Source organism: Rossellomorea aquimaris (assembly GCF_000935355.1).
In the GTDB taxonomy this organism is placed as follows: Bacteria; Bacillota; Bacilli; order Bacillales; family Bacillaceae_B; genus Rossellomorea; species Rossellomorea aquimaris_B.
In genome coordinates this window covers 517,174-632,516 of sequence record NZ_JXZC01000001.1, presented here as the reverse complement: position 1 = coordinate 632,516, position 115,343 = coordinate 517,174, and the positions used below count along the sequence as shown (strand labels likewise).

111 protein-coding genes, 1 riboswitch and 1 other annotated feature (2 of these 113 only partly in view) are annotated in these 115,343 nt (G+C 39.4%); of the genes, 76 read left to right on the top strand and 35 right to left on the bottom strand.

The annotated features are described in order from the left end of the window. Positions 1 to 798: the 5' end (the start) of a dihydroorotate dehydrogenase gene (locus tag TV75_RS03275; RefSeq protein ID WP_044337227.1), read on the bottom strand. 981 nt of this gene lie to the left of the window's left edge; the window shows 798 of its 1,779 coding nt (coding positions 1-798); its start codon is at positions 796 to 798; its stop codon lies beyond the left edge, outside the window. A gap of 307 nt (positions 799 to 1,105) precedes the next feature. On the opposite strand from TV75_RS03275, the gene TV75_RS03270 reads away from it, so the two are divergent. Then, complete coding sequence (locus tag TV75_RS03270) at positions 1,106 to 2,587, top strand: esterase/lipase family protein (RefSeq protein WP_044337226.1); 1,482 nt, start codon at positions 1,106 to 1,108, stop codon at positions 2,585 to 2,587. Positions 2,588 to 2,840: 253 nt separating this feature from the next. Next, entirely contained in the window at positions 2,841 to 3,890 is a 1,050-nt protein-coding gene (locus TV75_RS03265; RefSeq protein WP_044337225.1) for a M14 family metallopeptidase, read from the top strand. A gap of 131 nt (positions 3,891 to 4,021) precedes the next feature. Here the strand turns inward: TV75_RS03265 and TV75_RS03260 are convergent, their stop codons facing one another. Then, positions 4,022 to 4,438, bottom strand: a complete 417-nt coding sequence (locus TV75_RS03260; protein WP_044337224.1) for a universal stress protein — start codon at positions 4,436 to 4,438, stop codon at positions 4,022 to 4,024. Positions 4,439 to 4,706: 268 nt separating this feature from the next. On the opposite strand from TV75_RS03260, the gene TV75_RS03255 reads away from it, so the two are divergent. The 4 genes from TV75_RS03255 (at position 4,707) to arsC (ending at position 8,490) form a co-directional block, all read left to right on the top strand. Next, positions 4,707 to 6,188 carry a SulP family inorganic anion transporter gene (locus tag TV75_RS03255; protein WP_044337223.1) on the top strand — a complete coding sequence of 494 codons (1,482 nt, stop codon included), beginning with the start codon at positions 4,707 to 4,709 and terminating at the stop codon, positions 6,186 to 6,188. A gap of 196 nt (positions 6,189 to 6,384) precedes the next feature. Then, positions 6,385 to 6,729 carry an ArsR/SmtB family transcription factor gene (locus TV75_RS03250; protein ID WP_044337222.1) on the top strand — a complete coding sequence of 115 codons (345 nt, stop codon included), beginning with the start codon at positions 6,385 to 6,387 and terminating at the stop codon, positions 6,727 to 6,729. 14 nt (positions 6,730 to 6,743) lie between these two features. Then, entirely contained in the window at positions 6,744 to 8,042 is a 1,299-nt protein-coding gene (locus TV75_RS03245; RefSeq protein WP_044337221.1) for an arsenic transporter, read from the top strand. Between the two features lie 28 nt (positions 8,043 to 8,070). After that, entirely contained in the window at positions 8,071 to 8,490 is a 420-nt protein-coding gene (gene arsC / locus TV75_RS03240; protein ID WP_044337220.1) for an arsenate reductase (thioredoxin), read from the top strand. Positions 8,491 to 8,696: 206 nt separating this feature from the next. On the opposite strand, the gene TV75_RS03235 is transcribed toward arsC, so the two are convergent. Together TV75_RS03235 and TV75_RS03230 are read right to left on the bottom strand one after the other, a co-directional pair. Beyond that, positions 8,697 to 10,304 carry a M4 family metallopeptidase gene (locus TV75_RS03235; protein ID WP_044337993.1) on the bottom strand — a complete coding sequence of 536 codons (1,608 nt, stop codon included), beginning with the start codon at positions 10,302 to 10,304 and terminating at the stop codon, positions 8,697 to 8,699. 359 nt (positions 10,305 to 10,663) lie between these two features. Then, positions 10,664 to 11,878, bottom strand: a complete 1,215-nt coding sequence (locus TV75_RS03230) for a S8 family peptidase (protein WP_044337992.1) — start codon at positions 11,876 to 11,878, stop codon at positions 10,664 to 10,666. A 707-nt stretch (positions 11,879 to 12,585) separates the two neighbouring features. Between TV75_RS03230 and TV75_RS03225 the strand changes: the two genes are divergently transcribed. Continuing rightward, positions 12,586 to 13,977 carry a PepSY-associated TM helix domain-containing protein gene (locus tag TV75_RS03225; protein ID WP_044337219.1) on the top strand — a complete coding sequence of 464 codons (1,392 nt, stop codon included), beginning with the start codon at positions 12,586 to 12,588 and terminating at the stop codon, positions 13,975 to 13,977. A gap of 19 nt (positions 13,978 to 13,996) precedes the next feature. Beyond that, positions 13,997 to 14,473 carry a FixH family protein gene (locus TV75_RS03220; RefSeq protein ID WP_044337218.1) on the top strand — a complete coding sequence of 159 codons (477 nt, stop codon included), beginning with the start codon at positions 13,997 to 13,999 and terminating at the stop codon, positions 14,471 to 14,473. A gap of 50 nt (positions 14,474 to 14,523) precedes the next feature. Here the strand turns inward: TV75_RS03220 and TV75_RS03215 are convergent, their stop codons facing one another. Continuing rightward, on the bottom strand, positions 14,524 to 15,339 hold the full coding sequence (locus TV75_RS03215; protein WP_044337217.1) for an STAS domain-containing protein: 816 nt from the start codon (positions 15,337 to 15,339) through the stop codon (positions 14,524 to 14,526). 425 nt (positions 15,340 to 15,764) lie between these two features. On the opposite strand from TV75_RS03215, the gene TV75_RS03210 reads away from it, so the two are divergent. Continuing rightward, positions 15,765 to 16,334 carry a GNAT family N-acetyltransferase gene (locus TV75_RS03210; protein WP_044337216.1) on the top strand — a complete coding sequence of 190 codons (570 nt, stop codon included), beginning with the start codon at positions 15,765 to 15,767 and terminating at the stop codon, positions 16,332 to 16,334. A gap of 92 nt (positions 16,335 to 16,426) precedes the next feature. Here the strand turns inward: TV75_RS03210 and TV75_RS03205 are convergent, their stop codons facing one another. Together TV75_RS03205 and TV75_RS03200 are read right to left on the bottom strand one after the other, a co-directional pair. Beyond that, on the bottom strand, positions 16,427 to 17,995 hold the full coding sequence (locus TV75_RS03205) for a sodium/solute symporter (RefSeq protein ID WP_044337215.1): 1,569 nt from the start codon (positions 17,993 to 17,995) through the stop codon (positions 16,427 to 16,429). After that, the gene (locus TV75_RS03200; protein WP_044337214.1) at positions 17,992 to 18,366 is read right to left on the bottom strand and encodes a hypothetical protein; all 375 of its coding nucleotides are present in this window, start codon (positions 18,364 to 18,366) and stop codon (positions 17,992 to 17,994) included. The genes TV75_RS03205 and TV75_RS03200 overlap by 4 nt, the downstream gene beginning before the upstream one ends. A 204-nt stretch (positions 18,367 to 18,570) precedes the next feature. Between TV75_RS03200 and TV75_RS21075 the strand changes: the two genes are divergently transcribed. Continuing rightward, the gene (locus TV75_RS21075; protein WP_052504411.1) at positions 18,571 to 19,830 is read left to right on the top strand and encodes a helix-turn-helix transcriptional regulator; all 1,260 of its coding nucleotides are present in this window, start codon (positions 18,571 to 18,573) and stop codon (positions 19,828 to 19,830) included. A gap of 129 nt (positions 19,831 to 19,959) precedes the next feature. Here the strand turns inward: TV75_RS21075 and TV75_RS03190 are convergent, their stop codons facing one another. Continuing rightward, the gene (locus tag TV75_RS03190; RefSeq protein WP_044337213.1) at positions 19,960 to 20,505 is read right to left on the bottom strand and encodes a GNAT family N-acetyltransferase; all 546 of its coding nucleotides are present in this window, start codon (positions 20,503 to 20,505) and stop codon (positions 19,960 to 19,962) included. A gap of 325 nt (positions 20,506 to 20,830) precedes the next feature. On the opposite strand from TV75_RS03190, the gene TV75_RS03185 reads away from it, so the two are divergent. The 8 genes from TV75_RS03185 to TV75_RS03150 all read left to right on the top strand — a co-directional run bounded on the left by TV75_RS03185 (position 20,831) and on the right by TV75_RS03150 (position 28,119). After that, positions 20,831 to 21,097: a CD3324 family protein gene (locus TV75_RS03185; protein WP_044337212.1), complete on the top strand. Its 267-nt coding sequence runs from the start codon at positions 20,831 to 20,833 to the stop codon at positions 21,095 to 21,097. A gap of 181 nt (positions 21,098 to 21,278) precedes the next feature. Then, the gene (locus tag TV75_RS03180) at positions 21,279 to 21,917 is read left to right on the top strand and encodes a FusB/FusC family EF-G-binding protein (RefSeq protein WP_044337211.1); all 639 of its coding nucleotides are present in this window, start codon (positions 21,279 to 21,281) and stop codon (positions 21,915 to 21,917) included. Between the two features lie 161 nt (positions 21,918 to 22,078). Continuing rightward, positions 22,079 to 23,149, top strand: coding sequence for a 23S rRNA (adenine(2503)-C(2))-methyltransferase RlmN (gene rlmN, locus TV75_RS03175; RefSeq protein ID WP_044337210.1), 1,071 nt, complete (start codon positions 22,079 to 22,081; stop codon positions 23,147 to 23,149). Between the two features lie 141 nt (positions 23,150 to 23,290). Continuing rightward, positions 23,291 to 24,337, top strand: coding sequence for an ArsR/SmtB family transcription factor (locus tag TV75_RS03170; protein WP_044337209.1), 1,047 nt, complete (start codon positions 23,291 to 23,293; stop codon positions 24,335 to 24,337). A 14-nt stretch (positions 24,338 to 24,351) separates the two neighbouring features. After that, positions 24,352 to 25,578, top strand: a complete 1,227-nt coding sequence (locus tag TV75_RS03165) for an MFS transporter (protein ID WP_044337208.1) — start codon at positions 24,352 to 24,354, stop codon at positions 25,576 to 25,578. Between the two features lie 157 nt (positions 25,579 to 25,735). After that, complete coding sequence (locus tag TV75_RS03160) at positions 25,736 to 27,136, top strand: NAD(FAD)-utilizing dehydrogenase (protein WP_044337207.1); 1,401 nt, start codon at positions 25,736 to 25,738, stop codon at positions 27,134 to 27,136. Next, the gene (locus TV75_RS03155; protein ID WP_052504410.1) at positions 27,129 to 27,863 is read left to right on the top strand and encodes a GNAT family N-acetyltransferase; all 735 of its coding nucleotides are present in this window, start codon (positions 27,129 to 27,131) and stop codon (positions 27,861 to 27,863) included. Before TV75_RS03160 ends, TV75_RS03155 begins: the two co-directional genes overlap by 8 nt. Before the next feature lie 64 nt (positions 27,864 to 27,927). Next, positions 27,928 to 28,119, top strand: a complete 192-nt coding sequence (locus TV75_RS03150) for a hypothetical protein (protein WP_044337206.1) — start codon at positions 27,928 to 27,930, stop codon at positions 28,117 to 28,119. Between the two features lie 133 nt (positions 28,120 to 28,252). On the opposite strand, the gene TV75_RS03145 is transcribed toward TV75_RS03150, so the two are convergent. Beyond that, entirely contained in the window at positions 28,253 to 29,308 is a 1,056-nt protein-coding gene (locus tag TV75_RS03145; protein ID WP_044337205.1) for an iron-containing alcohol dehydrogenase family protein, read from the bottom strand. A gap of 187 nt (positions 29,309 to 29,495) precedes the next feature. On the opposite strand from TV75_RS03145, the gene TV75_RS03140 reads away from it, so the two are divergent. Genes TV75_RS03140 through TV75_RS03130 form a run of 3 tightly spaced genes read left to right on the top strand, consistent with a single transcriptional unit; the run spans position 29,496 to position 30,913 of the window. Then, positions 29,496 to 29,930: a MarR family winged helix-turn-helix transcriptional regulator gene (locus tag TV75_RS03140; protein WP_172655615.1), complete on the top strand. Its 435-nt coding sequence runs from the start codon at positions 29,496 to 29,498 to the stop codon at positions 29,928 to 29,930. A 26-nt stretch (positions 29,931 to 29,956) separates the two neighbouring features. After that, positions 29,957 to 30,592 (top strand): nitroreductase family protein, encoded by a 636-nt coding sequence (locus TV75_RS03135; RefSeq protein WP_044337203.1) that lies wholly within the window; start codon positions 29,957 to 29,959, stop codon positions 30,590 to 30,592. Positions 30,593 to 30,616: 24 nt separating this feature from the next. Beyond that, positions 30,617 to 30,913, top strand: coding sequence for a putative quinol monooxygenase (locus TV75_RS03130; RefSeq protein WP_044337202.1), 297 nt, complete (start codon positions 30,617 to 30,619; stop codon positions 30,911 to 30,913). Between the two features lie 81 nt (positions 30,914 to 30,994). Here the strand turns inward: TV75_RS03130 and TV75_RS03125 are convergent, their stop codons facing one another. Continuing rightward, positions 30,995 to 32,668, bottom strand: coding sequence for a ribonuclease J (locus TV75_RS03125; RefSeq protein WP_044337201.1), 1,674 nt, complete (start codon positions 32,666 to 32,668; stop codon positions 30,995 to 30,997). Positions 32,669 to 32,831: 163 nt separating this feature from the next. Between TV75_RS03125 and TV75_RS03120 the strand changes: the two genes are divergently transcribed. The 6 genes from TV75_RS03120 (at position 32,832) to TV75_RS03090 (ending at position 39,212) form a co-directional block, all read left to right on the top strand. Further along, positions 32,832 to 33,491, top strand: a complete 660-nt coding sequence (locus TV75_RS03120; protein ID WP_044337200.1) for an O-methyltransferase — start codon at positions 32,832 to 32,834, stop codon at positions 33,489 to 33,491. Between the two features lie 56 nt (positions 33,492 to 33,547). Next, positions 33,548 to 33,756: a binding site (T-box leader), on the top strand. A 457-nt stretch (positions 33,757 to 34,213) separates the two neighbouring features. Then, positions 34,214 to 35,461 (top strand): tyrosine--tRNA ligase, encoded by a 1,248-nt coding sequence (gene tyrS / locus TV75_RS03110; protein WP_044337198.1) that lies wholly within the window; start codon positions 34,214 to 34,216, stop codon positions 35,459 to 35,461. Between the two features lie 151 nt (positions 35,462 to 35,612). Further along, positions 35,613 to 35,933, top strand: a complete 321-nt coding sequence (locus TV75_RS03105; protein WP_044337197.1) for an ArsR/SmtB family transcription factor — start codon at positions 35,613 to 35,615, stop codon at positions 35,931 to 35,933. A 112-nt stretch (positions 35,934 to 36,045) separates the two neighbouring features. Further along, the gene (locus tag TV75_RS03100) at positions 36,046 to 36,906 is read left to right on the top strand and encodes a permease (RefSeq protein WP_044337196.1); all 861 of its coding nucleotides are present in this window, start codon (positions 36,046 to 36,048) and stop codon (positions 36,904 to 36,906) included. 349 nt (positions 36,907 to 37,255) lie between these two features. Then, a complete protein-coding gene (locus tag TV75_RS03095) occupies positions 37,256 to 38,218 on the top strand; it encodes a GNAT family N-acetyltransferase (protein ID WP_044337195.1) in 963 nt (320 codons plus the stop codon). A 79-nt stretch (positions 38,219 to 38,297) separates the two neighbouring features. Next, positions 38,298 to 39,212 carry a ferritin family protein gene (locus tag TV75_RS03090; RefSeq protein ID WP_082051125.1) on the top strand — a complete coding sequence of 305 codons (915 nt, stop codon included), beginning with the start codon at positions 38,298 to 38,300 and terminating at the stop codon, positions 39,210 to 39,212. 307 nt (positions 39,213 to 39,519) lie between these two features. Here the strand turns inward: TV75_RS03090 and TV75_RS03085 are convergent, their stop codons facing one another. Then, positions 39,520 to 40,137 (bottom strand): acetate uptake transporter, encoded by a 618-nt coding sequence (locus tag TV75_RS03085; protein ID WP_374056813.1) that lies wholly within the window; start codon positions 40,135 to 40,137, stop codon positions 39,520 to 39,522. A gap of 797 nt (positions 40,138 to 40,934) precedes the next feature. Here TV75_RS03085 and TV75_RS03075 point away from each other — a divergent pair. The 14 genes from TV75_RS03075 (at position 40,935) to TV75_RS03010 (ending at position 56,801) form a co-directional block, all read left to right on the top strand. Beyond that, the gene (locus TV75_RS03075) at positions 40,935 to 44,099 is read left to right on the top strand and encodes a DEAD/DEAH box helicase (protein ID WP_044337192.1); all 3,165 of its coding nucleotides are present in this window, start codon (positions 40,935 to 40,937) and stop codon (positions 44,097 to 44,099) included. A gap of 231 nt (positions 44,100 to 44,330) precedes the next feature. Further along, positions 44,331 to 45,920 carry a spore germination protein gene (locus TV75_RS03070; protein ID WP_044337191.1) on the top strand — a complete coding sequence of 530 codons (1,590 nt, stop codon included), beginning with the start codon at positions 44,331 to 44,333 and terminating at the stop codon, positions 45,918 to 45,920. A gap of 16 nt (positions 45,921 to 45,936) precedes the next feature. Continuing rightward, on the top strand, positions 45,937 to 47,040 hold the full coding sequence (locus TV75_RS03065) for a Ger(x)C family spore germination protein (RefSeq protein ID WP_367379298.1): 1,104 nt from the start codon (positions 45,937 to 45,939) through the stop codon (positions 47,038 to 47,040). Positions 47,041 to 47,145: 105 nt separating this feature from the next. Beyond that, positions 47,146 to 47,382 (top strand): hypothetical protein, encoded by a 237-nt coding sequence (locus TV75_RS03060; protein ID WP_044337190.1) that lies wholly within the window; start codon positions 47,146 to 47,148, stop codon positions 47,380 to 47,382. Between the two features lie 20 nt (positions 47,383 to 47,402). After that, a complete protein-coding gene (locus TV75_RS03055; protein ID WP_253275462.1) occupies positions 47,403 to 48,503 on the top strand; it encodes a GerAB/ArcD/ProY family transporter in 1,101 nt (366 codons plus the stop codon). Between the two features lie 103 nt (positions 48,504 to 48,606). Further along, entirely contained in the window at positions 48,607 to 49,725 is a 1,119-nt protein-coding gene (locus TV75_RS03050) for a GerAB/ArcD/ProY family transporter (RefSeq protein WP_052504409.1), read from the top strand. 120 nt (positions 49,726 to 49,845) lie between these two features. Then, positions 49,846 to 51,204 (top strand): magnesium transporter, encoded by a 1,359-nt coding sequence (mgtE, locus tag TV75_RS03045; RefSeq protein ID WP_044337188.1) that lies wholly within the window; start codon positions 49,846 to 49,848, stop codon positions 51,202 to 51,204. A gap of 235 nt (positions 51,205 to 51,439) precedes the next feature. Then, entirely contained in the window at positions 51,440 to 52,060 is a 621-nt protein-coding gene (locus TV75_RS03040; protein ID WP_253275461.1) for a TetR/AcrR family transcriptional regulator, read from the top strand. Between the two features lie 20 nt (positions 52,061 to 52,080). Further along, complete coding sequence (locus tag TV75_RS03035; RefSeq protein ID WP_044337187.1) at positions 52,081 to 52,965, top strand: ABC transporter ATP-binding protein; 885 nt, start codon at positions 52,081 to 52,083, stop codon at positions 52,963 to 52,965. Positions 52,966 to 52,971: 6 nt separating this feature from the next. After that, complete coding sequence (locus TV75_RS03030) at positions 52,972 to 53,763, top strand: ABC transporter permease subunit (RefSeq protein WP_044337186.1); 792 nt, start codon at positions 52,972 to 52,974, stop codon at positions 53,761 to 53,763. Between the two features lie 15 nt (positions 53,764 to 53,778). Next, complete coding sequence (locus TV75_RS03025; protein ID WP_044337185.1) at positions 53,779 to 54,573, top strand: ABC transporter permease subunit; 795 nt, start codon at positions 53,779 to 53,781, stop codon at positions 54,571 to 54,573. A 219-nt stretch (positions 54,574 to 54,792) separates the two neighbouring features. Next, complete coding sequence (locus TV75_RS03020; RefSeq protein WP_044337184.1) at positions 54,793 to 55,455, top strand: type 1 glutamine amidotransferase domain-containing protein; 663 nt, start codon at positions 54,793 to 54,795, stop codon at positions 55,453 to 55,455. 65 nt (positions 55,456 to 55,520) lie between these two features. Then, positions 55,521 to 55,814 carry a putative quinol monooxygenase gene (locus tag TV75_RS03015; RefSeq protein ID WP_044337183.1) on the top strand — a complete coding sequence of 98 codons (294 nt, stop codon included), beginning with the start codon at positions 55,521 to 55,523 and terminating at the stop codon, positions 55,812 to 55,814. 111 nt (positions 55,815 to 55,925) lie between these two features. Then, positions 55,926 to 56,801: a LysR family transcriptional regulator gene (locus tag TV75_RS03010; RefSeq protein WP_044337182.1), complete on the top strand. Its 876-nt coding sequence runs from the start codon at positions 55,926 to 55,928 to the stop codon at positions 56,799 to 56,801. Positions 56,802 to 56,849: 48 nt separating this feature from the next. On the opposite strand, the gene TV75_RS03005 is transcribed toward TV75_RS03010, so the two are convergent. From TV75_RS03005 to TV75_RS02995, 3 genes are all read right to left on the bottom strand, one after another. Beyond that, positions 56,850 to 57,344, bottom strand: a complete 495-nt coding sequence (locus tag TV75_RS03005; RefSeq protein ID WP_044337181.1) for a DinB family protein — start codon at positions 57,342 to 57,344, stop codon at positions 56,850 to 56,852. Positions 57,345 to 57,478: 134 nt separating this feature from the next. Then, a complete protein-coding gene (locus tag TV75_RS03000; RefSeq protein WP_044337180.1) occupies positions 57,479 to 58,930 on the bottom strand; it encodes an MDR family MFS transporter in 1,452 nt (483 codons plus the stop codon). 130 nt (positions 58,931 to 59,060) lie between these two features. Beyond that, positions 59,061 to 62,120 carry an efflux RND transporter permease subunit gene (locus tag TV75_RS02995; protein ID WP_044337179.1) on the bottom strand — a complete coding sequence of 1,020 codons (3,060 nt, stop codon included), beginning with the start codon at positions 62,118 to 62,120 and terminating at the stop codon, positions 59,061 to 59,063. A 214-nt stretch (positions 62,121 to 62,334) separates the two neighbouring features. Here TV75_RS02995 and TV75_RS02990 point away from each other — a divergent pair, with 214 nt between their 5' ends. Continuing rightward, entirely contained in the window at positions 62,335 to 63,219 is an 885-nt protein-coding gene (locus TV75_RS02990; RefSeq protein ID WP_044337178.1) for a TetR/AcrR family transcriptional regulator, read from the top strand. A 288-nt stretch (positions 63,220 to 63,507) separates the two neighbouring features. Then, positions 63,508 to 64,710 (top strand): M14 family zinc carboxypeptidase, encoded by a 1,203-nt coding sequence (locus TV75_RS02985; protein WP_044337177.1) that lies wholly within the window; start codon positions 63,508 to 63,510, stop codon positions 64,708 to 64,710. 45 nt (positions 64,711 to 64,755) lie between these two features. Here TV75_RS02985 and TV75_RS02980 read toward each other — a convergent pair whose 3' ends face one another. Then, complete coding sequence (locus TV75_RS02980; protein WP_044337176.1) at positions 64,756 to 65,169, bottom strand: VOC family protein; 414 nt, start codon at positions 65,167 to 65,169, stop codon at positions 64,756 to 64,758. A 63-nt stretch (positions 65,170 to 65,232) separates the two neighbouring features. On the opposite strand from TV75_RS02980, the gene TV75_RS02975 reads away from it, so the two are divergent. The 3 genes from TV75_RS02975 to TV75_RS02965 all read left to right on the top strand — a co-directional run bounded on the left by TV75_RS02975 (position 65,233) and on the right by TV75_RS02965 (position 67,573). Then, entirely contained in the window at positions 65,233 to 65,898 is a 666-nt protein-coding gene (locus TV75_RS02975) for an RNA polymerase sigma factor (RefSeq protein WP_367379296.1), read from the top strand. A gap of 14 nt (positions 65,899 to 65,912) precedes the next feature. Further along, positions 65,913 to 66,386, top strand: coding sequence for a GyrI-like domain-containing protein (locus TV75_RS02970; RefSeq protein WP_044337175.1), 474 nt, complete (start codon positions 65,913 to 65,915; stop codon positions 66,384 to 66,386). 626 nt (positions 66,387 to 67,012) lie between these two features. Then, complete coding sequence (locus TV75_RS02965; RefSeq protein ID WP_044337174.1) at positions 67,013 to 67,573, top strand: sugar O-acetyltransferase; 561 nt, start codon at positions 67,013 to 67,015, stop codon at positions 67,571 to 67,573. A gap of 51 nt (positions 67,574 to 67,624) precedes the next feature. Here the strand turns inward: TV75_RS02965 and TV75_RS02960 are convergent, their stop codons facing one another. Beyond that, positions 67,625 to 68,275 (bottom strand): glycosyltransferase, encoded by a 651-nt coding sequence (locus TV75_RS02960; RefSeq protein ID WP_156142308.1) that lies wholly within the window; start codon positions 68,273 to 68,275, stop codon positions 67,625 to 67,627. 758 nt (positions 68,276 to 69,033) lie between these two features. Between TV75_RS02960 and TV75_RS02955 the strand changes: the two genes are divergently transcribed. Next, positions 69,034 to 69,867 carry an N-acetylmuramoyl-L-alanine amidase gene (locus TV75_RS02955; RefSeq protein WP_052504407.1) on the top strand — a complete coding sequence of 278 codons (834 nt, stop codon included), beginning with the start codon at positions 69,034 to 69,036 and terminating at the stop codon, positions 69,865 to 69,867. A 119-nt stretch (positions 69,868 to 69,986) separates the two neighbouring features. Beyond that, a complete protein-coding gene (locus tag TV75_RS02950) occupies positions 69,987 to 70,301 on the top strand; it encodes a DUF3892 domain-containing protein (RefSeq protein ID WP_044337172.1) in 315 nt (104 codons plus the stop codon). Between the two features lie 206 nt (positions 70,302 to 70,507). Here TV75_RS02950 and TV75_RS02945 read toward each other — a convergent pair whose 3' ends face one another. Next, positions 70,508 to 70,744 (bottom strand): hypothetical protein, encoded by a 237-nt coding sequence (locus tag TV75_RS02945; RefSeq protein WP_044337171.1) that lies wholly within the window; start codon positions 70,742 to 70,744, stop codon positions 70,508 to 70,510. A 206-nt stretch (positions 70,745 to 70,950) separates the two neighbouring features. Between TV75_RS02945 and TV75_RS02940 the strand changes: the two genes are divergently transcribed. From TV75_RS02940 to spoIIP, 3 genes are all read left to right on the top strand, one after another. Continuing rightward, positions 70,951 to 72,426 (top strand): flavin monoamine oxidase family protein, encoded by a 1,476-nt coding sequence (locus TV75_RS02940; RefSeq protein ID WP_044337170.1) that lies wholly within the window; start codon positions 70,951 to 70,953, stop codon positions 72,424 to 72,426. Between the two features lie 135 nt (positions 72,427 to 72,561). Continuing rightward, positions 72,562 to 73,035, top strand: coding sequence for a DUF2975 domain-containing protein (locus TV75_RS02935; protein WP_044337169.1), 474 nt, complete (start codon positions 72,562 to 72,564; stop codon positions 73,033 to 73,035). Between the two features lie 101 nt (positions 73,036 to 73,136). Further along, positions 73,137 to 74,300, top strand: a complete 1,164-nt coding sequence (spoIIP, locus tag TV75_RS02930) for a stage II sporulation protein P (RefSeq protein ID WP_082051123.1) — start codon at positions 73,137 to 73,139, stop codon at positions 74,298 to 74,300. Between the two features lie 86 nt (positions 74,301 to 74,386). Here the strand turns inward: spoIIP and TV75_RS02925 are convergent, their stop codons facing one another. Together TV75_RS02925 and TV75_RS02920 are read right to left on the bottom strand one after the other, a co-directional pair. Next, a complete protein-coding gene (locus TV75_RS02925) occupies positions 74,387 to 74,950 on the bottom strand; it encodes a TVP38/TMEM64 family protein (RefSeq protein WP_044337168.1) in 564 nt (187 codons plus the stop codon). 227 nt (positions 74,951 to 75,177) lie between these two features. Further along, a complete protein-coding gene (locus TV75_RS02920) occupies positions 75,178 to 75,393 on the bottom strand; it encodes a Fur-regulated basic protein FbpA (RefSeq protein WP_044337167.1) in 216 nt (71 codons plus the stop codon). 100 nt (positions 75,394 to 75,493) lie between these two features. Then, positions 75,494 to 75,601: riboswitch (SAM riboswitch) on the bottom strand. Positions 75,602 to 75,888: 287 nt separating this feature from the next. On the opposite strand from TV75_RS02920, the gene TV75_RS02915 reads away from it, so the two are divergent. Beyond that, positions 75,889 to 77,286 (top strand): protoporphyrinogen oxidase, encoded by a 1,398-nt coding sequence (locus TV75_RS02915; protein WP_044337166.1) that lies wholly within the window; start codon positions 75,889 to 75,891, stop codon positions 77,284 to 77,286. Between the two features lie 86 nt (positions 77,287 to 77,372). Here TV75_RS02915 and TV75_RS02910 read toward each other — a convergent pair whose 3' ends face one another. The 7 genes from TV75_RS02910 to TV75_RS02880 all read right to left on the bottom strand — a co-directional run bounded on the left by TV75_RS02910 (position 77,373) and on the right by TV75_RS02880 (position 86,387). Further along, a complete protein-coding gene (locus tag TV75_RS02910) occupies positions 77,373 to 78,296 on the bottom strand; it encodes an NAD-dependent epimerase/dehydratase family protein (protein WP_044337165.1) in 924 nt (307 codons plus the stop codon). A 48-nt stretch (positions 78,297 to 78,344) separates the two neighbouring features. After that, the gene (locus tag TV75_RS02905) at positions 78,345 to 79,619 is read right to left on the bottom strand and encodes a glycosyltransferase family 4 protein (protein WP_044337983.1); all 1,275 of its coding nucleotides are present in this window, start codon (positions 79,617 to 79,619) and stop codon (positions 78,345 to 78,347) included. A 29-nt stretch (positions 79,620 to 79,648) separates the two neighbouring features. Then, positions 79,649 to 80,710, bottom strand: a complete 1,062-nt coding sequence (locus TV75_RS02900; protein WP_253275460.1) for an ecdysteroid 22-kinase family protein — start codon at positions 80,708 to 80,710, stop codon at positions 79,649 to 79,651. Between the two features lie 7 nt (positions 80,711 to 80,717). Next, entirely contained in the window at positions 80,718 to 81,893 is a 1,176-nt protein-coding gene (locus TV75_RS02895) for a carboxylate--amine ligase (protein ID WP_044337163.1), read from the bottom strand. Further along, on the bottom strand, positions 81,893 to 83,230 hold the full coding sequence (locus TV75_RS02890) for a glycosyltransferase family 4 protein (RefSeq protein WP_044337162.1): 1,338 nt from the start codon (positions 83,228 to 83,230) through the stop codon (positions 81,893 to 81,895). The genes TV75_RS02895 and TV75_RS02890 overlap by 1 nt, the downstream gene beginning before the upstream one ends. Further along, positions 83,227 to 83,883, bottom strand: coding sequence for a PIG-L deacetylase family protein (locus TV75_RS02885; protein WP_044337161.1), 657 nt, complete (start codon positions 83,881 to 83,883; stop codon positions 83,227 to 83,229). The genes TV75_RS02890 and TV75_RS02885 overlap by 4 nt, the downstream gene beginning before the upstream one ends. A gap of 92 nt (positions 83,884 to 83,975) precedes the next feature. Further along, complete coding sequence (locus TV75_RS02880; RefSeq protein WP_044337160.1) at positions 83,976 to 86,387, bottom strand: hypothetical protein; 2,412 nt, start codon at positions 86,385 to 86,387, stop codon at positions 83,976 to 83,978. 163 nt (positions 86,388 to 86,550) lie between these two features. Between TV75_RS02880 and TV75_RS21070 the strand changes: the two genes are divergently transcribed. From TV75_RS21070 to TV75_RS02865, 3 genes are all read left to right on the top strand, one after another. Beyond that, entirely contained in the window at positions 86,551 to 87,732 is a 1,182-nt protein-coding gene (locus TV75_RS21070) for a hypothetical protein (protein WP_052504406.1), read from the top strand. 117 nt (positions 87,733 to 87,849) lie between these two features. After that, on the top strand, positions 87,850 to 88,056 hold the full coding sequence (locus tag TV75_RS02870; RefSeq protein ID WP_044337159.1) for a hypothetical protein: 207 nt from the start codon (positions 87,850 to 87,852) through the stop codon (positions 88,054 to 88,056). 155 nt (positions 88,057 to 88,211) lie between these two features. After that, positions 88,212 to 88,400: a hypothetical protein gene (locus tag TV75_RS02865; protein WP_044337158.1), complete on the top strand. Its 189-nt coding sequence runs from the start codon at positions 88,212 to 88,214 to the stop codon at positions 88,398 to 88,400. A gap of 185 nt (positions 88,401 to 88,585) precedes the next feature. On the opposite strand, the gene TV75_RS02860 is transcribed toward TV75_RS02865, so the two are convergent. Beyond that, on the bottom strand, positions 88,586 to 89,140 hold the full coding sequence (locus tag TV75_RS02860; protein ID WP_044337157.1) for a kinase: 555 nt from the start codon (positions 89,138 to 89,140) through the stop codon (positions 88,586 to 88,588). A 685-nt stretch (positions 89,141 to 89,825) separates the two neighbouring features. On the opposite strand from TV75_RS02860, the gene TV75_RS22170 reads away from it, so the two are divergent. The 4 genes from TV75_RS22170 (at position 89,826) to TV75_RS02840 (ending at position 92,600) form a co-directional block, all read left to right on the top strand. Beyond that, entirely contained in the window at positions 89,826 to 90,320 is a 495-nt protein-coding gene (locus TV75_RS22170) for a hypothetical protein (RefSeq protein ID WP_216593397.1), read from the top strand. A gap of 599 nt (positions 90,321 to 90,919) precedes the next feature. Further along, entirely contained in the window at positions 90,920 to 91,819 is a 900-nt protein-coding gene (locus TV75_RS02850; protein ID WP_044337156.1) for a diacylglycerol/lipid kinase family protein, read from the top strand. Then, the gene (locus TV75_RS02845) at positions 91,820 to 92,131 is read left to right on the top strand and encodes an iron-sulfur cluster biosynthesis family protein (RefSeq protein WP_044337155.1); all 312 of its coding nucleotides are present in this window, start codon (positions 91,820 to 91,822) and stop codon (positions 92,129 to 92,131) included. A gap of 94 nt (positions 92,132 to 92,225) precedes the next feature. After that, positions 92,226 to 92,600: a nucleotide excision repair endonuclease gene (locus TV75_RS02840; RefSeq protein WP_044337154.1), complete on the top strand. Its 375-nt coding sequence runs from the start codon at positions 92,226 to 92,228 to the stop codon at positions 92,598 to 92,600. Between the two features lie 71 nt (positions 92,601 to 92,671). On the opposite strand, the gene TV75_RS02835 is transcribed toward TV75_RS02840, so the two are convergent. Further along, positions 92,672 to 93,106, bottom strand: a complete 435-nt coding sequence (locus TV75_RS02835; RefSeq protein ID WP_044337153.1) for a hypothetical protein — start codon at positions 93,104 to 93,106, stop codon at positions 92,672 to 92,674. Positions 93,107 to 93,526: 420 nt separating this feature from the next. Between TV75_RS02835 and TV75_RS02830 the strand changes: the two genes are divergently transcribed. After that, positions 93,527 to 93,994 carry a hypothetical protein gene (locus TV75_RS02830; protein ID WP_156142306.1) on the top strand — a complete coding sequence of 156 codons (468 nt, stop codon included), beginning with the start codon at positions 93,527 to 93,529 and terminating at the stop codon, positions 93,992 to 93,994. 140 nt (positions 93,995 to 94,134) lie between these two features. Here TV75_RS02830 and TV75_RS02825 read toward each other — a convergent pair whose 3' ends face one another. Continuing rightward, positions 94,135 to 94,488, bottom strand: a complete 354-nt coding sequence (locus TV75_RS02825) for a hypothetical protein (protein ID WP_044337151.1) — start codon at positions 94,486 to 94,488, stop codon at positions 94,135 to 94,137. Positions 94,489 to 94,701: 213 nt separating this feature from the next. Here TV75_RS02825 and TV75_RS02820 point away from each other — a divergent pair, with 213 nt between their 5' ends. From TV75_RS02820 to TV75_RS02810, 3 genes are all read left to right on the top strand, one after another. Continuing rightward, entirely contained in the window at positions 94,702 to 95,436 is a 735-nt protein-coding gene (locus TV75_RS02820; protein WP_044337150.1) for a YheC/YheD family protein, read from the top strand. 191 nt (positions 95,437 to 95,627) lie between these two features. Then, positions 95,628 to 97,862: a YheC/YheD family endospore coat-associated protein gene (locus TV75_RS02815; protein WP_044337149.1), complete on the top strand. Its 2,235-nt coding sequence runs from the start codon at positions 95,628 to 95,630 to the stop codon at positions 97,860 to 97,862. Positions 97,863 to 98,065: 203 nt separating this feature from the next. Continuing rightward, positions 98,066 to 98,482 carry a hypothetical protein gene (locus tag TV75_RS02810; RefSeq protein ID WP_044337148.1) on the top strand — a complete coding sequence of 139 codons (417 nt, stop codon included), beginning with the start codon at positions 98,066 to 98,068 and terminating at the stop codon, positions 98,480 to 98,482. A gap of 179 nt (positions 98,483 to 98,661) precedes the next feature. Here the strand turns inward: TV75_RS02810 and TV75_RS02805 are convergent, their stop codons facing one another. After that, positions 98,662 to 99,768, bottom strand: coding sequence for a polysaccharide pyruvyl transferase family protein (locus TV75_RS02805; RefSeq protein WP_044337147.1), 1,107 nt, complete (start codon positions 99,766 to 99,768; stop codon positions 98,662 to 98,664). Positions 99,769 to 100,043: 275 nt separating this feature from the next. Between TV75_RS02805 and TV75_RS02800 the strand changes: the two genes are divergently transcribed. From TV75_RS02800 to TV75_RS02770, 7 genes are all read left to right on the top strand, one after another. After that, complete coding sequence (locus TV75_RS02800; RefSeq protein WP_052504404.1) at positions 100,044 to 100,799, top strand: glycosyltransferase; 756 nt, start codon at positions 100,044 to 100,046, stop codon at positions 100,797 to 100,799. 1 nt (position 100,800) lies between these two features. After that, positions 100,801 to 101,670 (top strand): glucose-1-phosphate thymidylyltransferase RfbA, encoded by an 870-nt coding sequence (gene rfbA, locus TV75_RS02795; protein WP_044337146.1) that lies wholly within the window; start codon positions 100,801 to 100,803, stop codon positions 101,668 to 101,670. 80 nt (positions 101,671 to 101,750) lie between these two features. Next, entirely contained in the window at positions 101,751 to 102,470 is a 720-nt protein-coding gene (locus TV75_RS02790; RefSeq protein WP_044337145.1) for a glycosyltransferase, read from the top strand. 185 nt (positions 102,471 to 102,655) lie between these two features. Next, the gene (locus tag TV75_RS02785) at positions 102,656 to 103,738 is read left to right on the top strand and encodes a YheC/YheD family endospore coat-associated protein (protein WP_052504403.1); all 1,083 of its coding nucleotides are present in this window, start codon (positions 102,656 to 102,658) and stop codon (positions 103,736 to 103,738) included. 115 nt (positions 103,739 to 103,853) lie between these two features. After that, positions 103,854 to 105,071, top strand: a complete 1,218-nt coding sequence (locus tag TV75_RS02780) for an ATP-grasp domain-containing protein (RefSeq protein WP_044337144.1) — start codon at positions 103,854 to 103,856, stop codon at positions 105,069 to 105,071. 11 nt (positions 105,072 to 105,082) lie between these two features. Then, positions 105,083 to 106,099: a YheC/YheD family protein gene (locus tag TV75_RS02775; RefSeq protein WP_044337143.1), complete on the top strand. Its 1,017-nt coding sequence runs from the start codon at positions 105,083 to 105,085 to the stop codon at positions 106,097 to 106,099. 80 nt (positions 106,100 to 106,179) lie between these two features. Further along, the gene (locus TV75_RS02770; protein WP_052504402.1) at positions 106,180 to 106,629 is read left to right on the top strand and encodes a CotY/CotZ family spore coat protein; all 450 of its coding nucleotides are present in this window, start codon (positions 106,180 to 106,182) and stop codon (positions 106,627 to 106,629) included. 265 nt (positions 106,630 to 106,894) lie between these two features. Here the strand turns inward: TV75_RS02770 and TV75_RS02765 are convergent, their stop codons facing one another. Continuing rightward, on the bottom strand, positions 106,895 to 107,452 hold the full coding sequence (locus TV75_RS02765; protein WP_044337142.1) for an MEDS domain-containing protein: 558 nt from the start codon (positions 107,450 to 107,452) through the stop codon (positions 106,895 to 106,897). A gap of 166 nt (positions 107,453 to 107,618) precedes the next feature. Between TV75_RS02765 and TV75_RS02760 the strand changes: the two genes are divergently transcribed. Further along, the gene (locus TV75_RS02760) at positions 107,619 to 108,140 is read left to right on the top strand and encodes a GNAT family N-acetyltransferase (RefSeq protein ID WP_044337141.1); all 522 of its coding nucleotides are present in this window, start codon (positions 107,619 to 107,621) and stop codon (positions 108,138 to 108,140) included. Positions 108,141 to 108,377: 237 nt separating this feature from the next. Here TV75_RS02760 and TV75_RS02755 read toward each other — a convergent pair whose 3' ends face one another. Further along, positions 108,378 to 109,256, bottom strand: coding sequence for a LysR family transcriptional regulator (locus tag TV75_RS02755; protein ID WP_044337140.1), 879 nt, complete (start codon positions 109,254 to 109,256; stop codon positions 108,378 to 108,380). A gap of 110 nt (positions 109,257 to 109,366) precedes the next feature. Between TV75_RS02755 and TV75_RS02750 the strand changes: the two genes are divergently transcribed. Together TV75_RS02750 and TV75_RS02745 are read left to right on the top strand one after the other, a co-directional pair. Further along, positions 109,367 to 110,452: a citrate synthase/methylcitrate synthase gene (locus tag TV75_RS02750; RefSeq protein WP_044337139.1), complete on the top strand. Its 1,086-nt coding sequence runs from the start codon at positions 109,367 to 109,369 to the stop codon at positions 110,450 to 110,452. 102 nt (positions 110,453 to 110,554) lie between these two features. Continuing rightward, entirely contained in the window at positions 110,555 to 110,938 is a 384-nt protein-coding gene (locus TV75_RS02745) for a VOC family protein (protein ID WP_044337138.1), read from the top strand. Positions 110,939 to 111,145: 207 nt separating this feature from the next. On the opposite strand, the gene TV75_RS02740 is transcribed toward TV75_RS02745, so the two are convergent. Continuing rightward, complete coding sequence (locus TV75_RS02740; RefSeq protein WP_044337137.1) at positions 111,146 to 111,652, bottom strand: GNAT family N-acetyltransferase; 507 nt, start codon at positions 111,650 to 111,652, stop codon at positions 111,146 to 111,148. Between the two features lie 312 nt (positions 111,653 to 111,964). On the opposite strand from TV75_RS02740, the gene TV75_RS02735 reads away from it, so the two are divergent. Further along, a complete protein-coding gene (locus tag TV75_RS02735; protein ID WP_052504401.1) occupies positions 111,965 to 112,612 on the top strand; it encodes a pentapeptide repeat-containing protein in 648 nt (215 codons plus the stop codon). Positions 112,613 to 112,858: 246 nt separating this feature from the next. Beyond that, the gene (locus TV75_RS02730) at positions 112,859 to 113,314 is read left to right on the top strand and encodes a GNAT family N-acetyltransferase (RefSeq protein WP_044337135.1); all 456 of its coding nucleotides are present in this window, start codon (positions 112,859 to 112,861) and stop codon (positions 113,312 to 113,314) included. Between the two features lie 76 nt (positions 113,315 to 113,390). Here TV75_RS02730 and TV75_RS02725 read toward each other — a convergent pair whose 3' ends face one another. After that, positions 113,391 to 113,882: a sigma-70 family RNA polymerase sigma factor gene (locus TV75_RS02725; protein ID WP_044337134.1), complete on the bottom strand. Its 492-nt coding sequence runs from the start codon at positions 113,880 to 113,882 to the stop codon at positions 113,391 to 113,393. Positions 113,883 to 114,233: 351 nt separating this feature from the next. Between TV75_RS02725 and TV75_RS02720 the strand changes: the two genes are divergently transcribed. After that, positions 114,234 to 114,533 carry a hypothetical protein gene (locus TV75_RS02720; RefSeq protein ID WP_044337133.1) on the top strand — a complete coding sequence of 100 codons (300 nt, stop codon included), beginning with the start codon at positions 114,234 to 114,236 and terminating at the stop codon, positions 114,531 to 114,533. Between the two features lie 74 nt (positions 114,534 to 114,607). Here the strand turns inward: TV75_RS02720 and TV75_RS02715 are convergent, their stop codons facing one another. Beyond that, on the bottom strand, positions 114,608 to 115,343 hold the 3' portion of the coding sequence (locus TV75_RS02715) for a serine hydrolase domain-containing protein (protein ID WP_044337132.1). Its footprint extends 320 nt past the window's final position; 736 of the gene's 1,056 nt are visible here — the last part of the coding sequence; the start codon falls outside the window, past its right edge — the gene reads right to left on this strand; it ends in the stop codon at positions 114,608 to 114,610.

Below are 115,343 nucleotides of genomic sequence, written 5' to 3'. Positions count from 1 at the left end.
ACCTGAAAAGACATATCCATCAGAGAGGAGGAGGAGGTCTGCACCGGCACTTAGTAGAGATAGTGCCTGACTTGGTTCACGAACTCCCCCTGATGTAATGATTGATAGAAACGGGATAGCCTTTTTATATGTACGAACAGTTGAAAGGAGAGTGTTGAATTCATCCCCTTCCACAACGACTCCTGAAATATTTTCAAGGTTCAATTTGCAAAGGAGTTCTAAGGTTGGATTTGAGATGAAAATCGGTTTGTCACTATGAAAAGTAGGATGAATTTGATCCCCTTCAACAATATATCCATCTGCAAATACATCTAATCTATTCATCATTATAGATAATTCTTTTGGTGTCCCCGACAGGCGTATGAGGAGGGGTTGTTTCTTTCTAACTCTACTTAATTTCTTTAGAGTCCTGTCTATTCCGATGGATTCAAGGGGATCTGGGAACAGAATACGCTCCTCATTATGATCTGCAACAGGGTGAGAGGGTTCTGTTGAAGCCTGTAAAGTTACAGGACCAATTTCAATAAAGCCAAAGCCCAAATGAACAAAGGCAGATGTACCTGTAAGCAAGGGATCAATTTTACCGGAGAGCCCAACAGGATTGGAAAATTGTATCCCTTTGATTTGTTTATTCAGGTTAGGGGAGCACTCTTCTCTACCCAGAAAATGGATGATATTAGGACCCAGAGGCAGAGAAGCGATAGTACTCATTCCTCTATGTATAAACTCTCTCGACATGTAAGTAGGGAGTCTGGATAAAGCGGGTTTGAATATTCCGTGGTAGGACCAATCAGGCATAGCACATTCCTCACAATTTATTGTAATACCACCATTCTATCAGGGATTTTGATAGAGTGGGTGGGGAATTTAAAGAAGAGGTCATTTACGTGAACAAATGAATTACTTCTTTGATGCGAAAAACATATTGTGAGGAAAAAATGTGATATAGACAAGACTGAGAATCTGGATCCTCATAATGATAGTTTATGTTAAAGACCAGAACATTTTTTAGTTCTTTCTTCCTTAATTCCGTCTGTCCAGTTATATCTTCTGAATTCTGTCGATATACTTTACAGGTTTATTTCAATGGAAAAGGAGAGAGTGTATGATTAAAAAGATCTGTGTGACCGTTTTTGCACTATTTTTATTGCTGCCGACATGGAGTCAGGCAGGTTCATTCGGTAAGGATGATCCTTCTGGAGTTCCCGGACAGTGGTATGTAGGAACAACTCCCTCGTATGTAGCCCCTTCCAAGCATCCGATCCTCTTTGTTCACGGGTTAAATAGCTCTTCCAACACATGGTGGAACGGAAATAATATGTATGACACAGCCTATCAAAATGGTTATGAAACCGCTTTTATCGACCTGTACCCAACAAAGAATATGTGGGATAACGGTGCCCTCCTGTCCCAGAAAATTCGCGACATTTACAATTACTACGGTGAAAAGGTAGTGGTTGTGGCCCACAGTAAAGGAGGCATCGATACCCAATCAGCACTTGTACACTATGGTGCCTATCCGTATGTCGCAAGGGTGATCACCCTTTCCACGCCCCATTATGGTTCACAGCTGGCAGATCTCGCTTATAGCAGCTGGGCGGGATGGTTGACAGGCATTCTGGGAAGTAAGAATGATGCCACTTATTCACTGCAAACAGGATATATGAGCTATTTCCGTTCTGAAACGGACCATCATCCGAATGTAAATAGAATTCCGGTCTATACGTTTGGCGGGACGAAATGGGGAAGCTTCGGAAGCTCCTTGTATTGGGGTGGATTGTATCTCAGTGCTTATGGAAGCAACGATGGTGCCGTTACAGTCAATAGTTCGAGACTCCCCTACGGGACAGAACTTAGAGTGGGGGACTGGGATCACTACACTGTCAAAGAAGGTTCCTCTACCTTCAACTTGTTCAAAAATTATTTGAATGAATCGACCAATACCTCGGGCTTTAACGCAAAAAGTGTGGTCGAGTCAAACGTTGCAGAGAGCGCTGCCTCATTTGTTAGAGGAGGAGAATTTAGTGGAAAGAAACATGAAAAGGTTTCTGTAGAAGAAGGGGCTCAGTCCGTAACATTTGACTGGATCAGTAATCACTCTTCCTCACAATTAATCCTAAAAGATCCTGGTCAAAAAACAAATTCGATCTTCAAGGTAAAAAAGGATGATAGTGCATTCTTTAACGGTGCGTATCACCATAAGGTTACCGTTCAAGATCCGACACCAGGGGAGTGGACGGTTGAAGCATCTTCGACTTCAATCGAAAAGTATCTCTTACATGTGACTTTTGAAAGCGCGATGAATGATGCATTGAGTATCGATTTAGCACAGGATGAAATCAGCTTGAAAGCCAAGGACAGTAAGCTAAACCTTCAACCGGACATGATCATTGAATATTACAAGAATGGTAAGTTGAAGAAGAGCAAGGTGAAAGCAAAGGACGACTCATTAAAACTTCCGAAGCTTGGAGAAGGAGTCTATAATGTGACCATTGATGTAGAAGGAAGCAAAGACAAAAATGCGTTCCATAGAACTTTTATTAAAACCATTTACGTGGATGCTGCAGGGAAGGTTTATGGGCAATAGGATAGGTTGAAATACTTTAGGTGAGAAGCTGATGTTCCATTAGCTTCTTTTTTTATGATAAATAGGGACTGGATCATTTGTCTCCTGCCATTAGTTTGACAAAAGTCAACAATTTCCGTAAAGGAATAGGGATTTATATCCACTCGAAGTTCCGTAGTTCAGTTCTAATGTTTCATTTTTGCGAATGGAAAAGGGTTTCATTCCATTTATCTCTAAATAGATTAGGGAGTCGAAATATAAGGAGGAATACATATTGAAGAAGAAATTAATGGTTGGTGCACTTTCGGGTATGTTGGTAGCATCAGGAATCTCTTTCTCTGCCCCGGGTGCATCTGTACTTGCGAATGGTCCAGGATATAATGGAAACGAGACGATCAAAAATGAGCGACTTCATAATTATGAAGAAATGGTGAGCATGCTTCAACATTTAGATCAGAAATCAGATGCTCTTTCGTTAGAAGTGTATGGTCAATCTGTCAAAGGACGAGATCTTTTCCTTGCCAAATTTGGTACAAATGAAAACAACCCTACGATCCTTTATTTAACTCAGCAGCATGGGAATGAAACATTGACGACTGAAGGGGCCCTTCAGTTCATCAAGCACCTTACATCAAACTCAAAAGAAGTAAAAGAAATGCTAGATCACGTGAATATATTGGTTGCTCCGCGATTAAATGTGGATGGAGCAGAAGGGGACGTGAATTTCTCCCTGGAGGATTATGTATCGGGAACTCACACCCGCTATAATGCGAATGAAGTCGATTTAAATCGCGATCATGTGGACCGTCTACAACCAGAAACACAAGCTCTTCATGGAAACGTCCTTCAAAAATACAAGCCTGATTATATGATCGATCTTCATCATCAAGGAGCCGAAACAACGCTTGGGGATACAGATGAACTCGTATCGGGATCGATCCTTTTTCCAACGAATGAAGAAGTGGATCCTGCAGTTGTGGAAAAATCAAAACAGCTGGGTTCAGTCCTTTACAATACGGTGGAAAGTCGAGGATTCGGTACGTTATCAAAATACATCGGTGGAACGGCACCGACGATCAGCCGTAATGGACTGGCGGTTGAATATGGAATAGCGACCCTTCTTTTTGAAATGAGAGGGATGGCTGATCATTATCGTGATGATTATGTTCTGGGTCAAAAAAGTAATGGGTACCTCATCAAGCAAGCGGTTATTAGTTTAGAAGCAACGGCAAAAGCCATTGCTGACGGATCCATTGAGAATGCGGATACTTCTTTCTGGGACACGCTTCCTGAAAGTTCATACAATCGCAGTGAAAGTGAATAAAGATTTATTAAAAAGGGTCCTTTCTTGACTGAAAGGGCCCTTTTAATTATTCATATACTCTCCGTATTAGTTCACCTCGAATATTACCTAAGGATTAAATGGGGAAAGACTTCCTATTTGGAAGTCTTTCCCTATTTCACGATCATCACGGGACATTTAGCCCTCTTTGCGACTTTATGGCTAACACTTCCCAAGACCATTTCTTGGAACACATTTAATCCACGGCTTCCAATGACTACTGCATCGAAGTTGTTTTTGTTCGCATGCTCAACAATGGTTGGACCCGGTTCGCCATGTAAAAAGGTAATCTCATAGTCGATGCCTTCATGCTTGGCTTTTTGTTCTATCATCTGCAGTTTCTGCTTCCGTTTGTCTGTTGCATCCAGTCCCCAATGGTGCAGAACATCTTCCTTGGATTGCTTCCCATCCACTACATAAACAATATCTATCTTAGAGCCTTCATGGCATCTTGCGAGAGCGATCGCTTTTTCTCCTGCCCTAAAAGAGTGTTCAGATCCGTCTGTTGCGAGAAGAATGTGTTTGAACATTACTATTCCTCCATCCGATGAAAGGGTTTCGTATTAAGTTCTATATTTTTATTCAATTTCCTTTATAGATATTTAAGTAAATTTTACATGAATTTGAACTTGATCAGAAAACGGATGAAATCCAGAGTAATAGGAAGAAAAAGTTGCATGTTTGCGCTTTCATAATCATTTCACAAATGAAATGATCCATTATATAATGTCCTTTGTGTTAAACGGCCCCGACTTTCATGAGAGTTGAAAGTCATAAATAAATAGGAAGAGGTGCATTATGGGTTTAAGTCAAAAAATTAAATATGAGTGGTTTGGAAATGTTAGAGGGGATGTACTTTCAGGTATCGTCGTTGCGATGGCATTGATACCGGAAGCGATTGCCTTCTCAATTATTGCAGGAGTAGACCCGATGATAGGATTATACGCTTCTTTCTGTATAGCAGTAGTCATTGCATTCGTGGGTGGACGTCCAGGCATGATTTCAGCTGCAACGGGTGCTACAGCCTTGCTTATGACGACTCTGGTAGCTGATCACGGTCTGCAGTATTTACTTGCGGCTACAATCCTGACAGGGGTGATTCAAATTGTCATGGGTGTCCTGAAGCTAGGGCGTTTAATGAAATTTGTACCACGCTCCGTTATGATTGGATTTGTCAACGCCTTGGCAATCCTTATTTTCTCGGCACAATTACCTCATTTTGTTGGTGAATCATGGATCATGTATGCAATGGTTGCAGCAGCACTGGGAGTCATTTACATCCTTCCACGTTTCACAAAAGCTGTGCCTTCAGCGTTGGTGGCCATTATAGCGGTTACGATTTTCGCTGTTGTAACAGGAAGTGGGGTTCGTACTGTGGGAGACATGGGTGAACTAACTCAAACGTTGCCTATATTCTTGATTCCTGACATCCCATTTACTATTGAAACACTGCAAATAATCTTTCCTTATTCTTTATCGATCGCGATTGTTGGATTGGTCGAGTCACTCTTAACTGCTTCTATTGTAGATGACATGACTGATACAACGAGTAATAAAAATAAAGAGGCAAGAGGGCAAGGTATTGCCAACATTGTGTCAGGTTTCTTTGGTGGTATGGCAGGTTGTGCGATGATCGGACAATCCGTCATCAATGTAAAATCAGGAGGGCGAGGAAGATTGTCTGCTTTTGTGGCGGGAGTTTTCTTAATGATCCTTATCATCGTCCTGAATGATTTCTTAGTTCAAATTCCAATGGCTGCCCTGGTTGGGGTAATGTTCATGGTATCAATTGGGACATTTGATTGGTCTTCTTTAAAGAATATTCACAAGACACCGATAACCGATACGGTTGTTATGATAGCGACCGTAATAACTGTCCTAGTGACACATGATTTATCAAAAGGAGTTCTGGTGGGAATTATCTTGAGTGCCATCTTCTTTGCATCAAAAATTTCAAAAGTGAAGATTACGAGCATGGTATCCGATGATAAGCATAAAAAAGTCTATCGTGTTTCAGGACAATTGTTCTTTGCTTCTGTAACAGATTTTGTTGAAAGCTTCAACTTCAATGAAGATGTAAAAGAAGTAACCCTAGATTTAACTCATGCCCACTTATGGGATGACTCAGCGGTAGGGGCAATTGATAAATTCGTCATTAAATATCATCAAAATGGTGTAAGGGTAAATGTAACAGGATTAAATGCTGAAAGTAATAGGCTAATAGAAAAACTAGCTGTGCATAACAAGCCGGGTGGTCTAGGAAAAGTGGTTAATCATTAGTGGGAATTTAGAAAAACTCTTGGTCATTTGACTAAGAGTTTTTCTATTTACTAAAATTTCACTTGAAATAAGCATATAAGTATTTTATTATATAAGCATTAACTTATATAAGGACTTTGATAAAGTTTTATTTTTTTCTTATTATATAAGTAAATAATAATATGCTAATAATACAGGTGATTTAGGAGGTGTTTACATGCTTGATTCAAAAGTTGATATTGAAAGGGCCGCAACGATGTTAAAACTTCTAGGGGATAAAACCCGTCTTACGATGGTGAAACTATTAGAATCCAACGACTGCTGCGTGTGTGAATTTGTGGAGATTTTTAAAATGAGTCAGCCTGCAATCTCTCAGCATATTCGTAAACTAAAGGATGCAGGGCTGGTAAAAGAATTAAGAAGGGGTCAATGGGTCTTTTACTCTCTTAATAAAGAAAGTGATGCGTATCCGTTTGTTCAAAGCTTGATGGAACACTTGCCTGATCAGGATGAACGATTAACAGCATTAGAAAAGCAAGGATTACGCATTTCTTGTCATTAGGAGGAGGGTTTCCCGTGTTATCAGTAATTTTAGCTACCATGATTTTTGTGGCCACATTGGTGCTTGTGATTTGGCAGCCTAAAGGATTGTCCATTGGCTGGTCTGCTTGTGGAGGAGCGATCCTTGCCTTGATTGTAGGGGTTGTCGATTTTCAGGATGTCGTGGCTGTGACAGGAATAGTCTGGAATGCGACTTTAGCATTTATTGCTATTATCATTATCTCTTTAATCCTGGATGAAATTGGATTCTTCGAATGGTCTGCACTACATATGGCGAGGGCAGCAAAAGGGAATGGCGTCAAAATGTTTGTGTATGTTTCCCTACTAGGAGCGGTTGTCGCAGCATTTTTTGCGAATGATGGAGCAGCGTTGATATTGACTCCGATTGTTTTGGCAATGGTGAGAAACTTGAATTTTGAAGAAAAAATGGTTTTTCCATTTATCATGGCAAGTGGATTCATTGCCGACACGACTTCATTACCGCTTGTCGTCAGTAACCTTGTGAACATCGTGTCAGCCGATTTTTTTGACATCGGGTTTGTGGAATATGCATCAAGAATGATCATTCCAAACTTCTTCTCATTGTTTGCAAGCATACTGGTGCTGTATCTATTCTTTAGAAAAAGCATCCCAAATAATTATGATGCAAGCCAATTAAAGAAACCAGTGGAAGCGATAAAAGATCAGCGTATGTTTAAGCTATCCTGGATTGTACTTGGTATCTTGCTTGTTGGTTACTTTATCAGTGAATCACTGCATATTCCTGTATCGATCATCGCAGGCATTGTGTCGATTTTCTTCTTACTAATGGCCAGGAGAAGCTCAGCCGTCAACACGAAAACGGTCATTAAAGGTGCTCCATGGGCGATCGTATTCTTCTCGATTGGAATGTACGTGGTAGTGTATGGTTTGCGTAACGTTGGACTGACGAATGTGTTAACGGATGTTATCCAAGTGGCTGCCGATCAAGGACTGTTCGTCGCTACGATTTCCATGGGGTTCATTGCAGCGATACTGTCATCGGTCATGAACAATATGCCGACCGTTATGATCGATGCAATTGCGATTATGGATACGAACACTACAGGAGTGATTCGTGAGTCGCTTATTTATTCCAATGTCATCGGTTCTGACCTTGGTCCGAAAATCACCCCGATCGGTTCACTGGCAACCCTCTTATGGTTACACGTTTTATCTTTAAAAGGCGTGAAAATCTCATGGGGGCAATATTTTAAAACGGGAATTGTCTTAACCGTACCAACATTACTCATTACCCTTATTGGTTTATATATCTGGTTAATGATCATATCTTAAAACTTACAACAAAAGGAGCTCGATTACTATGTCTAAAAAAACACTATACTTCTTATGTACAGGTAACTCTTGCCGCAGCCAAATGGCAGAAGGTTGGGCTAAGCATCATTTAGGAGAAGAGTGGGATGTGAAAAGTGCAGGTATTGAAGCGCATGGATTAAATCCTAACGCAGTAAAAGCAATGAAAGAAGCGGGAATTGATATTTCGAACCAAACTTCTGACATTATCGATCCTGACATTTTAAATAATGCAGATTTGGTCGTTACCCTTTGTGGTGATGCTGCAGATAAATGCCCAATGACACCTCCTCATGTAAAGCGTGAGCACTGGGGCTTTGATGACCCGGCAAAAGCGCAAGGAACGGATGATGAGAAATGGGCATTCTTCCAACGCGTGCGTGATGAAATCAGCGATCGGATCAAAACATTCGCAGATACCGGGAAGTAAAAATAGAGGAAAATAGAGGGACGGACCTCTTGGCTCTCTTTAAATGTCTGCCCGATGGGTGATAGAGGTTATCGTTAAGATCATCGTGAATAGAAAAAGCCTGTTCTGGGTACTTATTGTACTAAGAATCAGGCTTTTTTTATGAAGAATGAAGAAATTTCAATGAAGAAACCAGCAGAGAAATCCCTGCCGGTCTCGCAAACTCTTTAATTAATTCCAACTGCATCAAATGATAGTTTCACAGCATTGACTTCCGCTGAAGTGCTACCATACAAATCGGTTGCAGACTGTACAGCTGCAGCTCTTGCCTGACTGAAGGTTGAGGAAGCCGTCAGATACACTGTATTCATACGATAATAAATATCCCCAAGCTTTTCACGCCCAATCCCGGGAACTGTTACTCCATAATGCTGCCCACCTTCACTTAATAGATAAGCCTGTTTGTTGATGATTCCACTGTTTGTATGAACACCGCCATTATCTCCTGTACCGGTATAACGTTTAGAGTAGTGGTCAGGGTCACCGTATTTAGCAGGGTTGCTCATGGAGCGGAGGGCATCACCGGATGTGCCAGGTGTATAAATATCTTCTCCGATTTCGAAATCTGGATTCGCTCCATTCTCATACTCTACCAATGTTCCAAAAATATCTGAAATCGCTTCGTTCAATGCTCCTGATTCATTTTGATAAACAAGGTCAGAAGTGAAATCTGTCACCGCGTGAGTCAATTCATGAGCGACAACATCAATTCCTCCAGAAAGTGGGGCAAACGTGGTACCATCTCCGTCACCATACACCATCTGGGATCCGTTCCAGAAGGCGTTATTATACCCGCTGCTGTAGTGAACTGAAGACACCAGGCGTGCGCCTTGATTATCATAAGAATTACGATTGTAGTTATCCTTGAAGAAGTCATACGTGACACCTGCGAAATGATGAGCATCAACTGCTGGGGCATCATATGCAGCATTCAGTACATTATCGCTGTCCGACCACAAGGTGCCGGGTAAGAAGAATTGTGGGAAGAAGGTACGATTGTTCATGTTGTATGTATACACACCATTTCCCCGTGTATTATCCTGCAAATAGTACTTTCCACTTGAAAGGGTTGTGTTCAACGGTTTAGAGTCACCTAATACACCTTTACCGGTTCCTACTTGATTCGTTCCTGTGACTTCATGCATGTCATTGTATTTATTTAATATCTTTCCTGTTTTAGCATCTATAAAATAGTTCCAGTTACCAGGAGACGGTTCTAAATAATTCAGGTTTACAAAATATGCAAAGGAAGCAGAATCACCATCTGTGTAGATGACCAATTCCGGTTTAGCCTCTTTTTCTAACTTAGGATCAATTCCAAGATCTTTCTTAGCGATCGTTAAGGCTTTTTTCGTGTTCACTTTCTTTTTTGATGAGGTGATCTTTTGATCCAAGTCAGCTACGACAGTACCGGAAAAAGCTTGAAGTGTTCCATCTTCCTTTACAACTGCTGACTGTGTGGAACCCCAAACAGGTACTCCGTGGTATGTTTGCTGAATGCGAACGACTTTATTTCCAAGTTCGTCCTTTTCGACAGATAACACCTTGAACTGCTCGTCTGATTTCTTATCAGAAAGTTTGAATTTCGTCTTGTTCTTCTCTAAAAAGGAAAGGACGATTGTCTCCGCTTTTTTCCCGGATGGGGGAGATAGTAGTCCTGAAACAAATTCGGGTGTTCCTTCTTTTTTATTCATTTGAAAGAGTGCATTGTCTGATGGTGCAGCTAAACTCCCGGTTGCCATCATTCCAGATAGTAAACCAATGGATAACCCCATGCTAATGATTTTATTCTTTCTCAAATTAACTCCTCCTCTTTTTTTCTAAAAATTCCGTCAAAATCAGATTATCATAGGTAAGAAGAAGAGGGTATTGAGAAAACGCAGGACTTTTTGAGGATATAGAGTAGACAGATAATGGCCCTATTCAAGAAAATTTTCATAAAAACGGACTTTTTTATTGGATAAAAACTTTTATTTAAATTAGGGTAATTTTTAATTTTCAACTAAGCGGCAAAAGGTGAGGGTGCCTGGCCACCCAGGTGAGTACATATCTAGTCCACTATGAATACTTGAAGCATTTCAATAAAGATGAAACACCCCTCAACCAAATGGGTTAAGGGGTGTTTCACTACTTATTAGTATCTTACAGCATCATAAGAGTTAATTCTTCCGTGCTGGAAGTAAGAACCTGTACCGCTGATCGGATCAGCCGTTTGTTCAATTGCTTGACGGATTTGAACATTGTTTCGTCCTTGCCCAGCAAGTAATCCTGCTAAACCTGCTACGTGAGGGGAGGCCATCGATGTACCTGACATGTATGAGTATCCATTGTTAGGCATGGTAGAAGCGATGTCAACTCCAGGCGCGGTTACATCCACCCATGTCCCGTAGTTTGAGAAAGAAGCTTTACGGTCTCTGGAATCAACTGCTCCTACGGCAATTGCGTTTGGATAAGAAGCTGGCTCAAATGTTGTTGACACTCCGTCATTTCCAGCAGCGGCAATGACGACAGACCCTTTGTTCCAAGCATAATCAACTGCACTTTTTAAAGTTGTTGTATTACAGTCACAACCCAGGGAAAGATTCAGCACTTCAGCGCCTTGATCTGCAGCGTAGCGAATACCTGCCGCGATATCATCAAGTGATCCACTTCCGTTGGCATCTAATACACGAACGGCAAGTATCTTTGTATTTGGAGCCATACCGGCAACCCCGGTTCCGTTATTCGTTTCAGCAGCAGCCGTACCCGCTACATGTGTTCCATGTCCGTTTAAATCCATTGGATAATAATCATTGTCGACGAAATCATAACCACGAATCGTCTTACCATCTAAGTCAGGGTGGTTGTAATCTACACCTGTATCAAGAACGGCAATTTCCTGTCCGCTGCTCCCGCGTGCAAGATCCCATGCACTAGGTGTGTACGTGTTTTGGGGTCCATATTGATAGCCTTGGTAGTAATAATCATTAGGGGTCCAGGTTGCTGAGAAGGTATAGTTAGGTTCAGCGTATTCCACATTCGGGTTTTTGCTTAATGCTTTTACAGTTGCTTCAACATTTCCTACTTTTAATACCTCGAAAGGCTTTTTCGTAGAATCTTTTTCTTTTACAGCAGCTGCATTCGCTTTTTTGAGGGTATTTCCTTTTTCTGACTCGGTCACGCCATCTTTGAATTTAACAATGACCTCACCTTTTACATAACTGCCTTTCTCAAAGCTTTTATTGACAGTTGTCTTTTGAGAGGCTTTCTCTAGAGGGTTTTGATCTTGAGCAAAGGCACTTCCTCCAAAGCTTGGGACTAGAGCAAGTGATGCAGCTAATGATAGAGCAGCAATTTTTTTAAACTTCATTATAGCATTCCTCCGTTTTTCTTTTTTTGAATGGCGTGGTTCAACGACAAATGGATTGAGCATCAAAGCGCTTGTTTATGAAATACCTCCTTTAATTAATTTCACAAGAATAAGAGAATGTGTGAAAGAAAACTATGTATGATTCTTGCTAACTAGGATTCTAGCAAACCCTTCAAAAAAAGAGAATAGGGCGAAAATTCAGCATTTGTAAATATAAGGGAAGTGAATCAAACCAAATTAAAAAAACACCTGGAATCAAGAAAACTTTCCTTCAAACTCCCTCAAAATCAAAAATGACCATAGGAAAACAGTCACGTATTTTCCCAACATCAATTTTAAATTTTTGAGGGACGGACCTCCTTTTTGGTGAAGATAGTAGGTGAACCACCATACTAATAATGTTATGATTAGCATATTTTTTAGGAAGGGTGGGTGAAGGTCCGTTCCTCATTCGATCCTTTCATGGAAACCTCAATACCAACCATGATCATACAGAAAAGATCCCAGTGGATATGTTTTCCAGTGGGATCTTTTCTATTGCTTTAAGCAAAAATATAACGGTTTCATTTTTATTTCACAACTCCATAGTACATTTAATACTGGCTAAAAAGTCAGTTCACACTAGATGAAAAAATATAGTTGATTGATCTGAAGTTATTTTTATTACGTTATCCCTTTTACAAGGAAATCACTAAAGGAGACTAAAGATGGAAGCCGAAAAGAAATTAGAAACTGCCCCAAAGCAATCAAAGAAACAAGAAAGAGCTGCCCTATACCAAACTGTATGGAGATGGCATTTCTATGCAGGAATCATTTTTGCCCCGTTTTTGGTTATTTTAGCATTAAGCGGGGCCGTGTATTTATTTAAGCCACAAATTGAATCCATAATGTATAATGATGTCTATTTTGTAAAGGAAAAAGGCTCTTCCATAATCAGCCCTTCTGCACAAATGGCAAAGGTCAGGGAGGAAGCACCTGACCAGATCGTCACATCAATGAAGGTGTATGATGATCCCTCTCGAACAACGGAATTCAGTGTAATGAATAATGGAGAGATGTTTTCAGTGTATGTCAATCCCTATACAGGAAATGTTGCGGGATCAATAAAAAATGATGAGAAATTTACAGAAATCTTTAAAAAGCTACATAGTGAATTGATTGTTGGCGGCACGGTAGCCAATCGATTAGTAGAGCTTGCTGCGTGTTGGGCTGTCATTTTACTAATAACGGGTCTATATATATGGTGGCCTAGAAACAAAGCCTCGATTTGGGGTACCATCTTACCAAGGTTCAGACAAAAAGGCAGGACGTTCTGGAGAGATATGCATGCAGTGCCAGCGTTTTGGTTATCCCTATCCATTTTGATCCTCATCCTGACAGGGCTGCCGTGGTCCGGTGTGATGGGGGAGCAAATCAATCGACTCGCGACTTCCACCAATACTGGATATCCGGCATTTGCTACCAGCTTTGGAGAAAAGCCTCAATCAGTGGTAAAAGCGAAAGATGTGGCAGAAGATGTACCTTGGGCATCTGAAAACATGTCAGTACCCTCTTCTACTACAGATGGATATGTTCCATTATCATTAGAAGATGCTACGTATATCGCGAGGAATGAAAAGATAAAAAAACCGTATACGATTTCTATGCCTCAAGGGGATAAGGGTGTATACACCATCGCTACTTCTCACTCAAAACCCGGGGATAACGCGACTCTCCACGTGGATCAATACTCAGGTTCCATCTTAAGCGATGTACGCTTCAGTGATTATGGCATTATGGCAAAAGCCATCACAATGGGGATTGCCTTGCATGAAGGCCGCTTATTTGGACTCACTAATCAAATCATCGGTCTCATCATTTGTATTGGGTTGATCGGAATGGTAGTAAGCTCACTCATCCTTTGGAGAAAACGCAAACCGGAAGGTAAATCGGGAGCGCCGACTAAGCCTAAAGATAAACAAATGACAAGAGCCGTCCTTATCATCATGCTTGTGATGGGGGTCATCATGCCACTCGTTGGAATATCCATCATAATTGTGTTTTTACTGGACCGTTTGGTTTTTCCACATATTAAACCATTAAAGACCTGGCTAAATTAAAGGATAAGGGAGTAATAATATGAAGAAACTCATAACAGCTTTAGGAATCGGGTTATCAATGGCAGTGTTAGCAGCATGTACTGCCGGTTCTTCTGCAAGTGAATCAGAGATAGCTCAGCAAGTGGAAGTGAACATCTCTCTTCCAGAAAAAATTTCACCTAATGAGGAAAGTAACATAAAGGTTAAAGTGACCCAAGCCGGTGAAAGTGTAGAGGATGCTGAAAATATACAGTTTGAAGTGTGGAAAATGAACGACAAAGCGGAAAGTGAATTAATTGAGGCCACCCATGAAAAAGATGGTGTATATAGTATTAGAAAAACATTCAAAGAAACCGGCGTTTATTATGTACAAACCCATGTAACGGCACGTGATATGCATGTGATGCCCAAGAAACAATTCATTGTTGGACAAGTATCTAAAGAAGAGATGGAGAAAATGAAACAGATGGAAGAAGATAGTCAACAAGAAGGAGAGGGTGGGGGACAACATCATTGATATGAAAGGACTTCAGTGAATGAAGTCCTTTCTTTCATGCATGATCATTTTTAATGAGCTTCTACCGCTTTATTCAATGATTGATAGATTTTCATACTTGAAATATTTATACCCATCTGGACAAATTCAATACTCATTTCTGGGCGCATCCCTGATAAAATCGGCTCAATCCCAAGTAATTTAAGACTATCAATCAACTTCATGATACCTTGTTGAAACAAAGGATTCACTTCATACACACCGGATAAATCGATGATAAGTTTATGGATAGAAAGCTTTTTGCACTCAAGAAGGACATGCTCTGCCATCATCTCTCCACGTACTTCATCCACTTGACCAATGAGAGGCAATACAGCCAAGTCGGAGAATATTGGAACGACAGGGGTGGATAAGGATAAATACTTCTCTTCAGATATTTTCAGCTGTTCTTCTGCATACTCACTATATGCTTCACAGAAAGCAGAAATCATTGTGGTGAATGTGCGATCGATATCATGTGTGATTTGCAGTAAGGTTTCTTTAGACATTGCTGCTTCATTTTGCAAAACGATATCTTCTAAAATAACTTTTTTATATAACGAGGATTTACTTATGGACATCTGCAAAGGGACCCCTTGGCCTGAAGCAAGTCTTCCTACTTCTTTTCCCCACTGACTTGATTTGTCCAAATTATTTTCTCCCCTTAACAAGCCTTCACCTATAAGTTCGATAAGCTGCTCAAAATAGGGGAGGGTTTCAGTTCTTTTTTCTTCCACGTAAAGTGTTGGATAAGAAGCTATAAGATTTGAGAAAATGGTATTGGCAAGATCCTGTTTTCTCTCAATCAATTGATCCCCAATAGATGTAGTAATTGTGTGGTGAGTCATTTTTCTCCTCCAGATGTATGATTTTCCTTTATTATAAAGTATTATTAATTTTTAGTATAGGCTGGAAAGACTAGAGTAATAGTATACCAGGTATATTGACAAGATGATGTCATTACCTTATAATTTCATTAATTTAAAATTTTTCCAATCAGACGATGAAGAGAAGAACATAATGATGCGCAGAGAGCTCTACTAGCTGAAAAAGGGCCATCATGATCATTATGGTAAAAGACTTGGAGTTATGTATGAAGCTATTTCTGCAGGAATACATCGGCGTCTCCCGTTATAGAGATACGTTTATCCGAAAAGGTTGGTATGGTGACATGCCAATGAACTGAGGTGGTACCGCGAAAGATATACTCTCGTCCTCAAGAAGTATTTATTGAGAATGAGAGTTTTTTATTTTGATAAAAGGAGTGTTTTGTATGAATCCTATATTACTTGAAGTTCGACCAGTGTTAGAGACGGAAAGATTAGAACTACGGATGCCTCAGCCAGGTGATGGCAGGGCAGTGAATGCAGCCATTAAAGCTTCTCTATCTGAATTAAAACCGTGGTTGGGATTTGCACAAAATGACCCTTCAGTAGAAGATACGGAAACAAACACCCGTGAAGCTCACGCAAAATTTCTAACAAGGGAAAGTCTGAGGTATCTCATCTTCCGAAAAGATACAAAGGAGTTTGTCGGTTCAACAGGCTTTCATAACATCGATTGGAGTGTACCTAAATTCGAAATCGGTTATTGGATTGATACAAGAATGAGTGGGCATGGTTACATGGTGGAAGCAGTTGGGAAATTGACCGATTTTGCTTTAAGCGAATTAAAAGGAAAAAGAGTAGAGATCAGGTGTGAATCCACAAATGCGAGGAGCAGGGCGGTTCCTGAAAGGCTTGGTTATATGCTGGAGGGGATTCTGCGAAATGAGGATCTTTCGGTTGATGGGGAAAGGTTAACGGATACGTGCGTCTATGGGAAGATCAAAAAGATGAGGTAGGGTCCTGATCAGGACCCTACCTCATTAGTATTAAACGTAAAGGTACATTACCTCAACAAACCTCTGCTGTAGTCATTTTATCAACTACTTTTTTAAGCTGCCTCCGACTCTTTCGAATGGACCTTTCTCATGAATTCGTTTACATCTCCAGGCACTCTGCGATCGATCTTTGAAACGATATATACAGAAAGGAATCCAACCGGCACCGTTATTAATCCCGGTACATTAAATTGTAGAAATTCAGGTAAGGTAGTTTTAAAGAAAATCATGTACATAGAAGCAATTAGACCAATAACCAGACCGGCAATTGCGCCTTTTTCCGTCATTCCCCTCCACCAAATACCCAGGATGAAGATTGGTGTAAACGTACTCGCTGCAACAGTAAATGCCAGTGCCACCAGATGGCCGATGGAAGCTTCCTTAACCATAAGACCAAGAGCACCGTAGAGTATACCAAGAATGATAATCGAAACCTTTCCGGCTAAAACGCGTTCTTTTTCTGTAATGTTTTTCCGGAAGAAAGTCGCATATAAATCGTGAGCCAATGCACCGGAGCTTGCAATGAATAAACCAGAAAGGTTTGAGAATACGGCAGCAAATGCGCCCGCAATAACAAGACCAAGCAGCCACTCACCGCCAAGGGCCTGGGCAGTGGAAGGAACAACCATATTGTTTCCGCCCGCTAAAAGATCTTTCATGACACCTGGATCTGTGTCTCCGCTAAGAAAAATCGAGCGTCCGACCACTCCAAGATATACGGCAAAGAAAAAGAATACACTTGCAATTCCTATTGCCATAAGAGCGGACTTACGAGCTGCTTTAGCACTAGGGTTTGTATAGAAACGAAGTAAAATATGCGGAAGTCCGATCGTACCGAGTGAAAGTCCGATTGTCATTGATATGGTTTGCCAGAATGATGGGAAGTAATTGCCGGTACCTGTCCAAGCAGCACCATCAAAAGGTATATCCTTTCCATCAGTAGTAAATCCAGAGGTTCCCGAAATAACCCCTTTAAATTCATTAATCGAGGCCAGGATTTCCTGATAATGGAGTCCACCATAGATAGCAGCGCCAACCATAAGAAGAAAGGCACCAAGGCGAATCCATAGTTCTAGAGCCTGGTTAAGTGTAGTTCCCTTCATACCACCGATACCAACGTAAAAAATCATGACAGAACAAGTGAAAATGATTCCAAATTCATAGCTTGTTCCAAAAAACATGCTTAAGATTTGCGCAGCACCAAGTAACTGAGGAGCTGCATAGAAGCCAGAAATGGCTAAAACCACAGCAACAGCTGCGAGACGGGCACGTTTGCTGTGGAAACGATAAGCTAAAAAGTCTGCCACTGTATAGGCTCCAAATCGACGAAGTGGTCCTGCTACGAAAATGGCCAGAAGAGTCAAACCGATAGAAAAGCAAAATGCATAATAAGCACCATCATACCCCAGCTGATAGGTTAAACCGGCAATACCAAGGAAGGTGGCTGCGCTTAAATAGTCTCCACCTATAGCTGAGCCGTTAGTAAACCAGCCAAAGCTCCTACCACCAACAAAATAATCAGAAGCGGTGGCATTTCTCTTTGATAAGTAGGTTATATAAACAATCGTCCCCATTAAGAAGAGCGTTAAGAGGAATTTTGGTTCTAGTAAAACACCCATCAATTGATTCTCCTTTCCTCAGAAGATGTATTGGAGTGAGAGTGGCTGGAAGTGTGGCGATCATTCTTTAAACGCCTCTCATAAAGAGTTGTATGTACATAGGCAATGATGAATGCCATCGCCATAGCGACGATACTTGTGAAAAACCAGCTATACGTCATACCTCCCCACATACGTGAGAACATAAAACCTTCTGCATACCAATTCAATATCGGGATTGATAAGATAAAGACATAATAAAATACCGTAAGTTTAATTCCAGTACTGAATTCACCCTTCATGATTTTTCTTGTTTCCGGATCGAGTGGCTCAAGTTCGCTGACATCTATAGTGTCTGCAGCCACATAATCATATTCTGAATATTCTCCAGCCATTAAAGAATCCTCCTTCAAAGTTTCTGCTTCTGATTATTGATCACTATCCTCCTTTACCAATAAGATAATATAAAATTGATTTTACGATATTAGAAGATTATATACCTTACAATAAATTATCAGAAATATACAAATATTTAATATAATCTAATTTTTATTCTATAATTGAAATAAAAATAGGACATGTATATCTTAGAAAGGCGGATGGAAGCCAAAGTGTATGCAATGAAGCTAAACGTAAAAGATCAATTGGAATATGAAAAGCTGGAAGACTGGATTACCGAAGGATTTATGGGAAACATTGCACTGGTGGGGGAGGAAGAAAAACCAGCTCATATACATATAGCAATTTTCGAAGTAACCACATGGCTTGATTGGGTAAAGATACACCGATTTCATAAACGTAATAAAGAATGCAAAATCATTCCTTTGCTGGAACCATCATTATTATATACTTCACCCCTTGCAATTGAATTGAAATTAAGCAGTTTACTAGTAAAGGCTGTAAAAAAACACAAATTTATGCGAATGTTAAAACAAGTTATAAGGAGTATTTCAAGTGGGGCTCATGTATTGGCCAGTGACGATGAATCATTCAGGGGGCCTCATCAGGATCCAAAGAAAGGTAGCCACCACACATCGCCTTTTCAAGAAGCATTTTTACGAAGATTACTTTCCGGTGAGATAAAATCTGAAGAGGAATTAATTGAATCCCGATCTCTTTTTCCAATTGATGGGCTGCCAAATGTGATATGTTTTATACAGGGGTTCACCAGATGCCCATCCTGGATAGAAGGGCAGGAGTGGCAAGCATCTACAATTATTCAAGAACATTTAAGAAAGCGCTTTCGGTTAGAGGGGGTATCTTTCCTATCATATCGCAAACACCTACTAATGCTCATTCGGATTCCTTCAAACTACGGATCCTTAAAACACTGGAAAGAAGGGGAAGCCAGTATACTTGATGCAATTGAGGAATTAGAAATGGAGTATGGGATCCATATTTACATTGGTGTAGGGTCCATCTATCGAGAACCACTTCTCCTTCATCATTCATATCGGGAAGCATATAAAGCCCGTCGTACGTCACCATATGAGAGGCTATCCCTTCGGTATTATGAAGAAATCACAAAGGACCAGCAGATTCAAAAATGTACGGACTATATAGCTCATTGTTGTACGGATAACCTTTCGATTAAACAAGTAGCTGAACAGATTAATTTTAGCGTTCCGTATTTCAGCAGGATTTTCAAACAAGAAACAGGGCGTAATTTTGTTGAATACGTCACTTTTGTTCGTCTTCAGCGTGCTGTTTGGCTTTTGCGTCATACCAACCATACAATTGAGTACATTGCTGAAGAGCTTGGTTTCAATACGCCCAATTATTTTAGTGGTACTTTTAAAAAATATGTAGGACTTTCTCCAAGAGAATACCGAGGGACAAAAGAAATTATTTTTATTTAATACAGCAGTGGTAGCCGTCCATTCATATAAAGCATGAATATTGCCGGGAAGATAGTCTTATCCTAAGATATTTGTGAAGATAATAGAAGGGCGATTCTCATTGAGAGTCGCCCTTGGAAAGATGGCTCCTTAAGTCTTAGCCCAATCTCTCCTTAATAAACTATACGTTACAAGATCCTCATAATGATCATATAACCATTGTCCATCTCTAGAGATTCCTTCTTTCGTAAATCCTAATCGTTCAGGGATGCCGATGCTTTTCTTATTGTTGGTGGCACATTGGATTTCTACCCTGTTGAGCTCCATTTCAAGAAATAAATAGTTTAAGAGAGAAGTAACGGCACGTGTAATGATCCCTTTTCCTTGTGCCCCTTCCGAAAGGAGATATCCAATACTGGTGCTCTTGCTTTTCCAATCAATATAATGCAGCCCGATCATGCCGACTAACTCCCCTTGATAGCGTATCCCGGCATCGAATCCGTTGTTATCCGCGTAATTCCGGATCCAAAGGGGAATAATGTGTTCTAAATCCTGAGGGGACCGGCGTTTATCGACCCAAAGGAGCCACTGACGAAGGTGATCCCGGTTTGAATCGATCAGTTCGTATAACTCCTCTTTGTGGTGCTGTTGAAATAGCTCGATCGAGATTTCTTGATCTACAGTGAATGAAAACATGGGACCATCTCCTTTTGGATATTTAGAAGATTATACCATATGCTGCTTCTTTATAGGGAGGAGTTAAAGTAAGGCAGCTGATCATAATGTGATTTAACTGTATATATTTTATAATAGAAGAAAATGAACGACATTAAAGGAGGTGGTGGCATGGTAATGAGAACAATCTTACCAGAGTCCCAAGCGTCTCATGCAAAGCCTACAATTAGAAAGGCGATACTTTGCATGGGGTGGACATTGAATGATCGCCCTTAAAGTTCATTTCTAGTAAGTCGGCTTTGCACCTTATTTATTTGATTAATAAGAAAATAAGGGGCGGACTGAAATGAAATATGTAAAAGCGGAGAGTGTTTTACCACCATCGCTTCTTGTTGAAATCCAGAAATATATACAAGGGGAAACCCTTTATATACCTAAACCCAAGGTGAAACACCGAAAATGGGGTAGCCGTTCTGGAAGCAGAAAAGAAATTGATGAACGAAATGTTGAGATCAAAGAGACTTTCTTGAATGGAAAGACGATTCAAGAATTAGCCGAACATCATTATCTTTCAACAGAAACAATTAAGAAAATAGTGTATAGAAAGCGCTGATGATTTTGTCAGTGCTTTTTATTATGTATAGATTGTTTCTAAACCAAACTCTACCTATCTTTCTGTCAAGTACCGGTATATAGTATGAATGAGGTTGCACGGAATTCCTGTGCTTCTTGACTCGTCTTGAACAAACCATTTAAGATGAAAATAATGACAAATGTTTCTAGGAGCGATTAACATGGAACCATTTATTCGAAAGGATCAATATAATTTCATTATGTATCAGACTCAGGTGCTGATCAATGGATATTCAACTGTGAATGATCTTGGTGTACTTCAAGCGTTGAAGGGACTTGTAAATGATAAGGTGACAAATGTGTTCGATGAACTGTCTCAAGCTCAACAGAACATACTAGAACCTATTGGGAATATCCGGGATTCTGATCAGGCGGAGGATTTTTTAATTGGATTAAAACCTTATGTGATTCCATTTCCATCTGTAACTGATGCCTCATTGAAAAAGTTATTTCCGAAAGTGAAAAAGCTAAAGACTCCTGATTGGGAAAACATCGATTTCAGGGAACTCTCGTATTTGGGCTGGAATGATTACGGGCAGGAGCGAAAATATATCGTCGCTGAGCATGAGGGTAAATTAAAAGGATTCAAGGGTACTTTCAAAAGTAGCAGCAAAAAAGGGATTTGTACGATTTGCAATACCTTTGGAAGCATCGGGTTTTACATGTCTGAATCGAAAGCGTCATCTCACGGAACCTATGTAAAGAAAGGGAATTACATCTGCCAGGATAGTGATGAGTGTAACGAAAAGCTCAAAGACAAAGAGAAATTGGTTGATTTCATTCAAAGAATCAATCATTAGAAGGATGCGCTGTGCAGAGTCTCGGCGTATTTTTCATTATATTTATACTATATTACGGAATTCCAATTCTTCTCAACACTTATAAATCCCTTGAAACATTGCCATACTTTAAGTAGTATAGATAAGTAGAAAATTGTAGAGTTTCGAAATGAGGGTTTTAAATGGAAAAGAAATCCATATACGGATTAACATTAGATCAACTGACAACATGGCTGGTCGAACACGGTCAGAAGAAGTTCCGTGCGGCTCAGGTATGGGATTGGTTATATAAAAAGAGAGTGACAAACTTTGCGGATATGAAGAATCTGAACGCCGACTGTGTACAATTGCTGGACGATCACTTCTATCTTCATACACTCACTCAAGAGGTTAAACAGGAATCCAAGGACGGCACAATTAAATTCCTGTTCAAGCTTGAAGATGGTAACTTAATTGAAACAGTTTTAATGCGATTCAATTATGGACTAAGTGTGTGTGTGACGACCCAGGTCGGGTGCAACATCGGTTGTACATTCTGTGCAAGTGGACTGCTGAAGAAGAACCGCGATCTTTCAAGCGGAGAAATCGTAGAACAGATCATGAACGTCCAACATCATTTGGATGAAGCAGGAAATGGAGAACGTGTCAGCCATATCGTCGTAATGGGGATAGGTGAACCATTCGATAACTACGATAACATGATGGACTTCTTCCGAGTGGTTAATGACCAAAAAGGTCTTTCTATCGGAGCTCGTCACATTACCGTTTCCACAAGTGGCCTGGCAGATAAGATTTACAAATTTGCCGACGAAAATATTCAAATCAACCTTGCTGTTTCCTTGCATGCACCAAACAATGAATTACGTACCAAGATCATGAAAATCAACCGTGCGTATCCTTTAGAGAAATTAATGCCAGCCATTGATTACTATTTAGAAAAGACCAATCGACGCATCACTTTTGAGTATATTCTATTGAGTGATGTAAATGACCATAAAGAAGAAGCTATACAGCTAGCCAAATTGTTAAAGAACAAGCGTCATCTTTCTTATGTGAACTTGATTCCTTATAATCCAGTTGACGAGCATAACCAATATCAAAGAAGTACGAAAGAAGCGATTGTTGAATTCTACGGTACATTACTTGAACATGGAATCAACTGTGGAGTCCGTGTGGAACAAGGAACGGACATCGATGCAGCTTGCGGTCAATTGAGAAGTAAGCAAATCAAGAAGGATAAGGTTAAATCTTAATACTTTTTATGGAGCACATAGATTCCTAAGTGGAATTTATGTGCTTTTTTCGTTTATTGTATTCTAAATTTGTTGAATTAAATATTCTACAAGTGTAGAATTGTCTGTGAGCTACAAATTTTGGAAATGAGGTGTTTCTATATGGATGTGCTCCATTTGACAAGCCGGAAAAGAGAGACGTATGAGATTAGGATTGAGTCTTCCCTTCTTTGGGAATGCGCTTTGGGGATTGCTGCAGTCACAAATACAAGGCTTATCGATACGTTAGAAAAACCTAAAGAGTCATGGGACAAGTTAAAGAAATCTTTATCTGAACCGTTAATAAGGGATTTGAAATACGTTGAAAAGAATAATACCTGGAAATCCCTACTCCTCTTGTTGCATCAAAGTGAGTTTCGGGATTTATCTGAATTTATCACGTTTCTGGAGGGGGTGGAAGATGAAAAACTAAGATTTATCTGCATTCCATACATAGGGATGAAATTTCAAGAACTTCGAACGCATGCTTCAGAAGGAGATGAGTCGTCAAAAAACAGATTGAAAAAGCAGACAGAGGATAACCCGTTTTTTCCGGATTACATCGATTTCATCTGCACTACAAATGTTCATGACCTTAGGAACCATCTGAAGAGTGTCATGACCGGATGGTATGAAGAAGTGATCATTCCTCAAAAAGAGACACTATCTCAAATACTGGCGCGGGATAAACAATCCAAGGAAAAGATGAGTGGAAATCTAAAGTCCGAGGCGTTAGTAGAATGGGCAACGGGCGGTATCACTTACTTGCCCGAGCCGAGCGTACATACAGTTCTGCTTGTCCCCCAAATGATTTACCGCCCTTGGAACGTTGAAGGCGATATTGAAGGGGTCAAGGTGTTTTATTACCCCGTAGCCAATGAAAGCATTAATCCGGATGATAAGGGTATGCCAAGCTATTTTCTGGTCCAAAAGCATAAAGCCCTTGGGGATGAAGCCCGCCTCAGAATGGTGAAATTGCTGAAGGGGTCAGATCGTACACTTCAGGAAATCACGAATGAGCTGAACATGGGTAAGTCGACGGTCCATCATCATTTGAAAATACTCAGGTCCGCAAGGCTGGTCGAAACTATGGATGGGAAGTATCGCCTTAAAGAGAATGCGGTTCAATCTTTATCGAAGGAATTAATGCAGTATTTAGCTGAGGATTAAAAGGGGGAAATGATGTGGGTGAGCGTGCGGTGAGACTAAATCAAGTGGGTGATTTCCCGCCCTTAAAGAAAAACTATTCTGTTTTCCGTTTCATGGGTGGGAATTTGATTTCATTTTTCGGTGATCAAATCTATTTAATAGCGATTCCTCTAATGGTATTATCCCTCACTGGATCACCTGTGAGTATGGGCATTGTGGCGGCACTTGAACGGCTGCCGATTCTATTGCAGCCCTTCGCGGGTATCATGTCCGATAAATTCAACCGGAAGTACCTCCTGCTTTTATGCGATCTAGGACGATGTTTACTTGTTGGGATGATTGGGGTTCTATATATCTTGAATGTCCTGGAGATGTGGATGGTATATCCCGCTGTGTTTGGTATTGGATGTTTAAGCCAGTTATACAATACATCTCAATTTGCTTCAGTACCAAGCCTGGTGAGAAGAGAAGACCTTCAAGCTGTGAATTCATTGAATTCCGGGATATTTAATTTAGCGGTTTTTTTGGCACCAGGCTTGGGAGGGCTGATTATTTCCTTTTTGAATCCGGGATATGCCCTGGTAGTGAACAGCGTCAGCTTCATGGTATCTTTTCTTGCCATTGCGAGTCTCCGGATGAAGATAAATGAGAGAGATTCATCAAGGCATTCCATATGGGGAGAGATCAGGGAGGGATTTGAATTCGTTGTAAAGACCAAGCCAATCTTGTACACCAATCTAGCCATGGTTTCTTCTGTGTTCGGAACTACATTGTTTCTCACATTATTAGTATTTCACCTAAAAGATTCCATCAGTTTAAATACGGTCATGATTGGTGGGTTATTATCAATGGGTGGAGTAGGTGCCATTGCTGGTGCGGTTACGTCAAACCTTTTTCGGAAGCGGTTTTCTTATAGGAGCATTTTATTTTCGGCATCTGTCATCGGAGGGCTTTCGATCCTATGTTTCGGTTTGACCGAAATCTACTTTTGGCTTGTGATCATGAATGCAATCGGGACTTTTTGTGCTTCTATGATGAGTCCTTGCATCCTCACAATACGGCAAACGCTGACACCCAATCACTTATTGGGAAGAGTCCAGGCCACAAGCCGACTAATGACATGGATATTCATGCCCCTTGCAGCATTCCTTGCAGGAATACTGGCTGAAGCAATAGGTACAGACCTGACCATCGTTCTAGCTGGAGCCATCTCAACACTTGCTTCCATTCCATACCTTCATCATAGTTTAAAAGAAAAATAGAGGGACAGACCTTCCTCAATTTTATTTTATGATAGGATGGAAATGGAACTCATTTTTAGTGAACGGTAATAGAAAGAGGAATGAAGAAAGATCAATTTTTATCGTTTTGAAATAAAGTGGTACAACCACAATTACGACTATGAAAGGAGATTGGAGAATGCAATCGAATCATCACGACATCACCATCATCGGGGCAGGGGTGAGCAGTGTGTTTCTCGCTTACACCTTAATGAAGCATAATGAACATGTCTCCATTCACATGATTGATCTTGGCAAGGAACTCAGTGAACGTACATGCGGTTTAGATGCGGGGGGAGTCTGTACATGTGAAGGAATGTGCAGTAAATACATTGGGTTTGCAGGTCTTGGGAAATCAGAAGGGAAATTTAATTATACGAATGATTTCGGAGGAGAGCTTGGAAGGAAAATTGGAGAACAAACCACATTTGATTTGATGCAGGAAGTCGACGACATTCTCTGTGAGTTTGGCGGTGACATCATTCCTACCTATAGTACGAAAAATGAGAAACTTTCATTAAGGGCCCGGATGGCAGACATGAAGGTGCTTTCAACGGAGGTGCGTCATTTAGGAACACGCTTAGCGAATGAAATTTTTCAAAAGATTTATGAAGTAATGAAAAACCGTATTATGTTTAGTTTCGAAACTCATGTTGAAAGGATTTTGAAGAATGAAAATGGCTTTCACTTGAAATCTAATAGGGGTGATTTTACGACGGGAAAATTAATTATCGGTACAGGAATGAGCGGCAGCACATGGCTAAAAGAGCAAGCTGGATCACTTGGATTACTTCCAGGTAAGACACGATTGGATATGGGGATTCGCGTGGAAATGAAAGGTGATCAGCTTGAATCGATATTAGGAGATACTTTTGAAACGAAGCTGAAAATTGAGAGGGACTCATTCAGAGCGACAACCTATTGTATGAATCCACGAGGGAGAATCATACGGAAACACCAGCATGGATTGGTGATGCCAGACGGACAAAATGTCCGAGAAAAAGATACACCAAGTGCGAATCTGAACTTCAGCTTATTCGTTCCACGCTATTTTCAATCCCATGATGAAGCAATGGAATTTGCAGTGAACATCATAGGAGGGATTAATCAAGGACGAGAGCGGATAGTCGTTCAGAGATTGGAAGATTTCAAATTACATAGGAATACAGAAACGTTGGGGGAGAATCTGGTAGGTCCGTCCCTCAATGGGGAATGTGGCAATGTTCGGGAAGAGGTTCCAGAATTGTATGGGATGGCGCTCGAGGAGTTTTTAGCTTCTGTGGAAAAGCTCATCGGGGAGACTATACACCCTGATACACTTTTGTACGGTTTGGATGCAAAGTTTTATGAACCTACATTACCTACGGATGAAAACTTTGAAACAGATGTGTCAAATCTGTACCTGGTCGGTGACTGCTCGGGAGAAACCCATTCCTTATCACAGGCAGCCGCAAGTGGCGTTTATTTGGGGAAACATCTGGGAAGATGGGATTTACCAGTTAATGATAACCATAGAAAGGGAGAACCCTGCAATGAATGAACAAGAAAAGTCATTCCTCGAAAAAGTGAAAATCATTCAAGGTGACAATTATGCGACCATCGAGGATACGAATGAATTGACCACTTCAGAACTGAAAGAACTAGTCAACTATCTGGATCAGACACCACCCTATCATTCCCTGTCCAACTTGAAGGTTCTTGTGAATCAAACATTCTCCAGGGAAGTGGATGAGTATTTTAAGAGAAAAGGATATGACTTGGTTGATGAATTTGTGACTGTGTATAAAAAGCTTGAGAAATCGGAACTCGAACACTCTTATACATTGAAAAATTTACATATGATTCCGGAGAACGAGTTTGTTCATATTTGGATGCAGGCGATGGAGAGCTCCCTTAATGCCCCATCTTCCTTAACCATGGAAGAGCATATGAAAAGTGTCCAGGTCGAACTGGGTGACAGCTATAAGGATTCCTGTATTGCAGTTTATGAAGGAGATCAGCCTATTGGCGTCATGATGCCACATATTGAACCGGGCACGGGAGATGAGGGAAGGTTGTTTTATTTCGGATTAATTCCTGATGAAAGAAGCAAGGGAAGGAGCAAGATTCTTCATAAACTGGCACTTAATCTGTTAGCAAGTGTGTTTCATGCGAAGAAATATATTGGGGGGACGAGTAAAAATAACGCTCCGATGATACGAACATTTCTTGCTAATGGGTGTGAAGTGAAGGATGTGAACAGGGTATTTTATAAGAAATCCCTTTAATGCAGTGACCAGCAGTGTTATACTTGGTGAATTGTTTGATTAGAAAAGAGGAGATAAAAGCCTTATGAAATATATGAAATCACAAATGAAACAGCTGATCAGGGATAATAAAGAGCTTCAATTCCGCTTGAAAGAGTTAATGGATGAGATGAATTTAGAGCGCACATTTGCTCTTAAAGCATTGTATCATTCAGAGGTGGCTGAAGGCGGAAAATATCAGGCTGCCTATCAAGCATTAGACCATCCAAAGGGCTAAGTCTGTTTTCTGTAAAATCCTGCATGGTAAACTCATATATGCGATTTGAACAAGTTTAGCGTTTTAGAAATAATGGTGCACCTAGACGGCCAGGTAAGAGGGGACATTCCCTCTTTACCTGGTCTTTTCACATTCACCCAGCAAAAATCTCCTGTAACAAAGGGTCATCATCTAAAATCTCCAAAGCTCTTTGTCGATAACTGGAATCATGTAAATAGGTATAACGATTAGGCTTAATCGATGTGCTCATTAAAATAGCTTCTTTGTATTCTGCCTTTATTAATCCAATTGTTTTAACATAATCAAAAAAACCAGTACGTGAAAAAACTTTTTCGATACGTTCTATTCTATGCTCTTGAACTTTTGCCATGATATAAGTGGCGATGCCTACTTGAACCCCATGCATTTGCGGTGTTTTGGAAATGATTTCAAGACTGTGGGAGATTAAATGCTCCGATCCACTTATGGGAGCACTGTTTCCGCTTATGACAGTCGAAATCCCTCCCATCGTCAAGGAACTGACTAATTCTTTAAGAAGGATTTCATTTTTTAATTCATGCATCGGTGTCCGGATAAAGCTGTTAACAGCTTTCTTACTAAGCATATAGGCGAAGGCATTTACAGACCCAACCCCGTTTTTTTCTTCAAACTCCCAATCATATAGTGCTGTCAGATTCGACATGAGATCGCCAATCCCTGCCAGGATAAAGCGATCCGGTGCGTGCCTGATGATGTCTAAATCGACAATGATTCCATAAGGAACCCTGGCAGGGACAGTCGTCTTCTTACCATCAACCATTAAAGAGCAGTTACTGCTTGCGAACCCGTCGTTTGAAGGGGCAGTTGGAATCGATATGAACGGACTTCTTCTGGAAAAAGCAACATATTTACCGTAATCGATAACTTTTCCACCCCCTACTGCGATAACGACATCAAAGCGGCTCCAAGAAAATGCGGAGGAAAGCAATTCATGGATATCCTTTGTGTCATCCAGCTTTACGCACTCAATCGAGAGATGGGACAAAGCGTTTTCGATTTTGCTTTTTAAAGTGGTATTTGAAAATTCATCAAATAAAACGATAGCGTTGGAGAACGGATGCCTTTTTAAAATACCGTCTAACCGTGACAACACGTCAGAGCCAATTTCTAAAATAGATGGAATCGGAATGTTTGTAACCGTATTTGTCATGGGTGTATTCTCCTTTATTTTCGGTTTTCAATCACTTTACACTTTCCACATTTGTCAGATGGATTCCTTTAAAATCATTAGGGTTTTCTCCCAAGACCCAAATATTTGACTTGTAAACCCACATGTATTATATTAATTGACAGGTCAATGATTGACCCATCAATTAATAAAAAGGAGGGGGATGCTTTTGTCCAACCCGTGCCGTGAAGAAGAGAAGATAATCGTTCAACTGAATGATATATATAAGCAAATGAGTCCCAAGTTTGAGCGCTGTACCGGAATCAGTCAGTCTCGTTTGGATCTTTTGCACAAGTTATTTGAAGTGGAAGAAATCAGTCAAACGGCTCTACAAAGAGAAGTGAATATTGATAGTGCAGCCGTGACAAGACACTTAAAGCAGCTTGAAGGGAAAGGGATGGTCTCCCGCCGTAAAAACCCTGATGATAACAGGTTTACATTTGTCCGGTTGACAGAAGAAGGCCGTCAGAAAATAGAAGCTTATCGTGAAGAGAAAGAGATCTTTATTTCTAAAGTCTTTAAAAGCTTTACAAAAGAAGAACGTTCAATTTTATCTGACATGCTAAATCGTATTCAGGATAATGTTCAGGACATTGAATACTAAATTTTACCCAAAAAGGAGAATGCACCATGAATCAAACAAAAATCAATGACTTTAACGAAATCATCACAGGCCGTCGTTCCATTCGTAATTATGACCCGTCTGTGAAAATCAGTAAAGAAGAAATGACAGAGATTCTAACCGAAGCCACTCTTGCGCCATCATCTGTAAACTTGCAGCCATGGCGTTTTGTTGTCATCGATAGTCCAGAAGGGAAAGAAAAACTTGCACCACTTGCAAAATTCAATCAGGTGCAAGTCAAAACTTCTTCTGCAGTGATTGCGGTGTTTGTAGATATGAACAGCCTTGATTATGCGGATGAGATTTACAATAAAGCAGTAGAAGAAGGGTACATGCCTGCAGAAGTAAGAGACAGACAGCTACCATCCATTAAAGGATTACTACAAATGATGACAACTGAACAATTCAGGGAAATGAACCTCATTGATGCAGGTTTAGTATCCATGCAACTCATGCTTGCTGCACGTGCCCACGGATATGACACAAATCCAATCGGTGGATATGAGAAGGACCAAATTGCTGAAGCATATGGTATGGACAAAGACCGTTACTATCCAGTCATGCTGATTTCAATCGGAAAAGCGGCAGATGCAGGCTACAAATCTGTTCGCCTGCCAGTAGAATCCATCACAGATTGGAAATAAAAATAAGAAAAGAGGAGAAAGTATATGATTATTATTCATGCGGAATTTCAAATTAATCCAACCAAAGAACAAGCATTTTTAGAAGAGATTCGCCCACTTGTAGCAGCATCGAGAGCAGAAGAGGGAAATATCTCATATGACTTAATGAAAGATTCTGAAAGAGAAAATGTCTATACTATGGTAGAAGTGTGGAGGGATACTGCTGCCGTTGAGATTCACAATGCGAGTGAGCATTTCACTTCATTTGTGGGGAGTGCGCCTGAGTATTTAGCGGCTCCTTTAGATGTGAAGATTTATGAAGGAAACAAGGTAGAGAAATAATGGATTGAAAAGTACCTGACCTTTGGTTGGGTGCTTTTTTTATTGGAAAATGCCAGGCACATAAGCACCCGGCATTTCCGACTACACCTCAATAATGATTGGCAAAATCATAGGTTTTCTCTTCAAATGCTTGAATAGGTATTGCCCTACGTCTTTTTTGATCGCCTGTTTCATTTCTTTCCAGTCGCGAATATTTTCTACAGACAATTCATCTACGACTTTTTTAACGAGATGGTTTACGTCTTTTAAAAGGTCTTCTGAGTTTCGTACAAATACGAATCCCCGTGAAATGGTATCAGGTCCAGAAATAATCGTGTGATCGGACTTACTAAGCGTAATGACGATGATAAGCATTCCATCTTCAGAAAGTTGTTTTCGATCCCGTAAAACAATTGATCCGATATCTCCGACGCTCAATCCATCTACAAAGGTATCCCCTGCAGGGATGGTCCGTGTTTGCCGGGCAGCGGAATTTTCAATATCGACGACTTCCCCATTTTTTATAATAAAAGTATTTCCCGCTTCTACCCCTACCGATTCAGCCAGGATTCGATGATGATGCAGCATTCGGTATTCACCATGTATAGGAATAAAATATCTCGGCTTCATTAACGTAAGCATGAGTTTTAAGTCTTCTTGATACCCGTGTCCTGACACGTGCATGCCTGTAGTGCTTCCACTTCCGTAAATTACGTGGGCACCAAGTTGAAATAAATTATCCAGAATACGTGATACGTCTTTTTCGTTCCCTGGAATAGGCGATGCGGCAAGGATGACCGTATCACCCGGATAAACGTAGACGTCACGGAAACTTCCAGTGGATAGGCGACCCAGTGCAGCCATAGGCTCCCCTTGACTTCCCGTACATAAAATCGCTACCTTTTCGGGAGGTAATGCATCAATTTCACGGGCATCAATCAGCATTCCATCAGGCACGGTTAAATATCCCCGTTCTATGGCGACTGAAACAACATTGATCATGCTTCTTCCTAATAATGCCAGTTTCCTATTTGTCTTAATGGAAGCATCGACCACCTGCTGGACCCGGTTGACATTGGAAGCGAAGGTTGAGACAAAGATCTTTCCAATGGCTTTCAGGAACGCTTCATCCATATGATTCCCCACCATTTGTTCAGAAGGGGTCAAGCCGCTCCGCTCTGCATTCGTGCTTTCAGAAAGTAAGACCAATACCCCTTCATCACCGATCCTGGCCATTTTATGAATGTCTGAGTATTGATGATTGGCAGGGGTTAAGTCGAATTTAAAGTCTCCAGTATGCACGACATTTCCTTCCGGCGTATGAAAAACGATACCTAAACAATCTGGAATGCTGTGACTGACCTTGAAGAACGAAACATCGATTGTTCCAAAATTCAGGTTGGAATTTGAGTCGATGGTTACAAGTTTTGTATCTCTTATTAGCCTGTGCTCTTCTAATTTTAGTTCAATCAGTCCCAGGGTGAAATGTGTAGCATAAATAGGTATGTTCATTTTTTTTAGAATATAAGGAATGCCACCTATGTGATCCTCGTGACCATGAGTGACGATCAATCCTCCTATCTTATCTTTGTTTTTTTCCAGATAAGTAACATCAGGAATAATCAAGTCTATGCCTAAGAGACTTTCATCAGGAAATTTGCCTCCACAATCAACGATGACAATATCATCACTGTGTTGTATGACATACATATTTTTTCCGATTTCATTGATTCCGCCTAGTGCAAAAATGGATAATGCCTGATCATTGGTTTGCAAGAATGAACCCTCCAAGACAAATTGTTTTGTTTATTATGCCCGAATGGGTAGGTTTCATATAAGATTTTATTTAGAGAGATTATAGAATAGTGTAAAGTAATCATTTGTATGGTAAATTATGCTATTATTATTTATGATTGATACTCACTAAGGAGCGATAATGATGACATCAACTAATACTTGGACAGAAGTTGATCAATATTTCACGAGTAAACTTCAAGTATCAGATCCACTTATGGACTCTGTACTAAAAGCAAATAGTGAAGCAGAACTGCCTGCAATCGATGTGTCTCCGAATCAAGGGAAGTTTCTATCTATACTTGCACAGCTTAAAGGAGCGAAACGCATATTGGAAATCGGGACACTTGGAGGCTATAGTACGATCTGGCTTGCGCGGGCACTGCCCGAGGACGGACATCTTATAACATTGGAATATAGCGAAAAGCATGCAAAAGTCGCCGCAAAAAACATTCAAAATGCCGGAATGGATCATATGGTAGAAATTAAGGTAGGTGCTGCCTTGGATACGTTGCCGACTATTGAGGGTAGGTTTGACTTTATTTTCATCGATGCAGACAAACAAAACAATGCCAAATATTTAAAATGGGCACTAGAGCTTTCACAACCCGGAGCTGTCATTATTACAGATAATGTGGTACGCGGTGGAAAAGTAATCAATGAAAACACCGAAGATGAAAGCGTTCAGGGTGTTCGCCAATTTGTTGATATGTTATCTAAAGAACCCCGAATTGATTCTACTGTTGTCCAAACGGTAGGGACTAAAGGATACGACGGGTTTGTGATGGGGATTGTGAAAGGTTGAAAATTCATATTGTATTTTATGGCATTCTTTTGTAAAATAAATGAAAATTCATAATCGTATATGTCATGATAGGAATGAGTAGTGACTTATCTCCCTGGTAAAGAGAACTGATGGTTGGTGGGAATCAGTACAAAGATAAGCGCGAATTACCTCCTTAAACATTCTCTGTGAATCCTTAGTAGCAAAGAACGGCCGGTCCGTTATCCGAATGAAGTGGAAGAGAAATCTTCAATGAGGGTGGTACCGCGTTAACCACGTCCCTTTTTTAGGGGCGTGGTTTTTTGGTGTGATTTTTGTTGAGGAGAGTGGGTAGCGGTGAAATCTGAAATATAACGGCGAAATGGTTATTTTTTACGGTGAATTTCGTGATATAACGTTTAGAAATAACAAATTCGACTTCTGCCATCAAAATATATCAGCAGGATGATCGATTTATCAAAGGAATTAGGAGTATATCAGCGATATTATCATTTTATCAGCGAAATTATCGATTTATCAGCGAAATCCAGAATATATCAGCGAAATTATCGATTTATCAGCGAAATCCAGAATATATCAGCGAAATTATCATTTTATCAGCGAAATTATCGTTTTATCAGCGAAATTATCATATTATCAGCGAAATCCATGATTTATCAGCGAAATAAAAATGATTTCACAATTCACAATCAAACTGACAAATATTCAAACAAAACAAACATATCAATCAAGGAGGGATGTTCATGCAACACAAATGGGAATCACTATCACTAGATCAGCAGGAAGAAGTAGAAAAGCAATTAGCCTTATACAAAAATGGAGTTCATGAAATCATACCAGAAGCAGAATTAAGGCAAAAACTCGTCAAGTCAATTGCGACAGGAGAACCGTTGAAAGTCAAGCTTGGCCTAGACCCAACCGCTCCCGATGTTCACCTGGGGCATACGGTTGTCTTGAACAAATTGAGGCAGTTCCAAGAAAACGGTCATATCATTCAGCTCATTATCGGGGACTTCACTGGTAAAATCGGTGATCCAACCGGCAAGTCTGTTGCTAGGAAGCAGCTGACTGATGAAGAGGTGAAGAGAAATGCCCAAACTTACTTTGAGCAATTTGGGAAAGTCCTCGACAAAGAGAAGGTGGAGCTTCATTACAATTCCAAATGGCTGTCAACATTGAATCTTGAAGATGTGATTCATTTATCATCGAAGATCACGGTTGCCCGATTGATTGAAAGAAACGATTTTTCGAATCGATTGTCAATAGGGAAGCCAGTCTCGCTTCATGAGTTTTTCTACCCGTTGATGCAAGGATACGACTCCGTCGCATTAGAAAGTGATGTGGAGCTTGGCGGGACGGATCAACAATTTAATGTGTTGATGGGAAGACATCTTCAGGAGCATTACAATCAGGAGAAACAAGTGATCATTTTACTTCCTTTACTTGAAGGACTTGACGGCATAGATAAAATGTCTAAATCAAAACATAATTACATTGGGATTGATGAAGACCCTAACCAAATGTTTGGGAAGACGATGTCGATTCCGGATGAATTGATCATCAAATATTTCAACCTGATAACGGACTTATCGTTAGATGAAAAATCGAAAATAGAGAAGGAATTAATCGAAGGGACATTCCACCCTAGAGATGCCAAAATACATTTAGGGAAAACCATCGTGTCCATGTACCACGGAGAAGAAGCAGCCGCACAAGCTGAGAACAATTTTAAGGAAGTATTCCAAAAAGGAGCACTTCCTGATGACATTCCAGAGATAGAGTGGACGGGTGATAGTAGAGTGTCAATTATCGAGCTGCTTGTTGAGTTAAATATGCAAGCTTCAAAGAGTGAAGCGCGACGGATGATTCAAAATGGAGGTATTAAAATCAATTCAGAAAAGGTTATGGATATGCAATTAGAAGTAGAGGTTAAAGATGGGATGATTGTGCAGGTAGGGAAGAGGAAGTACAAAAAGCTGAGAATAATGTAACTCCGTAAGAAAGCCATCTAATCAACAAGATTAGATGGCTTTCGTTTTTCTAAATAAATCAAATATTTTTGATTTAACAGTTGACTCAATGGAAGATCTTGCATATAGTAAGATTATATCAAATGAATTTGATTTAAGAGGAGCAGATAGCATGAATAAACAAATTCCATTAGAAGATATATCACTGGATTCAACCTTCAGTAAATATGAAAAAAAATTCAAGGCACTAGCAGATCAAAAAAGGTTATTTATCCTGCACCAAATTACTGAAATGGGGGAAGTGTGCGTATGTGACTTATCGGATAAATTAAACTTACCCCAATCTAAACTTTCCTACCATCTGAAGATTTTAATGGACGCTGAGTTGATCGGGAAAGAAACGCGGGGCACATGGAGTTACTATACATTAAATCACACTGAATTGAATCACTTGTTATCAGAACAACTTTGCTGCTTGTTTAGGCGTGAATAAAGTGATTAATTTACATGGTGACATCTTATGATTTATTAATCAAAAAAAATTGATTTAATAAAGAGCTGGCAATATTCAAAAAATTGACTCATTAAAAAGGAGGCAATCCGAAATGACTATATTAAAAGATTTTATCAGTATTGCACTTGAACTAACGGCGCTGTTTGTTGGAATATCCTTTGTGATTCATTTACTTCAAGGATTTATTCCTTATAAAAGGATGGAGGAGCTGATGGATCGAAGCCATCCTCTGTTGAGTGCTCTGATTGCTGTTGCTTTCGCATTCGTCACACCATTTTGCTCATGTTCAACCATTCCTATTGTCGTAAATCTATTGCGAAACAAAGTTCGTTTTCCCATTGTGATGATTTTCCTTTTTGCCTCACCTGTACTGGATTTAACTATTTTGTCCTTGATGACCTATTTACTGGGATGGAAAGTAGCCATTGCATATACATTTTTAACCACTGCTTTTTCTATTATCATCGGATTTGCGCTGAGTGCATTTGGTTTTGAAAGACAATTAAAAAATGTTATGGTAGAAAATTTCTCAGCACCTGAGAATGGTATTGACATTAAGAAAGCGATAAGAGAAACACTTACACTTATGAGAAATGTCTATCCATTTCTTATTATCGGGGCAGGGATTGGCTCGGTTATTCATGGTTCTGTTCCAGAAGAATGGATTACAACCTATTTAGGAGGAGAGAATTGGTGGCTGGTTCCGATAGCTGCGATTATCGGAATTCCATTATATATTCGACTATCTACAATGATTCCGATCTCTCATATTCTTATTGCTAAAGGAATGGCCTTGGGACCAGTAATGGCTCTGATGATTGCATCAGCAGGAGCTAGCTTTCCGGAGATGACGTTACTCCATAGCATTTTTAAGAAGAAGCTTGTGGTAGCTTTTATTGGCTCTGTACTTATCATGTCTACTATGTCGGGTTTCTTATTTTACTTAATATAAGGAGGTGGGCAAATGAAATGGTTAAAAGGTTTGATTGGACAGAAGGAACATAAGGATTGCTGTAAAGTGAAGGTGATAGAAGTAAAAGATGAAAATGATAAGAAAGAATGTTGTCAAAAATGAAAAAATGAAGCCCTCGTTTTCTAATGCAGGGCTTTTTTTTGTGGTTAAGTAATGTTCAATTTGAGACAATCCTATATAATTAAGTTATAATTTTCCATATAATGAAATCTGATGAAATGAATTGGTGGTAGAAACATGTTGGTTGAACAAAAGTAAAAAGATTAGTATATCAGTAAAGGTCTGTTGCCTTTTGAGCCATTGATAATAAATAAAGAGGAGAAACAAAATGAGTACTATCACAATAGAAAGAGCACGAATAGAAGATGCAGAAATGCTTACAGATATAAAGAGGAAAGTGTTTGATGCTGAAAAAGAAAGATGGCTTTCATTTTCAGAGAATGTCGTCGATTACAATATCCAGCCGCCGGGCTACGACTCCGTAGAGATGGGAAAATATATGATCCATGAATTGAATTATTTTAAAATCCTTTATCACGAGGAGCTCGTTGGTGGTGTAATTGTCACGTTAGAGGGAAAGCGCCATGCAAGAATCGACCGTATCTTTGTTGATCCAGATTACCAAGGAAAAGGAATTGGGTCAGCTGCCTTGAAATTTATAGAAGAGAAGTTTTCACAGGTGAAATCGTGGGAGCTTGAGACATCCAGCAGGCAGCTGAATAATCATGCCTTTTACGAGAAGATGGGGTACAAGAAAGTCTTTGAATCAGAAGTTGAATTCTGCTATGAGAAAAGGTTACAGCCTGATGCAACAGATGAGGGTGAGACGAGGGATATTCACATCCAAGGTAATACCTTGAGCCAAGTTGACCTTTCACGGTTGCAAGTGGAACAGAGCAACGTGAAGGAGACGGATTTCTATGGTATTGACGGGAGTCACTCCACATTTTGCAACAGTAACTTATTAGGGGCTCAATTTAGTAATTGCAATCTAAGTGAATCCCGCTTTCAAAATATTAATCTCAAAAAAGCCCTGATTGCTGATTTGAATCTTTCACATAGTGAATTCGCCCATGTGACTTTCGGTGGCGTGTATCTTCATGACACGACTCTTGGAGAAGAGAATGAACCTGTGAGATTTGAGCGCTGCGACCTTAAAGGAAGCCAGTTTAAAGCTTGCAATCTGAATGATGTCAGGTTGATAGATTGTGAGACGGAGGGAATGAGGATCAATAATATTTTGGTAGAGGATCTTTTGGATGCCTATGAAGTTGTACATAAGATGAAGTAAAGAATAATTCTCCAGACACCCACATTAGATGTAAGTCATAAGATACTTAATGACAGAAGTAAGAGAGGTGTCTTTCCATATGAATCCTTATGATTTTTATCGTCAATACAAACCCTTTTATTTAGATCGTTACTCACGGGTTCAGGAGAATGATTCACTGATAAAAGACATACAAAAGGCAATAAACGGAGAGTATAGTGCGATCGCGTGTTATGAAACACTTGCTAAATTGGCACCAACTGTAGAAGAGAAAGATCGAATTAGAGAAATCCGAAATGATGAAATGCGCCATTTAAAAGCTTTCGATGATATCTATACGAATATAACAGGAGTCTCTCACACTCCTCAATTGCAAGAAGGTTGTCCTGCTTCATACAAAAGAGGTCTTGAGTCTGCCATAAAAGACGAGCAAGAAACGGTTGATTTATATTTAGAGATTGCCGATGGAGCAAAAGATACCTATATAAAGGAAGCATTCCGTCGAGCTGCTGCAGATGAACAAAATCATGCCGTTTGGTTTTTGTATTTCTTTATGAAGAACCAGGGAAGTTGGAGACGGGAGAGGCAAATGAATTACGGCGCAATAGGAGCACTTGATGCAACTTCACTCACTGTGCCTCAAATGCTCGTTTACGCCATGCAGGATGAATACCTGGCTCAGGCAAGATACGATCGAATCATACAGAATTTCGGTAATGTTCAAACATTCATAAGAATAAAAGAGGCCGAGCTGCGACATATTTCTGCTTTGCAAACCCTTTTCCAACGATATGGTATGCCATTGCCTGAAGATAATTCTCAAGCTTATACTTCAACTCCGGATTCAATTAAGAGTGCATACGCAGCAGGGGTACAGGGTGAAATTGATAATATAGCCATGTATAATAAATTTCTGACTTACAATCTTCGTCAAGATGTAAGAGTTGTTTTTACACAATTGAGAAATGCATCACAGAATCATTTAACTGCTTTCGAGAGAGGGTTAGCTAGATGACGAGACCACCTGTTTGGGTTGTTTTTGGGGGCATTGGTTTCAGAGGTTGCTGATGGGTAAAGTGTCGTGTGATGGCACCGCGAAAAATCGGTCTTACCTATCACCGTATTTATTAATGGTTAAAAGAGAGTGAATACGAACCTTATAGAGGACCGAACGTTGAATACTTCGATGCTCTTCCCATTAAATAAGAAAGATACCCCAGTGACCGGGATTTGAAGGACCCTCATTTTGATATCTTGATTCCCGTGTTGAAAAAATAATGAAAAAAGAGATAGATGAGCATTTCATCTATCTCTTTCTTCATTTACTTGAATATCCCGAATGGCTTTCCTACTGGAAGAGTTTCTTTCCCAAAGTGGGTGTTCAACACACTCGCAGCAGAGCCGTAGAAGCTGAATAATGCAATGAACAATTCAGAAATGGCCGCTAATTTATGCATGGATTCAGGTGCAATCCCAAGCGTAGACAGTGAAAGCCCTATAAATAAGAAATCAATAAGGACAAAAATAATGAATAAGACCTTATGCGTTTCCATGGCGCCGACGGTCATGAAAATACTGAAAATCAGGTATCCGATATACGCAATACCCAATTGGTGTGGATCAACTGCAGCAGCCGCTGCTTCTCCAAACACACCGAATGAAATTAACCAGGATGTTCCAACTCCGAGCCAAAATAAACCGAATGCTCCAAATGCAGTGGATCCGAAAGTATTATTATGTTTTGCATCTCCAAAGCTTGCGATCAACTGTGCAATTCCACCAAGGAAAATCGCCCAGGGTAATACAAATGAAACTCCATCTGTCCATCCAAGTTTCGCTGAAGAAGCGACAAGGGTAACCATAGCTAATCCAAAAAGTCCAAGAGCAGATGGATCGGCAGTTACTAATTGAACTCGTTGAGTGTTTTGTGTTTGATTCATGATGATACCTCCTATTAAACATACTTGACTAATTTACATAAAAAAGTCCCCGTATGCAATAGAAAATATTATGTAAGCATAACTTTCATAAAAAAAGGTGGTTTTTTTGTTCTGAAAATGGGTTTCGCTGAAAAAATCAGGATTTCGCTGATATATTTTGGATTTCGCCGATAAAATCAAGAATTCGCCGATATATTTAAAATTTCGCTGATAAAATTTTTCTCATCCGCTAATCCAGCCCTTAAAGCCTCCAAAGGGTCGGTTTCACCAAGAGTTACGACTCAACCAATGAAAATTCATCAAAAACCTTCTCAAAAGTTAAGAAACTCCCGGATTATCAAGAAAAAGATAATCCGGGAGTTCTGCCTTCCTATCGTACATTCAATTCACAACAAAAAAACGCATGAATTGAGTCTATCCTACATACATATCAAAAGGGGACAAATATTTTACACAGCGATCCTCAAAAAAGGGGGTGAGGGTGGTGGAGAACTACTTTATTTTCATGCTGATATTTCAAGCAGGAAGTTTCATCATTTCGTTGTTGAATCATATTGAAAAGTAGGTGGCTCCGAAAAGATTATTCCGGACTATGACTGACCTCATAGTTCGGTTTTTTTTCATTTGGGATCGCTTCCCTTATAGTCTATGTAGATCACCTCGTGAATATACGTTTCTAGTAATATAGTAATCGGTGTCGTACGGTTTCTAAATTTGCCTAATGTTGTTATCATAAGATTATTGAAGAAGTCCAATCAGGGAACATATATAAACATTTCCAGGAAGGAACCAGACACTTGAAGGCAATTCATCAAAAACTTATAAAAGATCGATGCGGTACCGTTTCTTTCAAAAGAGGAGAGGGATATTACCGTTCCAATAAAGTGAAGATCCTCGAATTCTTTTCGAATTATTGTGAAGCGACCGTTAAGGGAGAGGAAGATTTCCACGTAACCGTATCAGGGAGAAGGAATGGAGAAATCCACGCAACGTGCAGCTGCCCCAAACTGGCATCGTTTGATAAAGATTGTCAACATATTGCAGCCGTCCTGCTCGCGATTCATAATGACCAGCGTCGGGGAGATGCACAAGTAAGGGAAGTTACAGAAGAATTTTTCACCCTGTTTCAGGATGAACCCATACGATCCACCGGTCAGCAGAGGCATTTTGAAAACAGATCAGTCCTCCAATGTGAAATATTGATTAAGCCTGTAACCCTAAAAACAGGTGAAGCTATTATAGGGATTGAATTAACGATACACTCTATCAAGGTTCAACAGGTTAGAGAGTTTCTGCAAACCATCAAAGAAGGAGTTCCCTTCCATCTTTCAGACTCATTCCTTTTCAATCAACAAGTTCATTGCTTTGAAATCGGAACCGATGCTGTGATTCAACAGCTTATTAAAGAGGTCCAGGGAGAGGCAATATACTCATTAACAGATGTGAACAAAGGTGAACAATTACTCATACCACCCTCATCATGGGAGATGCTCTTACCATTACTTATAAAGGCGTCAGGCGTTAAAGTAGAGCAAGGCCACCACACAGTAGAGGGGATCAAGTTAATGAGTGTCCCTCTTCCCTTGAACTTTCAATTTGAGCAAAGTGAGAACGGCAGTTACCGATTACACATTACCGGGTTAAAAGACATCATTGTCCTGGATGAATATCATGCCGCGTTTCATGAAGGAGCCCTGACCCAACTGGACATCAGGGACTGCAGGCGCCTTTCTGAATTAAAGCGCCTCCTCACTAATTCCGGTACAGACTGGATACCCATCCCTCAGCCCCAGATTGGTGTCTTTTTAGAGAAAGTAGCGATAGGTTTAAAGAAATTGGGTAAAGTCACAATCCCGGACGGAATTTCCAGAAGGTTGGAGAGGGCGCCGCTTGTTGCAAAGCTGTATCTGGACAGGGTAAAGAATCGCTTGCTGGCGGGTCTTGAGTTTCATTACGAACATGTCGTCATTCACCCACTGGAAAATCGCGAACCACCCTCGGGCTCCTTATTAATTAGAGAGGTGGATAAAGAAGATACCATCCTTGAATTAATGGAAGAGTTCTCTTTTGGAAAAACAGAAGGGGGTTACTTTTTACAAAATGAAGATTTAGAATATGAGTTTTTAACCTACGGTGTGGAGAAGATTAAGGGGCTTGTCCAAATCTATGCGACTACGGCAGTGAGAAGCCGTGTCTTTAAAGGGTATAATGGACCAAAAATCCGGGTCAAGGTGATGAAAGAACGAATGAACTGGCTGGAATTCAAGTTTGAGATGGATGGGATTCCTGACCGGCAGATCATGGAAATCCTTGAGGCATTAGAAGAAAAACGGAAATATTACCGGATGCGAAACGGGTCTCTTCTGTCGTTGGAATCCAATGAGTTTCAGGATATCCAGCGCTTTCTCCATACGTCACAAGCGGAAAAAAATGACTTAATCAAGGGGCTTGAGCTGCCATTGCATCAAAGTATTCAATTACTGGATTCAGTTGAGGTGACCCACACGTTCAAATTAGGTGAATCATATAAAGAGTTCCTACAACATATCATGAACCCCGGCAGTATGGAGTTTTCCGTTCCACCAAGCTTGCACACACTGTTGAGGGATTATCAAATAAACGGTTATCAATGGATGAAAACCCTGGCCTTTTATGGTTTGGGGGGGATTTTAGCCGACGATATGGGGTTAGGGAAAACTGTCCAAAGCATTACTTTTATCGTTTCGGAGTTAGAAGAAATTAGGACCCAGAAGCTTCCGGCTCTGATTGTTTGTCCTTCGTCCCTTATGTATAACTGGCAAAGTGAAATTACAAAGTTTGCTCCTGAATTAGAGGCAGTAATAATGGATGGAAATAAAACAGAACGAATGAAGAAGCAGAACGCATTAAAAGATGTAGATGTGATCATCATTTCCTATCCGTTACTTCGAAGTGACATCAAGTGGTACGAGCATCAGAAATTTCACACAGTATTTTATGATGAGGCTCAGGCGTTCAAAAATCCAATAACGCAAACAGCAAGAAGTGTAAAGAAGATTGAAGCCAATCACCGTTTCGCGTTAACCGGCACCCCTGTTGAGAACTCACTCGAAGAGCTGTGGTCAATTTTTCACGTAGTATTTCCGGGATTATTTCGAGGGCTTAAGGATTACAGTCGTCTTACAAAAAAAGACATTGCCAAAAGAATTCGGCCGTTTGTCCTGCGCAGGATGAAGGAAAATGTGTTATCAGAACTTCCGGTAAAACAGGAGATCATGGAATCAGCGGAACTGTTGCCATCTCAAAAGGAATTGTACGCTGCTTATTTAGCCAAGCTTCGTCACGATACGCTTAAGCATCTGGATAAAAACACGTTGAGGAAAAACAGAATCAAAATTCTGGCTGGTATCACCAGGCTTAGACAAATATGCTGTCATCCAGGTTTATTTGTAGAGGGCTACCAGGGAACATCGGCTAAATTTATTCAGCTCATGGAGATTTTGGAAGAATCAAGGTTATCAGGCAGAAGGGTGTTGATTTTTTCACAGTTTACTAAAATGCTTGAGTTCATCGGTAGAGAGCTTTCAGCGAAAGGACAGACCTTCTTTTACCTTAATGGGGCAACTCCTTCTGAAGAACGGGTTGGCATGTGCAACAGATTCAACGAAGGCGAGAGCGACCTGTTTCTTATTTCATTGAAAGCTGGAGGTACGGGACTTAACTTAACAAGTGCTGACACCGTCATCCTCTATGATACATGGTGGAATCCTGCTGTTGAAGAGCAGGCAGCGGACCGAGCCCATCGCATGGGTCAAAAAAATGAAGTGCAGGTCATCAAGCTCATCGCACGCGGAACCATTGAAGAAAAAATGAATGAACTGCAAGAAAAGAAGAGACACCTCATTCAAGAGGTGATTGACCCTGAAGATAAAATCGTTTCTTCCATGACGGAAGATGAGCTTAGAGAAATATTATCGTTTTAGTCAATATAAAGGTGAAGCTTCTATATAAATGAAGCTTCACCTTTTATTTATACCTCATGGATTTCACAAAGAAGGCTCACATTGAACGAATAAATATTTAATAAATAAGCATGATAAATGGGAAAGAATAGAAAGTTTTATCTCATAAAGTTTTTCAAGGTGCTTGTGATCAATTAGTTGGAATGAATGTGACAAATAATAAAAATTTGTACATAAAGTCAGGTGTAATTCATGCAAAGCCGTTTTAAAAAAAATAAAAAAGATAAGACAGATTCGACCTCCACAACTCATGATGAAAACAAGGATTCCTCAAAAGTGGACCAATTACATCCAAACTTAGAAGAAAATCTAAAGTCCATCTCAAAAGCAATTGGTAATAGTGATGATGTAGTCATAAGGAAAATTAAAATAGGAAAAGAAAGAAGTATTGATGCAGGAATCATTTATACGGATGGAATTGTTGATACAAGATCAATCAATGATTTTATCTTAGAATCTCTCATGATCGATTTTAATTATGAAAAAAATGGTCATTCGGATATGGATTTATTGGATTGTTTGAGAGACTCTGTTGTTGCTGTTGGAAATATTCAAGATTTAAATGACTTTGACTCATTATATTCCGCTCTCTTTTCTGGGCACGTCATCGTATTAATGAATGGATTTACGAGTGGACTCACTATTGATTTAAGCGGAGGAAAAGACAGGGAGATATCAGAAGCTACTCAGGAAACGGTCGTTAGAGGTCCAAGGGAAGCGTTTACCGAGTCGTTACGGACGAATACAGCTTTGATAAGACGAAAAATCAATGATCCAAATCTTTGGATAGAGTCGAAGAAGATCGGGAAAGTCACTAAAACGCAGGTATCTGTTATGTATATTAAAGGGATCGTCAATGACAAAGTACTGGAAGAGGTAAGGGAGCGTCTTGATCGAATCGAGATTGATGGGATTTTAGAAAGTGGTTATATTGAGGAGCTCATTGAAGATAAGACATTTTCTCCATTCCCTACAATATATAACACAGAACGCCCCGACGTAGTTGCTGCTTGCCTATTGGAAGGTCGTGTAGCCATCCTGGTAAATGGTACTCCCTTTGTTTTAGTGGTCCCTTCATTATTCACCCAGTTTTTCCAGGCTGCTGAAGACTATTATCAAAGGTGGGATTTTAGTACCCTTATACGATTTCTTCGCGTAATTTGTTTTTTTATCGCTTTATTAGCTCCGTCAATTTTTATTGCCGTCACTACCTATCATCATGAAATGATACCGACCCCACTCCTTATCAGTCTGTCGTCTCAACGCGAAGGGGTTCCGTTTCCAGCTTTTGTCGAAGCATTAATGATGGAAGTGACGTTTGAAATATTGCGTGAAGGCGGAATAAGGATGCCAAGAGCAATCGGGCAAGCCGTCTCCATTGTCGGCACATTAGTCATTGGAACAGCAGCCGTAGAAGCGGGTATTGTGTCTGCTGCTATGGTCATAGTAGTTTCTATTACAGCGATCGCGAGTTTCGTTGTACCATCCAATAATATGGGTATTTCTATTAGGATGATTCGTTTTATCTTTATGGGGCTGGCTGCATCATTTGGTATTTTCGGGATTACCGCTGCATTTATTGCAATGATACTCCATCTATGCAGTTTACGTTCGTTCGGCATTCCTTATATGAGTCCTTTCGGTCCGTTCAATGTGGAAGATCAGAAGGATTCCCTATTTAGATTCCCTCACTGGGGATTGGTTTCACGACCGCATTTAATGAATGGGCAAAATGTGAATCGCGAAGACAGTCCGGCTCCAACCCCAAGTGATAATCAATAATAACGGAGATGGTTAGATGATTAGGAAAACAATAACTCTCCTTCACGTTTGTCTTTTGATCATCTTTGCTACCGGTTGTTGGAACAGGGTTGAGTTAAATGAACTCGCCATAAGTGTTGGCCAAGGCATCGATAAAGAGGATGATCAATACAAAGTATCTACACAAATCGTCATTCCCAGTGAGGTAGCTTTAAAAGCAGGTGGTAGTACTGGTATACCCGTCACCCTTTTTACAGGCACTGAAGAAACCGTATTTGAAGCAATGAGGGAAATAACGACCGTCAGTCCGAGGAAAATTTATCAATCACATCTTCGAATTCTTGTCATCGGGGAAGAGTTGGCCAAAGAAGGAATAGGAAAAGTGCTGGATTTTTATGCAAGGGATCATGAGTATCGGACAGATTTCTATATTGTCATTGCCAAGGAAACCACAGCTGAGAATATATTATCTATGTTGACTACTATAGAGAAAATACCTGCAAACAATATGCTGGCTTCCCTGGAAACCTCAGAGAGGACTTGGGCACCCACAACCTCCGTTACCTTACATGAACTTATCCGGAGTTTGGTGACAGAAGGGAAGAGTCCTGTACTGACTGGTATTGAAATTAAAGGTGATCCTTCTATTGGAAATACCGTTCAGAACATTGAACAGATTGACCCTGCAGCCTATTTAAAATATTCCGGAATAGCGGTATTCAAGAGAGATCGAATGGTGGGATGGTTAGACCAGGAGCAGAGCAGAGGGTATAACGTCTTAGTGGATAACGTGAAAAACACGGTCTCAAATGTTCAGTGTCCAAGTGAAGGTGAATTAAATTTAGAAGTTATACAGTCAAAAACGAAAGTGAAAGGAAAGGTAGAAAACGGAACACCGAAAATTGACGTTTCTATCGAGGCAGAAGGAAATATAGGGGAAGTGAAATGTGACATTGACTTAACGAAACCAAAAACCATCTATGAGTTAGAGAAGCAAGCAGAAGAAAGTTTTGTCCAACTTACTCAAGAAACAATCAAAACCGTTCAGGAGGATTACGGAGTCGATATTTTCGGATTCGGGGATGTCATCCACCGGGAAGACCCTGAATCATGGAAGAAGTTAAAAAAAGAATTGGAATGAAAAACACTTCTCTGATCTAAAAGTGAATGTAAAGGCGAATATAAAAATTCGCCGTTTAGGTAAGATAGGAAATTCATTTTTACCTGAAATGAAGGAGTGACCATAATGTGGGTAACCCTTGGACTTATTATTATAGCTATCCTCATATTCGTGGCTGAAGTACCTTCCCTATTAAGAAATAAAGATAAAAGAGAGCTATGGGTATTCTCCATTCTATTCGTTATAGGAGTAGGATTAAGCATAGCGAGAGGCTTGAAAGCCAGTATACCAAATCCAATGGATGTACTGATCATTGTATATAAACCTCTCAGTGATTTGCTCATGTCGTTGTTAAAATCATAGTAGACGAGGTGTGAATCGTTTTGAATAACATAAGAATAGATCTTCCTCAATTTACTATACTTGTTACCCTCATTACCATTGGGGATTCTATTCTGGTATTGCCGGCCATACCAGCCTCTTTAGCCAAACAGGATGCCTGGTTATCCGGTATTCTCGGGTTATTGATTGGTTTATTTGTCGTCTATTTACTTGGAACGGTCGGGAAATTATATCCTCATCTAACATTAGTGGAATACAACGAAAAAATCCTTGGGAAGTGGCCTGGAATTGTTATTTCAATTCTCTTTCTATTTTACCCCCTGTTATCTATTGCTGCACATATAAGGGAGATCGGGGATTTTACCACAACACATATCATGACTAATACACCTGTAGTAATGGTTCACTTGTTATTTGTAGTCATTATCATCATGGGGGCACGGCTGGGTATCGAAGTGATTGCGAGATCAGGAGAAATTTTTTTCTTTATTTTTACCATTCTTTTTTTTGTATTTGTAATAGCCCTTATTCCCTTAATCGAATGGAAGAATGTTGAGCCCATACTAGAGGGGGGGATAAAACCTGTCATCAACGGAGCCATTACAGTGGTGGCCTTTCCTTATATGGAATTGGTTGTATTTTTAATGATACTCCCTTATGTAAAGCACCAACAAAAAATCAGAAAAAGCTTTCTTATAGGCTCTTTATGCGGTGGGCTTGTACTGGTCATAATCATTGCTTTGACGATTCTAGTATTAGGCTACGACTTAACACAAAGATCATTTTATCCTACATTTGCCTTAGCTAAGTCAATCAGGATCGGTGACTTTTTGGAAAGGATAGAAGTGATATTAGCTGTGATGTGGATTTTAACCACTTATTATAAAATAACCTTCTATTTTTATATTTTGAACTTAGCATTGGCCCAAATCGTCAGAATAAAGGAACCCAGGATACTCATTTATCCCATGGGTCTGATAGTCACAGTACTCTCTCTCGTCATCTCTCCAAATGCAGCCTATTTTAATGATGCGATTTCAAAATACTGGCCGTTTTATGACAGCACATTTGGTTTATTGCTTCCTTTGTTTCTCCTGATTGTTGCATTCCTGCGAAAAAAAACTGTAAAGGAAGGCTATTAATAAGAATTCCAGCATTAATGATAAGGCTGCTGATCAAACCATCCGCACGAATATTTATCAATAAGTTTTTTTGGTTCTGATTTTTCACAGAGTTGGAAGGGAGGTGCGTCGTATCACAACATACAAAATAAATTCAATCCAGTTGTTCGTATTGATTTTCTTGTTTGAATTAGGGAGTTCAATCATCGTCGGACTAGGATTTGATGCAAATCAGGATGCATGGTTGGTGATTCTATTGGCCATGGTAGGTGGAATCGTTCTTTTCCTTTTGTATGGGTACCTTTTTAAACAGTATCCCAATCTTCCATTAACCGAATATGTGGAAAAGGTGGCAGGGAAATCCCTTGGAAAAGTCATTGCTTTTATGTATATTCTTTATTTTTTCTATATTGCAGGAAGGGTATTGCGGGATTTTGGCGACCTTCTCATCACAACCACGCTTAGCCAAACACCATTAGTGGTTGTCAATTTACTAATGGTGCTTTTGGTGGTTTACGCTTACTACTTAGGGATCGAAGTCATTGCGAGATCAGGCAATATATTTTTTATTATTTTAACGATCCTTGCTTCATTGTTCTTTATCTTTGTATTTATCGACCGCCTCCCGCAAATTGAACACCTTCAGCCTGTACTCGAAAAGGGATGGAAACCTGTTCTGAAAACAGCCTTTCCCTTAACCTTAACTTTTCCTTTTGGAGAACTTATTGTGTTTACGATGATCTTCCCATTCATGAATAGACAGGAAAAGGTATTGAAGACAGGGCTTTTTGCGGTAATATTCAGTGGTATCGTACTAATCGTAACCATGAGCGTTATCTTAAGTATACTTGGACCCTCTATAGGGAAAAGCACAGAATTTCCACTCATGGAAGCGATAGAGAAAGTCAATATTGCCGAAATCATTCAACGCTTAGATCCCATCGCACTGGGGATTTTCATAATAGGTGTCTACTTTAAAATCACCCTTTTCTTTTTTGCAGGTATGTACGGGTTTGAGAGATTGTTTCGAATCAAGAAGAAAAAGTTCTATCTATTGCTAACTGGTACAGCTCTTCTTTCAAGCTCGGTTTTTATGGCTGAAGGGTTTACACAGCATTTACAAATAGGTCTCAAAATTGTTCCGTTATACGTACATATGCCATTTCAAGTGTACATTCCCCTATTGCTATTTCTTATAATCGTAGTGAAAAAATTATTCAAACAAAGGAATCATTCCTTGTAATGCTACTAATAGCAATATAGAAAAATACTATAGACAGTGCAAATATAAGTTTTTTCATGTACACAAACATTAAGGAGAAAATGTGAAATAAGAATGGACACTATAGCAAGGAGTGAGCATATGACGTTGGCTATGACTGAAAACGAAATAACACTGGCCATTATTCAAAGTCTTAAAGAAGGTAAAAAAACTGCGTTTCTTGAAATAATTGAAGAATTGCAGCCTTATGACATAGGTCAGCAATATATAAATGTGCCATCCAAACACCAAAACAAATTCCTATTATTCTTACCGTTGGAGCAATTAACTGAATTCATTCAGGAAATTGATAAAGAGAATCAGTTAGTGGTGTTGCAAAAGCTGGGGATTGAAAAGTCAACCAAAGTCCTGGACTTGATGGAAAACGATAATCTGGCCACATTATTAACAGATTTAAAACCTGAGAAGATTGAAGAACTCTTGTCAGAAATGAATCAAGAAGAATCTCAAGTCGTTATGAATTTAATGAATTACCCGCCAGAAACGGCCGGTAGAATGATGAACAACCGCTATGTATGGATACCGAAGAATTATACAGTCCGTGAGGCGGTTGATAAACTGAAGGATTTTGCCGAGTTGGCTGAATATCTAAACTACCTTTATGTGATCGATGAGGAAAAGAAACTAATTGGCGTTATTTCCTACAAGGATTTGTTACTGGGGGAACTGCAGGATAAAATTGAAACGATTATGTACAGCAGAGTGGTAAAAGTAGATGTGTATACTGATCAGGAAGAAGTAGCTAAATTGATTAGTAGGTATGATTTCATTACAATTCCGGTTGTTGAGGAAAATGGGGAATTGGCTGGTGTCATTACCGTTGACGACATTATCGATGTCGTCATTAGAGAAGCAAATGAAGACATTGAAAAGTTGTCAGCTTCAGGAAAAGCGATTGACTTCAATACAAAACCATTTATAGCCGCCTATCGTCGATTGCCGTGGTTGATTTTGTTGTTATTTATTGGACTGGTATCAGGAAGTATCATTAATATGTTTTCAGCAACACTAGAGCAAGTCGTGGCACTCGCTTTCTTTATGCCCATGATTGCCGGTATGACGGGTAACACCGGAACTCAATCACTTGCTGTAGTCGTAAGGGGTCTGGTTTCAAACGACTTGGACTTTCCACAAGTAATGAAACTGATTTTTCGTGAGTTGTCGGTTGGCATCATCATTGGAGTGACATGTGCAGTGATGATTGCCATCATTGCATTTGTATGGCAAGGAAATTTTATATTAGGGCTTGTAGTAGGGAGCTCATTACTCATCACTCTGATTATTGGCACATTGGCAGGGACAATTATTCCACTCATCCTTTACAAGCTTAATGTTGACCCTGCCGTTGCTTCTGGTCCTTTAATCACTACCATCAATGATATCTTGTCTCTTATGATCTATTTCGGGATTGCTACCATGTTTATTACGAGGTTAATGTGATCCTCCAATTAGTTTTAGAACCATCAAGAATTAGCTCGAAACGATTACAAAATGCTCAGACATCATGAGCTTTTTTCTATTTGAGGAGATTCATTACCCAAATTCTTCAAAATATCCGTTTTGGGTTGTGCTACTATTATACAAAAATAACATTGACCACACTGGTCAAAGAAGCTATAATGAAATTGACCGGGGTGGTCAAATGCCTGTCCCCTTAAAGGAGGTTGAGAAAATATTGTTTAAAACATTGAACATAGATCCTGAGAAAGAAGAAAGGATCATTAATGCAGCAACTCAAGTTTTTGCAAAGAATGGTTACCAAAATGCCTCAACGAACGCAATAGTGAAGGAAGCAAAGATTTCAAAGGGAATCTTATTTCATTATTTTAATAGCAAAAAGGATTTGTATGTTTCACTGTATGAACATCTATCCGACTTATTCACTGAGAAGATTTACGAACGTATTGACTGGAACGAGCGCGATATTTTCGTTACGATTCGTGCAGTAACGTTGATAAAGTTCGAGCTTTTTACCGTTTATCCCCATCTTATAAATTTTCTTACTAGTGCATTTCTCGAAGAAGCACCTGAAGTGAAAGATGATATCGAGCAGATTAAAGCCAAGATGGTGGAGAACAGCTTTGCAAAATTATTTTCCAATTTGGATACATCGAAATTCAAGGAAGGGGTCAATGTAAAAAAAGCGATTCAAATCATCTATTGGACCTTTGAAGGGATTGCCAATCAACAACAGCAAAAAGCAAAGACACTTTCCGTAGAAGACATCAATCAAGAAGACGTGCTGGCTGAAATTGATTCCTATATTGAATTATTAAAGGCATCATTCTATAAATAGGAAAAGGGAGGATGAGATCCATGAATGTGATTGAAATCAAAGAATTAACGAAAACGTATGGAAAGTCGAGGGGGATTACGGACGTCAGTTTCCAAGTGAAAGAAGGGGAAATCTTCGGCTTTATCGGGCCTAACGGGGCAGGGAAATCAACTACGATCCGAACCCTCCTTTCGCTGATCCATCCGACGAGCGGCAGTGCGGAGATATTCGGAAAGGATTGTATTGAGTTCGCTCCAGAAATTGCGAAAGAAGTAGGATACCTACCATCTGAAGTGTTCTATTACGACAATATGAAGGTGATGGATCTTCTTAAGTATTCTGCCAGCTTCTATAAGAAAGACTGTACGAAAAGGATTAAAGAATTAGCCGAAGTGCTGAACTTGGATTTAACGAAGAAGATTGACGACCTCTCTCTTGGAAACAAAAAGAAAGTGGGAATCATTCAAGGGTTGCTGCATGAACCGAAGCTCATTATCCTGGATGAACCAACATCGGGACTTGATCCGTTAATGCAGCAAAAATTCTTCGAACTGCTTCAAGCTGAAAATAAGAAGGGAGCGACCATTCTATTTTCTTCTCATATATTGAGTGAAGTTCAGCGATTATGCGATCGAGTAGCGATCATTAAAGAAGGGAAAATCGTTCAAGTCGAAAAAATCAGTACGTTAAAAGAAAACAATCATAAAAAATTCAAACTCGAAATGAAAAGAGATATAGATCAATCCTACTTCGAGATGGATGGAGTGAGCAATCTCGAAGTGAATCAAAATCATGTCAGCTTCCTGTTTAGAGGGGATATCAACTCGGTGATGAGGAAGATTGCCGATATCCAAATTGCGAATCTTTGGATTGAGGAGCCGGATTTAGAGGAAATCTTCATGCACTATTATGAAAAGGAGGCTTGATCCTCTATGAATATCTTTTTATATGAAATGAAGGCATATCGTAAATCAACGCTAATTTGGACAGCTGCACTGGTTGTAATAATTATATTATTTATGTCGATGTTTCCTTCTATATCGAAAGAAATTGATGAATTCAAGAAGCTCATGGAAGGATTCCCAGAGGGAGTGAGAAAAGCTCTAGGTATTCAGGTGGACAGTATCGGCTCTCTAAATGGTTATTATTCGTATGTATTTTTGTACATCACTCTATGCGGTGCGATTCAAGCCATGAATCTTGGGATCTCAATCAGCTCGAAGGAAATACGTGAAAAGACAGCTGATTTTTTATTGACCAAACCGGTTACCCGTACGAAGATTTTATCTTCTAAAATTCTCGCAGCTTTAACATCTCTGCTTTTTACAAATATCGTGTATGTGATTGCAGCAATCATTGTGGCGAACGTGGTAAAAGTGGAGAATTTTAGTCTGCATGTTTTCTTGCTGATTTCTCTAACACTATTATTCACCCAATTGATTATGTTTTCCATTGGAATCATCATTAGCGTTGTATTTCCGAAGGTGAAATCGGTAATCACCATATCACTCGGTGTCGTATTTGCCTTTTTTCTAATTGGTATGGTTGCAACTGCTGATGAGACTACTCGTTATTTGTCTCCATTTAAGTACTTTGACTATAGCTACATTATGATCCATGAGGGATATGAATGGTCATTCCTGATCTTGGGGATGTTCTTGATTGTACTCTCACTTATCGGAAGCTTTGTTATTTACAACAAACAAGATATCCATACGGTATAAGAGGAGGGGAACAAGATGAACGTATATATAAGAGAAATGAAGGCTCACCGTAAATCCCTCATCATCTGGTGTATAGGGATGGTAGCCTTGATCGGTTCGGGGATGGGGAAGTTTGCAGGATTCTCTTCTTCAGGTCAATCAATGAATGAGCTAATGGCTGAAATGCCTAAATCACTTCAAGCATTTCTAGGCGTAGGCAGTCTGGATATGTCTACGGCCAGTGGGTTTTATGGAGTGCTCTTCCTGTATGTGTTGTTGCTATCAACTATCCATGCAGCAATGATTGGTGCAACAATCATTTCAAAGGAAGAAAGGGATAAAACAGTAGAGTTTCTATTCGTAAAACCCATGCCCAGGAAGAAAATAATAGGGATTAAATTGTTGGCTGCTCTCACGCAAGTTGGAATTCTTTCGATCATCACTTGGTCTGCCTCTTTACTAATAGTAGGAAACTACAGCCGAGGAGAGTCCATCATCAGGGATATCGGAATCACCATGATTGGAATGTTTATTTTACAGATACTATTTCTAGTAATTGGAACAGCGATTGCCGCTTTGACTAAAAGGCCTGGAAAAGCCGCTACAATAGCGACAGGTGTTTTATTAGCCACCTTTATTCTTTCTTTTGCCATCGACCTGAGTGAAAAAATAGAAGTCTTGAAATACCTCACACCATTCAAATACTTTGAAGCGAAGACTGTGATGGATGGTGGTTTGGAAATGATATTTGTTTGGATTTCAGTTGTTTTGATAGGTGTTCTGGCTGTTTCTACTTTTGTATTTTATAATAAACGGGATTTGAATGTGTAGAAAAAGGCTCATCCTTATTTAAAAGGATGGGCTTTTCTATTTAGTCTGAAAAGGACGTAGGGGCAACGTTACAGGAAAGCCTCCAAGTATAAATGTTCTTCGAATACAACTATAAATATATTTATACTAATAAAGAAAATAACTAATTTGTATTATACCTAAGACCCCATTACAATTAAATTCGTAAGGTGAACAAATTCAAATTTGGAGGAATGAATAATGAGTAAAAATATATTAATGGTCGTTACAACGGCTGACAAGATGAATGAGGATCACAAAACGGGACTTTGGTTATCTGAATTTGGTGAAGCATATGTAGAATTTGCTCGTTTAGGTTATTCCATTACAGTCGCAAGTCCACTGGGTGGACAAGCACCGGTTGATTCCCGCAGCTTAGAGGGTGAAACCCCACAAGACATTTTAGACACAGCGAAGCATCTGGAAAACACTGTGAAGCTTGATGATATCAAAGATCATTCTCAATTCGATGCGATTTTCTTACCAGGTGGACATGGAACAATGTTTGATCTGCCGGATAATTCAAAACTTCAAGAAATTATTCGGGAATTATATGAAGTTGATAAAGTGGTAGCGGCTGTGTGTCATGGACCGGCTGGACTTGTGGGAGTGAGATTATCAGATGGAACGCCATTAATAGCAGGAAAAGCAGTTACAGCTTTTACAGATGAAGAGGAAAGAGAGACGACATTAGATCGCTTTATGCCTTTCCTATTGGAAACACGCATGCGCGAGCTTGGAGCAGACTTTGTTGCTGCTGCAAATTGGACGGATCATCTGCAAGTGGACGGAAACTTAATCACTGGTCAAAACCCACAATCGACAGTGAGTGTAGCGAAAGAAGTTGTAAAGAAATTAAGCTAATAGGTTTGGGTTCATTCATTTCACAATCATTCGTAAGCAGAATAATGATTGGCAGGAGGGCTGATATGTCACCAATTACGATTACCGCGATCCTGACGGCAAAGCCTGGTAGGGAAGAGCAACTTTATCAAGAATTAATCCAAGTGATAACACCTTCTCGCCGGGAAAAGGGATGCATCGAATATTCGCTGCATCAATCATTAGGAAATAAAGGGACCTTTGTTTTTTATGAAACATGGGGGAGTGAAGAAGCACTCGCATCTCATACTGATTCTGAGCATTACAATCGTTATCGAAAAAACACAGAAACGCTGGTTGAGAAACGAGAAGTGTATCGGCTGCAGAAAGTAGATTTATAAAATGAGCACCGTCCTTTCTTGGGCGGTGCTTTGAAATATTTTCTGGTACAGATATACTGAAAAAAGAATTAGGGTGAGGATAAATAAATTCTATTGAAGGGAAAGGTCCATATGATCGATTTTGAATGGTATCGCAGTTTTATTAGTATTTATAAGCATCGATCCGTATCTGCTGCAGCGAAAGCACGTATTTTGACTCAGCCAGCGATGAGCCAGCATCTATCGGCATTGGAGTCTGAAGTGGGTGAACCACTATTTATCCGTGCACCTCGTAAAATGATTCCCACACATAAAGGGAAAGAATTATATACGAAAATTGTGCCTCTCATTGAGAGCCTAGAAAGTGCGACCCTTGAGATCAGACAAGCTTCTTCTAAAACGTCCCTTGCACCCATCGTTCGGTTTGGTTCCCCTGCTGAATACTTCACGAAAGCAGCCATCCCTCAGCTGAAGGAAGCGGACATTCGCTTTGTCGTTCAATTTGGTACCAGCGGATTATTATTGGAGAAGCTCGAGAAAGATGAACTCGACCTTATCATTACAACTCAAAAGCTGAATACATCTTCGATTGAGTATATCAAGTTAGTAGAAGAGGAATTTGTTGTTGTCACACCGCCCGCGTATACTTCAAGTGCATTAGAAATTTCAGATATTGAAGGGTGGCTAGTGGAACAAAAGTGGTTAAGCTATGGAGTCGAGCTGCCGATTGTCAGAAGATATTGGAGAGAACATTTCGGTAAGAGACCTGAAGTGCCACCGATTCACATTGTACCGGATCTTCGAACGATTCTAGAAGCGATCGAAAACGGTATGGGAGTGAGCATTCTTCCAACATATTTAATAGAAGATAGCCTGGAGGCAAAGAGGTCAAAGGTAATGTTCCCTCATCTTTCAGTTAATAATACGATTTATGCTGCATATAAGATCGAGCATCGGAGTAATCCGGTAATAGAAGGTATAGTCAAGAGATTAAAAAGAGGAGGGTAATGAAAAAGGATCTTTTTCACTATGGAAAAGATCCTTTTTCGAATAGAATTATAATTTTGCCTTTATTTCTTCAATCTGCTCCAAATGCCTTTTCTCGTGATACCCAATAAATGGTACCCATTCATCTAAACGGATAAGTCCGAAAATAGGATGAGGATATGCTTTTTTTTGTAGAGCTTCTTTATTTGTTGTTTCCAGAAATGTTAGAAGATCTTTTCGTGACGCTTCAAGCTTCTCCTTCATTTCTTGAAGTGTAAGGCTTTCATCAGTAGGAACCACAAACGGAGGAGCATCTACTTTCGTTGATCGGTCTACGGTATAGTGGATCGGCTTTGAAGATACTTCCTGATCTTCACCTTTAGCTAACGTTGATTGAATCGCTTTCGTCAACGATCTTTCCATCAGGTACAGGTGATCGAGCACTTGCATGATTGTCCATCGATCTTCTATAATTCTTTTGTTTAAATCATCATTGGTTAAATCGCTGACCTTATTCATTAGGTCAGAACGGATTTCCTCAATTAGTTTGATCTCTTTATCCATATAAGTTCCTCCTCATGGGTGGTTTCAAGATCCATTTTACTCTTGAGGAAGATGGACGTACAGTAATAGCACTTTTGAATAAAAGCTAAGGAATCTGGGCTTTTCAGGTAACAACGTGATTGGTATACGTAATATTAACTATCTATTCCAGGCTTTTCCCCTTCTTCATCAAAATCAGGAGCAACAGCTTTCCGTATGAATAACGAAATAAGGAAAGCGACAGAAGCCAAGGCAAGAGCAAACCAATAAGCGTGGTGTACACCATAGGTCATGGCATTGTTTAAAAGTCCTTCTGTTAACTCACCCGAGCGCTCTTCAATATACCCGGCCTGACTTTGAGTCATGATACTGACAAAGATAGAAACACCAAGAGCTCCCGCGACTGGCTGCAGTGTGTTTGCAATGGCGGTTCCATGAGGATATAGATGCTTTGGTAGTTCATTTAAACCATTCGTTTGTGCAGGCATCATGATGGCTGAAATGGATAGCATCAGAACCATATAGAAAAGAACGAATAACCAGATCGGTGTAGAAGGATTAATTGTGCTAAAGAAAATCATTACCCCTACTAAGGTTAAGGTTCCTGGAATGATCAGTTTTCTAGGGCCGTATTTATCAAATAACGATCCCATTGTTGGAGACATCAGACCATTTAAGAGGGCTCCGGGAAGTAATAATAATCCGGCTGCTTTTGCAGAGTATCCGAGTGGACCTTGTAAGTACATGGGCATGACGATTTCAGATGCAAACATAGCCATGATGACAATGACAAAGATCGATACTCCTCTCGTATAGCTTTTATATCGGAAAACACGAACATCGAGAAGAGGTTCATCAAGCTTTAACTGACGTAAGACGAATAATATCAAACTTATAACCGCAATTGAAATAATCACGATAATTTTCAGGGACGTAAAGCCGGCAGATTCTTCCCCCGCCGAACTAAACCCGTAAACAATTCCTCCAATACCAATTGAAGAAAGGATTATGGACAAGATATCCACACTGGGACGAGTGATCTCGCCGACATTTTGTAGATATTTAAGAGCGAATAAAATAGAGAACACGGCGAAGGGAATGACCGTAATGAATAACCATCTCCACCCCAACAAGTCGACGATCACACCAGAAAGAGTCGGTCCGATCGCTGGTGCAAACATAATGACCAGTCCGAACGTACCCATGATTTTACCACGGACTTCCGGCCGGTAAATTAACAACAAGGCATTCATGATGACCGGAATGAGTAAACCGGTCCCAACCGCCTGAATCATCCGCCCGGCCAGTAACATAGGGAAATTCATGGCACATGCGGCAATCACCGTGCCGAGAAGAAACACACTCATCACACCGATAAACATTTGACGAGTCGTGAACCATTGAATAAGCAGGGCGGAGATAGGCATCAGCACACCCATGACGAGCATGAAACCTGTTGCTAACCATTGAACCGTGGGAGCATCAACGTTAAATACGGCCATTAATTCAGTTAGGGCGATATTTAACAACGTTTCATTTAATATGGCGAAAAAAGCACCAATCATAAAAGTTATGAGGATCGCTTTTGTATTGATTTTTGATGACATGTTGTTCCTCCATTAAAGGTTAAAATAAAATACTTTTCTATAATGCTTGATTTTGAATGATTTCTCAAGAGAATTGTTCCGTTTACCAAGGAAAAGAGGGGTGTCACATGGACACCCCTCTAAATCATTCTTATGCTTCGCGCTTTCTTCTTCTAAAACGGTGGAAGACAAGATACATCATCGGAACTATGACCAGAGTTAATACAGCCGAGAACAGGATACCTGAAATAATGGTAACCGCAAGTGGTGTGAAAAGGGCATCTCCGCTGACTGCAACAGGAATAAGTGCCACAATCGACGTTAGTGCTGTCAGTAGAATTGGACGAATTCGGGTCCGTCCTGATTCCACGACAGCTTCTTTCACGCCCATACCATTTTTCAATCCTTGTTCAATAAACTCAATTAACACGACAGAATTCCTCACAACAATCCCGGTCAATGACACCATACCCATGACACCCAGGAAGCTGATCGGGGTTTGAGTAACGAATAACCCGAGAATCGCACCTGCAATGGCAAGATAAACCGCGACAAGAACTAAGAATGGAAGTGATAATGAATTAAATTGAAGTGCAATCACTAGATACACAAGGAAAATGACGATTGTAAATAGGACTGTAATTTCCGCAAAGAAGTCATTCTGAGCTTCATTCTCTCCACCTAGTGTAATGGAATAATTGTTGTCGTCAAGGTTTTCTCGTATATCTTTCACAATATCCTGGACATTTTCTTTATAGTTCTCTTCATTCTCAGGGAAAGCACGAATTGTAATTGCACGCTCTCCGTCTTTATGAGGAATGAGTTGAAGTTCTTCTTTTTTCTCAGGAGTCACCAGCTCATCAAGTGAGATCAGTTTCGGTGGTCCAGCGGGATTGGCTGTTTCAGCGGGAACCTCTAGTGAAGACAGGTCGACTTCTTCAGCATTTCCTTCCAAAACCAGTGTCATATCACGTTTCGTGACACCATTATCAAAGGCTTTCATAGGAATGCCTTCTGTAGACAGTCTCAGTTGTTGGCTGATCTGATTGATTGTAATACCATTTTCCTCAAGAAGCTGACGGTTTGGAACATATTCAAGCGTTGGCTCCATTTCTCCAACATTATCAACGACTAGATCCGTTTCCAGTTTTTCAATTTCAGATGAAATGGTATCACGAAGTTGAATTAATTGATCCATCTCAGGACCAGATACTGTCACTGTAACAGGGGCCCCTGCCGGAGGTCCTTGCTGAATGGTTTCCATGAAAATCTTGGCATCAGGATATTCTTCCCTCAGTTTATCGGTCCACTCGTCAATCAGACCTTGGGCCGTTTGGTTTTCACGATCGACTCTAGCGACCAATTGACCTGTGTTTTGTCCGGAATTCGAAAGAGAACTGTTAAATAAGTTAGGTAATCCTGTACCTGCAAACGCTGATGTTTCATATACACCTTCGTCTGTTTTTAACAGTTGTTCCATGTCTTCTAACGTGCTCGCTGTTTCTTCAATCGTTGTACCGATTGGTAACGTTACATCAATCGGTACTTCTTCACGGTCAGCTGACGGGAAGAATTCAAATGGTGTAAGGGCAATCAGGCCGAATATGGCGGTTGTGAAGACCAGGCCGATGGCAGATACCACGAAAGGTCTTCTTGAAAACTTTTTCAATACATTGTCAGCATAAAAATCAGCGAGCTTATTCAATGGCTTTCCTAGTAAACCAGGAGCATCAGATACTTTTTTCTTTGTTTTACTGTATAGCAGGTATCTCATGATCGGAACAAAGATCAATGCAACAAGTGTTGATGCGATGATGGTCGTAATCAGAACAGTTGGCAATGCTCTAATGAACGCTCCGTTTCCACCTGATAAGAAAATAAGCGGCAGGAAGGTGAATACAATGGCGAGAGAAGAGGTCACGATTGATACCCATATCTCTTTTACACCGTTAACCGCACCCATCATGGCCCCGTCACCGAGCTTATATCTCCGTTGAATATTGTCATTCACAACAATCGAGTCATCCACTAGGATACCGAGTGCTATAATGGCCCCGATGACGGAGATCTGGTTAAGGTCCACACCGGAAAATGGCAGTGGAATCAACCCGATCAACACGGAAATCGGAACCGCTAACGCTACTACGAATGCTCCAGAAACGGTAAGTCCCAATGCCGTTGTCAAAATAACCGCTACAACGGAAATCGCAAGGGACATGAATAATCCATCAAAAATGTCTGTTACAATTGATGCTTGAGAGTAATACGGTTCAAGATTCACTTCAGAAGGGAGAGACTTTGCCAGTTCATCCACTTTGTCGCTTACTTTCTCATCTACTGAAGGGATATCTTCCCCTGCCTGAACAAATGCTGTAAAGGAGAGGGAAGGCTTTCCTTCAAACGTGACGATATCTTTTACTTCTTTAGGCGCAACTTTAATATTGGCGATATCTTGTAGATAGACCGATTCTCCTTGAGGGTTCTTGCCAACAAAAAGTTCGTTCATTTCGTCAAGAGTCGAGTAATGATCAACCGTTAATTGAACGACTTCGTCATCCACTTCTTGCTTTCCAAGTGGAGTAGGATAGTATTCATCATTGATCGCACTCATAACACTGGAAGGATTGAGTCCGGACGCTTTTAGTTCATCCTGTTTTAATTCGATCACAATTTCTTCTTCGGGTAATCCTTTTACTGTTACACTGGAGACACCAGTGATTTCCTTTACTTCTTCCTGCCAACGGTTCAATTCTTCACGGAGAGCGAGAAGCGATTCTTCATTATCACTTGTAAGGTGATACGAAACAATCGGCATTTTTACCGTGGATTCGTTAATTTCAGGGTCGAATACCTCGTCAGGAAAAGAGGTGGAAGCATCTGAAACCGCTTGACGTACATCTCCAAACACTTCTTTTTTGTTTTCTCCATCTTCAACCTCTACAATAATAGTAGAGAAACCTGCTGAAGAGGAGGAACTGATTTCTTTAATTCCATCAATGGACTGCAGAGAAGATTCGATGGGATTGGTTACCGTCCTCTCAACAGAGTCTACGGTTGCACCAGGATAAACGGTGCTGACCGTTCCAATGTTCACGCTTGTTTCAGGTATTTCTCGCTGTGGTAATTGTAAAAAAGTAAAAATACCGATAATCACAAATAACAAGACAAATATCAGTGTGATTTTGGAACGGTTTAATATAGCCTTCAACATGGATGTAATCCTCCTTTTGTATTTGTTTGACTCATGGGTCAAACGTGTTTTATTGATTTGAATAATTATTGATATAACAGTCATTCAATTGATTGACTCACTAGTCATTTTACCTATATTTTTTCTGTAGTCAAGAAATAATGCTCTTCTATTTTTTGGGGAGTATGGTTAAAATGATAGAATGAATTTTTCTTTGGATATAGAGGTGTGAAAAATGGATAAACGTAAATCAATACTTGAATCAGCTGTAGAGCTTTTTGCAGAACACGGATACAATCAAACGTCCATGCAGCAAATCGCTGATAGTGTCGGTATTTCAAAGGGCTCCCTATACTCATTTTTTCAATCAAAAGAAGATTTAATCATATCGATTTATGAACATTATCAACAACTTGTCTTCGAACGTGCTTTCGTCGTCGGACTGGATGGGAATTTACCACCCTTTGAGCGATTCGCAAAACAATTTCAAGTGCAATTTGAAGGGATACTTGAATATAAGTCATATATGAAAATGCACATGCGGGGAGAGTCCGCGAAGAACAGTGAGAAATTGGCAGCGATGGAACACCGTATGAGGGGACGGTTGTTTAGCTGGCTCGAGCATAATCTATTAGAAGTATTTGGTGAAAAGATCAGGCCGTACAAATGGGACCTCATGTGGATGACACAATCCATCTATTCATCATATATGATGCTTTTGATTTCTACTGATGATGCCTTGGACCCTTCTATTCTCGGGAAACATTTAGTGAGACAGATTTCTCTCCTTGCTGGAGACTTTCTTGAAGGAAAGAGCAAGCCATTGTTGGATGATGAGATGATGAAATCATTTTCCGTTAGCATGGACCGGGAAGGAGCCTTCATTTCATTTGAAGAGAGGGAGAACGCTTGGAAGAGTTTGTATGAAAAGATAAATGGGTTGAGTGAAAACCGTGTAACGTATTACATGAACATTGCCAATCGGATCTCAGAAGAATGCCGCCAATCAAATCAAGATGAGTTGATTATAAGAGGATTATTCAGATTGATGACCGATGAAGAGGATTTAAAAAAAGAAGCTTTAGAGTTAGAGATGCAACTCCTTCCCCAAAGTGAATAGGGAAGGAGTCTTTTTGTTTGACATTGTCTTTGAAAGTAGTGTGTCCAGTAGTGAGGGAAGGGGGCCAGTATTTTTCTATACCCTGTTTCATCGTTAAAAATGAGCACACCTTGATAGATAAATAGACTTATAATCAAGTTGTTATTTTCTGAATATTCTACATCTTTAGACATATATGTCCATATTCCTTCTCCTTAATATTTCCTGTTTTACGTAATATTGAAGGTGATCCTCATGTAAAGGCAGAAACTGTTTAGGGTACCGAAACATATGGGAGGGAATATATTTATGAAAAAGAAAAAAGTAGTCTCAAGTTTAGCTGCAATTCTTCTTTGTACCAGCATGGCATCAACAAGCTTAGCGTCCAGTTCACCGAACGGGAATCTCACGAATGATCATTCTAATTTACCAATCTCGGGATTTACTGATCATGCAGAATTAACCAAAACTTTACAAAAAATTGTACAGACAAGCCAAGGAAGAGTAGCGCTGGATGTGGCAGGTCGTTCACATAATGGATTAGAGATATATAAAGCAAGGGTGGGAACCGGAGACCGCGTAGTGATGATTCAAAGTGAAATCCACGGGAATGAAAAAACAGGAACGGAAGCTCTTCTGAATATACTTCAGTACCTCGGGTCGAGTAATTCACCAGAGGCACAGAACATTCGGGAAGAAATTACACTAGTCGTTCTCCCAATGATGAATCCTGACGCAAGTGAATTGAATCGACGTGCGAATGATATGACATGGAGTGAGGTAGTGGAAAAGTTTCCATCATTAGCAGAAGCTACGCCCTCCTGGAATTATTACACTAGGACTCTTCAAGATGTTGATTATAGTGAACGCCCTGGATTTGACGTAAACCGTGACTTTAATCCGGATTTGAATTATACCGCTCAACCTGCTGATTTTCCCGGGAGTTCAGATCAACCTGGTTGGTATATTACACCTGAATCCCAGACAGTTAGAGATGTTTATAAGAGCTTGAGAGAGGAATTTGGGAATGTAGATACATTTATTGACTTGCATCATCAAGGTCAATATTACGTCGAGGGGACGGAAGATATTGTAACAATGTCCCTATCCGGACAGTTTGTTCCAGATCCAAGTTCACCTGAAGGAAGTGAATATGCTGAGTACGCTGATAACTATCGATATGATTATTCAAGGCAGTTAAATGTTGCCGCGTATAATGCCTTACAATCCATTGGTAATTCACCGTTTAATAACATTACCCTGTATCAACAAGACCTAGATCTTCCTGGTACAGCCCTTGGCTCATTCGCCCTAAATGGAAGCGGTACTGTGCTGTTCGAAGTCAGAGGGCAAACATGGACTCTCGGACAAAAGAAAAAAGGTCAATTAGTGAAAGCAGTTGAGACGGGATTAAATGCAATTATCAGCGGTGTGGCTAATGACAGCATAGATGACCTCAATCCAGAAGAGTACGAGGATATTCCAGAAACGGCATATAGACCTGGTTTATAATTAGAAAAAAGCTGACTCCAATCATGGGAGTCAGCTTCTTATCTTCTATTTATTCTGGGATTTCCTTACCTGGTCGCGGTGGAAAGGAGAATCTTCAACTTCATCCACTACGCTAAATGGATTATTATCCAGATCGAAGAATTCAAACCCTTTCATACCTCCAAAGACTTCAATTTCAGAAGTAACAATTCCGGCGTTCTTTAGCTCTTTATGAACCTCTTCAATGTCCTCTACCAAAAAATTAAAGTACACATTTTTCCTTTTCCCACTGATGACAAATTCAGTAGGCTGAGGGGAGTCCACTTGGACCAATCCTAATTGTGTGTCACTGTTAGGGAAATAAAATCCTGCACCCCCATCCCAAGTATCGATCATTCTCACACCTAAATGCTTTTCGTACCATTTCATCGATTTCTCCATGTCAGTCACCGGAATAAATACACTACCTACTTTGAACAAAACATTCACTCCTTCTATTTGGAATTCATTGGTATAACGATTATACTAGAATAAAAGTTACATATGGTTATAAATTTTTTTGAAAGGACGAAAATGGTGATTTTCGAGGACTTGGAAACAACGATTCTAAAACTTTATAAGTATTGTGTTAAGCTCTCTGGTTCTACTCCTGAGGCAGAAGACCTTGTTCAGGAGACTCTTTTGAGAGCATACAAATTGAAGAAATCAGAGCCCGACCGGAACTTATCCATGTCCTTTCTTTATACCATCGCCAAAAACCTTTTAATTGATGGAAAAAGAAAGGGTTACGGGTTTGTTTTATTCAATGAGGAGTATCATTTTCAATCAAAAGATTTTCTCGAATATGACGCTCTGTTGGAATGTCTATTTACAGCTTTACCTCTTAAGCAAGCTATGCTTTTCACATTGAAAGACGTTTATGGCTTCTCATCTAAAGAAATTGCCTCAATGCTCCGGATCAGCGATACATCTGTGAAAACCGCTCTTCATCGAGCCAGGAATAGAATAGTGAAGGATGTACCTTATGAAAATCCAGATAAAAAGATCCTTCGTGAAATATCAAACTCCATCAAAGAATCAAATCCCTTACGATTATTTCAGTATTATCGCTTACTAGAAACCAAGTACTATAATGTATCGAGAAACGTAGTGAATACCCTTTGCCATGTAGTTGATCCAGATGGAAATGTCTTAGAAATCATCAATTAAGGAGGTATAATGATATGAGTTCGCGTAACATAAAAGTGAAAAAAATTGGTGGATTGAACTTAGTAGGCTTTCGCGTCGTATGTCCTGGTGACCAGTACATCATAGAGATTCCAAAAGCTGCTGCGAAATTGAGAGATAGGGTCGATGAGATTCAACATAGTGTAGATAAGCAAGTTCAACTCGGTGCGTTTGTAGCAGAGGATGCCACTGCCGAGCTGGATGGATACTGGGTAGGGGTGGAAGTGGAAAAGATTGAAGCAATCCCCCTTGGCATGGTGTCATTAATGATTCCTTCCCAAACCTATGTAAGTACCTTTTATCAAGGGACAAATCATGGAATAAGAGATGCATATCGTGAAATGCATGAATGGACGGAGATAAACGGATATGCAAGACGAAGAGATTTATGGCACATAGAGAGATTTTATCGATTTGATAATAGTGATCAGGTTGAAGTGGAATTGTTGGATACAGTTGAATTGAAGTGATTGGATGGCCGACTCTGAAAGTGGAGTCGGTTTTTTGATTGTATGTGAGTGGGAAAGGGGATTTTGTTTGGAGTGATGATAATAATTTTGGAACGCAATAATAACTTCTCTGACAGGTCGGAAGGGATGCAGGGACGGGGGGAGTGGAGGTGAATATCCCGTTTCGCTGATAAAATTGAAATATCGCTGATAAAGTACCGATTTCGCTGATAAAATCGAAATATCGCTGATAAAATGAAAAATTCGCTGATATCTAATTCTCACACCAGTGAACTGTAAAGAGTATACCTTGAAAAGATAAACACGATGCTAAAACCAAACAATTAGACCTTTATAGATTAAAAACAAGCTACTATTCTCAGAAAACTCATCAAAAAACATTAATTTCATAAAAAATCATTGAAAATGTCGTTTACGAGCGATTTCCGCTATACTTCCCAATCAGAGCTGCGACTCTCACCCCAATTCTGTCTTTCCAATGCCACCATCCACCATTCACTACCCCACTCCTCACCTAAAGAAATAGGAAGAATCCGATAAATATGAAAAAAATCATTTAAAACCCAATAGAACACAGGTAAACTAGGAAAATAATCATCTTACAACAAATCGAAGGAGGAAGATGTATGAAAACGGAAAAACAAAAAATGCTCGATGGGGAACTTTACGAACCCTGGGATCCTCAATTAATGGAAGAGAGAAAACAAGCACGATATTTAACGCGCATGCTAAATCAAACGACAGAAGAAGAAGACGGGGAGAGAGAGGCTGCCATAAAAAAGTTGTTCGGATCTACAGGGGAAAATGTTTATTTAGAACCTGACTTCAGATGCGATTATGGATATAACATTCACGTCGGGAATCATTTCTTTGCTAATTTCAACTGTGTGATTTTAGATGTTTGTGAAGTCCGCTTCGGTAAAAACTGTATGCTCGCTCCTGGAGTACATATTTACACAGCTACTCATCCAGTGAATCCGATTGAACGAAACAAAGGACCGGAGTTTGGCAAGCCTGTCAAAATAGGTGACAACTGCTGGATCGGTGGTGGCGCAATCATTAATCCCGGAGTGAACATAGGTGATAACGTGGTCATTGCTTCTGGTGCTGTTGTGACAAAGGATGTCCCATCAAATGTTATAGTGGGTGGAAACCCTGCCCGTATCATCAAGGAGATTGACTTGTAAGTGAGGGGATAGGGCGTGTTTACATGGAAGAGTAAAGCAGCTGGGATTAATCTATCCCAGCTGCCTTGAAAACTTCTCCGGAAACTGCTTTACAATTCCACCTGATAGGGCATCGGACAGGTGAAGAATATGTGCTTTCCCTTTATCAAAGCTTGTAATATTTCCTTCCCAGTCTTTCTTGATTCGTGCGACGGCTTCATCGGTGACGAATTGCAAATGTGTGTATAAGAGATCTTTTAGCGTATTTTCTGACCAGTAAGGATTTGCTTTTGCCAAGAATTCTGCAATGTCATCAGCATTTCGATACCATTCTTTGTTTAATTTCTCCACCTCTGCTTGCTTTCCGTTTTTAGCAGCATCAACAATTTTTCCTGCCAATACAATATGCTCCGTTAACAAGTCAGCCAGCCGATTACCAGCCTCTTCACCATAATATGGTTTAATTGCATTACCGATGTCTTTCTGATTTTGAAGTAATCTTCCAAGAACCACTTCTTGATCCTTTAATCCATCGACGGCACTAATAATATAATTCCTGGTATAAATCACATGATCGTTCCACAAAATTCTCATGTCTTCTTTTGCTTTCATGCTGGCTTCACTCACGCATTCAGCCTGCTTTGCTTCAACTGAAGCACCAAACCCAGGTAAGTACGAAAATGTCATCACCGCAACCATCACAAGAAATCCAATCTTTTTCATACATACTCCTCCATTCATTATTAGCATTCGCCTCTTTATTATTTACTACTTTCCCCCAGTCACTCATGAAATTTAAATATAAGAGGAAAGGACCTGAAATCCTCAAACGTACGAGACGTGAATATACGCTGAGTAAACAGGTGCGCTGTAATTGTAAAGAGTTAGGTAAGTCGTATACTGTCAAACGCATCATGCACAATACTATCGGAAATTAATAAAAAAAAGGCTGTCCAATTTTCATCAAAACCCGTTGCTTGTCCTCACCAAACAGCCACTTTCGACATAAAGTGTTGTATGGAGGTGATGCTTTGGCAAGAAAATTACTAGCATATCTTTTTATCAGGCCCTCGGTTACTCATGCCAAGTTTGACTTGGGATCTCCTTCCCTCTCAAATATGCACGTTGCACAGTTCGGGGTTACTCTTCGACCCCTCATTAAGCAAGAGAACAATGATTATAAGATCAACAGTTCATACTGAAAAATATGAAGCGATCACCAGTATGAAACTCCGCCGGTCGGTTAAAACAATGATGATGAATAAAGTGAATAAGAACGTGTTTACAGAAATACAATAGAGATAGAAAAAACAAGCCCCATAAGAAAGTCACCTCCATTTGATATAAATAAAAAAGAGTTCCCTGTTGCAGAACGGGGGACTCTTTTTTCACAATGGATTGATATTATATTTTGGAAATCCAATCAGGCTAGTCCTTTTGTGAATATAGTACTATATATGTAATTTTTAGGAGGTATTAAAGTGAAAACGCTTATGATTGATCCTGGCCATGGGGGATTGGATCCTGGTGCAAACTATAGGGGACACGAGGAGAAAGTCTTCAATCTATTGACAGCTCGCCTTGTACAAAACTATTTAATGGAAAATTATAACGTGAATATCATTATGACTAGAACAACAGACAAAACGCTTTCTTTATCAGAACGTTCTACTCTTGCTAATCTTTCAAAACCTGATTTCTTTCTATCTATTCATCATAATGCTGGTGGTGGAAGCGGTTTTGAAAGTTATGTTTATAGTGGCAGTATACCATCTCAAACATTTATTTATCAGAATATCATTCATGATGCAATAATGACTGCAATCAAGCCTTTCAATGTGGTGGACAGAGGGAAAAAGAGAGACAATTTTCATGTGTTGAGGGAAACGAGCATGCCATCTCTATTGGTGGAGATTCTGTTTGTAGACAATCCAAGGGATATCGCTTTATTGAACAATGTTGACTTTAGAAATGCTGTTGCTGCGGCCCTTGCACGTGGTATCGCAAGGGCACTGGAATTACCGCCAAAATCGGATAAAGAGTCTCTTTTTAAGGTGATCGCTGGTTCATTTACTGAAAGAAAAAATGCAGAAAGCAGAGTGATTGAGCTTAAAAGAAATTCCATTGAATCAATTATCGACACACTAAGGGGTTCTGATACTACCTATTATCGTGTACAAACAGGTGCTTTTTCAAACAGGGTAAATGCTGAAAGCCAAGTTGCTAAATTGAAAACATTGGGAATCGATTCATTTATTAGTGTTGAGGATGTTAGGACAAATTCAATCCTGACTCAACAAGAAGAAGCGGAATAGTGAGTATCCGAATAAAGTAAGGCATCGTTGTTCGTATGGTGCTTAATAATATATTGGAAAATATTAATAAAAGCTGATTCTCCCGCTAATAATAATTATACGTTTGGGAGGTGAATCTTATGGTCAAGAAAAGTTTTGAAGAAATTTATGAGGAATACAAACAGCAAGGGAAATTCCAGGCAAAGGTAGAAATGGCTCAGGAGCTTGCAACAGGTGCAGAAAAGATTGTAGCCGTTCGCCGAAATGCAGACGATGATCTTATCGCTTTTAAAACAGACAGCGGAAGGGAGCTTGATTATATCACTGCTCTAGAAGACGCAAAAGCAGGTAAACTTGCTCATGTAGATGTGATTCATAGGTATGGAAGAGATGTTCTTCGCAGTGAGCCTGACGGCCTGAAAGAGAATAATCTTAGTGAGCTTCCTTCTTTCTAAAAAGTATAAAATCGAGCATAAAAACGGAATCGGTATTATGCTCGATTCTATTATTAAAAAAATGCTTTTCAATTCAACCTATGTGACCAAATGCTCTTTCCACATTCGACTTTCTTCTTTCATTGTTGGATGATTTATCATTCGTTCCCGGTCATAAAAAGGAGTGCCATTACGGAAATCGTAATGGCACTCCTTTTTTATTAAAATTATTTTGATGGTTCGAGAAGAATTATACTTTCTATGGTAGTCGCCAAAAGGCTTATGTCTTTATACTTTTCAACTTTCATTGAATCCAAATATGTGATTTGAAAGCATTCCGTGTCCAGCTGGTAGGTAACGGTCATAACAGGTGAGTGATCATGATTTGAAATCGTATGAACAATCTCACTATCCTTGAATTCTTTAAGAGTCTTGAGCATGGTTACGATATTTTCTAGTGACATATTAACATGTCTCCCTTCTACTTGCTAGAGGGATTGACTAAATACAGTCTCGTAGACCCAATGAAACTTAAGTATATCACATAAACCTATAAATAGAAACATTTGTTCTGAAAATGACTGGAAATGAGCGCTTTGTCACAGAGTTCATACGTATACCTCCTTTTTTGACGTCATATGATGTAAGGAAAAGGGAGGTGTGTGATGGGATGGTAAATCAACTTTCAAGAGATGACCCCTCCGAATTGAACTATCCAGACGATATGCTGGCCATTATTCGGAATGGAATAAATCCGTCTAAGTCCAAAAAAGTGATAATCATTGGAGCAGGAATGAGTGGTTTAGTCGCAGCTTCTTTACTGAAAAAAGCCGGTCATGACGTGACGATCCTAGAAGGAAATAAACGTATTGGGGGCAGGGTATATACAGTTCGCAAGCCATTCACCCCGGGTAACTATATGGACCTGGGCGCCATGAGGATTCCCGATAATCACAAGTTAGTGTTCGAATATATCCGGAAATTCAACCTGCCCTATCAAGAATTCATCAATAGTTCCCCGAGAGATTTACTATTAGTAAACAACATCCTAACAACAAGGCAGCATTATGAAAAAAACCCAGACATTCTACAGTATCCGTTACCTGAAGAAGAAAGGGGAAAAACCGCTTCAGAATTATTCCTTGAAGCAACCAGTCCCTTTATCGAATTATATAGAAACAGTGATCATGATGAACAGCAAAAATTAATCAAACAATATTCTAGCTATTCTATGGGACAATTTTTAGCAAATAACCCATATGGTAAATCATTATCTTTTAATGCAATCCGAAAAATCAATGTAATCCTCGGAATAGAAGGATTCCCTGAATTCTCGTTTGTCGACATTTTAAAAGACATCATTTTTCCTATATTCAGGAAACAAACTAAATTTTATCAAATAACAGGAGGTAACGATCACTTACCTTACGGATTTGTACAAGAGCTTGGATCACACATTCTACTGAATCAAAAAGTCACCCATATTATTCAATCCGATAGCGGAGTGAAAGTACAAACAGTAAACCCCGAAAATGGATTGGTTGGGGAATACAATGCAGATTATGTCATCGTGACCATTCCATTCACTGTCTTCCAGTTTATCGATGTCATACCTTATAATTCGATATCCTTTAAAAAATGGCAGGCGATTCGTGAAGTAACGAATGTTCCATCTGTGAAAATAGGAATCGAGTTTCGTCGTCGCTTCTGGGAAGAATTGAATTACAGAAACATCGTGTCTGATCTCCCCACACGCTTTACGTATATGCCCAGCCACGATATAGGCAGCAACAAGCCAGGGGTCATGTTAGCCAGCTACAGCTGGGGGCAGAATGCACTCTTATGGAACAGCAAATCAAAAGATGTCATCATCAAAGAGGTTTTAGAAGACCTTTCTAAAATATATGGTGAACAGGTGTATAGAGAAATGCTCAATTATGTAGTCTACAACTGGAGTAAAAATCCTTTCTCCGCAGGATGTTTCACCCTTTATACTCCTGGACAGGCAAGTGATATCGGGGATTATATCAAGAAACCTGAAGGCAGGATTCATTTTGCTGGTGAGCACACGTCCTCCTTTCATGGTTGGATTGAAGGGGCGATTGAGTCGGGGGTGAGGGTAGCCAATGAGGTGAATAGCAGATAAGGTTCTAAACGCATGAGTCTACTCATGCGTTTGTTTAGGAATTATATTATCTAGATTAATTAATCAATAATATTTTATTGGAAAACAATAAATCTCATTATATAATTTAGAAAAACATGGTATCAGAGGTGTGTTATGAAACGAGCAACGACAATTTTCTTAAAAGGGGCCGTAATGGCAATAGGGGCGATCGTATTCATCCTTTGTGTTGTCTGGTTGCCTACCATGGCAAAGCATTCGGCTGATCTATTTCCCGAATTCGCTTATTTGAAGTGGCCCATTCTAATAGGGGTATACTTAACGGCGGTTCCATTTAATTTAGCACTGTACCAAGCATTTAAGCTTTTAACGTGTATTGAAGAGAACTCTTTTTCAGCGAAAGCAATTGTGGCTCTTCAAAGAATAAAACTGTATGCCTTATTGATTACTGCCATTTATGTGGCAGGTATAGTGTTTCTACTAATCCAAAATGCTCTTCATCCGGGTATTGCTATGGTTGGGATCATTATCAGCTTTGCGTCTGTCACCATTTCCATTTTCGCAGCAGTCCTTCAAGAATTACTGCGAAATGCACTTAAACTAATAGATGAAAACGATTTTTCGGTATGAGGTGAAATAGGAAATCCGACCGAATTCCCGAAAAAACCTTCTACTCTATCAACCCCCTGCATAAAGTTAACTATTAAATACTTTATATAGGGGTACTGATGATGTCGTATAAGTCTCGAAACAACAATAGCTTAGTCCCACTAGTATTCGTCTCTATGAAGGCCATCATTCGGGTAGTATTGATCGGTATTGTCCTCATGTACTTGACCGTATGGTTGATCTCATCAACTGCCATTAAATTGAGGGTAGATAGTTTACTGTATTCATCCATGTCGGAACTGGTACCGAAGGAAACGTTTCTTATGTTGTTGTCACAGGAAATGACAGGATTGCGGGTTACGAATGAGGAAGCATTAAACAATGATTTTGATTGGTTGGAAAGTGTCACGAATGTTTCACTCCTTGATCCGCGAAGTTTATTTGGACGGGAAATCCCAGGAATTGAAAATTATCATACTCACATAGCCGTTGCGGGGAAGGGGACTGACATTACGAACCTCCCGAATGAATCACCGGCTCCAACAGAAGATCAGTTGAAGGATCAGGAAATCGATCAGAGCCAAATTGATCAGGCAAACAACAATTCAGGAGACGGAGTTCAAGAGATTGATGAAAAATCCGTCTACATCTATCATTCACACAGCTGGGAAGCGTTCAGCCCGCTAATCAAAAATAACGATTCGAAAGATCCAGCGAGTACCAACGAGAAGGTTAACGTCATAGCTGTAGGGTCCAAATTAAAGCAAGAGCTTGAAGCTAGGGGGATTGGGGCAGTTCAGGATAAGACAGATGTAAACAAAGCACTTAAAGACAAGTCCTGGACATATTTTGAATCATATCAGTTATCAAGAGGACTAGTACAGGAAGCCATAGCCCAAAACGATGACTTAACGTACTTGATCGATATCCATCGGGATTCTCAGCCGCGGAGCATCACTACCAAAAACATTAACGGCAAAAGCTATGCCCGCTTATTTTTCATAGTAGGAAAAGAAAACAAAAACTTCGAAAAGAATCTGAAAATCGCGAAAGAGTTGAATGCTAAATTAGAAGAAAAGTATCCTGGCATCAGCCGCGGAGTCTTCATTAAAACAAGAGCAGAAGGCAATGGGGTGTATAACCAGGATCTAACAGAGCGAGCCATGCTTCTTGAGTTTGGTGGAGTGGAAAATAATTTAGTAGAGTTGTATAACTCAACAGAAGCATTTGCGGAAATCTTTGCAGAATATTACAAAAAGGATGCCGTCGAGGTGAATGGACAATAAGTAATCAAGAAAAAAGACGTTGGCCGTGTGGTGGACGTCTTTTTTCCTATCCTTGAATAGAGTGGATTCTTGGAATGGCCAAAATCTTATCTTTTCATTCGCCAACGATATCCCAAATAAATCATCCCGATCACCACTGAACCCGCCAACAAAATAACCGTGCCTTTATCCGCATCCAACACATTCACCACCACGAATGCCTCAATTAACAACGAAGGAATCTTTCCGACAGAACTGATCACGGAAAAGGCCACAATTGAAATAGAGCTAAAGGCAGCCGCAACGGTTACCACACTTGAAGGCACAAATGGAACCATGCGAAATAAGAATAGAAGAAATATCCATTCCGTACCAGACGCTTCTTTTAATTTGAAAAAATATTTGTTTGACAGAATCTGATCAATACGGGCAAACTTAATTCCTTTTCGATATAAATAAAAGCTAACAATGGCTCCTAATGATTCACCAAGTATGGAAACCCCGATTCCAGGCCACAACCCGAATACGGAAATGTTAAAGGCCGTCAAGAAGACACTTGGCAGAAAACCAAGGATACTGATGACAACATTTATGAAAATACTGATAAAAAAGAGAGACCAACTATCGAGGCCGGTGAATTCGTTTAAAAAATGCTGCAGATTGAGGGTCATTGAGTGTATTCCTTCATATAGAGTGGATTATAATGGAGATGATATGTAATTTCATTTAAAACAATCCCATGTCATTTTAGAAAAAGTCTGGACACTTGTCAATGAAACATGAGGAAGGATTGTAAAAGTCATGACCATTCTCAAAAATGCTCATATGCATGATTGAAGTGTAAGGATGAATGAAACTCAGGAAGCCCCAATTCACTTCCAGGGATTGGGGCTCTTTTTTAGCTGGTTAACTTTGCACAGTTTTTCCATTGAATTGAGCCTATATCGCTGTGCGGATGGCTTTCATTCTGAATGTATTTAAATTCGTCCTCTAGTTCCTGAAGGGTCAACTCGAATAGCTGTTTGTTTCCTTTTTTGAAAATGTTATGGAATATCAATTTGTTAATTAATTCATTTCGTCGATTATGAATCGCATCCTGTAGGGTTTTCCCCATTGTAATCACTCCTCTTATAATGTAAACCAGTTGAGGAAGGGTCATTAAAAAAAGCCCGCTTCCCAGTAGATAAGAAGAAGGCTTAATGAAACAAAACTTCAACTCATCTTCCAAGCCAATAGCTTGTGGAATTAGCACAGTGTTCTAAGGTGTAGAATCTGTTGCTGAGGCATCATCGGGCCAGTCCCTCTGCCTCTCTGGATAAGTGTATATAGTCGTCATGAATTACATTCATTATATAGTTGAGTATTCATAGTTGTCAACTTGGTATTAGTATAAAATGTGCATAATTAAAGATAGAGTAGGATATTGAGAGTAAGTTGAAGGAAGAATTGAATGATGGAAAAAACGGTCCAGCCTTGCAGATTATGCTCTAATTCAGCCTAATCCTCTTTATTCCCTAAACCTTTTCTCAATTCAGACACAGATTTTTTTTCTAATCAACAAAAAACATGATAACCTGTATACATAAACGCAATTATTGGAGTGAATCGTATGAAGACAGTCGTTGTCGTAGGTGGAGGAATTACAGGATTAACAGTGCTGTACCATCTTCAAAAAATGTCCAAAGAACGAGAAATAGATATCAAGTTAATACTCATCGAGCGGGATCACCAGCTTGGAGGCAAGATCAGAAGTGTAAGAGAAGCGGAATTCATTATGGAAGCAGGAGCGGATTCCATTGTGGCCCGTAATGAAGGGGTTCTCCCTCTAGTTGATGAACTGCACCTTAGAGATGAACTTGTCTATAATGAAACAGGCATATCCTACATATATACCAATGGCGAATTGCATAGAATTCCGCATGACACGATTTTTGGAATTCCCATGACCGTTGAGTCTCTTCACAAGAGTACCTTGGTGTCGGATGAAGGTAAGAATGCAGCACTTAAAGACCTTGAAACTGAAAACACACAATTTACAAAAGAAAGTTCAATCGGTGAATTTCTAGAAGCATTCCTGGGTAAGGAATTGGTAGAGAATCAGGTGGCGCCGGTATTGTCAGGGGTCTATTCTGGGAATTTGCATAAACTCACCATGGCTTCGACCCTTCCATACTTACTTGATTATAAAAATGAATACGGAAGTATTATCAAAGGTTTATCTAAAAACAAACAAAAATTCCAAGGGACATCCAGTAAAAAATTCATCTCGTTTAAAAATGGGTTATCAACCATCATCGAACGTTTAGAAGAAAAATGCTCCAGCACGACAATATTAAAGGGAGTAGAAACAACTAAGCTACAAAAAACTGGTGACAAATATGTGCTGACTCTTGGTGGTCAAGGTAGCATTCAAGCGGATTATGTAGTATTCGCAACACCTCATGATGTAACCCAAAAGATTCTGACCCATGAAAAACTTGAACCTGATTTTAATAAGCTGAAAAACTCTTCACTCATTTCGATCTACCTCGGGTTTACTATTCCGGATGAGGAACTTCCTGCTGATGGCACTGGTTTCATCGTCTCAAAAGGCAGCGAATTGAAATGTGATGCTTGCACATGGACGAGCCGGAAGTGGAAGCATACGTCCAGTAACCAAAACCTTTTATTGAGACTTTTTTACAAAAGCACAAACCCTCACTATAAAGAGTTGAAAGAATTTTGTGAGGCAGAACTTGTGAGCACGGCACTCGATGATATCAGGAAAAGTATCGGGATAAACGGAGATCCGATTTCTGTAGAAGTGACGAATTGGAAAGACCTAATGCCAAACTATCATCTTGAACACAGTCGGTCTGTTCAATCGTTAGATGAAACTCTCGCAACCGAACTACCACGTGTCAAGCTGGCCGGAGCATCGTATTTTGGAGTGGGCATAGGTGCGTGTATTAAAAATGGAAAGGAAACAGCTGAATGGATTGTAGATAAGTTGGGGAAGAATCTTTGATTTAGAAAACCAACAATTTCATTTTTGAGAGTAAGATAACTAAAGAAGGAAAAGAGCCTGAGCTTATCCAGGTTCTTTTCCTTTACTTATATAAAATTATTATTGATCTTGAAAAAATCCACTGTTTTCTCTAATCCAGAGATCAGATTAAAATTCGGTGCCCACTTTAGATTGTCAAGGGCTTTTGCATTTGATAGGTGACTGTTTAGAATATCACCTTGCCGTTTCGGTTTGTAGTCAGGAGTCAGGGAAGAGTGAAGTTGGTTCGATAGTAGTGTGCAGAGAAGGTTGACGGATGTTTGGGTGCTGGTGCCGATATTGATGATTTGGTTGTCTGCATTTGTGATGGCAAGAAGATTTGCCCTTGCTACGTCATCTACGAAAACAAAGTCGCGTGTCTGGTTACCATCTCCAAAGATGACAGGTGCTTCGTTTCGTAATAATTGTTCAATAAAAATGCTTATTACTCCGCCTTCCCCATCCGAGCGTTGCCTGGGTCCGTAAACATTTGCGTAACGCAGTATGGTGTATGGAAGATCATTGAGCCTATTAAATAGCTTGATATAGGTTTCAGATACTAATTTTGAGGTGCCGTAAAAGGAAATTGGGCTAGTAGGACTATCTTCATGGATAACCTCACTTGTATAACCATATACTGCACTTGAAGAGGAGAAGATGAACTTTTTTACACCGTATTTGGTGCAGTACTCCAACAACTTTACGGTACCTAATACATTGACAGCCGCATCTTCTGCAGGACTTTCCAGTGATTTGGCTACGCTGACTTGGGCTGCGAGGTGCATGACGACGTCAGGTTGTTCTTTCTTGAAAATCCTTTCAATTTTATCGGATAATAGGCTTTTTCGGTATATTTTGACTCCACTTTGCACGTTTTCTTCCCTGCCATTAGAGAAGTTGTCTAAAACAATCGGGGTATGACCTTCAGCGAGCAGTAAATCTACGAGTTGTGAGCCGATGAATCCGGCACCGCCTGTTACTAAAACCTTCATATATGACCCTGGATCAGTTTATTCTCCCTCAAGATGAGTCTCCTTTCTTCATAAATATGTTTGATAAATCTGTTCAATTTTTCTCGTCATTACTTGGCTGGTTAAGTGTTTACGAGCATAGGTTTCAGCAGCGTCAGCAAAACGGTCGCGTTCTTCCTTATTCGTAATGAAACGCTTTATTGCATGTGCAAGTTGTTCAATGTTACCAGGTTCACAAAGGATGCCCGTTTCTTCATGCTGAACCATTTCCGGGATTCCGCCACATGTTGTGGAGATGACCGCTTGCCGGGAAAACATCGCTTCCATGACAGATAGGGGAAAGTTATCATTTACAGTTGCTAACACATAGATGTCTGACATTGAAAGGATAGAGGGTATATCATGACGTTTTCCAAAAAAGATTACGTTATTTAGCTTAAGTTCTTTCGCCTGTTCCATCAGTTTTTCCTTCATGACACCATCCCCGACAATCCATACTTCTACATTAGTCAGGTGTTCACGAAGCTTGGACAATGCTTCTAAGAGAAATCCATGACCTTTACGAGGGGACAGTCGGGAGACACACGTCAGGATAATGTTTTCATGATTTTTATGAGGGACTGGTTTAAAATCGATGCCCGTATGAACGGTGGTCATCCTGTCATCTTTTGCACCGAAATCCATTAAGTTAGGTCGAAAGGAATCTGCGATCATGACAATTTCAGTACTTGCCTCAATACCTACTTTCTCAAGTTCAGTAAAATAGGCTTCTTCTATAGAGCCTTTCTGGATTTTATCGAATTTCAAACGGCTTTTCGTAAAGAACCCGTGGGGCGTAAAGAGTAAAGGTTTTTGGTACGTTTGGTTCAAATGACCGAGAATGAAGATAGCAAATAGGTCTTGAGAGTGAATGATGTCATATTGCTGGAGATTTTTTTCTTTGAGAAACAGTTCGAATACATGGAGATAGCTAAGGTTTTTGACGATTTTTTCATTGACGATTCCGTAGCGGTTTAGCATAAAGTTACGGGCTTCAGAGGCAGCTTGGGGAATCCATTCATCAAGCTGTTCTGAAGTCATGTGGTTAGGCGCTAGTACATCTACACTATGACCGATTTCTTCAAATCCTTTTTTAATAGAGGTAATGTAGTGAGACAATCCACCTGTATGAGGATATTGGAAAAATGTAACATATAAGATTTTCATTGGTTTTGGTTTTGAATCATCACCTCTTGTTTTCTGACCGAATGGTTGGAGGGTGAGAGACTCCTCATAGTCTCTTGCCACTCCATAATACTGATCCATTATGGCCAGAAGAGAGGGGTGAATGTTGAGTGAGGGCATACGACTCAAATTTTCTCATCCTTTCGTTTCTATTTATAGATACCCAGTTCACTTCCCCAAGTTGATAATTTTTCTAAATGGTAGGGGAGAAGCTCGCCGCCTCGGTTGTCGAAGATACGTCTAAGCTGAGTGTGTAATCCTTTTTCCAGAGTTCGCTGAAGATACGCCATTTTGTATAAATGAATCGGTTTAGTTTTAAATTCAATTCCATATTTCTTCATTTCATTCGTATACACGTCAACCGCATGGGTACGAATCTCTTCTCCATTGCTCTGCCAATCCTTCCTGAAGGCCAGTAAAATTTCTACCAGTACAATCATGTCAAACCATGTTGGGGAGAATTTAGCTGATTCCCAATCGATGAATTGAATCGCCCAAGGTTCATTTTTGCTTACATCTTTTGAACAGATATTCTGCATATGAAGATCTCCATGGGTAATGGAAAAACCGCTGGCCATTAATTCAGGGAAGAAGTCAGGTCCATTGCTGTACAAATTCTTCAATGGTTTGTAATAAGGTTTAATGATGTCTTTCAATTGCTTATCCTTCTTGGCATCGTCTAAAAATGTGAGGGTATTAGAGATGAATTTTTCCCGGTCTTTTTTCATTTTTATCGAGCTGTAGATGGGAAACCAAGACTGAAAAACGTTTTTTTCTTTCGTGAATTTCCCTTCGTACGTGTGGGCATGAAGTTTGGCAAGGGTTGGGATAATGTAATCAAAGTGCTTAGGTGTGAAGGTAAGCTGTCCCCGGATTTGATGAACAAACTCCATGAATACCCAGGTGTCACTTCCTTGTTTCTCCATCAAGTAGATTTCAGGAAGAAACTCTTTTAAGAATGGGTAGGCTTGGCTGTATACATTGATTTCGACTTCATTTTTGTATTTGGTAGAATGGTAGATTTTAAAGATGATAGGGAAGATGTCTGTTTTTTTCTGTAGTTGAAGCTTATAAATGCTGCTCCTTTTTGTTGATTTAAGGTTTTGGATTGATGAAGCTTGTATAGATACTTTATATCCAAGTGAAGTTGAGAGTTTTTCTTCTATGCCATGTTTTTGAAACATGGCATAGACTTCTTGTGGTGTGTACAATCTAAAGTCACTCCTTTCGTTTTCTTTTCCACGCATTCCACAGGTGAGACGCGGTACTCCTGATAAATGGCATAGGGTCATCAAATGCAAAAAGGGCGAATACCTTTTTCCCTCTGAATCCATTAAAGAAGTCTTTCATGCTCATTTCACCATTCTTTCGTTTTTCAAGAAAGGTGAGGAAGTAACGTACAATGTAAATCCATTGTACCCCGTCGATTTGCTGCAATTGAGGAGTAGGGTGTTGGTCTGTAAGGTACAGATAATACTGATGGGCAAAATCGACGCCGGAATGACCCGTTAAACTATGGGTCAGCCAGAACCTGGGATTGATTTCAATGAGCTTATATTTTCCATCCCGGGGATCTTTTTTATATTCGATCATGCTAACTCCTTTTAAACCTAATTCTTTCAATAGTGGAACACCCACTTCAATCAGATCAGGAATTCGTTTGCTCACAATATGTGCTCCAGTTCCAAATTGTGCAGGGAACTGATGGTTTTTTTGAAGAGTGAAAAGAGCTTGTAATTCCATATCATCATCAAAAAATGTAGCCACTTTATAGAAACATTGGTTGTCTCCGGGGATGATTTCTTGAATGATAAGCTCTCCAAACTTCCGATAGATAGGAAAGACTTTCTTTAATTGAACGGCGTCCTGGATATGAATGGCCTTTTTATTCACATGTTTTCTGAATTCGTGTCCGAACACAGGTTTTAAAATACAAGGGAACTCTAATTGAGTGATGGCTTCATCTAGCTGCTCTTCGTTGTCTACAAAAAAGGTCTTTGCTGTTGGGATATTATATTGCAATGCTAATTCATAGGTTTTTTTCTTATCTAATAAATCCATAATTAGAGAGTGGTCTGGATATAGAAACAAGTAGTACTGAGATAGGACGTTTCTGTATTTAGAAATAAACACGACATAATCATCTGCACCTGCGTATAGGACCGGTCTCTCATCAAGGTTCACCGCTACTCCTTTTAGAAAAGAGAGCAGCTCCTCTTCTTGATGTAAGGGGCTTGGACATACCCCACAAGTGGCAAGTCTTGATTTTCCTTTCGAATAGGGACCTTCTGTATCAAATGCATATACATCTATTCCTTTTCGAGCAAGAGCATGAATGATACCAACTCCATTTGCGCTTAAGTCAAGGACGACAGCTGGGTGTGATGACATCATTATTCTCCTCCCGAAGCTAACAGATCTTGATAAATCTCTTCAATTCTGTCAACCATGGCTTCGCGAGTGAGGTGGCTCTTGGCATATTGATACGCATTGTTACCCAGTTTCGTCCGCAATGCCTCGTTTCCTATTAAGTTTTTAAGTTGACTGGCTAACTGATTTACGTTACCTGGTTCTACAATGATTCCGGTTTCATTATGGTGAATGATTTCTGTAATACCACCACAATTGGTTGTAAGTATCGCTGCACCACTATGCATAGCTTCAATAATGGAAATCGGTAAGTTGTCATTGATGGTTGGCAGAACAAAAATATCCGTTTTGCTTAATATAGAAGGGACGTCATCCCGTTTGCCTAAGAAGTGTACGTTGGATAGTCTCAAGGATTGTACTTGAGCCTCCAGGGATTCACGCATTTCTCCATCTCCAACAATTAGCACTTCAACCCCATTAATTACTCCATTTATTCGAGCAAGAGCATTTAATAAATCTGAATGTCCTTTTCTCGGTCCAAGTCTTGCTATACATGAGATCACAATTTTCCCTCTTGTATTACTCCGTGTTATGGATTTAAAATCGATCCCCGTGTTGACGGTTGTCAGATTTGCAGACTTTGCACCCAGTAAGCTCAATGGATCCCGGAAAGAGTCACTTAAGATGACCATATGAGTTGCATATTCAATGGCTTTTCTCTCAATTTCTTTGTAATAAACCTCTTCCTCAGAACCTCTTTCAATTCGGTTGAACTTGACCCGGCTAAAAGTGAACATGCCATGAGGGGTGAAAAGGAGTGGTTTACCTAAGTCTTCATTAAATCTACCCAATATATTGGCTGTGAATAAATCCTGAGCATGAAGAATATCGTATTTTTCCAACTTGACAGTTTGCATCATCTGCTCATAAATGTAGAGGAGACGGCAGCTTTGAATAATTTTCCCTGTGTACGTTCCATACCGTTCCTTAAAAAAATTCTTTAATTCAGGAACAACCACCTCACGAATTTTCTCTGCTTTGACTTCAGAAAAATGGTTTGGAGCAATGATATCCACTTTATGTCCCAAAGCCCGCAGGCCTTCTCGCAGAGTAGTGATGTAGTTGGAAAGACCACCTGTGTGGGGATAGTCCCAAAATGTCGCTATCAGAATGGATAGTTTCTTTCCGCCACCTTTACCTTTCAGTTTTTTTATCTTTGTTTTGGACTTGCGCTCTTTCTTTTTTCTTTTTGAATCCTTACCTGTATCCCTAGTTTTTCCCGTTAATGGTTTTGCCTTTACTCCATAATGTTTATCGAGTGCAGAAACAACGTAAGGATAGGGAAAATATAGTTCCTTCATTTCCAGACCCTCCTAATGACTTCAAATGCTTCGGCATACGGTACCCCAACCGTCATGCCGCGGACGCTTGCTAAATGTTTGACTCCCTCATAGGAACGCGGATGTGGAAATTCTCTCATTTCGACATCATAATGTTTTAAGGAAGCTATTTTATGATCAATCACTGTTGAAATGTTCACATAATAATTCGGTTTGAATTGCTTGTCATTTGTCTGGGTATTCCATTCACTTGAGGAAACCGTTTCAAATGTTATCAGTTCAATCGGCTGTGTATTTGGCACCGGACGAACTGCTGTTAATACAGCTTGAAACGTGATTTGGTGATCACGATTCACATCGCCATAATGATGGGTAAAAATCTTGCTAGGTTTATAGATATCTATTAATTTTTCAATTTCTTTTGTAAATAGATGAAGAGCCATCATTTCCAATTCCAGATTTGGATGCTCCAAAAATATAACTTCTTTTATCCCGATTTCTTTGTTTGCTTTCCGGGCAAGCTGCTGAATATGATGAGCTTCTTCTTTTCTTCCGTTTGCTGTAATGATCGAGACGACTCTATTTCCTTGATCCACTAGCCTTTTTAGCGTTCCTGCCGTGCCAAGTAATTCATCATCAGGATGTGCTGCTATGACCAATACAGTTTCTTTCATTCCCTTCACCCCATTCTAATCTCTATTACATTACTATATGTATCCTTCTATATTGTCGAAACAGACACTAGCACAGGGCTAATGTCTGTTTCTTATTTATTCCTGGCCGTTTGACCAATGCTGATTCCACCGCTGATTATTTGTAAACGTACAAACCCGTCACCATCAATCCATATGAAGAAATCAGGTCCGGCTGTTAAAAATGTTCCTTGCTGAGCAAGTAATTTACTTCCCGCATATACATTGATTTTGTCACCGAGTGTGAAATATTTATTCAAGATCGTTGTATGCGAGTAGTCGTCTTTATCCATGTCATGAGGAGTAGAAGGGACTCGTTTACCAGTCTTTTTATTAGTAGTCTGGTAAGAGCGTTCTTTTTTCGTTTGATTAGATGAGTTATTGGCGCTTGTGGTATCAAATTCGAGCTCTTTGGTCGTTTTTTCATCGCCTTTTACAGTGGTTTTTGATTTATGACTGTATTTGACTTGGTTTTCAACATTTCTGGAGTGAGAGCTTAGAATCTCGAAATTGTTATCTTTTGGACTACGGGTAATTTTGGTTTTTTCATTAATGAGTTTATTAAGCTTGACGTTAGAGCGCTTAAGGTGGTATTTCACTTCTTTAGCTGTTGGCTTAGAGTATAAAATTTCATATTGAGCTTCAGTAGTAGGTGTGGTAGATATTTTTTCATTCGCTATTCCCTTAGGGGAGTGTTCAGTACATTTGACTTCCTTTTTGAGTTCTTTGGCCGGTGGGTTTGAACTTAGGATGTCGAAATTGACTTCAGTATTCTTATCTTCATTAATGATCTTTTTAGGCAGGGAGTCAGTGCGATTCAGTTGGTATTTCACTTCTTTGACTGGCGGGTTCGAACTTAGGATATCGAAATGAAATTCTGTAGCCTTTTTCTTATCTTCATTAACGATCTTTTTAGGCCGGAAGTCAGTGCGATTTAGATGGTATTTCACTTCTTTGGCCGGCTGGTTCGAACTTAGGTTGTCGAAATTGAATCTTGTAGCCTTCTTCTTATCTTCATTAACAATTTTTAGGGGCTGAAAATCAGTGCGATTCAGACAGTATTTCACTTCTTTGGCCGGCGGATTAGAAATTAGGATATCGAAATTGAATTCTGCAACCTTTTTCTTATCTTCATTAATGATCTTTTTAGGCCGGAAGTCAGTGCGTTTTAGATGGTATCTCACTTCTTTGGCCGGCGGGTTCGAGCTTAGGATGTCGAAATTAAATTCTGCAACCTTTTTCATATCTTCATTAATGATCTTTTTGGGTCGGAAATCAGTGCGATTTAGTTGATATTTCACTTCTTTGGCAGGCGGATTAGAAATTAGGATATCGAAATTGAATTCTGCAGTCTTTTTATCATCTTCATTAACGATCTTTTTGGGACTGACATCAGTGCGATTTAGATGGTATTTCACTTCTTTGGCCGGCGGATTCGTTCCCAGGGTATTAAAATCAGTAGGAGATTTTGATTTTACATTTTCTTGTAGGATTTTTTTAGATGGAATATTTTCTTTTGCTGCGTATGGGTCTGATTTTCCGTTCGAATTCTTCGGTTGAATTACGTCGGTACCATTCTCTATCGAGGAGTGGCTAGGAATGTCTTTAGCCACTTCATCTTTCTCTAATATGGAATGAAGATCCACTTCTTTTTTATCTTCCAATATTTCATTATCAAGAACTGAACTTAGTTTCTCTTCTTTTTCAATCAAATTAGAGTCACATTTACTATTTTCAATGAATGAACCAGCAGTGTAGGTTTGATTTGGTACATCTGATTTTAAAGAGCCGGTAGGACACTTAGTTTTCAGTTCATGATCCTTATGATTGTCTGTTTTTTCCTCATGAGATATCTTACCGTTAACCGATTGATCATAGTGACCCTTTGTATAGGATTTTTGTTCTGTTTGATAAATATCTTTTCTCGATGGCTTCTCCTGACAAAGCTTCTTTTGGATAAAATCATCTTTACTTTTACCTTTGTCAGCTCGGGTATTGGGTGAGTGATTATTATGAACATGTCGTACTGGTGGCGCATTAGCTTGATATTTTGATTGGTGGAGACTGTTGTTGTGATCTATATAATTGATTCTTTCGAATGATTGAACCTCACGTGATAGTAACCGAGGGCATTTCCCACGTCTTTTACGGCGATGAGGCTTAGATATTCGAGAGATAATCAGGCTGGGTTGATCTTCATTTTGAAGAGTGATGTCAAAGGTAGGCCGCTCAGTTGTTTGTTGATGAGTAGTTTTTACGTTTAAGCTGCTCATCATACTTTGTATGATTTGAGAAACATGAGTTTGATCAATATAAACAGCACTTTGCATTTGATCTGCAGAATAAGTTACATGTTCTTTTTCGTGTTTTTGATAGCTCACAAAGATGGATTGATTGTGACAAGGGATCAGAAAGTCATCGTAATAAATGGAGGAAAAGATCCTTGGAAGAATATGTTCATTTATAAAAAGATAACAATTGGGCATGTGCTTCACTCCACGTCTCTGTTTCTATTTATAACCTATTCAAAAGCCCGGTTAGAGTGAGCGGAATTTGGGATAATACCACAAAAATAGGCTATACATTCCTTTTTCACATACATATATTGATTATGAATTGTAGACAAAATGTAAAGGAGTGGAAACACATATGGTAAATGAGTTTGATGATCTCTCCAGACGATATCACGACCATTATGACGATGAAGAGAATTGTGAAGGAGATCCGGATGAGCAAGATGAGTTGTGCACAGGAGATCCAGATGAGCAAGAGAATTTGTGCATAGGAGATCCTCATGAAACAGATGAGGACTGTGAAGGAGATCCACATGATCAAGACGAATGTTCAGATGATCATGAAAAACCTTGTTCACATGATCATTGTTCAGATCATGATTTTGACCGCCTACCGTGTAAATCCGTCGAGGGGGTCTTGAATTCAATGTTCCATCTAGGAGATCATCTTGAAGTTTTCTTTGAGGATGAAATGATTGGCTGCGGAGGAACATTTGTAGCAGCTTACGATAATATCCTCATCTGGATGGATCATAAGGCTAATGTCAATTTCACAGATTTATGCGGCCAGATCAGTATAAGGAAAATTGGCTCCAAGCGGAAGAAAACCCAGAAACAAAATGATAAGAAACAGAAAGATGATAAAAAGAACGATAAGAAGCAAAAAGACAAGAAAGACAAGAAAGACAAGAAAGAAAAAAAAGATAGTAAAGAAAAAGATTCAAGGAAAAAGGATGTAAAAAAAGCACAATCTGCCGTTAACGAAGAAGTGCTGAATTTCGTAAAGCTTGAAAAAGAAGAACCTGAGACTGAGGAAAGGTCCCAGTTGAATCTCAATCTACTACAAGACCACCGGGAAAATGAAATAAACGAAGATGATATTAGCTCATTAGAGAATTTCCTTGCTTCTGATAAAGAATCATTACACCATTCATCTGGTGAAAAGGAAGAGGAAATCAATTTAGATGTAGAAGATGATTTTGGTGTTTCAAATCCGGAAAATGAGTACATTACGCAATTGGACACAGATGGAGATCATTCTGAGATAACAGATGCAGAGCCTGTCATTGAAGAGTTGACTTTCGAAAATGATATTAAATCAGATGAGGTCAACACGGAAGAAGAAGACAGTGAGACCTCAGAGGAGGACCAGGCTCTTTCACTGGTAGATGATGAAGGTGATTTGTCAGGAGAAGACGAGTCGGTTGAAATGAATGGAAATCAAGATGAGGGTTTACTGATTGGTGAGGAAGCCCCTATAGAGGATGACCCGGAACCTTCACCTATCAACTCGATGTCAGAAGAAAATAAAGAATAATTAGTTAGTCTAGTAAATGGCTAAAAATGAAATTTTTTTTTGGAATCTAGTTATCTGCCTTTACGCATTTAGCGATTCAGCATAAAAATAGAGTAAATACCGAAAGGGGGAAACATAATGTCTCATTTGTTTAAAGATGGTAGTATGGCAGATTTTCTTAATAAAATTTTATCTCTAGGTGATAAAATTGAGGTCCTGTCTGGTGACGAAGAAATCGAAGAGGGTTCCTATGTATACGCAAGCGATAACTTCGTTGTATGGGCTGACGATGACGGCCATATGAACACTTCTAATTTAAATAATGTAACTGTTCGTAAAGTTTAGTGACATTATTTAGAAACACAAAAAATGACTGGATGATCTCCAGTCATTTTTTTTTCGAAAAAATAAAAATGATAGGTAATAGCCCTATCAAATTCCTTATTTTTTAATATAAATATATAGACTGATGAATCACAAGATAGAAAGGAGGAGGAAATATGGGATTTTCCGATAAACTTAATAAAGTACTCAAGCTTGGTGATAAAATCGAGGTTTTGTCCGGAGCAGAAAAAATTGACTGCGACGGAACATTCATTAAAGCAGAAGATCATTATTTAGTATGGTCTAACGGTAACGGTGACGTTTTATTCACTCATTTGGATAGGGTAACGGTGAAAAAAGTATAATCTTTTGAAAAATAAATCGGTTCTGGGGATAGTACTTTTTAGGGAAAGTACTGTCCCTATTTTTTTGGATTTTTTAGGTGCTTGTCCTAAACACTTTCATTGAAAACGTCCTATCCAATCTTAGTTAAAGGAAAGAACGTTTTCATCTTTATGATATTCTACTGAGACCTTCATCATGTATGGAACTACTTATGTTTCTTCCAAGCATCATGGAGCTCTGGATTTAAATTCTTGACATGTTCAAGGAACTCGCTTGTTAAACCAAATTTCTTCATCCCTTTGAACAGTTTGGTTGGAACAGGAGAATCAGATGTAAAGGCCCGCTTGTGATCAATCACTTTGAATTCGCCTTCTTCATTCATTAACATATGGCGAACCTCTGTATCCCATCTCGTAAAGCCCAATCTCTTAAACTCATCCAGAACGAATAAAATCTTTTTAGTCATGTCTTCATCAATGTGACCTTCTCGTTTCATGTGACGGGCAAGGGATATTCCTTTAACAAACTCCATGACAATATAATTATCACCGAATTCATAAAGACGAGGCATAATGGACGAAATCTGCCCTATTTGCATCGCTTCAAGTTCACGCTGATGTGTTTCTTCTTTAAAGAAGTACTTTACAACTTTGTCATCTGCTACCTTGTAAATTTCTCCATCTTTCCCGTCACCAATCATTTCAAAGGCTGCTAGGTCTTTCTTTGTAATTTTTGAATTTCCGTTAAATAGTTTTTCCACCGGTAATCACCCCTTTACTTGGTAGACATTTATGTTTTTTATATTGTATGGAAATGGATCCCCTTTTGTAACCGAGCCAAATGCTGAAATTTCATAAAGGAGAAAAGAGTTTAGGTAGAAGCGGTAAGTGAGATAAAAGACTCCTAGAACCCACCCACGACAGACAATGAGCTCTTTAAAGAGATTGGTGAAAAAGGCCGAAAAGCTACTTTTGCTAATCGTCTCTATTTAAAGATTGTAACTATTTCATTTATCGCACTTATATACCGATTTCCGTAACACTTCAACTCCCAACTGAAAAGTACCTCTTATCCTTCATAGCAACTTACTAATATATTATAGTATTGCTTAAATAGTATAGGGCTAACGTTGATTTATGGAACCACAGGATGTTTGTCTACACATACTATCAATAATTCTCATAGACTATAGTAATTCTGTTTAGTTATTCATCATTTGATTAATAGGAATATATTGATATATGAAAAGAAGGTGAGTAAATTGGCATCTAAAAGGGAAGAAAAGCGTAATAAATCCAAGAGGAAAAGCGATCAAAATGAGAGGGATAAAGACTGTAAGAAAAAAAGCGATAAACGGGGAAAGAAAGCAGCTCAAGGAGATTTAGAGACTCAAGCAGTACCGATTATACAAGGTGATAAGGGTCCTCAAGGAGAACAAGGTCCTCGTGGAGAGCAGGGACTTCAGGGTGTACAAGGTCTTCAAGGAGAACCGGGACCTCAAGGAGAACAAGGGCTGCGTGGAGAGCAGGGTCCTCAAGGGGAACAAGGTCTTCGTGGAGAACAAGGGCTTCAAGGAGAGCTGGGACCTCAAGGAGAACAAGGTCTTCGTGGAGAGCAAGGTCCTCAAGGAGAACCAGGACCTCAGGGTGTACAAGGTCTTCAAGGAGAGCAGGGACCTCAAGGGGAACAAGGTCTTCGTGGAGAACAAGGTCCTCAAGGAGAACAAGGTCTTCGTGGAGAACAAGGTCCTCAAGGAGAACAAGGACTTCGTGGAGAGCCGGGACCTCAAGGAGAACAAGGACTTCGTGGAGAGCAAGGTCCTCAAGGAGAACAAGGACTTCGTGGAGAGCAGGGACCACAGGGTGTACAAGGTCTTCAAGGAGAATGCACTTGCAGTCGAAAGTACTGTACTGTATATAGAACTGGTGGAGATCTCGTAATACCTGACCAACCTGTTTTTTTTAATCATACTGGGATTAGTTCTGCAGGCGACTTTATTCACACCGGCACTTCTATAATAGTAGTAAACGAGGGAGACTATATAATAAACTATAATGTCGTGTTTACTGGTGGAAAGATTGGATTTAGTAGAGGAGGGGCATACGCATTATTCTTAAACGGCTCAATGGTAACCTCCAGCAGGTATGGTAACCAGATGGGGATTTTCACAAGTGCTCCTGTTACCCTGGATTCGATTTTTCAAGTCAAGGGAGAAACAATTGTTTCTATACCAGCAGGTGGAATAGTAGAACTTAGAAACATTGGCCATACAGCGGATAATCTCATTAGTAATGTCGATAATACTCCTATTAATAGTGCAGGATTGACTATTTTAAAACTTAATTAATATGAGGTTTTAAGATTAAGAGACATCTAAGACGCTAACTGGAAATCATATTCGGTTAGCGTCTCTTTTTCATGACGTTAATTCTCCATTTCTTTTTGGTGAGTAATTTCAATGATTTTATTCAGACATAAGGTTCCACTCCTATAAATCAGGGTAAAGATACAGTATACATATTAAAAGGAGGAAATCGGTGTGAAACAAGCCATGCTAATCGTCAACCCCTCTTCAGGGAAGGAAAAAGGTCAGGAATATAGTGATCATGCTCTTGAGACCATAAACGAAATGGGATATAAAACAGAAGTGCGCATGACGGAAGGCGAAGGGGATGCCATGGATTTCGCCAGGGAAGCATGTGAACGAAAGTTTGATTTTGTCGCAGCCATGGGTGGTGATGGAACAATCAATGAAGCCATCAACGGAATAGCTGAACAGGATCACCGTCCCCTATTTGGTCTGATCCCGCTTGGGACTGTAAACGATTTCGCACGAGCTTTAAAGATTCCTATGGACCCTGAAGATGCCATCGACATATTCAAGCAAAAACATGTACAGAAGACCGATGTCGGAAAAATCAATGACCGATACTTCATTAATATTGTCGCAGTCGGCGCGTTGGCAGAAGCATCGTTCTCCACACCAGTCGAACAGAAGTCGAAGCTCGGTCCACTTGCATATATAATAGAAGGAATGAAGAAAATGAAGGAGAAGCAGCCGTTCGAGCTCAAGGTCCATTCCGACCATGACTGGGAAGGGGATGCGCTGCTCATGCTTGTTGCCCTGACAAACTCTGTCGGGGGCATGGAAACCATTGCACCCGAGGCTAAAGTGAATGACGGTAAGCTCCATGTCTTTATCATCAAAGACATTGCACTGCCTCATTTTCTGTTGCTACTGCCAAAGATCCTTTCAGGAGAACTTTCAGAAAGCGAACACGTCCATTATATGAAAGTCACGAAGCTTACAGCGTCATCCACCTATGAGATGATTGCCAATATCGATGGGGACGAGGGAGATAAGTTGCCAATCACAATAGAAAACCTAAAGCAGCATCTAGACATACTTGTTCCATTTACAGATCAGGAGGAATGTTAAATGAACTTAGAATTAACACAGACTGCCATAGAAAAACTAAAGGAAATTCCGGATGACAAAATCATTCAGCTATCACTTGACCGGGGAAGCTGCGATATAGTTAATAATGTTTACGAAATTAAGGTGATAGATAATAGAGAAACTGATTCATCTGAAAAAATCATCCAAACTGATCATTTAGAATTCATCGTTGACGATGACTTCGAAGATGCTTATGAACACGAACTGACGATTGATTTTAAAGATAACTTCTTCGTGTTTAAAAATAAGAATCAGACGTTTAATAATAGGATCGGCCTCCGCTACGCATAAAGAAGGGGGAGAAGAATAATGGTACGTTGTATAGTATTTCTATCCTTTATGTGTTACCATTACTTCTTACAGCAAACAAAGGACGTGACCATTCATGATAAACATTCAGATCCCACAAGCGGATATTTCCATAACGGAACGTAGACAACCAAGAAATTCAGAAGAACCAAAGATCAAGAGCATCCAGGGCTTCATCGATCTTCACGAAATCCCAAGAGATAAAGGCGGCATCATCTTATTTTATAACATCAACGATGACCTTCTCTTCGTGGGTAAAGCACGAAAACTGAGACAGAGAGTCAAGAAGCATCTTGAAGATACTGTATCACCACTACGTAACCACAGAGATGAAATCTACCGTATCGATGTGTCCATCGTGGAAGACGCTATGGATCGTGACATTTACGAAACGTACATCATCAATAAGCTACAAGCAAAATATAATGTAGATAAAGTATTCTACAAATAAACTACAGAAGGTGCCGGGGTCCGATTATGGACACTGGCACCTTTATTGTCTATCTCTATTAAACTTCAATTCTAAACTGCATACTCCGGATTCCACCTCTCCAACAACTCTTCCAGGACACCAAAATAGGTCGTATCTGTCAGATCCGTCACCCCATAAGAAACCACACAGTCATTATCAGACCAAGTGATGTTCATTGCCACTATGACAGAAGTTCGCTTCACTCCAGCAATCTCAATATCCACCTGCTGATTCAGCTCAAATGACGTTTTAAAGCTAAGGTCTTCTCGTTGAATTGAGGGTGGGGAGGGTGCATCCTCAATATTTACATACTTCTTATGCCGGTCGACAATGTCATAGGTAATGAATGATTTTCCTGGCCTGATCCAATAGATAATTTGAGTCACTTGTCCTGCTTTTAACGATGTTCCTTTAAAAGTTTCGTGAAATAGATCTTCATATTCAATGACTTCATTCAATTTAATGGGATTGATGGTTCCGTTCACTGATGTACCTCCTCAGTATTGGTCTATAAAAGGTTATAGCTATACTTATTGAAGGAGCATATTTGATAGAACATATTGTTGTGGAACTGAAGACTGAAGAAGTAAGTCATTTCATTATCAATCAAGAACTTGTTATTTGGTTGTTAATTTATATGTCACAAAATAATCATTTCACATTGTGCGAATTGAATCAGTAGACAACTTCTTCAAGCATATACTTCAATAGTAAAGAATCCATTACCCTGATTAATCTGAGGGGGAGTGTGATGATCTTATCCATCGTGAACTATAGCCTTGAAGGAGGAGCGTATGTCTAAACAAGAATCGATAATCGTATTGAACCGGCTCATAAAGTTTATTGAAAGCCTCCCTTCTAATCATTACGATACGTTTATCAACGGAGGAGGGAAAATTCAGTTCGTGGAAACAAAGCCTAAAAGCCAGCTGCAATTTGAAAAGCTCAGGGACAAAATCCAAAAAGAAGCGGAGAAGGAAGAAGATGTTGAGTCACATCTAAAGAAATATTCAAAAAAAGATCTCCTCTCATTTTGTGAATATATCAATATCACAACGGGGAATCGAGACACAAAAGAAATCCTCTACAAGAAAATTTCCTGTTTCTTTTCCATGAAGCATAGAAGAGTTCATGAGATAGATCCATTAGAAAGGGTAGCTTTCATACTCCGAGAGTTTGAGAACGTCCAAGAGGCGAGAGAGTATTTATGTGGAGAAGAGACGGTAAAGAAAAAAACGGATTTAATGAAACTTGCTAAGTATTTGGAGATCCAAGTTACGCAAAAGAAGACGAAGCAGGAGATAACTGATCGGATAGTTGAATCGGTTGTGGGTTCTAGAGGAAGGGGGAATTCGATTAAGGAGAGAGTTTGAAGGAGATAATACTACAGTATTAGTATAGATTACTTCTGAAAATCAATAAATTACTAATAAATAGAAAAAGAATAAGATTACTTCATTAGGATATTAATACAAAAAAAGTACCCCCAAGAATTATGGGGGTACTTTCCTATTTAATCTTCCTCACATAAAGGACTGCCTAGTGTGTTGAATCTTTCAAATAGATCTTTCAATTCTTCAACAGCCATTGCGTCCATTGGGTCAACGCCTTGTATCAAGGCAATAACCTCATCTTCCGTAAAGGGGTAGTTGACATCAGGTGATGAAGCATTCAACAGGGCACCCACAGACTGACGGCCTAATGCCACAATACCGCCTCCACCTGTGTTTAATACTTCTGCTAAAGTGAGTACGCCGAAGAAATCTACTCCAAAAACTTCATCATAGATATCGTCTGGTGAATATCCTACCCAAAGGTCTTCATGATTCTTCCAAAATCCGTCTGAACATCCTTGAAATAATCCCATAGTTTCATTCCTCCTTATTTTTGATTCTTTATATATATATTAAACATTCAAAATTGTGGACTAGTTGTATGACTTAAATTCAATCCCATTTTCTTACGTTCATTGAGAAACTAAGTTAATTTCGTATGCCTTGGGATAAGCGTACAAGAAGAATAGAGTAGGGAACATATACTACAAAGTAGAGGTGAACAGCAGGATAAAGGAGTAATCATTATGAAAGTTTCAACTGGAAAGTATACGAAATATACCATCATGAAGAAAGACCCAGCCCTGGCTCCATATTTACCCGTAACAGAGATGTTGACCTTTCAGTCGTTTTCGGATTTACTGGAGAAGTTTGGGGCTGTTATTGTCAAGCCCACCGCTGGATTACGCGGAATTGGGGTTATCCAGATCCGTTCCATCGAGGGTCACATTTTCGAAATTCATTCTAAATCAACAAAAACAGAGGTTGTGGGAAAAGTACAGGCATTCAACTATCTGAATGAGAATCATTTGAGCAGGAAGAAAAAATACATTGTACAACAAAGAATTCCATTGGCATTGATTAAGGAGTGTGTATTCGATACTCGTGTAATGGTTCAGCGAAAAAGGAATTCGTCCGAATGGAAGGTAACAGGGGTATTGGTGAAAGTGGCAGCAAAGGGATTTGTTGCGACGAATTATGCCAGGGGAGTGATGAACCTGGAAGAAGCAATTGAACAATCCACCCTTACTAACAAAGACACCAATAAGGTGTTGAGTGAACTAAAGGAAGTAGCCCTCGGTACTGCCATAGCCTTACAGGACCCTTACCCGACAAGACGAAGGATAGGTCTTGATATCGGGATCACTGACGATGGACAAATTTATATTATCGAAGCGAACCTCACTCCGACAATTTCAATGTTCAATCTTTTAAAGGATAAATCGATGCTCGAGGAAATCAGGAAATACAGAAGAGGATAGACCCTTTTTCACAATACGGGATCGCGCTATTATGATTGAATGCATCTCATATTAGCACGATTCATTTATTTCTGGAATGAACGCTAATTCCATCATTTATATTGATTCAAAGGCCTGTGCCTATACGTTTACTAAAAGAATGCATATATTTATGAAAAAGGTCTCGTAAATTTTGCTTTGGAGGTGAGGTAATGGATGAGCAACCGATTGGAATCTTGTTATCCACAAAACAATGGAATAATATAATTCGACACCATAAAGAAGAGTCTTACTGCCTTCACTATGTGCAAAAGGCAGAAGAATTAGGGGATAAAGTCGTATTCTTTACCCTTGATCACCTGTCATTGCGGAATGATCAAGTAAAAAGCTTTGAGTACAGAAATGGGCAACTAATAGAAAGAGGAACATTGAAGATCCCTCAAGTCATTTATAATCCAACAAAATATAACAAAAAGAAAAGTATTAATAAGCTAAGAGAACTTATTCAAAAGAATAAGATTAAAATGATCAATGAACATCATGTGATTAGACAAAAACGACTTCTGAAAATCATTGAATCAAATCCGTCTTTAAAAGGGATATCCAATAAAGAGGTGGGGAGCAACCCTCCCTTTTTCATAAAAATCGTTTGTCAAAAAAGGAAGGAACATAAATGGAGAACTCCCTTTCTTTATGTAAAGGATATGGATGGTGATCTTTATACTCTGGAAGAACTCCATTCCATTACAGGATCATTTTCTTTATCCTCTATTAAGGAGCAGGTTAATAATTTAAGCCACTCTATCTTAGACCTGATTCAGTATTATTATCCAGGCATTTATGAACTTGGACTTCAATACAGGATGAATATGAAAGGGCAGCTGAAAATTGATTCTACCGATACCATCCACTCCATCATTAAAGATCTGCAGATTTGGAACCCCGAAATATGTAAGGAGATTGTACAATATCCTTTGGAATTGGCCCACTCATACCAGCATCATTCAGAATTCATAAATCCCGATGCCATAATAGAAAAAGATAGTACCATAAAACAACTTTCAAAAGAAAAGGGTAAGGGCAATGAGGTCATTTGGGTGAAATTCATAGAAATGGATGGAGAATCCCCGGTGATCAAACTCCCCCAACACTTATATAATAAAGGTTTCGGAGGATTGACAGTTTTAAAGTTTGGCGTTAATGAAGAAACAATCAAATTCATCCCTTATGATGATTTCACTATGATTCGAGAGAATACCTATAATAATCCCATTGAGTTATTCATATCAAGTAATCTCATCAAGAAAATGCACATACCATTAGACATGGTGTACCAAATGTCAGCCAGGCAGAACGGTGTGCAGATCGGACCGCTTATAGGATTTTTATTGGGAAATAAAAATCAAACTTATCATTTAAATTATATGGAGAAGTTTAAGGACCGTCTTGGATTGTATGAGAGCTTTGGGGGAACCGTGATCGCGTTTTCTGCCCGTTCAATCAATTGGGAGGAGAATATTGCTTACGGCATGGTTTATGATCCCAGCGAAAAAGTGTGGAGGTATGGATCTACATCTATACCCTCAGTCATTTACAGGCGGAACTTTCATCAAGACAAACACACCATTGAAAAGTTAAAAATCCTCACTAACAACCAACTCTTTAATTCACACCATTTTACCAAGTCCGACTTAACTCAAATGCAGGATGAACCCCAATTAAAAAGGCATCTTCCATCTACGTATCTTCTTCAAGACCTTGAAGAAATGATTCGTTTTGTAAAGGAAAAAAATAAAATCATTTTGAAACCTGTCAGCTTATCACGAGGACGTGGAATATTTATTCTTGAATATAAATCCGAAGTATTCTATCTGCATGAATCCAGCAATAAGCTAAAGCTGTGTCACAGTATTTCAACACCTCAAGGTCTTTACGATAAGCTTGTTGAACTAAATGTTTTCAGTTACCCCTATTTGTATCAAACCTATATTGATTTATTGAAAATAGAAGGGCGCCCCTTTGATGTCCGGGTAGTCATGCAAAAAACCGAAGAGGATAAATGGATTTGCTCAGGGATAGAGTGTCGTGTTGCCGGAATAAATGAAGAATTGACCAATATAGCACGTGGTGGTAAAGCGCTGCATTTAAAAGAAGCCCTTGATGACTCCAATGCTCCTCTATCATATTCTTATGCTCACAAGGCAATCGTGGATTTATGTCAACGCTTTTGTGCACTTATGGACCAGAAGGACGAACATTATGCCGAATTCGGATTAGATATTGCGTTGGACTATAGAACCTACCCTTGGATATTGGAAGCAAATATCTTTCCGAGCTTTAAAGGTTTCAAGAAGATGGATTATGATACGTATCTTGCCATCCGTTATCAACCACTATTTTATGCGGTTCATCTTCAGGGATTTCAAGTGGTTCAACCAAGGACGTAATCATAAGAAACTTTTATTGAACCTTTAATATGCGGGTAAGTAATACAGGATGGGATGTGCATTTAGATCCTAGTTTTTGGTAACTTAAAAAGGCTTTTTCTTATTTGGGGAAAATTGTATCTTTCTTCCTAAGTAGTTTGTCCATTCATTATTAATTCCCAGACATATAATAATGTAATTCAATTGAAAGGAGGTTTTATGTGATGGGATTAAATTTTCTTTGCGATTGTCACGCTTCTGCAGAAGGGGAGGGTTGTTTCTCTATCTGTAATTTTCCATTCAATTTTTTAGTGGATTATTCGTTCAATCTCGATATTTGTCGTGAATTTTTACCTGACAACAGTACAGTAAATGCAACGTTTTCTGTATCAGGTTGCGAGGAAACATTCATTGCCACTTTCACTTCCACTGATATTGGAATGCCCCTGTGCACAGTGGACGAGGACGGTGATCAAACGATGACAGTCATGGTAGAAGGAATTTTGACGATTGGAGAAGAGACGTTTCCTGTTTCGTTTGAATTAATGGTAAGTGAAAAAGTCCAGCAAGTATTCATGCCCATTGAGTTACCATCCATTGGGGTTATTCCCGTTCTGAATGCAACTGTTGTATTCGGTTAATCGTGGTTATAGCATGTAGGAAAATAAAAAGAGAAGAAAGAAACATATACCATCATTTATCGATGGGTCTCAAACTTCTCAGTATATGAAAAGGAGAACTTGTGGAAAACAAGTTCTATTTTTTTATCCTATTAAACTACTAATAGGATACTAAAAAAAGAAGCCTAATAAAGCTTCTTTTAGTGAGTTATTTGAAAAAAATCGAACACCTTCTCTAAGTCCTTTTCTACCTGTAACTGGTATGCTGGTAAATTTTGTAGCAGTGAGCCTTCTTGGTTTTCAATAATGGAAACTTTAGAGAGGATCCTTTTGCTGAAATAAGCTTCATCCGTAGACACGACGAGGTGGTCCATTCCTATTGAATTGGCAAAATCAAAGGTCTTAAAACGGTATCCGAGAGCGACAAATGGAATACCAGCTGTAGCGGAAAGAACATTTGCATGTAATTTGAAGTTGATTGTAAATCTAGCGTCCTTAATCAGGTTTAGTATGCCATATTGGTCCAGTAAGTCTGTAATCAAGTGGACTTGCTGTCTATCCTCTATTTTATGATAAAGACTTTTGCAAGGTGCCAGATCACTGACCCAAATAGGATAAATATAAACATCATATCCTTTTACCACTAATTCTTTTATTACATCAACCATTTCCTGCTCCAGTTTTGCCTCATTTCTCCCGTAAAGTCTTTGATGGGCGGTTCCCCAATTAATGACTACCTTCTTTGAATCCTTGTTTTCTGGAGGTTCTTGAAGCATGTGAACCAGTAACCCAGGGTCGCCCGTCACTTTAACTTTATCCAGATTGTATCCCCGTGACTGAAAGAATTGATACGTATAATGTCCACGGATCCCAATGAATTGAGCATGTTGAAAGATGGCTTGAAGCTTTATCCTGAAGTAAGGGTCTTTAAAAATCTTGAATTCATTTTTCCAATTGATTTCTTCTTCGGTCTGTAATCCAAGTTTAATGAGTTCCCGTTTTTCCAGCCAATCGATTCCACTGCCCCAAATGAATATTCGAATATTCTTATGCCATTTTACGGCTCTGTATAGAATATTGACTAAATCAGGTACAAAAAGGGATCCACCGCCTAAAACGATACTGTCAAAGTAATGGAGATAGGGTTTATTCCGTTTAAGCCGTCTGAGGACCTTCCTTGTGGAGGGAATTAATTTGTATTTTGTGGTGTCTGCTTTTTCCCTGAACTTCTCTCTAAATAAATCATACATTAGTTCGTCTCCGATATTTTGGTGGCCAAGCCAGCCTAAATATAAAATTTTCGCCATTCAATCACCTTCCTTAATTAATAGTAGCTAAACACTAGCAAAATAATAAATCTTTATAGTATATGGATAAGCTTTGATTCGGTTTGTGCATTCATGGAGTTGAGTCCCTATTAAGAAGAAAGTTGCATTGAATCTACTCATTTTCATATAAAAGACCATTTATATTTGACAAGCTGTTGTAAACAACCACACAATTCGGTACAAGTTGAATAGTCTGTAAGTAGTGATGTCAGGATAAATCATTAACGATTTGAAAAAAAAAGGAGGAAATTCATGTGGAAGAAAAAATGGAGTTGAATGAAAATCATGGTATTTCCATTGTTGCTTGTACAAATAAACATTGGTTTATGGATAATATCTTTACAAATTATGACCGCCAGCTATTACAGGAAAAAGAACTCATCATCATACTAAACAGTGATTCATTGAAATTAGAAGAGTGGAAAGAAAGAGCATCCCATTATGAAAACGTCCAAGTGTATCAGCTTCCGGAAAAGACCTCATTGGGGAGCTGTCTGAACTACGGTACCCATAAGGCGAAATATAAATATGTGGCAAAATGGGACGATGATGATCATTATGGTAGTTACTTTTTAGCGGAAGCATTAAAAGCCTTCGAGGAAACAAATGCGGATATTGTTGGAAAGTGGTCAGGATATATATATTTCTCCAACACAAGAGAATTAAGACTCCGACACTTTGGCTTCGAATATAAATGGGTGAAAAAAGTATTGGGCGGAACTATAGTCGCAAAGAAGTCAGTTATTCACCATGTGCCTTTTCAAAATCGTTCATTGGGCGAGGACACGTCATTTCTAAAAAGTGCCAGGGCGAAAGGTTATCGGATCTACTCTACCAGTAGAAATAACTATTGCTATATCAGAAGAGATTCAAGCAATCATACGTGGCAGCCAAGAATCAGGTATTTATTTAGGACTTCTAAAAGGATCTGCTTTACACAAGATTATAAAGAGATAGTGGATATTGAGAGGAGATACAAGCATTTGCAGGACAAGAAAGGAGAGGGGTAGCATGAAAGGAATTATTATGGCTGGTGGAAAAGGTACTAGGTTGAGCCCGTTGACGAAGTCTATGTCAAAAGCGTTACTCCCCATATACGATAAACCGATGATTTACTATCCCCTTTCCACGCTGATGCTTGCTGGCGTGAGGGAGATTTTGGTCATTACGACATCTCAAGATCAGGACAGGTTTATGAAGATGCTTGGAGATGGATCCCACTTAGGATTACACATTCAGTACAAAGTCGAGAAGGAGCCAAAGGGAATCGGCAATGCTTTTCTTATCGGAGAAGAGTTCATCGGAAACGACCACGTCATGTTAATCCTTGGAGATAATATTTTCTATGGGGAACACCTTCCCAAACGATTACAAAATGCCCTTCAATCTAAAAAAGGGGCTACGCTGTTTTGCTTTCAGGTAGACGAGCCTCAAAGATACGGTATTGTAGAGCTTGATCAGAATTATAAAGCGATAACCATCGAAGAAAAGCCCGCTGTCCCTAAATCGAACTATGCACTGACAGGGTTATATGTCTATGATCAGCGAGCCGTTGAAATCGCAAAAAAAATACAGCCCTCGGTCAGAGGAGAATTAGAAATCACGGATATAAATAACGTGTATTTGACAATGGGGGAGGTCAATGTGGAAATTCTGCAGGAGAGCTTCGCGTGGTTTGATGCCGGTACTCATCCCTCAATATTGGAAGCAGCCCAATTCATTGAAACCATAGAAAGGAATCTTGGGGGAAAAATAGGCTGTATTGAAGAAATCGCCTTTCGGGAGGGATTTATCTCCAAGGAGCAGTTCATACAGCTGGCAAATGAAAACGGGAAGAGTGAGTATGGCAGATATCTTAATAATCTTGTCACTAGATTATAAAACTTCATCCCTCCTAACGTGAATCATAGAGTAGGACAGGAAATAAGATAAAAGGAAGAGTTCATTAAGGAGTGAGTAACGTGAGCGAAGAGCATGAAATAGTGATTTCTGAAGGGATCTCCATCATTGCAGCGACTAATCGAGACGATTGTATGGAAAACCTATTTGCCAATTATGAGAACCAGCAGTGGGGAAAAAAGGAGCTTATCATTCTATTAAACAAGGACTCTATGGATTTGGGGTATTGGTTGAAGAAAGCCTCAGAGTACCCTGAAGTATCCGTATTTCAGCTGCCTGAAGAGATGACCTTGGGAAAATGCTTGAATATCGGTGTGACAAAAGCAAAATACCCTTATATAGCGAAAATGGATGATGATGATTACTACGGTCCCCTTTATTTATCGGAAGCCATGGCTACTATGAAGAAGTTTAATGCAGCGGTCGTCGGAAAGAGAACATGCTTTATGTATATGATTGATCAAAAGGAGTTAAGACTGCGTTTTCCAGGCCGTGAGATGAAAAGGGTCCATGTTCCTCAGGGGGCTACTATCTTTACAACCAAAAGGCTTCTGAAACTCATCCCATTTGGAAATAAAAACGTAGGGGAATGCTTGCATTTTCTTAAAAGATGTAAAGTGGCTGGGTACAAAATATGCTCCTCCAGCCGATATCATTATGCCATCATGAGGAAGGAAACCCATTCCCATACATGGCGCCCATCAAGACGATATCTATATAGAACCTCACGTAAAATCGCCATGACACATGATTATAAGAAGTTTGTTGATAAACACAAGTAAAATACACCATGCATGAATTATTTGAATATAGTTGTGATAAAAAGCCTCGTTACATTTCTGCATTACACTCACCTTCTTCCTTCTTATTTTCATTAAACCTGTGGCTTCATTTGTTTTTGATAGACCCCGATTCTTATTTAACATGAAGGCAAGTGATAATAAAACCTGATGGGAGGGGAAGACCCTTGGAAAAATATATAGGTATTATGGTGGGGACAGTTGTATTCAATGGGATAAAAAAAGGAAAAACCTATTATGAGAATCTTTCTTTTTATGAGGAAGCAGGGGAACAGTATAATCTGATTCCTTGTTATTTTCGATTCAAGGACATTGAGCCAGGTGTAGATACAATCATGGCATATGTGTTAAGTGAGGAAGGAACATATATTCTAACTCCAATTCCAAAACCCCCAATTATCCATAATCGCACATTTACGGGAAAAGTTTCAGCAAAAAAGAAAATGAGGAAATTAAAAGAAGAGGGAATTGTCTTCTTTAATGAGAAAAATCGTTATAAGAAAATAAGGATCAATAACATCCTCAGGATGAATAAGAAGTTGGTTCCCCATATACCTGAAACGGTTAAAGCCGGTAAGGGAAATTTACAGATGATGATGGATAAATACGATGAACTCATCATCAAACCGAATAGCGGCTCATTGGGCCTTGGAATAGCGAAATTGTCGAGGCTTTCTGATCAAGAATGGGAATTCTCATATCGACGACAGAAAGAAATGGTAAAGGAGCGGTTTTCGACTACATGGCCATTCTTTCTGTTAAAGCTAATAGCAAATCCCCGTACGATCATCCAAAAGCGAATCCCCCTTGCCAAAAGTAAGGGAGGAGTGTTCGACCTGAGGGTATCGGTACAAAAAAATGATTCAGGTGAATGGCAGGTGTCAGGTGTTGTAGGAAAGGTAGCAAAAAAAGATTGGTACCTAACGAATGTAGCCCGTGGAGGATCATGTTACTCCTTACCTGAATTACTCCAGGATTTGCCTCATCTTAAGGAAGATCAAGTATTTGAAGATATTAAACGATTATCACTGAATGTCGCTTTGCAGCTGGAAAAAGAGCTTCCAAAGATGGCAGATTTGGGCCTCGATATCGGCTTGACCAATGAAGGGTTTCCAATGTTCATAGAATGCAACGGGAGAGATTTAAGAGTGACCTTCAGAAACGCCGACATGCAGGAAGAATGGAAGAAGACTCATTCCACTCCGATAGGGTATGCTTCTTTTCTTTACGAAAAACGAGGTTCATCATGATGGAACCGACTCATCAGGGTCGGTTTTTTTATGGGAAGATTCAATGCTGACAAACTATAGGAATACATTAAAATAAATGGACTCTTGATACTGAAATAGAAATGGGCGGGACAGCATGAAAACGATCGTTTTTATAGGAAGTCATAAGTCAGGTACCAGCAGAGAAGCCTTAAAAGAATCCAAAGAGATGGGATATGTGACGGTTTTAATAACGGATCGATCTAACCTCATAAGCCAAAGGGATGAGTTCCCTGAGGTGGATGAAATGTTATACATGGAAAATCTCTTGGATAAGGACGAACTTTTAAATAATTTACATTCGTTACAACAACTTGGCCATCACCTCTCTGCATGCTTAAGCTTGATTGATCCCTTTGTTTCATATGCAAGCAGGATTTCCAGTGAATTAGGGTTATTTCCTGCGTCTGTAGAAGCCCTATCCATTATGGAAGACAAAGCAAATGTCCGTAAACACCTTCACCATCTCCCCAGTTCTCTGTCTTTTTCTACGCTTGCCATGAACGAATCAATGTCCGATTTGAATCTAGGTCAGAGAGATGTATGGCCTCTCATAATAAAACCTTCTATATCAAATGGATCGAAACATATTATGTTGGCAAAGACGCCGAGTGAATTTTCGGAGGGGATAAACCTATTAAGGAGGAAGCATCCAGATATGAATCTATTGATAGAAGAGTTTATAGAGGGTCCTCAATATTTGATTGAAGTGCTGGTATACAAGCAGGAAGTAAATATCATTGCAGTAGTGGAACAAGAGCTTGGCTCAAGTTTCATCATCACAGGTTATGCCTTTCCGGCTAAATTAGATGCTCATGAGTTTCAAGGTCTTCATGATCGCATCATTGAAATCGTAGAGTGTATAGGGCTTGAAAATGGATCTTGTCACCTGGAAATGAGAAATGTAAATGGGGAATGGAAGCTTATTGAAATGAACCCCCGAATGTCCGGAGGTTTGATGAATCGGCTGATTGAGGAAGGGACGGGGATCAACCTGATCAGGGAAATCATCAGGATGAATCTTGGGCAGATTCCTGACACCTCAGCTGCATTCACTAAACCTGCCTATGCGAAGTATGTAACGGTGAACGCCTCGGGGAGACTTTTGAAGGTGACAGGAAGGAATCGTGCATCATCGCATGATGGTGTGAAATACGTATACGTGAAACCTAGAAAAGGGAGCGTACTGGTCCCCCCAAAATCAATGGGAAACCGATATGCTTGTATTATAGCTGCTGCTGATTCCATTAAAGCTGCCAAGGAAATTGCCATAAAGGCAGCCAAGGAATTGAGGTTTTTTCTAGAGCCATTATAGGGGGAGATTAAATGGTGCTCGTAGGAATGCTTCATTACCGCAAGCGTCCACATGATGTAAAAAAGGCCTATGCATACGCAGCAGTTGCAAAGATGGAAGGGATTTCGTTCTTTTATTTTTCTTATCAACAAGTGGATTTTGATGAGAAGGTGATACAGGGTTGGATTTATGAAAAGGGCCAATGGATCCAAAAGAAAATGGGATTTCCTGACGTCGTCATCAATAGCAGCAGTCCGAAAACTAAAAGGCAATCGTCAATCCTTAAACGTCTCAAGAATAAGACCATCCTGACCAGTCATTCTGTAGGGAATAAAATGACAGTATATCAAAAGGTGATGAAAGGAGAGGAGTTTCAGTCTAATCTGATACCTTCTTTTAAGCTGAACGGTGTACAGGAAGTCCATGACTTATTTCGTGATCATTCAATACTTGTCATCAAGCCTTTTTCAGGGAATCATGGGAGAGATGTCTTTTTTTTAGAAAAGGATTCAGATCATTTCCTGTTGATGGAGGGTATTCATACTCGAAAATTTCAACGTGAAGAATTCAATAACTGGATTCAGCAGTTAATTAAAGACAGGAACTTCTTAATTCAGCCATTTGTATCATGTCTAACACAAGCCGGATTAACGTACGACTTCAGAATTCATGTGCAGAAGAATGGGCAAGGTCAGTGGGTCACCAATCTGATTTATCCAAGAATCAGTGGAAACGGAAAAAAAATCAGCAATATCAGCAGTGGCGGGTATCGAGGTGAATGGATTCCATTTTTGAAGGAGGAGTTCGGGGATAAGGCAGAAAGATTAAAAAGAAGCCTTGAAACCTTTGCGTCAGCATTTCCTGCTCACTTTGAAACGCTTTATCCCTATTCATTCGATGAATTGGGGATTGACGTAGGAATTGATCAAAATTTAAGGCTGTGGATTTTTGAAGTGAATTGGAGACCTGGCTCCAGGCATCGTGAGTTTGAAGTGGCCAAAAGAATGCTGCCATATTGTCTGTACTTGAAAAATGGGTCCGGTAAGTAGTTCCATTTTGTGATCCTCGATGCACCAATCATGCCTTGTATCGATAAACTATGGGTAAAGGACAGATTGGAGTGAGGGACTTGGAAAAAGAAAGTGGGATGCCGAATGCTAAATGTATATGCACTGCCCTTAATGAATTGAAAAAGTTGCAGGATTATATAAATCATTCCGAGACTCCTTATTTCGGAAAATTACTTTCAAATTTAGTCGGGGTTGATACGATTCCTTTTACATTATTCAAGAAAGATGGACCGCTGATCATAACCGGATGTGAAAAAGAAAAGGCAGAGGATTGTTTTACAACAAGCTATTTCCGACTTGAAAAATTAGATGAGGATACGTGCTGTGCCACCGTTTCGCTCTTACGACCATTGGATATTTACGGTGAGGACGTAGAGTCCATGTGTGAGGTCATGAAACTAATTAAAACATCGACATGTGTTGAGATTGACCTTGACTGTATTTGTGCGATTCAATGTGTTGACTCGGCCTTATTAAAACGCATCATCATTGTTGAGCCGAAGTGGTAATAAGCGGAACATTGGTAAGATTACACTTTCATAATAATAGTGAAGAATATTTAGGAAGATGATGTTAAAATAAGGAGGGTTGATTACATATCAGGAATTATACATAGTAAGGTTTGATGTGAAGGTTATTCATAATACGTAAATAAAGAAGGTATTTTTATGCCAGCCGGTCAGTATTTACAAAAAAAGTATTTTAGCAGAGAAGCGTCTGGGTAAAACCAAAAAAAGAGACCCGCAAGAAAAACGAATCTTTTTTTATACGATTTTATTTTAAATAAACTTTGGAAAAGCCAATAGAATCATCAGTCATCACATACATATGCACCTGTTCGAGAGTGTTTATCAAAGTATCTGATAAAACGTTTTTTGAATAGGCACAGACAGAAAGTAAACCTTCTTGTAGGACGTAATCATCTGCAATGGATTCAAATTTCTTAAGTACTTCAGCATCTGGTTCAGTAGAGGTCCACTCGACATTAGCCCAGGTTCTGATGGAAGTGTTAAGGTTTTTGATAGTGGCAATATCTTTTTTGAAATGATTAAGAATATTTTGAGTATTAAAGTCACCATTTAAAAAATAGTAATCAAAGTTATCAACCAAATAAATGGAGGATCGCTGTTCAACACTAAATATCCTGTTTATCCTATTTTTGACCTTGTTGATGTTTCTCATGCTCTCGATGATCAGCATATGTTGATTATTCTCCAATCCAGAGCGAATAAATAACATCAGGTTGTTAATGTAGGCTTCTTCTGCCTGAAATTGATAAAAGACATGGCCTTTTTCTAACGTTACTAATTTAACTTCATTTAACGCTTCCATAACCTCACCTCTCATCCATTGGAAACCAGATTTTCAATGGCCGGAATCCCTAAGCCTTCAGAAATTTGATTAATTAAAGCATAACATACCAATTTAACAATCCATACAAATTAATCAATTGAATGTTTGAAAGAGGATAATAATTACCGAAAGGAACCTTCAACCTATGGATATTTATTTTACAAAGCTAATCCAACCCGATACATCAATAGTAGAATCATTAAACAAATGGGAAAACAACCCGGAATTAATTCCGTTAACACGCCCAAATAAAAATCAGGAAGAATTGGACCAACGGGGGAATTTGACATTACTGGATTTAAAACAACGTTTAGAACATCATCATATATACCTGATCCACCTTAATAACCGGCTGATAGGAGAAATGAATTACATGGTCGACCCTGAGCACCTTTTTAAAAAGGAAAAAGGAACTGCCTGGATCGGGATAACGATTGGTGAATCTGAAGGGCGTGGAAAAGGAATTGGTGAAGAGGCAATAAACTACTTAGAACTTATGGTTAGAAAGGAAGGACTTAAACGAATAGAATTGGGAGTATTTGAGTTCAATACTAATGCTCGAAAGCTTTATCAAAAACTTGGCTATCAGGAAATAGGCCGGATTGCAGACTTTACATATTGGAACAGTAAAAAGTGGTCTGATATTCGAATGGAAAAGTATTTATAAGAAGATTGAAATAATGTGAATCCAGTAAAAAAGAAGGCAAGGATAAAAAATCGGTGCAGATGAAACTTAGTAAGCCTAGTGACAGGTCACTAGGCTTACTTTATTTGATTATAGAAGTTGAATGAGAAAAAGCGTAAAGCAGTGCATGAATGCCGGATTATGCGATTTGTTATGTAATGGATATTTTCCGTGTAGTATTTTTTCTAGTAAACAACTGATTGCTGATCCCTGCTGTGTTTATACTCTGTAACGAGATAAAAAAGTCAAAAATTCCTTCTGTTTTTTATGAACATATTTTGTAATGGCGAACGTTTTAGCTTCTGGCAATGGAAAAGCATTCGTTTCAACTTCCAAAAGCCATCCTTCAAGCAGCTCCCTTCTAACGGTTGAAGAAGGGAGGTACGATACGCCAAGTCCCTCCGCAATAAATCGCTTGGTAATATGAGTTTGAGAAACTTTCATCATCCTGGTTTTCGGATAGAATAATTTAATCGTGCTGCATAAATCATCCCAGTAAGCAGGGTGATTATGTGTTAATAAGTAATTGGAGGCTAATAACTCCTCTTCGTCTAAAGGGAAAGCCGACTCAAAATCTCGTCCGTCATGGGGGGCTACCAGAATAACTTTATCAGTAAATAGTAATGTAGAATCAAGCTCAGGACTAAAACAAGGAATACATGAGAGACCAATATCGACTTTCTCCGTAAGAACAGCTTTTTCAATATCTACCGATTCAATAATTTCAACAGAAATCTCGACTTGAGGATGGCTTTCTATATACTGCTTTAAAACAAAAGGTAATACGTTGTCAGCAATCAATGGAGATATAGCGATTCTTAGTTTTGTCGTGTACCCCTGATTAAAAGTCTGAAGCTCAGTGATACCTTCTTCATAAGCGGAAATGATTCTGCGGGCATGGTTTAAATAGTACCTACCTGATTCTGTCAGTTTTATTTTCCTTCCTTCTCTTTCAAACAATAAAACTCCGAGTTCCTTTTCTAATTGTTTAATATGTACAGTAACGGATGGCTGCGATATGTATAACCTTTCAGCGGTCTTCCTGAAGTTATTGCATTCAGCTGCAGTAATAAATGTCTTTAACAGATTTAGTTCCATTTCCTTCACCCTTATTAATAGGAATAATCAAATCATTTAAATATATTTAATTTTCTTAATTATAAAACCATTATACAATAATTGTAATAAAGAAAAAGGAGACGATTGCAATGTTTACTAAAGGATTAAAGGGAATCGTGGCTGCACAAACGACAATCAGTCATATTGATGGCAAAGCAGGGTTGCTTATCTATAGGGGATATGAAGTTAGTGATCTAACCAACTTGTCATTTGAACAGGTCGCATTCTTATTATGGTATGGGCACTTACCAGCAAAGGAAGAAACGAATGAAATAAAAAAGAAATTGGTGATAAATAGATCCTTATCACGAACCATGAAAGAGATTATTAAGACGCTTCCCAAGGATATGGATATGATGAGTGTATTGAGAACAGCTATTTCTTCTGAAGGAATACCTGCTTACAATTGGACACCTACTATTGACCAAGCTATAAGAATAACAGCCGTCATTCCAACCATCATTGCATATCGACAATCTTTAGTGGAAGACAAACCATTGACTGAACCTAATGATAACCTTAACCACGTAGAAAATTATTTATTCATGTTAACTGGCAGCAAGCCCTCTAAAGCAGTCGTCGATGCATTGGAAACATATATGATCCTGACACTTGAACATGGTATGAATGCTTCTGCCTTCTCAGCAAGAGTCACATCTTCTACTGAATCTGACATGGTCTCTGCCATCACTGCAGCGATTGGGACAATGAAAGGACCCCTTCATGGAGGGGCACCATCAGGCGTTATCGAACTGCTTAATGAGATAGGTACAGCGGAAAATGCGGATAAAGTCATTAGAAAGAAAGTCCTTAATGGAGAAAAACTGATGGGGTTCGGACATCGTGTATATAAGACACATGATCCAAGAGCAATTGCTTTAAGAAAAAGACTAATAGAATCAAAGGGGGAAGATGGCTATCTGGACCTTGCATTGCATGTGGAGCATACAGCTATTGACGTGTTAAATGAATTGAAGCCGGGGAGGGAGCTCTACACGAATGTAGAGTTCTATGCAGCAGCCATAATGAAGTCAGTCGCTCTTAAATCTGAACTTTTTACACCAACCTTTACGGCAGGTCGTATCGTAGGGTGGACGGCTCATGTTCTGGAACAAGCTGAAAACAATACAATATACCGGCCTCAATCTGAATATATTGGTAGACTGTACACGTAAACCTTTACAACCTACATTACATGTAATGTAGGTTTAATCATTTGTAAACGTTTCCTTTATTTAGTGATATAATTGAAACATACTTTAAAAGGAGGGATTGTAATGATCAGCAAAGTCGGTCAAATTATGTTATACGTGAGTAACCAGGATGAAGCCGTGAATTTTTGGATTGAAAAAGTAGGTTTCACTGTCATAGCTGAAGAAGATAATGGTCAAGGGATGAGGTGGATTGAAATTGCTCCCACTAAAGATGCGGAAACAAGTATCGTTCTCCATAATAAGGAATTCATCGCTGAAATGGAGCCTGAATTAAATCTTGGCACCCCTTCCTTAATGATGTTCTCAAACAACCTGGATGAATTACATAATAGCTTATCAAATAAAAATATAACAGTCGGACAAATAGTAGAAATGCCCTCTGGAAGAGTGTTTAACTTTGCAGACCATGAAGGTAATTACTTTGCGGTTATGGAGAAAAGTAACTAAAGTTTGATGAAACTAAATAAATCTTGATGCATCTCCACGCTTATCCCAAAAGAGCTATGAATCTGTGATTCTCAGCTCTTTTTATTAATCAATATTATACAAGTAATCAACTGTCCTTCTGGCTCGATCATTATACACAAGTTCTTAACCCGTATATGGATCTCTTTGATTCACTAACTACCTCAAGACATTCTTTTATATTAATTTTTAGATGTCTAAACCATATTTTTTCAGTTCTTCTGTATCATTTGGAAGAGTCACATAACCTTCAAAGTGCATACCCAGTTTTTCTAACAATCTAGAAGATGAACCATTGTCCTTTGTCGTGATCGCTGCCAGTTTTTTTATACCTAGTTTCTTGGCAATTTCCAATGTACCCGTCGCGGCTTCAAAGGCATATCCCTTTGATTGATAGGATGAGAGAAATGCAAAACCGATATCCACATCTTCAAGACCTTCCCGTTTCATTAACCCGCACAAGCCAATCGGAGCCTGCTCTTCCTTGTGTTCCGTCAAGAAAAGCCCGAACCCTTCCCGCTCATACATTGCTCTTGGTCCATTCATTATATAATCCACAGCATCATCTAATGTACGAATACCCTTGTCACCTATGTACTGCAGCCATCCAGGTTCATTTAGTAATTTCATAATGAATTCAGCATCACTGAATTCTACCCACCGGAGGATGAGTCTTTTTGTTTCTATTACTTTCATATGGGGCACCTCTATTCTAATCTTTAATTTCTATTTTAACTTGATTGATGAAAAGAATCTAATTCCACTACAAAGGTGATATTTGAGAAAAAATCGAATTTCATGAGCAATGGCTGATAATGAACAAACAAAAGGTGAGTCGATTGTAAGAGAAATGTAAAAGCTGAAACTCAGTATAGCTATTAATAGAAGTACTGCACCTGCCTTTTATATATTTTGCGAGACACACCCACACCAAAAATCCAAGACTACCATTCAATTTTCTACATGCTATAGTTTCCTTATAACGAATGAGATAGTTGAGGTGTAATCATGATGAAAAATTTTAAAATAGAATCTCCTAAAATCCCAACTCGATTGGAATCCGCTAATTTTCAAGCTGTATATTATGAAGAAGATCCATTTCTATCTAATTGCAGGATAGAAAATGCAAGGCTTGATCAAGAAGATATCGATCAGCTGGTTTTATCTAAAATTGTCTTCAAAAATGTTTCTTTCATCGGTTCCTCTTTTCCGAGAGTAGATATGACAGATGTGGTTTTTGAGAACTGCGATTTATCAAATGCAAACTTCAGTGAGGGGATCATTCATCGGGTGACGTTCAAAGAATGCAAATTAATGGGTGTGAATTTTTCTAGTGCCAATCTGGTGAATGTCACTTTTGATGAATGCCTTGCGAATATGATTGATTTTGTCGAAGCGCGATTAAAACAGGTGCAATTCAGTCAAAGCTCCTTGCAGCATGCAAATTATGCAGACTGCAAGCTTCTTAAAGTGAAGTTTAATCTATGCGATTTGAATGAGATAGAATTTACTCAAACAGTTCTTAATGGAATTGATATTAGTACTTGTACATATACAAAAATCAATGTTTCACCTGAAAACTTGTTTGGTTGTGAGGTGTCACCTGTGCAGGCAATTGGGTTTGCAAGTTTGTTGGGGTTGAAGGTGAGAGAATGAAAAATCCACTCGCACCCTTAAAATTTTATTCTTATCAGAGGTGACATGATAATATTTAATAGAAAATATAACTTTTTTATTTAATATAATGGTATAATTCAATAATCTAAAAATTCCGGAAAAACTTTTTTGTTTTGAGGAAGGGTACATTATGGCCATTATACAAAGCCTGATTTAGATGGAAACAACATGGGTATGCCACATAATCAACAGGCTCGCCCCCAGCACATTGGAAGGGGAAAATGAATGAATACAAACAGTGTTAAAATAGTAGAGTTAGACGCAGAAAATTGGTACGATTGCTGTCAGTTAGAAATATCAGAAAATCAGCAGGCATTTATCGAGTCAAATGCCATATCGATTGCACAATCGAAATTCGAGCCTACCTTAAAACCATTTGCCATCTATTTTAATGATAAAGTGGTGGGGTTTTTAATGTACAACTCAGTTCCGGAAGAACTCGATGCTTACTGGGTATACCGAATCATGGTGGATAAAAATTATCAGGGGATGGGAATCGGTAGGGCTGCAACTGAACTGATGTTGGAAGAAATGACTAAAACCCTTAAAGCAACTAAGATTGTTGTGGGTTATCATCCTGATAATGAAGGGGCCCATCATTTATATGCCAGTCTGGGTTTTGTTGACCAAGGGGATAGATTTGGCAGGGAAATGGCTGTAGTGAAAAAAGTAAAAATCTAAATATATCATCAAGGAAAGGCCAAGTCTGGAACCTGGCCTTTCTTTTATACTCGTAAATGGTTCATTCACATCATCTCTAGTGTTCTTCTTTATCCAACATTCCCTGAATCTTCTCCTTCGCTCCCTTTCGCCACTTCTTTACAGCGGAAATGGATACATTTTCTGCATCGGCAATCTCACTGACCCTCAACATGTGCACACATGTATACACCACCCATTTTCTCTGATTTTCAGTTAAACCATTGCAGTAGGAGAGGAGTAATTCATGCCCCAGCTGATCATTCGCTTGCTCATCCTCGATAATCTCAAAAAAGTCCGCCTCTTTGAAAATACTTTTATCTTCATTCCTGAATTCACTGGTTAATTGAGATAATAATCTTCCGCGTACAAATGAATATGCATAAGCAGGGAAGGCACCCTTTTCTGGATCAAAGTTTTCATGTGCCTCCCAAAGAGCTATGAGTCCGGTTTGATAGTACTCAGGCTTATTTTTGTATATGTTCAATGAATGAATCAGTTTGTGAATCATTAAATCATATTTTGCATAAAGCTCTTCAAATGGTTCCAATACCGTTCCTTCTGATCGACGCGCCTCTCTATGAATTCCTAGGTAAGTTAACCTTACAAAGGAAAAGGGTGGCGGACAAAAGAGAAAAACGGTCGTTTAATCGGCGTGAACTTACTAAAACTGTTGGAATAACAACTATTTTCACTTTAGTTAACATCTTATTTTCGCCAAGTTAGTTATGGAAATATAGATTCCCACGGTTTTACAAGAAATGAAGGAAGATGCTGATAACTATAAATTGGAATAAAAAAGGATGAGGAAATTGTCGTTATCAAGGACGATTTTTCACGTTTACCCAATACACCCCTTAGGCAATACTAGAATCAATAAAACCACTTCAGGAGGGATACAATGCCACGTAAAAGTGCTTCCTCAACTGAGAAAACGGAAGAACAGGTACAGGAAAAAGAAAATGTTGATAAACTTGAACAGATGCTTGCAGCTGTATTAAACTATTTATCCGATGACGAGATTGAGGAAATTGACATTGAATACCTCCTGACAAATACGGCAGATCTCCGTGACTGGTGGGAACAGTACCAGGAGAAAAATAAAAAACGGATTGAGGATGAGATAAAAAAGTCTCTAAACAAGTTGACTATTGAAGAATTAGAAAATATCCGTAAGCAAATCCGGGAGAAAAATATCTGAGTCATCTAGATTTAGCCCACAAAAAAACGCTCAAAAACCTCTGAGCGTTTTTCTTTGATTAATTGGAAATATATTTATTTATCACACTCAAAAACGTTTCGATACAACTGACCTGCAATCGAAACGACTCCAACAGGCATCTGATTTACGATCACGGTCAAAAACACTTTATGGTCAGGATAGTAGAGTGTCACTGATTCGTATCCATGAATTCCACCCTGATGACCAAGGGCTTGTACCCCATTAGCAAATGTATATTGATGCAATCCGAGTCCATAGGATTGCATCGCATCATCGGTTTCGTGAAAATGCAGCATCTCTTTCATGGATTCCTCTGATAAAAGCGTGCCATTGAATAGAGCCTTCATAAACGTTTGAATTTCAAAAGGGTTAGAAACAAGAGCTCCTGCAGTCCAGGTGATGGATGTATTGAGCTTGTTTATTTCTGTCACTTCATCAGAAAGCTCTGTCATATCTGGAGTTGCTTTAGAATGACCACTTGCAAATGGAGGTCTTAGTTCATTCGTTAAAGGGAAATATGTCCTTTTCAATTGAAGAGGTTGGATGACCCACTGATCAATAATGTCTTCAATTGACTTTCCCGACAATTTTTCCACAATCATACCAAGCAAAATATATCCAGTATTGGAGTACTTATATTCAGTACCGGGTTCAAATTCGAGGTCATGGTTGGTAATCAGTCTAACGAGACTTTGAGGTGGAAAGATATCCAAAAGACTGGAAACTGCATGTTGGATACATGTCGTTCCTGCGACATCCAACCAAATATAGTCCTTCAGACCACTTCTA

What these genes read in the sequence shown, in the direction of transcription:
- TV75_RS03270 (WP_044337226.1), top strand. Translation starts at nt 1,106, where the DNA reads ATGATTAAAAAGATCTGTGTGACCGTTTTTGCACTATTTTTATTGCTG.
- TV75_RS03260 (WP_044337224.1), bottom strand. Translation starts at nt 4,438, where the DNA reads ATGTTCAAACACATTCTTCTCGCAACAGACGGATCTGAACACTCTTTT.
- TV75_RS03255 (WP_044337223.1), top strand. Translation starts at nt 4,707, where the DNA reads ATGGGTTTAAGTCAAAAAATTAAATATGAGTGGTTTGGAAATGTTAGA.
- TV75_RS03250 (WP_044337222.1), top strand. Translation starts at nt 6,385, where the DNA reads ATGCTTGATTCAAAAGTTGATATTGAAAGGGCCGCAACGATGTTAAAA.
- arsC (WP_044337220.1), top strand. Translation starts at nt 8,071, where the DNA reads ATGTCTAAAAAAACACTATACTTCTTATGTACAGGTAACTCTTGCCGC.
- TV75_RS03235 (WP_044337993.1), bottom strand. Translation starts at nt 10,304, where the DNA reads ATGGGGTTATCCATTGGTTTACTATCTGGAATGATGGCAACCGGGAGT.
- TV75_RS03230 (WP_044337992.1), bottom strand. Translation starts at nt 11,878, where the DNA reads ATGAAGTTTAAAAAAATTGCTGCTCTATCATTAGCTGCATCACTTGCT.
- TV75_RS03225 (WP_044337219.1), top strand. Translation starts at nt 12,586, where the DNA reads ATGGAAGCCGAAAAGAAATTAGAAACTGCCCCAAAGCAATCAAAGAAA.
- TV75_RS03220 (WP_044337218.1), top strand. Translation starts at nt 13,997, where the DNA reads ATGAAGAAACTCATAACAGCTTTAGGAATCGGGTTATCAATGGCAGTG.
- TV75_RS03215 (WP_044337217.1), bottom strand. Translation starts at nt 15,339, where the DNA reads ATGACTCACCACACAATTACTACATCTATTGGGGATCAATTGATTGAG.
- TV75_RS03210 (WP_044337216.1), top strand. Translation starts at nt 15,765, where the DNA reads ATGAATCCTATATTACTTGAAGTTCGACCAGTGTTAGAGACGGAAAGA.
- TV75_RS03200 (WP_044337214.1), bottom strand. Translation starts at nt 18,366, where the DNA reads ATGGCTGGAGAATATTCAGAATATGATTATGTGGCTGCAGACACTATA.
- TV75_RS21075 (WP_052504411.1), top strand. Translation starts at nt 18,571, where the DNA reads ATGGAAGCCAAAGTGTATGCAATGAAGCTAAACGTAAAAGATCAATTG.
- TV75_RS03190 (WP_044337213.1), bottom strand. Translation starts at nt 20,505, where the DNA reads ATGTTTTCATTCACTGTAGATCAAGAAATCTCGATCGAGCTATTTCAA.
- TV75_RS03185 (WP_044337212.1), top strand. Translation starts at nt 20,831, where the DNA reads ATGAAATATGTAAAAGCGGAGAGTGTTTTACCACCATCGCTTCTTGTT.
- TV75_RS03180 (WP_044337211.1), top strand. Translation starts at nt 21,279, where the DNA reads ATGGAACCATTTATTCGAAAGGATCAATATAATTTCATTATGTATCAG.
- rlmN (WP_044337210.1), top strand. Translation starts at nt 22,079, where the DNA reads ATGGAAAAGAAATCCATATACGGATTAACATTAGATCAACTGACAACA.
- TV75_RS03170 (WP_044337209.1), top strand. Translation starts at nt 23,291, where the DNA reads ATGGATGTGCTCCATTTGACAAGCCGGAAAAGAGAGACGTATGAGATT.
- TV75_RS03160 (WP_044337207.1), top strand. Translation starts at nt 25,736, where the DNA reads ATGCAATCGAATCATCACGACATCACCATCATCGGGGCAGGGGTGAGC.
- TV75_RS03155 (WP_052504410.1), top strand. Translation starts at nt 27,129, where the DNA reads ATGAATGAACAAGAAAAGTCATTCCTCGAAAAAGTGAAAATCATTCAA.
- TV75_RS03150 (WP_044337206.1), top strand. Translation starts at nt 27,928, where the DNA reads ATGAAATATATGAAATCACAAATGAAACAGCTGATCAGGGATAATAAA.
- TV75_RS03145 (WP_044337205.1), bottom strand. Translation starts at nt 29,308, where the DNA reads ATGACAAATACGGTTACAAACATTCCGATTCCATCTATTTTAGAAATT.
- TV75_RS03135 (WP_044337203.1), top strand. Translation starts at nt 29,957, where the DNA reads ATGAATCAAACAAAAATCAATGACTTTAACGAAATCATCACAGGCCGT.
- TV75_RS03130 (WP_044337202.1), top strand. Translation starts at nt 30,617, where the DNA reads ATGATTATTATTCATGCGGAATTTCAAATTAATCCAACCAAAGAACAA.
- TV75_RS03120 (WP_044337200.1), top strand. Translation starts at nt 32,832, where the DNA reads ATGACATCAACTAATACTTGGACAGAAGTTGATCAATATTTCACGAGT.
- tyrS (WP_044337198.1), top strand. Translation starts at nt 34,214, where the DNA reads ATGCAACACAAATGGGAATCACTATCACTAGATCAGCAGGAAGAAGTA.
- TV75_RS03105 (WP_044337197.1), top strand. Translation starts at nt 35,613, where the DNA reads ATGAATAAACAAATTCCATTAGAAGATATATCACTGGATTCAACCTTC.
- TV75_RS03100 (WP_044337196.1), top strand. Translation starts at nt 36,046, where the DNA reads ATGACTATATTAAAAGATTTTATCAGTATTGCACTTGAACTAACGGCG.
- TV75_RS03095 (WP_044337195.1), top strand. Translation starts at nt 37,256, where the DNA reads ATGAGTACTATCACAATAGAAAGAGCACGAATAGAAGATGCAGAAATG.
- TV75_RS03090 (WP_082051125.1), top strand. Translation starts at nt 38,298, where the DNA reads ATGAATCCTTATGATTTTTATCGTCAATACAAACCCTTTTATTTAGAT.
- TV75_RS03085 (WP_374056813.1), bottom strand. Translation starts at nt 40,137, where the DNA reads ATGAATCAAACACAAAACACTCAACGAGTTCAATTAGTAACTGCCGAT.
- TV75_RS03070 (WP_044337191.1), top strand. Translation starts at nt 44,331, where the DNA reads ATGCAAAGCCGTTTTAAAAAAAATAAAAAAGATAAGACAGATTCGACC.
- TV75_RS03065 (WP_367379298.1), top strand. Translation starts at nt 45,937, where the DNA reads ATGATTAGGAAAACAATAACTCTCCTTCACGTTTGTCTTTTGATCATC.
- TV75_RS03060 (WP_044337190.1), top strand. Translation starts at nt 47,146, where the DNA reads ATGTGGGTAACCCTTGGACTTATTATTATAGCTATCCTCATATTCGTG.
- mgtE (WP_044337188.1), top strand. Translation starts at nt 49,846, where the DNA reads ATGACGTTGGCTATGACTGAAAACGAAATAACACTGGCCATTATTCAA.
- TV75_RS03035 (WP_044337187.1), top strand. Translation starts at nt 52,081, where the DNA reads ATGAATGTGATTGAAATCAAAGAATTAACGAAAACGTATGGAAAGTCG.
- TV75_RS03030 (WP_044337186.1), top strand. Translation starts at nt 52,972, where the DNA reads ATGAATATCTTTTTATATGAAATGAAGGCATATCGTAAATCAACGCTA.
- TV75_RS03025 (WP_044337185.1), top strand. Translation starts at nt 53,779, where the DNA reads ATGAACGTATATATAAGAGAAATGAAGGCTCACCGTAAATCCCTCATC.
- TV75_RS03020 (WP_044337184.1), top strand. Translation starts at nt 54,793, where the DNA reads ATGAGTAAAAATATATTAATGGTCGTTACAACGGCTGACAAGATGAAT.
- TV75_RS03015 (WP_044337183.1), top strand. Translation starts at nt 55,521, where the DNA reads ATGTCACCAATTACGATTACCGCGATCCTGACGGCAAAGCCTGGTAGG.
- TV75_RS03010 (WP_044337182.1), top strand. Translation starts at nt 55,926, where the DNA reads ATGATCGATTTTGAATGGTATCGCAGTTTTATTAGTATTTATAAGCAT.
- TV75_RS03005 (WP_044337181.1), bottom strand. Translation starts at nt 57,344, where the DNA reads ATGGATAAAGAGATCAAACTAATTGAGGAAATCCGTTCTGACCTAATG.
- TV75_RS03000 (WP_044337180.1), bottom strand. Translation starts at nt 58,930, where the DNA reads ATGTCATCAAAAATCAATACAAAAGCGATCCTCATAACTTTTATGATT.
- TV75_RS02995 (WP_044337179.1), bottom strand. Translation starts at nt 62,120, where the DNA reads ATGTTGAAGGCTATATTAAACCGTTCCAAAATCACACTGATATTTGTC.
- TV75_RS02990 (WP_044337178.1), top strand. Translation starts at nt 62,335, where the DNA reads ATGGATAAACGTAAATCAATACTTGAATCAGCTGTAGAGCTTTTTGCA.
- TV75_RS02985 (WP_044337177.1), top strand. Translation starts at nt 63,508, where the DNA reads ATGAAAAAGAAAAAAGTAGTCTCAAGTTTAGCTGCAATTCTTCTTTGT.
- TV75_RS02975 (WP_367379296.1), top strand. Translation starts at nt 65,233, where the DNA reads ATGGTTATAAATTTTTTTGAAAGGACGAAAATGGTGATTTTCGAGGAC.
- TV75_RS02970 (WP_044337175.1), top strand. Translation starts at nt 65,913, where the DNA reads ATGAGTTCGCGTAACATAAAAGTGAAAAAAATTGGTGGATTGAACTTA.
- TV75_RS02965 (WP_044337174.1), top strand. Translation starts at nt 67,013, where the DNA reads ATGAAAACGGAAAAACAAAAAATGCTCGATGGGGAACTTTACGAACCC.
- TV75_RS02960 (WP_156142308.1), bottom strand. Translation starts at nt 68,275, where the DNA reads ATGAAAAAGATTGGATTTCTTGTGATGGTTGCGGTGATGACATTTTCG.
- TV75_RS02950 (WP_044337172.1), top strand. Translation starts at nt 69,987, where the DNA reads ATGGTCAAGAAAAGTTTTGAAGAAATTTATGAGGAATACAAACAGCAA.
- TV75_RS02945 (WP_044337171.1), bottom strand. Translation starts at nt 70,744, where the DNA reads ATGTCACTAGAAAATATCGTAACCATGCTCAAGACTCTTAAAGAATTC.
- TV75_RS02940 (WP_044337170.1), top strand. Translation starts at nt 70,951, where the DNA reads ATGGTAAATCAACTTTCAAGAGATGACCCCTCCGAATTGAACTATCCA.
- TV75_RS02935 (WP_044337169.1), top strand. Translation starts at nt 72,562, where the DNA reads ATGAAACGAGCAACGACAATTTTCTTAAAAGGGGCCGTAATGGCAATA.
- spoIIP (WP_082051123.1), top strand. Translation starts at nt 73,137, where the DNA reads ATGTCGTATAAGTCTCGAAACAACAATAGCTTAGTCCCACTAGTATTC.
- TV75_RS02925 (WP_044337168.1), bottom strand. Translation starts at nt 74,950, where the DNA reads ATGACCCTCAATCTGCAGCATTTTTTAAACGAATTCACCGGCCTCGAT.
- TV75_RS02920 (WP_044337167.1), bottom strand. Translation starts at nt 75,393, where the DNA reads ATGGGGAAAACCCTACAGGATGCGATTCATAATCGACGAAATGAATTA.
- TV75_RS02915 (WP_044337166.1), top strand. Translation starts at nt 75,889, where the DNA reads ATGAAGACAGTCGTTGTCGTAGGTGGAGGAATTACAGGATTAACAGTG.
- TV75_RS02910 (WP_044337165.1), bottom strand. Translation starts at nt 78,296, where the DNA reads ATGAAGGTTTTAGTAACAGGCGGTGCCGGATTCATCGGCTCACAACTC.
- TV75_RS02905 (WP_044337983.1), bottom strand. Translation starts at nt 79,619, where the DNA reads ATGCCCTCACTCAACATTCACCCCTCTCTTCTGGCCATAATGGATCAG.
- TV75_RS02895 (WP_044337163.1), bottom strand. Translation starts at nt 81,893, where the DNA reads ATGATGTCATCACACCCAGCTGTCGTCCTTGACTTAAGCGCAAATGGA.
- TV75_RS02890 (WP_044337162.1), bottom strand. Translation starts at nt 83,230, where the DNA reads ATGAAGGAACTATATTTTCCCTATCCTTACGTTGTTTCTGCACTCGAT.
- TV75_RS02885 (WP_044337161.1), bottom strand. Translation starts at nt 83,883, where the DNA reads ATGAAAGAAACTGTATTGGTCATAGCAGCACATCCTGATGATGAATTA.
- TV75_RS02880 (WP_044337160.1), bottom strand. Translation starts at nt 86,387, where the DNA reads ATGCCCAATTGTTATCTTTTTATAAATGAACATATTCTTCCAAGGATC.
- TV75_RS21070 (WP_052504406.1), top strand. Translation starts at nt 86,551, where the DNA reads ATGGTAAATGAGTTTGATGATCTCTCCAGACGATATCACGACCATTAT.
- TV75_RS02870 (WP_044337159.1), top strand. Translation starts at nt 87,850, where the DNA reads ATGTCTCATTTGTTTAAAGATGGTAGTATGGCAGATTTTCTTAATAAA.
- TV75_RS02865 (WP_044337158.1), top strand. Translation starts at nt 88,212, where the DNA reads ATGGGATTTTCCGATAAACTTAATAAAGTACTCAAGCTTGGTGATAAA.
- TV75_RS02845 (WP_044337155.1), top strand. Translation starts at nt 91,820, where the DNA reads ATGAACTTAGAATTAACACAGACTGCCATAGAAAAACTAAAGGAAATT.
- TV75_RS02840 (WP_044337154.1), top strand. Translation starts at nt 92,226, where the DNA reads ATGATAAACATTCAGATCCCACAAGCGGATATTTCCATAACGGAACGT.
- TV75_RS02825 (WP_044337151.1), bottom strand. Translation starts at nt 94,488, where the DNA reads ATGGGATTATTTCAAGGATGTTCAGACGGATTTTGGAAGAATCATGAA.
- TV75_RS02820 (WP_044337150.1), top strand. Translation starts at nt 94,702, where the DNA reads ATGAAAGTTTCAACTGGAAAGTATACGAAATATACCATCATGAAGAAA.
- TV75_RS02815 (WP_044337149.1), top strand. Translation starts at nt 95,628, where the DNA reads ATGGATGAGCAACCGATTGGAATCTTGTTATCCACAAAACAATGGAAT.
- TV75_RS02810 (WP_044337148.1), top strand. Translation starts at nt 98,066, where the DNA reads ATGGGATTAAATTTTCTTTGCGATTGTCACGCTTCTGCAGAAGGGGAG.
- TV75_RS02805 (WP_044337147.1), bottom strand. Translation starts at nt 99,768, where the DNA reads ATGGCGAAAATTTTATATTTAGGCTGGCTTGGCCACCAAAATATCGGA.
- rfbA (WP_044337146.1), top strand. Translation starts at nt 100,801, where the DNA reads ATGAAAGGAATTATTATGGCTGGTGGAAAAGGTACTAGGTTGAGCCCG.
- TV75_RS02780 (WP_044337144.1), top strand. Translation starts at nt 103,854, where the DNA reads ATGAAAACGATCGTTTTTATAGGAAGTCATAAGTCAGGTACCAGCAGA.
- TV75_RS02775 (WP_044337143.1), top strand. Translation starts at nt 105,083, where the DNA reads ATGGTGCTCGTAGGAATGCTTCATTACCGCAAGCGTCCACATGATGTA.
- TV75_RS02765 (WP_044337142.1), bottom strand. Translation starts at nt 107,452, where the DNA reads ATGGAAGCGTTAAATGAAGTTAAATTAGTAACGTTAGAAAAAGGCCAT.
- TV75_RS02760 (WP_044337141.1), top strand. Translation starts at nt 107,619, where the DNA reads ATGGATATTTATTTTACAAAGCTAATCCAACCCGATACATCAATAGTA.
- TV75_RS02755 (WP_044337140.1), bottom strand. Translation starts at nt 109,256, where the DNA reads ATGGAACTAAATCTGTTAAAGACATTTATTACTGCAGCTGAATGCAAT.
- TV75_RS02750 (WP_044337139.1), top strand. Translation starts at nt 109,367, where the DNA reads ATGTTTACTAAAGGATTAAAGGGAATCGTGGCTGCACAAACGACAATC.
- TV75_RS02745 (WP_044337138.1), top strand. Translation starts at nt 110,555, where the DNA reads ATGATCAGCAAAGTCGGTCAAATTATGTTATACGTGAGTAACCAGGAT.
- TV75_RS02740 (WP_044337137.1), bottom strand. Translation starts at nt 111,652, where the DNA reads ATGAAAGTAATAGAAACAAAAAGACTCATCCTCCGGTGGGTAGAATTC.
- TV75_RS02735 (WP_052504401.1), top strand. Translation starts at nt 111,965, where the DNA reads ATGATGAAAAATTTTAAAATAGAATCTCCTAAAATCCCAACTCGATTG.
- TV75_RS02730 (WP_044337135.1), top strand. Translation starts at nt 112,859, where the DNA reads ATGAATACAAACAGTGTTAAAATAGTAGAGTTAGACGCAGAAAATTGG.
- TV75_RS02720 (WP_044337133.1), top strand. Translation starts at nt 114,234, where the DNA reads ATGCCACGTAAAAGTGCTTCCTCAACTGAGAAAACGGAAGAACAGGTA.